Annotated in this window: 76 protein-coding genes, 1 tRNA gene and 1 pseudogene (1 of these 78 running past the window's edge); 45 read left to right on the top strand and 33 right to left on the bottom strand. The window is 65.5% G+C overall.

Going from position 1 to position 81,370, the window contains the following annotated elements; all coding sequences use genetic code 11:
* Positions 1 to 90: 90 nt before the first annotated feature.
* The 6 genes and pseudogenes from NA2_RS13010 to NA2_RS12990 all read right to left on the bottom strand — a co-directional run bounded on the left by NA2_RS13010 (position 91) and on the right by NA2_RS12990 (position 2,769).
* A complete protein-coding gene (locus NA2_RS13010) occupies positions 91 to 441 on the bottom strand; it encodes a cupin domain-containing protein (protein WP_008597427.1) in 351 nt (116 codons plus the stop codon).
* Positions 438 to 1,202: an HpcH/HpaI aldolase family protein gene (locus NA2_RS13005; RefSeq protein WP_008597426.1), complete on the bottom strand. Its 765-nt coding sequence runs from the start codon at positions 1,200 to 1,202 to the stop codon at positions 438 to 440. The genes NA2_RS13010 and NA2_RS13005 overlap by 4 nt, the downstream gene beginning before the upstream one ends.
* Entirely contained in the window at positions 1,199 to 1,531 is a 333-nt protein-coding gene (locus tag NA2_RS13000; protein ID WP_008597424.1) for a Dabb family protein, read from the bottom strand. The genes NA2_RS13005 and NA2_RS13000 overlap by 4 nt, the downstream gene beginning before the upstream one ends.
* Positions 1,528 to 2,298 (bottom strand): tripartite tricarboxylate transporter permease, encoded by a 771-nt coding sequence (locus tag NA2_RS12995; RefSeq protein WP_274531970.1) that lies wholly within the window; start codon positions 2,296 to 2,298, stop codon positions 1,528 to 1,530. The genes NA2_RS13000 and NA2_RS12995 overlap by 4 nt, the downstream gene beginning before the upstream one ends.
* A 156-nt stretch (positions 2,299 to 2,454) precedes the next feature.
* A pseudogene (locus tag NA2_RS21565) lies at positions 2,455 to 2,580 on the bottom strand (ATP-binding protein); the annotation flags it as partial.
* Between the two features lie 115 nt (positions 2,581 to 2,695).
* Positions 2,696 to 2,769: transfer RNA gene (locus NA2_RS12990), tRNA-Gln, on the bottom strand.
* Positions 2,770 to 2,994: 225 nt separating this feature from the next.
* On the opposite strand from NA2_RS12990, the gene NA2_RS12985 reads away from it, so the two are divergent.
* From NA2_RS12985 to NA2_RS12975, 3 genes are read left to right on the top strand one after another with little or no spacing between them, the layout of a single operon-like run.
* Complete coding sequence (locus NA2_RS12985; protein ID WP_008597419.1) at positions 2,995 to 4,305, top strand: Ppx/GppA phosphatase family protein; 1,311 nt, start codon at positions 2,995 to 2,997, stop codon at positions 4,303 to 4,305.
* Positions 4,302 to 5,075, top strand: coding sequence for an RlmE family RNA methyltransferase (locus NA2_RS12980; protein ID WP_040677785.1), 774 nt, complete (start codon positions 4,302 to 4,304; stop codon positions 5,073 to 5,075). The genes NA2_RS12985 and NA2_RS12980 overlap by 4 nt, the downstream gene beginning before the upstream one ends.
* A gap of 5 nt (positions 5,076 to 5,080) precedes the next feature.
* On the top strand, positions 5,081 to 6,049 hold the full coding sequence (locus tag NA2_RS12975; RefSeq protein ID WP_008597415.1) for a glycosyl transferase family 90: 969 nt from the start codon (positions 5,081 to 5,083) through the stop codon (positions 6,047 to 6,049).
* A 15-nt stretch (positions 6,050 to 6,064) separates the two neighbouring features.
* Here NA2_RS12975 and NA2_RS12970 read toward each other — a convergent pair whose 3' ends face one another.
* Positions 6,065 to 7,483 (bottom strand): DHA2 family efflux MFS transporter permease subunit, encoded by a 1,419-nt coding sequence (locus NA2_RS12970; protein WP_008597413.1) that lies wholly within the window; start codon positions 7,481 to 7,483, stop codon positions 6,065 to 6,067.
* A gap of 393 nt (positions 7,484 to 7,876) precedes the next feature.
* Between NA2_RS12970 and guaB the strand changes: the two genes are divergently transcribed.
* Positions 7,877 to 9,379, top strand: a complete 1,503-nt coding sequence (guaB, locus tag NA2_RS12965; protein ID WP_008597412.1) for an IMP dehydrogenase — start codon at positions 7,877 to 7,879, stop codon at positions 9,377 to 9,379.
* Positions 9,380 to 9,419: 40 nt separating this feature from the next.
* Here guaB and NA2_RS12960 read toward each other — a convergent pair whose 3' ends face one another.
* Positions 9,420 to 10,100, bottom strand: a complete 681-nt coding sequence (locus NA2_RS12960; protein ID WP_040677741.1) for an MIP family channel protein — start codon at positions 10,098 to 10,100, stop codon at positions 9,420 to 9,422.
* A 124-nt stretch (positions 10,101 to 10,224) separates the two neighbouring features.
* Here NA2_RS12960 and NA2_RS12955 point away from each other — a divergent pair, with 124 nt between their 5' ends.
* Positions 10,225 to 10,647 (top strand): MAPEG family protein, encoded by a 423-nt coding sequence (locus tag NA2_RS12955; RefSeq protein ID WP_008597410.1) that lies wholly within the window; start codon positions 10,225 to 10,227, stop codon positions 10,645 to 10,647.
* 7 nt (positions 10,648 to 10,654) lie between these two features.
* On the opposite strand, the gene NA2_RS12950 is transcribed toward NA2_RS12955, so the two are convergent.
* A complete protein-coding gene (locus NA2_RS12950; protein ID WP_008597408.1) occupies positions 10,655 to 11,572 on the bottom strand; it encodes a hydrogen peroxide-inducible genes activator in 918 nt (305 codons plus the stop codon).
* A 153-nt stretch (positions 11,573 to 11,725) separates the two neighbouring features.
* Between NA2_RS12950 and katA the strand changes: the two genes are divergently transcribed.
* The 4 genes from katA to NA2_RS12930 all read left to right on the top strand — a co-directional run bounded on the left by katA (position 11,726) and on the right by NA2_RS12930 (position 15,754).
* Positions 11,726 to 13,231, top strand: a complete 1,506-nt coding sequence (gene katA, locus NA2_RS12945; RefSeq protein ID WP_008597406.1) for a catalase KatA — start codon at positions 11,726 to 11,728, stop codon at positions 13,229 to 13,231.
* A 134-nt stretch (positions 13,232 to 13,365) separates the two neighbouring features.
* Positions 13,366 to 14,652, top strand: a complete 1,287-nt coding sequence (locus tag NA2_RS12940; RefSeq protein WP_008597405.1) for an RsmB/NOP family class I SAM-dependent RNA methyltransferase — start codon at positions 13,366 to 13,368, stop codon at positions 14,650 to 14,652.
* Between the two features lie 14 nt (positions 14,653 to 14,666).
* Positions 14,667 to 15,110, top strand: coding sequence for a PaaI family thioesterase (locus tag NA2_RS12935; RefSeq protein ID WP_008597403.1), 444 nt, complete (start codon positions 14,667 to 14,669; stop codon positions 15,108 to 15,110).
* Complete coding sequence (locus tag NA2_RS12930) at positions 15,107 to 15,754, top strand: 5'-methylthioadenosine/S-adenosylhomocysteine nucleosidase (protein ID WP_008597402.1); 648 nt, start codon at positions 15,107 to 15,109, stop codon at positions 15,752 to 15,754. Before NA2_RS12935 ends, NA2_RS12930 begins: the two co-directional genes overlap by 4 nt.
* 3 nt (positions 15,755 to 15,757) lie before the next feature.
* On the opposite strand, the gene NA2_RS12925 is transcribed toward NA2_RS12930, so the two are convergent.
* Entirely contained in the window at positions 15,758 to 16,075 is a 318-nt protein-coding gene (locus NA2_RS12925; protein ID WP_008597400.1) for a hypothetical protein, read from the bottom strand.
* A gap of 92 nt (positions 16,076 to 16,167) precedes the next feature.
* On the opposite strand from NA2_RS12925, the gene NA2_RS12920 reads away from it, so the two are divergent.
* Complete coding sequence (locus NA2_RS12920; protein WP_008597399.1) at positions 16,168 to 16,647, top strand: MarR family winged helix-turn-helix transcriptional regulator; 480 nt, start codon at positions 16,168 to 16,170, stop codon at positions 16,645 to 16,647.
* A gap of 38 nt (positions 16,648 to 16,685) precedes the next feature.
* Positions 16,686 to 18,275, top strand: a complete 1,590-nt coding sequence (gene guaA, locus NA2_RS12915; RefSeq protein WP_008597398.1) for a glutamine-hydrolyzing GMP synthase — start codon at positions 16,686 to 16,688, stop codon at positions 18,273 to 18,275.
* Positions 18,276 to 18,390: 115 nt separating this feature from the next.
* On the opposite strand, the gene NA2_RS12910 is transcribed toward guaA, so the two are convergent.
* From NA2_RS12910 to glnH, 12 genes are all read right to left on the bottom strand, one after another.
* Positions 18,391 to 18,993, bottom strand: a complete 603-nt coding sequence (locus NA2_RS12910; protein WP_008597396.1) for a TetR/AcrR family transcriptional regulator — start codon at positions 18,991 to 18,993, stop codon at positions 18,391 to 18,393.
* A gap of 130 nt (positions 18,994 to 19,123) precedes the next feature.
* The gene (locus NA2_RS12905) at positions 19,124 to 20,257 is read right to left on the bottom strand and encodes an ABC transporter substrate-binding protein (protein WP_008597395.1); all 1,134 of its coding nucleotides are present in this window, start codon (positions 20,255 to 20,257) and stop codon (positions 19,124 to 19,126) included.
* Positions 20,258 to 20,269: 12 nt separating this feature from the next.
* Positions 20,270 to 21,028, bottom strand: coding sequence for an ABC transporter ATP-binding protein (locus NA2_RS12900; RefSeq protein ID WP_008597394.1), 759 nt, complete (start codon positions 21,026 to 21,028; stop codon positions 20,270 to 20,272).
* Positions 21,025 to 22,140, bottom strand: a complete 1,116-nt coding sequence (locus NA2_RS12895) for a FecCD family ABC transporter permease (RefSeq protein WP_008597393.1) — start codon at positions 22,138 to 22,140, stop codon at positions 21,025 to 21,027. Before NA2_RS12895 ends, NA2_RS12900 begins: the two co-directional genes overlap by 4 nt.
* Positions 22,141 to 22,142: 2 nt before the next feature.
* The gene (locus NA2_RS12890; protein ID WP_081582681.1) at positions 22,143 to 24,254 is read right to left on the bottom strand and encodes a TonB-dependent receptor; all 2,112 of its coding nucleotides are present in this window, start codon (positions 24,252 to 24,254) and stop codon (positions 22,143 to 22,145) included.
* 172 nt (positions 24,255 to 24,426) lie between these two features.
* On the bottom strand, positions 24,427 to 26,181 hold the full coding sequence (locus tag NA2_RS12885; RefSeq protein WP_008597391.1) for an ABC transporter ATP-binding protein: 1,755 nt from the start codon (positions 26,179 to 26,181) through the stop codon (positions 24,427 to 24,429).
* Positions 26,178 to 28,010, bottom strand: coding sequence for an ABC transporter ATP-binding protein (locus tag NA2_RS12880; RefSeq protein WP_008597390.1), 1,833 nt, complete (start codon positions 28,008 to 28,010; stop codon positions 26,178 to 26,180). Before NA2_RS12880 ends, NA2_RS12885 begins: the two co-directional genes overlap by 4 nt.
* Positions 28,011 to 28,315: 305 nt before the next feature.
* The gene (locus NA2_RS12875) at positions 28,316 to 29,239 is read right to left on the bottom strand and encodes a MurR/RpiR family transcriptional regulator (protein ID WP_008597389.1); all 924 of its coding nucleotides are present in this window, start codon (positions 29,237 to 29,239) and stop codon (positions 28,316 to 28,318) included.
* 14 nt (positions 29,240 to 29,253) lie between these two features.
* Entirely contained in the window at positions 29,254 to 30,312 is a 1,059-nt protein-coding gene (locus NA2_RS12870; protein WP_008597388.1) for a C45 family autoproteolytic acyltransferase/hydrolase, read from the bottom strand.
* Positions 30,302 to 31,030, bottom strand: a complete 729-nt coding sequence (gene glnQ / locus NA2_RS12865; RefSeq protein WP_008597387.1) for a glutamine ABC transporter ATP-binding protein GlnQ — start codon at positions 31,028 to 31,030, stop codon at positions 30,302 to 30,304. The genes NA2_RS12870 and glnQ overlap by 11 nt, the downstream gene beginning before the upstream one ends.
* Positions 31,027 to 31,683, bottom strand: a complete 657-nt coding sequence (gene glnP, locus NA2_RS12860) for a glutamine ABC transporter permease GlnP (protein ID WP_008597386.1) — start codon at positions 31,681 to 31,683, stop codon at positions 31,027 to 31,029. Before glnP ends, glnQ begins: the two co-directional genes overlap by 4 nt.
* 63 nt (positions 31,684 to 31,746) lie before the next feature.
* Entirely contained in the window at positions 31,747 to 32,496 is a 750-nt protein-coding gene (gene glnH / locus NA2_RS12855; protein WP_008597385.1) for a glutamine ABC transporter substrate-binding protein GlnH, read from the bottom strand.
* A gap of 246 nt (positions 32,497 to 32,742) precedes the next feature.
* Here glnH and NA2_RS12850 point away from each other — a divergent pair, with 246 nt between their 5' ends.
* The 6 genes from NA2_RS12850 to NA2_RS12825 all read left to right on the top strand — a co-directional run bounded on the left by NA2_RS12850 (position 32,743) and on the right by NA2_RS12825 (position 38,120).
* The gene (locus tag NA2_RS12850) at positions 32,743 to 33,618 is read left to right on the top strand and encodes a LysR family transcriptional regulator (protein ID WP_008597383.1); all 876 of its coding nucleotides are present in this window, start codon (positions 32,743 to 32,745) and stop codon (positions 33,616 to 33,618) included.
* 179 nt (positions 33,619 to 33,797) lie between these two features.
* Positions 33,798 to 34,919: a trans-sulfuration enzyme family protein gene (locus NA2_RS12845; protein ID WP_338009986.1), complete on the top strand. Its 1,122-nt coding sequence runs from the start codon at positions 33,798 to 33,800 to the stop codon at positions 34,917 to 34,919.
* Positions 34,920 to 34,936: 17 nt separating this feature from the next.
* Positions 34,937 to 35,836 carry a transporter substrate-binding domain-containing protein gene (locus NA2_RS12840; protein ID WP_008597378.1) on the top strand — a complete coding sequence of 300 codons (900 nt, stop codon included), beginning with the start codon at positions 34,937 to 34,939 and terminating at the stop codon, positions 35,834 to 35,836.
* Positions 35,837 to 35,944: 108 nt separating this feature from the next.
* A complete protein-coding gene (locus NA2_RS12835; protein WP_040677778.1) occupies positions 35,945 to 36,685 on the top strand; it encodes an amino acid ABC transporter permease in 741 nt (246 codons plus the stop codon).
* Positions 36,682 to 37,371, top strand: a complete 690-nt coding sequence (locus NA2_RS12830; protein WP_008597376.1) for an amino acid ABC transporter permease — start codon at positions 36,682 to 36,684, stop codon at positions 37,369 to 37,371. The genes NA2_RS12835 and NA2_RS12830 overlap by 4 nt, the downstream gene beginning before the upstream one ends.
* Before the next feature lie 14 nt (positions 37,372 to 37,385).
* Positions 37,386 to 38,120, top strand: coding sequence for an amino acid ABC transporter ATP-binding protein (locus NA2_RS12825; protein WP_008597375.1), 735 nt, complete (start codon positions 37,386 to 37,388; stop codon positions 38,118 to 38,120).
* 58 nt (positions 38,121 to 38,178) lie between these two features.
* Here NA2_RS12825 and NA2_RS12820 read toward each other — a convergent pair whose 3' ends face one another.
* The 4 genes from NA2_RS12820 to NA2_RS12805 all read right to left on the bottom strand — a co-directional run bounded on the left by NA2_RS12820 (position 38,179) and on the right by NA2_RS12805 (position 43,578).
* Positions 38,179 to 39,996 (bottom strand): IlvD/Edd family dehydratase, encoded by a 1,818-nt coding sequence (locus NA2_RS12820; protein WP_008597373.1) that lies wholly within the window; start codon positions 39,994 to 39,996, stop codon positions 38,179 to 38,181.
* A 237-nt stretch (positions 39,997 to 40,233) separates the two neighbouring features.
* Positions 40,234 to 41,475, bottom strand: coding sequence for an aspartate aminotransferase family protein (locus tag NA2_RS12815; RefSeq protein ID WP_244423642.1), 1,242 nt, complete (start codon positions 41,473 to 41,475; stop codon positions 40,234 to 40,236).
* Positions 41,476 to 41,693: 218 nt separating this feature from the next.
* Positions 41,694 to 42,080: a RidA family protein gene (locus tag NA2_RS12810; RefSeq protein ID WP_008597370.1), complete on the bottom strand. Its 387-nt coding sequence runs from the start codon at positions 42,078 to 42,080 to the stop codon at positions 41,694 to 41,696.
* 1 nt (position 42,081) lies between these two features.
* Positions 42,082 to 43,578: a M81 family metallopeptidase gene (locus tag NA2_RS12805; protein WP_008597369.1), complete on the bottom strand. Its 1,497-nt coding sequence runs from the start codon at positions 43,576 to 43,578 to the stop codon at positions 42,082 to 42,084.
* Between the two features lie 329 nt (positions 43,579 to 43,907).
* Between NA2_RS12805 and NA2_RS12800 the strand changes: the two genes are divergently transcribed.
* From NA2_RS12800 to NA2_RS12765, 8 genes are all read left to right on the top strand, one after another.
* The gene (locus NA2_RS12800; protein ID WP_008597367.1) at positions 43,908 to 45,371 is read left to right on the top strand and encodes a M81 family metallopeptidase; all 1,464 of its coding nucleotides are present in this window, start codon (positions 43,908 to 43,910) and stop codon (positions 45,369 to 45,371) included.
* Complete coding sequence (locus tag NA2_RS12795; RefSeq protein ID WP_008597365.1) at positions 45,362 to 46,663, top strand: alanine racemase; 1,302 nt, start codon at positions 45,362 to 45,364, stop codon at positions 46,661 to 46,663. The genes NA2_RS12800 and NA2_RS12795 overlap by 10 nt, the downstream gene beginning before the upstream one ends.
* A gap of 83 nt (positions 46,664 to 46,746) precedes the next feature.
* The gene (locus NA2_RS12790) at positions 46,747 to 47,565 is read left to right on the top strand and encodes an IclR family transcriptional regulator (RefSeq protein WP_008597364.1); all 819 of its coding nucleotides are present in this window, start codon (positions 46,747 to 46,749) and stop codon (positions 47,563 to 47,565) included.
* 165 nt (positions 47,566 to 47,730) lie between these two features.
* A complete protein-coding gene (locus tag NA2_RS12785) occupies positions 47,731 to 49,245 on the top strand; it encodes a M81 family metallopeptidase (RefSeq protein WP_008597363.1) in 1,515 nt (504 codons plus the stop codon).
* Positions 49,246 to 49,304: 59 nt separating this feature from the next.
* Positions 49,305 to 50,855 (top strand): ABC transporter substrate-binding protein, encoded by a 1,551-nt coding sequence (locus tag NA2_RS12780; protein WP_040677734.1) that lies wholly within the window; start codon positions 49,305 to 49,307, stop codon positions 50,853 to 50,855.
* Between the two features lie 2 nt (positions 50,856 to 50,857).
* The gene (locus tag NA2_RS12775; RefSeq protein ID WP_008597360.1) at positions 50,858 to 52,918 is read left to right on the top strand and encodes an ABC transporter ATP-binding protein; all 2,061 of its coding nucleotides are present in this window, start codon (positions 50,858 to 50,860) and stop codon (positions 52,916 to 52,918) included.
* Positions 52,915 to 53,793, top strand: coding sequence for an ABC transporter permease (locus NA2_RS12770; RefSeq protein WP_008597359.1), 879 nt, complete (start codon positions 52,915 to 52,917; stop codon positions 53,791 to 53,793). Before NA2_RS12775 ends, NA2_RS12770 begins: the two co-directional genes overlap by 4 nt.
* Positions 53,790 to 54,737, top strand: a complete 948-nt coding sequence (locus NA2_RS12765) for an ABC transporter permease (RefSeq protein ID WP_008597357.1) — start codon at positions 53,790 to 53,792, stop codon at positions 54,735 to 54,737. The genes NA2_RS12770 and NA2_RS12765 overlap by 4 nt, the downstream gene beginning before the upstream one ends.
* A 47-nt stretch (positions 54,738 to 54,784) precedes the next feature.
* Here the strand turns inward: NA2_RS12765 and NA2_RS12760 are convergent, their stop codons facing one another.
* The gene (locus NA2_RS12760) at positions 54,785 to 55,570 is read right to left on the bottom strand and encodes an IclR family transcriptional regulator (protein WP_008597356.1); all 786 of its coding nucleotides are present in this window, start codon (positions 55,568 to 55,570) and stop codon (positions 54,785 to 54,787) included.
* Positions 55,571 to 55,914: 344 nt separating this feature from the next.
* Here NA2_RS12760 and NA2_RS12755 point away from each other — a divergent pair, with 344 nt between their 5' ends.
* The 7 genes from NA2_RS12755 to NA2_RS12725 all read left to right on the top strand — a co-directional run bounded on the left by NA2_RS12755 (position 55,915) and on the right by NA2_RS12725 (position 63,851).
* On the top strand, positions 55,915 to 57,408 hold the full coding sequence (locus NA2_RS12755; RefSeq protein WP_040677772.1) for a M81 family metallopeptidase: 1,494 nt from the start codon (positions 55,915 to 55,917) through the stop codon (positions 57,406 to 57,408).
* A 298-nt stretch (positions 57,409 to 57,706) separates the two neighbouring features.
* Entirely contained in the window at positions 57,707 to 59,314 is a 1,608-nt protein-coding gene (locus NA2_RS12750) for an ABC transporter substrate-binding protein (RefSeq protein ID WP_008597352.1), read from the top strand.
* Between the two features lie 39 nt (positions 59,315 to 59,353).
* Complete coding sequence (locus NA2_RS12745; RefSeq protein ID WP_040677732.1) at positions 59,354 to 60,295, top strand: ABC transporter permease; 942 nt, start codon at positions 59,354 to 59,356, stop codon at positions 60,293 to 60,295.
* Positions 60,292 to 61,185 (top strand): ABC transporter permease, encoded by an 894-nt coding sequence (locus tag NA2_RS12740; RefSeq protein WP_008597350.1) that lies wholly within the window; start codon positions 60,292 to 60,294, stop codon positions 61,183 to 61,185. Before NA2_RS12745 ends, NA2_RS12740 begins: the two co-directional genes overlap by 4 nt.
* On the top strand, positions 61,182 to 62,000 hold the full coding sequence (locus tag NA2_RS12735; protein WP_008597349.1) for an ABC transporter ATP-binding protein: 819 nt from the start codon (positions 61,182 to 61,184) through the stop codon (positions 61,998 to 62,000). Before NA2_RS12740 ends, NA2_RS12735 begins: the two co-directional genes overlap by 4 nt.
* Before the next feature lie 8 nt (positions 62,001 to 62,008).
* Positions 62,009 to 62,974 carry an ATP-binding cassette domain-containing protein gene (locus tag NA2_RS12730; protein WP_157188223.1) on the top strand — a complete coding sequence of 322 codons (966 nt, stop codon included), beginning with the start codon at positions 62,009 to 62,011 and terminating at the stop codon, positions 62,972 to 62,974.
* Between the two features lie 31 nt (positions 62,975 to 63,005).
* The gene (locus tag NA2_RS12725) at positions 63,006 to 63,851 is read left to right on the top strand and encodes a fumarylacetoacetate hydrolase family protein (protein WP_008597347.1); all 846 of its coding nucleotides are present in this window, start codon (positions 63,006 to 63,008) and stop codon (positions 63,849 to 63,851) included.
* 72 nt (positions 63,852 to 63,923) lie between these two features.
* Here the strand turns inward: NA2_RS12725 and NA2_RS12720 are convergent, their stop codons facing one another.
* The gene (locus NA2_RS12720) at positions 63,924 to 65,282 is read right to left on the bottom strand and encodes an aminotransferase-like domain-containing protein (RefSeq protein ID WP_008597345.1); all 1,359 of its coding nucleotides are present in this window, start codon (positions 65,280 to 65,282) and stop codon (positions 63,924 to 63,926) included.
* Between the two features lie 103 nt (positions 65,283 to 65,385).
* Between NA2_RS12720 and NA2_RS12715 the strand changes: the two genes are divergently transcribed.
* From NA2_RS12715 to NA2_RS12695, 5 genes are all read left to right on the top strand, one after another.
* Positions 65,386 to 66,345: an ABC transporter substrate-binding protein gene (locus NA2_RS12715; protein ID WP_008597344.1), complete on the top strand. Its 960-nt coding sequence runs from the start codon at positions 65,386 to 65,388 to the stop codon at positions 66,343 to 66,345.
* 73 nt (positions 66,346 to 66,418) lie between these two features.
* Positions 66,419 to 67,321, top strand: a complete 903-nt coding sequence (locus NA2_RS12710) for an ABC transporter substrate-binding protein (RefSeq protein ID WP_040677729.1) — start codon at positions 66,419 to 66,421, stop codon at positions 67,319 to 67,321.
* A complete protein-coding gene (locus tag NA2_RS12705; RefSeq protein WP_008597341.1) occupies positions 67,318 to 68,259 on the top strand; it encodes an amino acid ABC transporter permease in 942 nt (313 codons plus the stop codon). Before NA2_RS12710 ends, NA2_RS12705 begins: the two co-directional genes overlap by 4 nt.
* Positions 68,256 to 69,035: an amino acid ABC transporter ATP-binding protein gene (locus NA2_RS12700; RefSeq protein ID WP_008597339.1), complete on the top strand. Its 780-nt coding sequence runs from the start codon at positions 68,256 to 68,258 to the stop codon at positions 69,033 to 69,035. Before NA2_RS12705 ends, NA2_RS12700 begins: the two co-directional genes overlap by 4 nt.
* 80 nt (positions 69,036 to 69,115) lie before the next feature.
* Positions 69,116 to 70,297 (top strand): M20 aminoacylase family protein, encoded by a 1,182-nt coding sequence (locus NA2_RS12695; protein ID WP_008597338.1) that lies wholly within the window; start codon positions 69,116 to 69,118, stop codon positions 70,295 to 70,297.
* A gap of 118 nt (positions 70,298 to 70,415) precedes the next feature.
* Here NA2_RS12695 and NA2_RS12690 read toward each other — a convergent pair whose 3' ends face one another.
* From NA2_RS12690 to NA2_RS12675, 4 genes are all read right to left on the bottom strand, one after another.
* The gene (locus NA2_RS12690) at positions 70,416 to 71,201 is read right to left on the bottom strand and encodes an ABC transporter permease (RefSeq protein WP_008597337.1); all 786 of its coding nucleotides are present in this window, start codon (positions 71,199 to 71,201) and stop codon (positions 70,416 to 70,418) included.
* Positions 71,201 to 72,010 carry an ABC transporter ATP-binding protein gene (locus NA2_RS12685; RefSeq protein ID WP_008597336.1) on the bottom strand — a complete coding sequence of 270 codons (810 nt, stop codon included), beginning with the start codon at positions 72,008 to 72,010 and terminating at the stop codon, positions 71,201 to 71,203. Before NA2_RS12685 ends, NA2_RS12690 begins: the two co-directional genes overlap by 1 nt.
* Complete coding sequence (locus NA2_RS12680) at positions 72,007 to 73,011, bottom strand: ABC transporter substrate-binding protein (protein WP_157188222.1); 1,005 nt, start codon at positions 73,009 to 73,011, stop codon at positions 72,007 to 72,009. Before NA2_RS12680 ends, NA2_RS12685 begins: the two co-directional genes overlap by 4 nt.
* Positions 73,012 to 73,124: 113 nt before the next feature.
* A complete protein-coding gene (locus tag NA2_RS12675; protein ID WP_008597333.1) occupies positions 73,125 to 73,940 on the bottom strand; it encodes an IclR family transcriptional regulator in 816 nt (271 codons plus the stop codon).
* A 68-nt stretch (positions 73,941 to 74,008) separates the two neighbouring features.
* On the opposite strand from NA2_RS12675, the gene NA2_RS12670 reads away from it, so the two are divergent.
* Positions 74,009 to 74,956: a cupin domain-containing protein gene (locus NA2_RS12670; protein ID WP_008597331.1), complete on the top strand. Its 948-nt coding sequence runs from the start codon at positions 74,009 to 74,011 to the stop codon at positions 74,954 to 74,956.
* A gap of 98 nt (positions 74,957 to 75,054) precedes the next feature.
* Here NA2_RS12670 and NA2_RS12665 read toward each other — a convergent pair whose 3' ends face one another.
* Positions 75,055 to 76,185, bottom strand: a complete 1,131-nt coding sequence (locus NA2_RS12665; RefSeq protein ID WP_008597330.1) for an FAD-dependent monooxygenase — start codon at positions 76,183 to 76,185, stop codon at positions 75,055 to 75,057.
* A 267-nt stretch (positions 76,186 to 76,452) separates the two neighbouring features.
* On the opposite strand from NA2_RS12665, the gene NA2_RS12660 reads away from it, so the two are divergent.
* The 7 genes from NA2_RS12660 to NA2_RS12630 all read left to right on the top strand — a co-directional run.
* Complete coding sequence (locus NA2_RS12660) at positions 76,453 to 76,779, top strand: recombinase-like helix-turn-helix domain-containing protein (protein ID WP_244423641.1); 327 nt, start codon at positions 76,453 to 76,455, stop codon at positions 76,777 to 76,779.
* On the top strand, positions 76,769 to 77,539 hold the full coding sequence (locus NA2_RS12655) for an ABC transporter ATP-binding protein (RefSeq protein ID WP_008597327.1): 771 nt from the start codon (positions 76,769 to 76,771) through the stop codon (positions 77,537 to 77,539). Before NA2_RS12660 ends, NA2_RS12655 begins: the two co-directional genes overlap by 11 nt.
* Positions 77,540 to 77,570: 31 nt before the next feature.
* The gene (locus tag NA2_RS12650) at positions 77,571 to 78,545 is read left to right on the top strand and encodes an ABC transporter substrate-binding protein (protein WP_008597326.1); all 975 of its coding nucleotides are present in this window, start codon (positions 77,571 to 77,573) and stop codon (positions 78,543 to 78,545) included.
* Positions 78,542 to 79,372, top strand: coding sequence for an ABC transporter permease (locus NA2_RS12645; protein WP_008597323.1), 831 nt, complete (start codon positions 78,542 to 78,544; stop codon positions 79,370 to 79,372). Before NA2_RS12650 ends, NA2_RS12645 begins: the two co-directional genes overlap by 4 nt.
* 64 nt (positions 79,373 to 79,436) lie before the next feature.
* Positions 79,437 to 80,477, top strand: a complete 1,041-nt coding sequence (locus NA2_RS12640; protein ID WP_008597321.1) for an aromatic ring-hydroxylating oxygenase subunit alpha — start codon at positions 79,437 to 79,439, stop codon at positions 80,475 to 80,477.
* Positions 80,477 to 81,214, top strand: coding sequence for an SDR family oxidoreductase (locus tag NA2_RS12635; protein ID WP_008597320.1), 738 nt, complete (start codon positions 80,477 to 80,479; stop codon positions 81,212 to 81,214). The genes NA2_RS12640 and NA2_RS12635 overlap by 1 nt, the downstream gene beginning before the upstream one ends.
* Before the next feature lie 7 nt (positions 81,215 to 81,221).
* Positions 81,222 to 81,370 carry the start of an alpha/beta fold hydrolase gene (locus NA2_RS12630; protein ID WP_008597319.1) on the top strand. It continues 664 nt past the right edge of the window, so the window shows 149 of its 813 coding nt (coding positions 1–149); its start codon is at positions 81,222 to 81,224; its stop codon lies off the right edge, out of view.

Raw genomic sequence — 81,370 nt, 5'->3', positions numbered from 1 at the left:
GCGCAGAATGAAAGCGATCTGCGCCAGGCGGATGAAGGCACATCAGTGGAAGAGGCGGTCTGGTCGGATCGGCGTGACGGACGTTGCGTATTATCGGGGCGGCAGGGGCGCGTACTCTGGCCGGCTGGGCGTAAAGACGTCCAGGTTGAGGACCGGCGTGTCCCCGACCACGATCGCGTGGTGCATAACGTTCGGCGGGATGACGACAATCCCCCCGGGGCCAAGCCGTTCGACCACGTCGCCGATGTGGAAATCCACGAAACCCTCGATGATCCAGGCGATCTGTTCATTGGGGTGGCTGTGGGGCCTGGGTTCGTGCTCGGGGTAGAGACGGTGTAAGGCCAGCGTGGCCGTTGGCGATGAAAACGCCTTCTGGAAAACGCCGGAGCGGATTTCACGCCAGTCGATCGCGGACCAGTCAACAGAATGGACAGGGTTCATGTCGGGGGCTCCTGGTGGATATCGATTTCGGTGATCATGTTTGTGGCGGTCGTGCGCAACAGCGACTGGTCGGACCCGCAGACGATCAGCCGCATACCGGAAGCAACCGCATCGCGGATCGCGGGGCTGTACGGCACGAACGTTCCCGCGGCCTTGTTGGCCAAGGCGGCCGCGCGGACGATCTTCTCTCCCGCTGCCCGGATCTCGGGGGCATCGGGCGCGCAGCCCAGGGATTGAGCAAGATCGACGGGGCCGAGAAACAGTGCGTCGATCCCGGGTTCGATCGCGATCGTATCGAGGTTGGCGAGCGCCTCTTCGTCTTCGATCTGCGCGATGACGAGCGTTTCCTGGTCAGATGTATCGCGGAAGCAGACCGGTGGAAGGCCACCGTAGAACCCGGCCCGACCGGAAGGCGAACATCCGCGCTGACCGGCGCTGAACCGGGCCGCTGCCACGGCGGCCCGCGCGGAGGCGGGATTGCGGATATGGGGGACCATTACGCCGGTACACCCGAGGTCGAGCGCTGGCCAGATCGCCTCGGCGCTGCTGCCACGGCTGCGAACGAGGACTGGCAGATCGACCGCGCGGCCCGCCATGGCGATCAGGTCAAGGTCGCGGAGGTCGATTGGGGCATGTTCCATGTCCGCGACCACGAAATCCAGGCCGGAGAGCCCCAGAACCTCCACCAATTGCGGGGCGGGGGTCTTGAGAAAGCTGCCGACGAGCACGTCGCCTGCGGCGAGCCGGGTTCGGAGGGTCATCCGAGCGGGTCCCCGAGGAAATCATGCGTGCCGGGGGTGTATTCGAAGCTGACGATGGCGCGGTCTTCGATCAGCGGCCGGAAGCGGGAGACGACGTGGTCTTCGTGCTCGGCGCCTTCGAGATAGCGGTCAAGGTCGTCCCAGCTCTTCAGCTCGATCACGAAGGCGTAGTCGAACCAGCTGTCGCGGCGGCTCCGGTTGCGCCCGATGTCGAAGGCCTTCATCTGCGGATGCAGGTCAGGGAAGTCGGGATATTCCATCAGCAGGGCGCGCTTCTGGTCAGCAGTGACCTCGCGCCGGAAGCGGAACATGACGATATGCTTGATCATGACGGTGTCTCAGACCTTGTGCTGCGCCGTCCACGCAGGCGTGACAGGGACATGGCCAGGACGATCAGCACGGTTAGACCCAGGATCACGGCGCTTATAGGGCTTTCCACGAAAACCGCCGCGTCGCCGCGCGACATAACCAGCGCACGGCGCAGATTCTCCTCCATCAGCGGGCCGAGAACGAAGCCCATGAGCAAGGGTGCCGGTTCGTAGTCGAGTAGGCGCATCGCGTAGCCCAGCAGGCCGAAGCCCGCCACCAGTCCGACGTCGAACAGGCTGTTGCGTATCGAGTAGACGCCAATGGCAATGAAGACGAGGATCAGCGGGTAGAGCAGCGCGTAGGGGACACGCAGGAGCCGCACCCAGATATTGATCAGCGGGATGTTAAGGACCAGCAGCATCATGTTCCCGACGATGAAGCTTGCGATAAGGCCCCAGAACACATCCGGTCGGTCGGTGATCATGCGTGGTCCCGGCAGGATGCCGTGGATCATCAGGGCCCCCAGCATGACCGCCATGCTCGCGCTGCCCGGCACCCCGAGGGTGAGGGTGGGAATGAAGGCGGTCTGAGCGGCGGAATTGTTGGCGCTTTCCGGGGCTGCGACCCCTGCGATCGCGCCTTTGCCGAAAGGGATACGCCGCCGCCCAACGCGTTTTTCCACGGCATAGGCAATGAAGGCAGCGATGGTGGCTCCGGTGCCGGGCAAGGCGCCGAAGAAGCTGCCGAACCCCGCTCCACGCAGCATCGCCGGCCAGATCTCGCGCAGGTCCGTGCGGTCGGGCTGTCAATCGGCTCGGAATGGGGACCCTGGATCGGCGTGCAATCGGGACCCCCTCGTAGGGCTCGACGGTGAGCGCCCGACCGGGTGGAGCTGGTCGGGGTTGCGCAGCCCGGTCGGGCGCGTGGGTTGAGCTCCCTGGCTTTAGCTTTGAGATCGGTTCTTGAAGCGCCAGGACTCGTTGCCGGTTTCGATGATCTCGCAGTGATGTGTGAGGCGGTCGAGCAGCGCCGTCGTCATCTTGGCGTCGCCGAAGACGGCGGGCCATTCCGGCCTCGGTTTGGACCGGGAATGCCGTCTCCGTCTGCCCGACGGTCGCGCAAGCTGCTGAAATGTCGCGCAAAATTGCGCGAGAAAGCGGTGCCTAACAATGTTTGGAAATGAATGGCTGGGGAACCTGGATTCGAACCAGGACTAACGGAGTCAGAGTCCGTGGGTCTACCGTTAACCTATTCCCCAGCAGCGCGACGCGGGCCGCGTGAACACGCTATTTAGCGATCCGCTCCTTATAGTCAAGTGCGCTTCGGAATTCAAATCGCACGACGCCCCGCCGGTGGACGAGCATGTTGACCCTCAACACGCCCCTTGGTGAAATCCCGCCGGACTGATACGCTGGCGGTAACGTAAAGATGATGAGCCGGCTGCAGCGTCCGGGAAGGTTCGCGCGGCGGCGAAGGAAAAGCAGTGGACAACCACGACAACGGCGAGGTTTCGCCGGTCGCGAGGGGTGTCCGGAATGCTGTTTCGGACAGGAGCTCCAGCCCGGACTCCGCCGACCGGCAGGCCGGATCCTCCGCGCACCCGCAGGGGGCGGCCGGCGAGGGCGGCGGGCGCAAGCGCAAGCGCCGAAAACGCCGCAAGCGCGGGGTCTATCTCTCCGGGCCGCGGGAGGCTGCGCCCGCCGGGGGCGTCGCTGTCGAGCAGGAACAGCAGCCCGTGCGCGGCAGGCCCGCCATCCGGCGCGATCAGGGCGCGCAGGACGATGGCGCAAAGCTCACCTACGCGGCGCTCGATCTCGGCACCAACAATTGTCGTCTGCTGGTCGCAGTCCCGACGCGCCCCGGCTATTTCCGCGTCGTCGATGCGTTCTCGCGCATCGTTCGCCTGGGGGAGGGCCTCTCTGCGGAAGGGCGGCTCGGCGAGGCGGCGATGGACCGGGCCGTGGCGGCGCTGAAGATCTGCGCCGAGAAACTCGGCCAGCGCCAGCCCAGGCGCATGCGCTTGATCGCAACGGAAGCCTGCCGGTCGGCCGAAAACGGCGCGGACTTCATCGACCGCGTCGCCGTGGAGACTGGGCTGACGCTGGAGATCATCGACCGCCAGACCGAAGCGCGCCTGGCGGTCGCCGGCTGCGGCACGCTGGTCGAGCGCGGCACGGAGGGCGTGGTGCTGTTCGACATCGGCGGCGGGTCTTCGGAAATCGCGCTGGTGGACATCTCGCGCCACCGCACGCCGCGCCTAGCCGACCATATCGTGTCATGGACATCGCTGCCGGTGGGGGTCGTCTCGCTGGCCGAGCGCTTCGGCGGGCATCATGTGACGCGCGAGAGTTTTGCGGCGATGGTCGACGCGGTGTCGGAAATGCTCGACCGCTTCGACGATGGCGGCCGCCTCGCCGAGATCGCCGCCGGCGGCCGCTTCCATCTGATCGGCACCTCCGGCACGGTGACGACGCTTGCCGGCGTCCATCTGGGCCTGACCCGCTACGACCGCAGGCGCGTCGACGGGCTGTGGATGGAGCGCGACAATGTCGACCGCATGATCGACACGCTGCTCTCCTGGGATTTCGAACAGCGCAAGGCCAATCCATGCATCGGCGCCGACCGCGCCGACCTGGTCCTCGCGGGCTGCGCCATCCTCGAGGCGATCCGCCGCCGCTGGCCGTCGGAGCGTCTGCGTGTCGCCGACCGCGGCCTGCGCGAGGGAATGTTGAGCGAGATGATGGCCGCCGATGGGGTGTGGCGCCGGCGGCGGCGGACGGGACGCGACGCATGACGAAAAAACCGGTCAACAAGGGTGGCGGTGCGCGGGCGCTCAAGACCCGTGTCAAGAAGAAGCGCGGCCTGAAGAATTCGTCGCGCCGCTGGCTCGAGCGGCATCTGAACGATCCCTACGTGCACCGGGCGCAGGCGGAGGGCATGCGCTCGCGCGCCGCCTACAAGCTCATCGAGATCGACGACCGGCACAAGATCTTGTCGCCGGGCATGCTCGTCATCGACCTGGGCGCCGCCCCCGGCGGCTGGTGTCAGGTCGCGGCCGAGCGGGTCAAGGCGACGCCGGAGCGGCCGCGCGTCGCCGGCATCGACTATCTGGGCATGGACCCGGTGCCCGGAGCGGTCGTCCTGGAGATGGATTTTCTCGATGCGGACGCCCCGGCGCGCCTTGTCGAAACGCTCGGCGATGCGCCGGACGTGGTGCTGTCCGACATGGCCGCGCCGACGACCGGCCACCGACGCACCGACCATATGCGCACCATGCATCTGTGCGAGGTGGCTGCGGATTTCGCGGTTTCGGTGCTGAAGCCCGGCGGCCATTTCCTGGCGAAGACGTTTCAGGGCGGCACGGAGGCGGGCCTGCTCGACATGCTGAAGCGGAACTTCCGTTCGGTCCATCACGTCAAGCCGCCGGCCTCGCGCGGCGAATCGGTGGAACTCTACCTGCTGGCCAAGGGCTTCAAGGGACGGGTCGGGGACGAGGCGGCGGAAAGCGGCGACAGTCGGCCTGCCGGCGACGAGGACACCGGCAGCGGCTCGGGCGAAGGGTAACAGCCATGTGGCAGCGCCTGCGGAGCCCTATCGAGCGGGTCGCGTATTATACAACCGCGCTCGGACGCGAGGTTCTGCCGCATCCCTACTGGCGGGCGCAGTGGGAACGCTGGCTGGCGCGGCTCGGGCAGGACGGCATAGCGCCTGAGACCGCCGAACGCCTCGCCTATTACAACAAGCTGGAGGAGGGCGCGTCGGCCGCCGCCGCCCCGCGCCTGCGCGACATGTCGCACAAGCCGAGCTACTACTATTATGATCTCCGCCGCTTCGCCTCGGCCTTCGATCGGGAGTTGCAGCTCGGCTATGTGTTTGGCGACGTCAATTTCGTCCCGGCCATTCCGTCGGTCGTGAAGAGCCGGCCGATCGGAAACGGCAACACCAACGGCGTGCTGATGAAGCTCGACCGGCTGCGCCACTACCGTTGGCCGCAGGATTCCCTGCCGTTCGAGCAGAAGGCGCCGCGCGCCGTCTGGCGCGGTGTCCTGAACACCGAAGCGCGCCGCCGTCTCGTGGAGCTCTATGGCGGGCATACGGCCTTTGACATCGGGCATGTCCAGACCGGCGTTGAGGGTGTGGCGCCGAAAGCGCGACTGTCCATCCCGCAGCAACTTGCCAGCCGCTACATCATCTCGCTCGAAGGCAACGACGTCGCCACCAATCTGAAATGGATCATGACATCCAATTCGCTGTGCTTGATGCCGCGGCCGCGCTACGAGACCTGGTTCATGGAAGGCGCCCTGGTTCCCGGCCGGCACTATGCCGAGCTGCGTGCCGATCTGAGCGATCTAGAGGAAACGGTCGCCCACTACGAGCGTCACCCGGAGGAGGCGCGGCGGATCATCTCCGAGGCGCATGCCCATGTGGCGCGCTTTGCCGACACCCGGCGCGAGGCGCTGCTTTCCTTCCTCGTGCTGCAGAAATATTTCGAGTGCACCGGCCAGATGGAACGCCGGCCGCTGGTCACGACCGCCTGAGCACGTCCCGCGGGCTCACTCCGCCGCCCGGGCCTCCGCTTCCTCCGCAGCCAGCCGGCCGCGGCGATGCCCGGAGACGGTACTGCCGGCTTCCGGCGGCAGCATGAGGAACGGGATCACCGCCAGTGCGGACAGCACACCCACGATGATGAAGGCGTTGACGAAGGAATCGAGGCCGAGCGTGGTGCCGGTGACCACGGCTGTCGCCTCCAGAATGCCGCCGCCGATGGCGACGCCGAGGGCGATGCTGATCTGCTGGCTCGCGGCGGCAATGCTGGAAGCCTGGCTCGCCTCGCGGTCGCTGATTTCGGCGAAGACGAGTGCATTCGCGGAGGTGAAGAACAGCGAGCGAAGCAGGCCCGAAGCGATCAGCACGGCAATGATGACCGCATGCGGCGTGGCCGGCGTGAAGAGCGCGTTGACCGCGATGCTTACAGCGCCCAGGAGCGCTGCGAAGACAAGCACCGGCCGGAAACCGCCGAGGCGCAGCGCCGTGGTGGCGATGAATTTCATGGCGATTGCCCCGAAGGCCGAAGCGAAGGTCAGGAGGCCCGACTGGAACGGGGTCAGGCCGAAGACCACCTGAAACATCAGGGGCAGAAGGAAGGGCACCGCGCCGACGCCGATGCGGAACAGCGAACCGCCGACGATCGCCGCGCGGAAGGCGCGGTTGGCGAACAGGCTGAGGTCCAGAAGGGGGTGCGGCGTTCTGCGCGCATGGCGGACATAGAGCGCGGCCGCCGCAAGGCCGATCAGCACGGTGACGAGGCCGACGACCGGCGGCAGAGCCGGCAGGCTGATCACCGACAGGCCGAAGACCAGGCCGGAGGCCGCGATGCTGGACAGGAGAAGGCCGACCGTATCGAGCCTGCCGCGCTCCTCGGCGGCGAATTCCGGCAGGAAGCGACCGGCCAGCACGATGCCGGCGAGGCCGATCGGCACGTTGATCAGGAAGATCCAGTGCCAGGAGAAATAGGTGGTGATGAAGCCGCCAAGAGGCGGCCCCGCGACGGGGCCGATGAGAGCCGGTACGGAGAGCCAGGCCATGGCCGTGACAAGCTGCGCGCGGGGCGTGCCGCGCACGAGGATCAATCGGCCTATCGGCGTCATCATCGCGCCGCCCATGCCCTGCAGGAAACGCGAGAGAACGAAGGCGCCGAGCGAGCCTGAGAAGGCGCAGGCGAGGGAGCCGACGATGAACACGCCGATGGCCGCCCGGAAGACGTTCCTGGCGCCGAAGCGGTCGGCCATGAACCCGCTCACGGGAATGAAGATCGCCAGCGCCACCAGATAGGCGGTCAGCGCGAGTTTCAGGGTCACCGGGCTGGTGCCCAGGTCCGCTGCGATCGCCGGGAGCGACGTGGCGATGACGGTCGAATCCATATGCTCCATGAAGAGAGCAACGGCGAGGATAAGCGGCAGGGTGCGGTTCAAGGCTGTTCTTCGTTCTTGGAGCATCGGACCGATAAGGTGGATTTCGGTCTTCGGTTGTTCCGATGCTCAGTCAATAATTCAGATCGTCCATCGTGCGTCCCAAAGGACGCATGGCGATCCAGCCGAAAGCGAGCGACGGGCCCGGAGATCGGTTTTCGGCAGGCCGCGCTTTAGCATGCGGTATAACGTTTGTCCTGTGTCAGTCCGTGCAGGGGTGTTGGTGCTGATGCCGGTCCGGCGTGATTATTCGTGCCTCCCGAAGGGGTTTCGCCTTTTCAACCCGGCGCCGACGTGGTACCAGCCAGCGCCAATCCTGAAAGGGAATCATGAAATCGAGGCTGTGTTTCCAACCGGAAGCGGAGCCGCGCATCCTCTCATATTCAAGGGTCGGCAATGGCGAAGATCATCGAGACAGCAACCGGCGCCGAGGCGCTCACTTTCGACGACGTGCTCCTGCAGCCGGGACATTCGGAAGTCATGCCCGGGCAGACCGATGTGCGCACGCGCATCGCCGGCGATATCGAGTTGAACATCCCGATCCTTTCGGCGGCCATGGATACGGTGACGGAATCGCGTCTCGCCATCGCCATGGCGCAGGCCGGCGGCGTCGGCGTCATCCACCGCAATCTCACCCCGGCCGAGCAGGCCGAGGAAGTGCGCCAGGTGAAGAAGTTCGAATCGGGCATGGTGGTGAACCCGATCACGATCGGTCCCGATGCGTCGCTGGCGGAGGCGCACGCGCTGATGCGGGCGCATGGCATTTCCGGCATTCCGGTGGTCGAGAACGGCGGTGCAGGTGGCCACACGACCGGCCGGCTGGCCGGCATCCTGACCAACCGCGACGTGCGTTTCGCCTCCGATCCCGATCAGCCGGTTCGCGAGCTGATGACCCACCAGAACCTGATCACCGTCAGCGAAGGCGTGGCGCAGGACGAGGCCAAGCGGCTGCTGCACCAGCACCGGATCGAGAAACTCCTGGTGGTCGATACGGCGGGCAATTGCGTCGGCCTGATCACCGTCAAGGACATCGAGAAGTCGCAGCTCAACCCGAACGCGGCCAAGGACGCGCAGGGTCGCCTGCGGGCTGCCGCCGCCACCAGCGTCGGCGATGATGGCTTCGAGCGCGCCGAGCGCCTGATCGATGCCGGCGTCGACCTCTTGGTGATCGACACGGCGCATGGCCATTCGCAGCGCGTTCTCGACGCGGTGGCGCGGGCCAAGAAACTCTCCAACGCCGTGCGCATCATCGCCGGCAACGTCGCTACGGCCGACGGCACCAAGGCGCTGATCGACGCGGGCGCCGATGCGGTCAAGATCGGCATCGGTCCCGGTTCCATCTGCACCACGCGCATCGTCGCCGGTGTCGGCGTTCCGCAGCTTTCGGCGATCATGTCGGCGATGGAGACGGCGGAGAAGGCGGGCATCTCGCTGATCGCGGATGGCGGCATCAAGTATTCAGGCGACCTGGCGAAGGCGCTGGCCGCCGGTGCCTCGGCGGCCATGGTCGGCTCGCTGCTCGCCGGCACGGACGAAAGCCCGGGCGAGGTCTATCTGCATCAGGGCCGCTCGTTCAAGGCCTATCGCGGCATGGGCTCGGTCGGCGCGATGGCGCGCGGCTCGGCCGACCGCTATTTCCAGGCAGAAGTGCGCGACACGCTGAAGCTGGTGCCGGAGGGCATCGAGGGTCAGGTGCCCTACAAGGGGCCAACCGCCGGCGTGCTGCATCAGTTGACCGGCGGCCTGAAGGCGGCGATGGGCTATGTCGGCGCCGCCGACCTTCCATCGTTCCGCGAGAAGGCGACCTTCGTGCGCATTTCCAGCGCAGGCCTGCGCGAAAGTCATGCGCATGACGTGACGATCACGCGCGAAAGCCCGAACTACCCCGGCGGCGCATAAGAGCCGGAAGGAAAAGGGGCCTCAAGGCCCCTTTTTTTGTTCATTCCTTCTCGAAGATCCGCGTCTTGGCGACCAGGCCTGCCGCCGCGGCGCCGAGAAGCGGCGCGAGGATGAACAGCCAGAGCTGGCTGATCGGCACGCTTCCGGAGAACAGCGCCGGTCCGATGGACCGAGCGGGATTGACCGACGTTCCGGTGACCGGGATCAGGCACAGATGGATGACCGTCAGGGTCAGGCCGATCGCCAGTCCGGCGAGGGCCGTTTCGTGTTTCTTCGCGGTCACGCCGAGGATCACGGTGACGAAGATGAACGTGGCGACGGCCTCGGCGATGAACGCCGATCCCATCGAATAGCCGTTCACCGGATCCCAGCCATTGGCAGCGAGGATGGCCGGTGCGCCGGCGGCGTTGCCGCTGGCGATGACCCACAGCACCGTCGCGCCGAGAATGCCGCCGATCACCTGCGCCACCATATAAGGCGCGACGTCCTTGGCGGGAAAGCGGCCGGACAGGAAGGCGCCGAGCGTGACGGCGGGATTGAGATGCGCACCGGACACGGGCCCGATGGCGTAAGCCATCGCGATGACGGCAATGCCGAACGAAAGGGCGATTCCGACGCCGCCGGCGGGCAGCAGACCCCCATACCCTCCGGTGATCACGCTGGCACACCCGAAAAATACCAGGCAGAACGTGCCGAATACTTCAGCCATATAAGCTTTCATGCTCAAATCCTCGCAATCAAGGCAGTTGATCGACAGAGAGTTCTGTGAGTCTCGTTGAAAAATCAATCGTTTCATGTGAATTGGTGGAGGAAACGCCGAAAGCATGGGGAGTTGGGAGGAGTTGATGTCGCAGACCGGTATTTTCTGGCCGATGATGGCGCACGTGCTTCTCGTCTACGCGGTCTACATTCTGATGAGGCTGCGCCGCGGACGGGCCATCGAAAACGGCAGCGCCCGGATCTCGCAGTTCCGGGAGAACCGCGACGAACCGGCGGAAAGCCTGTTTGTCCGCAACAACCTGGCCAACCAGTTCGAACTGCCCGTGCTGTTCCACGCGGCCTGTCTCGCCCTGTTCGTGACCGGCAATGCGGGCGCCCTGGCGATCGGCCTGGCATGGATCTTCGCGATCTCGCGCTACGGGCACGCCTATGTGCACGTCACCTCGAATCGGATCCGCTACCGGCAGCCTCTGTTCGTCATCGGCTTCGTGGCGGCCGGCCTGATGTGGCTGCTCCTCGCCCTGCGGCTCGCCGGCGCTTCCACCTGACGGCACGCTAAGCCGCGGCGGCGGCAGCCAGCGAGCGTTGCGCATCGCGGGCGATGGCACAGAGTGCGGCGAAATCCGCCTGCCGCGGGTTTGTCCTGCGCCAGGCGAGAATGATCGTCCGGGATGGCCCGGGATCGACAAAGGGCAATACACGCACGGACGGCAGCATCTGCACCGAGGCGCGGGCGAGTTGCGGAATGAGCGTGACGCCCATGCCGTGCGCCACCATGTGCAGAAGCGTGGTCAGGCTGGTGGCGCCGAAGCTTTCCATCGCAACGGGCTTGACCTTGCCACAGATGTCGAGCGCCTGCCCGCGCATGCAGTGTCCCTCGTCGAGCAGCATCAGCCGCTCGAGCGCCATGCTCTCCTGCGCCACGGGCGGGGCGATCCGCTCCGCTTCGTCCTCCGGCACGGCGAGATGGAAAGGATCCCTGAACAGGATTTCGTGGACGAGCCGCGGGTCGTCCAGCGGTTCGGCGGCGATCATGCCGTCCAGGCGGCCGCTACCGGTTTCCTCGAGCAATGTGCCCGTGACGGCCTCGCGGATCTCCAGCTGCAGATGCGGGAAGCGCTGTTTCAGGCGCGGCAAGAGCTCCGGCAGGAGATAGGGAGCGACGGTGGGGATGACGCCGAGCCGGAAGCGTCCCTCGAGCACCTGCCGTTCGCGCCGCGCCTCGCTCTCCAGGTCGCGCAGCTCCGCCAGGATGCGCTCTATGCGCGGCCTGAGCGCCTGCGCTTCCGCCGTCAGCGCGACGCCGCCCGCGCCGCGCTCGAAAAGCCTGAGGCCGAGTTGCGCCTCCATTTCCGAGATCTGCGCCGACAGGGCGGGCTGGGTAACGCCGCAGCCCGCCGCCGCGCGCCCGAAATGGAGCGTTTCGGCGAGGCTTTCGAAATACTGCATCTGTCGGATGGTCAGGCGTATCATAAGATTATCTTATCGGAATGAATATCAAAGACAATTGGAAATTATGATGAGTCGCGTTACTCTGGAATGGTTCCAAGGAACGGTTCCAAGTCACGCGATCATTCATTGCCGCAACCGAAAGCAGCTCGGACCGGCAAGCAAGGGAGTTAAGACATGGCCGACAAGCCCACCATCACGACATCTGCCGGCGCGCCCGTCAGCGACAACCAGAATTCGGTGACGGCGGGCGAGCGCGGCCCGGTTCTCCTGCAGGACTATCAGCTCATCGAGAAACTTGCGCACCAGAACCGCGAGCGCATCCCCGAACGTCCGGTCCACGCCAAGGGCTGGGGCGCCTACGGCACGCTGAAGATCACCGGCGACATCTCGAAATACACCAAGGCGAAGGTGCTGCAGCCGGGCGCCGAGACGCCGATGCTGGCGCGTTTCTCCACCGTCGCCGGCGAACTGGGCGCGGCCGATGCCGAACGTGACGTGCGCGGCTTCGCGCTGAAGTTCTACACCGAGGATGGCAACTGGGATCTGGTCGGCAACAACACGCCGGTCTTCTTTGTCCGCGACCCGTTGAAGTTCCCCGATTTCATTCACACCCAGAAGCGTCATCCAAAGACCAACCTGCGCTCGCCGACCGCGATGTGGGACTTCTGGTCGCTGTCGCCGGAAAGCCTGCACCAGGTGACGATCCTGATGTCGGATCGCGGCCTGCCGACCGACGTCCGCCACATCAACGGCTACGGGTCGCATACCTTCTCGCTGTGGAACGACGCCGGCGAGCGCTACTGGGTGAAGTTCCATTTCAAGACCATGCAGGGCCACAAGCACTGGACGAATGCCGAAGCCGAGCAGGTGGTCGGCAAAACCCGTGAATCGACGCAGGAAGACCTGTTCAACGCGCTCGAGAACGGCGACTTCCCCAAATGGAAGGTCCAGGTGCAGATCATGCCCGAGACCGACGCGGAGAAGACGCCCTACAACCCGTTCGACCTGACCAAGGTCTGGCCGCATGGCGACTACCCGCCGATCGACATCGGGGTGATGGAACTGAACCGCAATCCGGAAAACTACTTCGCCGAGGTCGAGAATGCAGCGTTCTCGCCGTCGAACATCGTGCCGGGCATCTCCTTCTCGCCCGACAAGATGCTGCAGGCGCGCGTCTTCTCCTATGCCGACGCACACCGGCACCGGCTCGGCACGCATTACGAGACCATTCCGGTCAACCGGCCGAAGGTCGAGGTGGCGCACTACCACCGCGATGGTCAGATGAACACCTATGGCGGCATCAAGACCGGCAATCCGGATGCCTATTACGAGCCGAACTCGTTCGGCGGCCCGGTCGAGCAGCCGGCGGCGAAGGAGCCGCCCCTGAAGATCTCCGGCGACGCCGACCGCTACAACCACCGCGTCGGCAATGACGATTACGGCCAGCCGCGCGCCCTGTTCAACCTGTTCGACCAGGGCCAGAAGAACCGGCTGTTCGCCAACATCGCGGCAGCCATGGGCGGTGTGCCGGGCGAGATCGTCGAGCGTCAGCTCGCGCATTTCGACAAGGTGCATCCCGACTATGGCAACGGCGTCCGCAAGGCGCTGAAGGAGGCGCATGGTTACGAGGCCAATGCGATCCCGGTGTCGGGAAAGACGCCGCAGCAGGCCGCCGAATAGGCGCGGCGAAGAAACCGTGACGACCCGGCGGGCGCGGATCACTCCGCGCCCGCTTTCTTATGTTCCGCCGCTCTTGTGTATTCGCCTCCATCCCGCTAGCTGTGCAGCATTCGGGCAACCGGCAGAGGGACCACATGCGAACCGGCGGAAGACTGGCTGCGGCCATTGAGGTACTGGAAGACATCGACCGGCGTTATCGCCCGGCCGCCGAAGCGCTGAGAGACTGGGGCCTGTCGCACCGCTTTGCCGGCTCCAAGGACCGTGCGGCCATCGGCAACATCGTCTACGACGCCCTGCGCCGCAAGCGCTCCGCCGCCTGGATGCTCGGCGAAGAGACGCCGCGCGCACTGGCCTTCGGGGCGCTGGCGATCGAGGCAGGCTTCACGGCGCAGACCTTCGACGAGGCGCTGGCAGGAGACACTTTCGCCCCGCCCGGCCTTTCGGCGCAGGAGACGGCCGCTCTCAAGACCCACCGCCTTGAACAGGCGCCGGACGGCGTGCGGGCCGACTGTCCCGAATGGTGCGAGCCGATCCTCGAACGCGCCTGCGGTGCGGACTGGGTGGACGAAGCCGCCGCGCTTGCCGCTCGCCCGCCGCTCGACCTGCGCGTCAACACGTTGAAGGCGGCGCGCGACAAGGTCGTTCGCGCCCTCGACAAGAGCGGCGCTGGGCCCTGCGCGCTGGCGCCCGTGGGCCTGCGCATCGGTGCCATCGAGGGACAGGGGCGGCATCCGAATGTCCAGGCCGAGCCGGCTTTCCAGAAGGGCTGGTTCGAGGTTCAGGACGAGGGGTCGCAGATCGTCGCGCAACTGGCGGGCGCCGCTCCCGGCATGCAGGTGCTGGATTTCTGCGCCGGCGCGGGCGGCAAGTCGCTCGCCATGTCCGCCGCCATGGAAAACACCGGCCAGATTTGCGCCTTCGACGCGGACAAGCAGCGCCTGGCGCCGATCTTCGACCGGTTGAAGCGCGCCGGATGCCGCAATGTGCAGGCGACGGCCGGCGAGGGCGCTCTCGAGGCACTTGAAGGCCGGATGGATCTCGTCCTGGTGGACGCGCCCTGCACCGGGTCGGGCACCTGGAGGCGGCGTCCGGACGCCAAATGGCGCCTGTCGGAGAAACAGCTCGAGCAGCGGCAGGCGGAGCAGGCGGAAATTCTCGAAAAGGCGAGCCGCTTCGTGCGCCCCGGCGGCCGGCTGGCCTATGTGACCTGCTCGGTCTTCGCCGAGGAGAATGCCGACCGGGTCCGGGCCTTTCTCGAAGCATCTTCCGGCTTCACGCCGGTCGATCACGCCGCGCTCTGGCAGCGGAACTTTCCCGAAAAGGCCGGCTTCGCGCGCATCGACCCGGCGCTGGGCATCGCGCTTTCGCCGTTGCGCACGGGCACGGACGGTTTCTATTTCGCAGCGCTGACCCGCGACTGAGGGCAGGGGACAACATGGCGACGGACATGATCGAAACGCGGGTGCGGGCGAGCTTCGACCGGCAGAACATGATGCAGACCATCGGCGCGAAGCTGACGCTGGTGACGCCCGGCGTGGTCGAGATCGAGATGCCCTATTCCGAAGCGCTGACGCAGCAGCACGGCTTCCTGCATGCGGGCGTGATCTCGACGGCGCTCGACTCCGCCTGCGGCTATGCGGCCTACTCGCTGATGCCGGACGATGCAGCCGTGCTGACGATCGAGTTCAAGGTCAACCTCCTGGCGCCCGGCAAGGGCGAGCGTTTCCTGTTCCGCGGCTCCGTGACCAAGCCCGGCCGCACCATCATCGTCGCCGACGGCCAGGCCTACGCCTTCAGCGGAGAGGGAGAGGCGAAGCTGATCGCCACCATGACCGGCACGATGATGACCATCGTCGGACGCGAGGGGATCGCGGGATGAGCGGCGTGATCGTCGAGCCGGCCGTGCTGTCGGGCAGGACCGTGCTGTTCGTGATGGCGGCGGAGGCCGAGTACGGGCCGCATCTGAAACGCCGTTTCAAGCCGCTGATGACGGGTGTCGGCCCGGTCGAGGCCGGCGTGGTGCTGGGCGCCGAACTCGCGCTCCTCAAGGCGCAGAACCGGTTGCCGGATCTGCTCGTCTCGCTCGGTTCGGCCGGCAGCCGCACGCTCGAGCAGACGGAAATCTACCAGGCGACGACCGTGGCCTATCGCGACATGGATGCCTCGCCGCTCGGCTTCGAGAAAGGCGCGACGCCGTTTCTCGATCTGCCGGTGGCCGTGCCGCTGCCGTTGCGCATTCCGGGCATCCGCGAGGCGGCGCTGTCCACCGGCGGCAACATCGTTTCCGGCCTCGCCTATGACGGCATCGCCGCCGACATGGTCGACATGGAGACCTTCGCCTGCCTGCGCGCCTGCCAGCGCTTCAATGTTCCTCTGGTCGCCCTGCGCGGCATTTCCGACGGCCCGGCCGAATTGCAGCAGGTCAGTGACTGGACCCAGTACCTGCATGTGATCGACGAGAAGCTGGCGAAGGCGGTGGACCGGCTCGAGGCGGCGATCGCCGATGGCGTGCTCGCCGGCTGATCCTCATTGCGGCAGGTTCTTCGCGTTGCCGAACAGGATGCCGCGCAGCTTCACACGCTGGTCGCCGTCGCGGGAAACATAGGTGATGCCTTCCGCAGTGGCGTCGAGCATCCAGTCGCCCTTCTGCCCGCCGTCCCATTGCGTGGCGTAGCCGTCATCGAGCAGGCGCCAGGTGCCCGAGCGGGTCTCGCCGGTGTCGAGCAGCATGTGGCCGGTGCCGTCGGCCTTGAGGTAGACGAAGGCTTCGCCGCCGCCGCGTTCCAGCACATGCGTCGTATCGGGTATGAAGTACTGCAGGCTGTCTCTGGTGAGGATGGTCATGAAATGCTCCGATGGTTCCGCCCCGGCTTGCCCCGGTCGTTGGAAAGTGTAAATGTAGTCAAGTATCTTGACAATTAAGGCATGGAATCGAAGTGGTCAAGCATCTTGACGAAAATACCGAAGCCTGGCCCGATCATGTGGGCTGGCGGCTGTGGCAGGCGAGCCGCGCCTGGCAGGCGGCGTTCGTTGCCGCCATGCGCGATGCGGGCCATGGCTGGATGACCGAAGCGCGCGCCGCGCTGCTTGGCCACATCGGGCGCCGGGGCACGCCGCAGTCCGCGCTGATCGACCGGATGGGGATTTCCAAGCAGGCCGTGCAGCAGCTGGTGGACGGGCTGGAGGGCGAGGAGATCATCAGTCGCGTACCGGATCCCGACGACAGGCGGGCACGGATCGTCGTCCATACGCAGAAGGGGCGCCTGGCCCTGCGGGACGCCGACCGGATCAAGCGCGAGATCGAGCAAGCCTACCGCGCCCGCCTCGGCACGGACCGGTTCGACGCGCTGAAATCGGCGCTCGAGGCGCTGGCGCTGCCGCAGGACGGCAAGAATCCGGGTGACCGGGGCGGATAGAGGTTGCGCAGCCGCCGGCGTTTCATTAAAGGCTCGCCATGACGATATCCCATCCCGACTCGGCTCTCGCAGGTGCGGCTTCCGCCGACACTGTCCTCATCGTTGATTTCGGCAGCCAGGTGACCCAGCTCATCGCGCGGCGCGTGCGCGAGAGCGGCGTCTACTGCGAGATCGCCCCGTTCCAATCGGCCGAAGAGGCCTTCCGGCGCCTGCAGCCGAAGGCGATCATCCTGTCCGGCAGCCCGGCATCGACCGTCGACATCGGCAGCCCGCGCGCTCCGGACGTGATCTTCGAATCCGGCCTCCCGGTGCTCGGCATCTGCTATGGCGAGCAGACCATGTGCGCGCAGCTCGGCGGCAAGGTCGAAGGCAGCGATCATCGCGAGTTCGGCCGGGCCTTCCTGGAAATCCAGGACGATTGCGCCCTGTTCGACGGCGTCTGGGCCAAGGGCACCCGCCATCAGGTGTGGATGAGCCACGGCGACCGCGTCACCGCGCTGCCGCCCGGTTTCAGGATCGTCGGCACCTCGACGGGCGCGCCCTTCGCGGCGATCGCCGACGAGGCCCGCAAATACTACGGCGTACAGTTCCACCCCGAGGTGGTGCACACGCCGGACGGTGCCAGGCTGCTCGCCAACTTCGTGCAGAACATCGCCGGGCTGAAGGGCGACTGGACAATGGCCGCCTATCGCGAACAGGCCATCGAGGCGATCCGCAAGCAGGTGGGCAAGGGCAAGGTGATCTGCGCGCTTTCCGGCGGCGTCGATTCCTCCGTGGCCGCGCTTTTGACGCATGAAGCCGTCGGCGACCAGCTCACCTGCATCCTGGTCGACCATGGGCTGATGCGCAAGAACGAGGCAGCCGACGTGGTGGCCATGTTCCGCGAGCATTACAATCTGCCGCTGATCCTGGTGGACGCCTCCGACCGCTTCATCGGCGCGCTGGAAGGCGAGAGCGACCCGGAGACCAAGCGCAAGACCATCGGTCGCCTGTTCATCGAGGTGTTCGAGGAAGAGGCGAAGAAGCTCGGCGGGGCCGACTATCTGGTGCAGGGCACGCTCTATCCGGATGTGATCGAGAGCGTCTCCTTCACCGGCGGCCCCTCGGTCACGATCAAGTCACACCACAATGTGGGCGGCCTGCCCGAGCGCATGAAGATGAGCCTTGTCGAACCGCTGCGCGAGCTCTTCAAGGACGAGGTGCGGGTGCTCGGCCGCGAGCTGGGCCTGCCCGAGAGCTTCATCGGTCGCCATCCTTTCCCGGGGCCGGGCCTTGCGATCCGCTGCCCCGGCGGTGTGACGCGAGAGAAGCTCGACATCCTGCGCGCCGCCGACGCGATCTATCTCGACGAGATCCGCAAGGCGGGGCTCTACGATGCGATCTGGCAGGCCTTCGCCGTGCTCCTGCCGGTGCAGACGGTCGGCGTCATGGGCGACGGCCGGACCTACGAGTTCGTCTGCGCCCTGCGCGCGGTGACGTCGGTGGATGGCATGACGGCAGATTTCTACCACTACGACATGGAATTCCTCGGCCGCGCCGCCACCCGCATCATCAACGAGGTGAAGGGCATCAACCGCGTCGTCTACGACGTGACGAGCAAGCCGCCCGGCACGATCGAGTGGGAATGATTCAGGCCGGCTGATCTCATCCAGGGCGCGTTGCAACGGGATGTAGCGTGCCGGAACAAGGCCGGCCTCACGCCTGCATCGCTGGCCGCCGACGGGGTGGCCCCTGCGGCGGTTCTCAAGCCTCCGGCAGTCCGACGCTCCACTGGAAGTGTCGCTGCAGGCGCTGGGTCAGCCGGGCGCGGCTTGCGCGCTTCTTGCCGAGCAGGACCTCGTCGACGATCCCGTGAAGTCCGCCAAACAGAAAGACGGCGGTAAATTCCGGATCGTCGAGAGACCATGCGCCTGCATCACGCCCTGCTTCGAGAAGCGCCTTCAGATTACCGGCTATGGGATTGGGACCATCGTCCGGCGGGCGTGGATGAGTGTGAAACAGCATGTTGACCAGCGAACCGTTGTCGAGAAAGCGGGCCGTCGCGGCCTTGACCCAGACGGCGAGCTTCTCGTTCCAGCCCGCCTTGGACGCCCGCGCCAACGCTGCCTCCAGATCCGCGACGAATGCGCGAACGAAACGCTCTCCAAGCGCGGCGTGAATGTCCTCCTTCGAGGAAAAATGCAGGTAGAAGGTGCCCTTCGCGACGTCGGCGCCGGCCGTGATCTCCCCGACCGTCGTGGACCCAATGCCTTTCTCCAGGAACAGGACTTCCGCCGCGTTCATGAGCTCTTCCCGGCGCTCCTCGGCGGGCTTCGTCCGCGGCCTTTGCTTGCTGGCGATGCTCATGGTGCCCCGTCCCCGCTGCTGACTGAATCGCAATCGCCGACCAAGCTAGAACCGCTCAGGCGGGAAGTCACGGACGCATTGCCGGACAATCCGCGCCTGAAGATCCCTTGAGCCGAATGACCGGACGAGGTCACGCAAGGAACCGGTCGTAGTCGGCCGATACGCCATTCGTCTCCTGCAACAGGATCCTGTCGATCCTTTCGTCCGAGAACTCGCGATCGAACATGGCGCGATAGGTTTCCCGCATCTCGTTGCGCAGGGTTCTTTCAAGCCGGTCGGGATAGAGCAGTTCGGCCAGCCATGTCTGCGTAAGCGCGTCGTCGGGACCGATGGCGCCCCAGTAATGACTGCCCGTGGGCAGGACATAGACGCGCCTGGTTGCTGCGGCTCGCGTCGATTGAAGGACCGGATCGTCGAGGATCGTCCCCGGGGTTTCCCCTTCACCGCCGAAGAGCAGGATCACATCCGGCTCAAGGGCGGCGACCTGCTCCCGGCTGACGGGGGAGTAATCCGGCAGCGCCTCCGCGACATTGATGCCGCCGGCCCTGTAGATGTAGTAGGAATAGAGACCCTCGCTGCCGCCGCCCGAGGCATACATCGCCTCACCGGTGCGCGTCATCAGCAGGACGCGCTGCCGAGGACCAGTAGGCAGCGTGCGCACCATCTCCGCCAGGCGCCGGCTGGTCTCTCCGCGCTGTGCATTCAGGCGCTCCGCGCGCCCGGTATCGCCGATCATTTCACCGAACATCGTCATCATGGCCGAAAGCGTCGCTTCCGCCCCGCCGATGGAGCGGTAGCGCGCAACGGTGATGCCGGCGTTTTCGAGAGGGGCGATCAGCGCGTCGCCCATCTCCGCCCACTGCACCACGATGTCGGGGTGAAGCCGCGCGATCCCCTCGACATTCGGCGTGAAATCGCCGCCGACCGCGATGTTCGTGGGGATGTCCATCACCTCGGGGAACAGTTCCCGGACGAAGCTTCTGGCAAACATGTCCTGGGCGCGTGGATGAATTCCGACGAGGCGTTCCGGCGAGCCGTAGACCGCGAGCGCCATGGCCGCATAGGGCGGCCCCAGCGTGACGATGCGCTCCGCGGGGCGGGGAAGCTTGATCGTCCGGCCATCGAGATCGAGAAAGCTGACGGCTTTGTCACCGGTCACCGGCGAGGCCGAACCGTCGCCGTCCTTGCACCCCAGGAGCCCGAATGTCGCCACAGCTGCCGAAGCGGTTGCGAGAAGATTGCGTCTGGTCCAGATCTCAGTCATTGCGAGCCTCTCTCATCGGAATGTGTTGCCGGGTGTCGGGAGCCGATCCAGCATCGGGACCAGAGCGTCGGAACCGCCCGGCACCGGGATACGCCGGACTTCGACGCCGTAGAGCTTGTGCAGGTTCTCCTCGGTAAGCACGGTGTCGACCGGGCCGCGAAGGATGCCGCCCTGCATCAGCATCGCCACATCGTCCGCCAGATGGAGAGCATGCTGCGGATGATGCGTGCTGAAGATGACGGTGAATGCCGGATCGCGCGTCAGATCCCGTATCAGCGCGAGGAGATGGTTCTGATTGGCGAGGTCGAGCGCCGAGGACGATTCGTCCAGCACGATCGTCTTCGCCCCGGTAGCGATTGCCCGCGCGACCAGAACGAGTTGCCGCTCCCCGCCGGAGAGAACCGAAAAGGACCGCTCCGAGAGGGCGGCGAGGCCGACCCGTGTGAGCGCCGACCGCGCGGCATCATAGTCGTCGCGTCCGGGCGCGCCGAACACGCCGATGGACCTCGCCCTGCCCATGACCACCATGTCAAGCACGCGATAACGCGCCGGCAGATTTCCGGCCTGCGGCACATAGCCGATCAGCGCGGGTGCCGCGCGACCGCCTTCGTGCAGCGGCTGAAGGCCGAGCAGCGAACGGATCAGCGTCGTCTTTCCGCGCCCGTTCGGCCCAAGCAAGGCGAGGCAGGCGCCTTCCTTCACCGAGAGGTCAAGACCCCGAAAGACCCAGCGCGCGCCGAAGCGGACGCCTGCACCGTCGAGCCGGATCATGCCATCGCCTCCTCGGCGTGCTGGCGCCGTCTGAGCAGGGCGGCGACGAAGGGCGCGCCGATGACGGCGGTCAGCACCCCAAGCGGGATTTCCGTCGAGGTCGCGCTTCGCGCCAGCGTATCGACCACGCAAAGATAGGACGCGCCCAGAAGCGCGGACGCGGGGAGAAGGTGGCGATGGTCATGGCCGATCAGCAGCCGTGCGACATGCGGCACGACGATCCCGACCCAGCCGACGATCCCGGCGACCGAGACGGTCGTCGCGACGATCAGGGTGACCCCGAAGAAGATCAGCCAGCGGTCGCGCTCGACGGGAACCCCGAGGGCACCGGCCTCTTCGTCACCGAGCGAGAGAGCGTTGACGCGAAACCGCATCAGCCAGAGCAGGCAGCTTCCGACAGCGACCGCCGGTGTCGCGAGCAGAACCTTTTCCCATGTCGCCGTGGCGAAGCTCCCCATCAACCAGAAGACGATCGCCGGCAAGGAGTTGTAGGGGTCGGCCAGCAATTGCGTGACCGAGACCAGGGCCGCGAAGAAGGCTCCGACGATGACGCCCGTCAGGATGACGGTCGTGGTGTCGGCGCGTCCTCCCACGCGCGCGATGGCTCCGACCATGACCAGCGAAAACAGTCCCGCTGCGAAAGCGCCGCCAAGCAGCGCAGCACCGGCAAATCCGCAGAGGATCGCCACCGCGCCGCCAAAGGCCGCGCCGGATGAGACGCCGAGGAGTTCCGGCGCGGCGAGCGGATTGCGGAACACGCCCTGCATCGCCGCGCCCGACATCGCCAGGCCTGCGCCGCACAGCGCGACCAGAACGATCCTGGGGCCGCGCAGAAGGGTGACGATGCGCTCATCCATGCTGAGCGTGGCGCCCTCCGTCCGGTACCCGACAATGATCGACAGCACCTTGCCGGGAGCGACGGGATACTGGCCCGCGCAGACCCCGATCAGCATCGTTGCCACCAGTGCGACGCCGAGCAGGGTGTACACCAGCAAGCGAAGCTTCTCCGCCTTGACGGCCGTCTCGCCGAAGCATGCTTCGGCGGTGTCTGAAAGGAGGGGATCCCTGGCCGCAGCCGCGTCGGGCGGCCCGGCCTCTCGCGTGATCGTCATGTTCAGAACCTGACGCTGGCGCCGAGCCCGATCGTCCTGCCGACGCCGGGGCGCACGAGATCGAGACCGGGTCCATAGCTGGCGCCGATGATCTCGTAGCGCTCGTCGAAGACGTTGTTCGCGAACAGATACACCTCGGCATCGTCGCCCTGCCAGCCGAGGCGGGCGTTTACGACGCCATAGGCGTCCAGGTCGAAGGTCCGTTTCACGTCGACCGCGCGCGACCCGACATGCTGGTAGTTCGCGTTCACGTAGAATTCGCCCTGGTTCACGCCGAGGCGGCTTGCATCGATCCGGTATTCCATGCCGAGATGGCCGGTAAGGCGCGGAATGCCGGGGACCCGCCCACCCGTTCGCGCGCCCGTCAGGCTCGGTTCCGGTATCGTGCCGAATGTGGCGTGGGTGTAGCCGATGCCGCCGAACACGGTCAGGTCCGGCGTGACCTGCACCCTTGCCTCCAGTTCGCCCCCATAGGTCTCGTAGTCCAGCGCCGCGACGGTGAAACTGTAGATCGCGGGATCGTATGTGAGCAGATGGCCGTCCCGCACATCGTTATAGAACAGCGACCCGTTGAGCGTCGCCCGTCCGTCCCACAGGGTCGCCTTGAAGCCCGCTTCGTAGGTCCAGCTCAGCGAGGTCGGGAAGCTCGCCTCGTTGATGCCGAAGGGCACGTTGTAGGGAACCCATGGAAGACCGCCCGCCACCGCGCCGCGGCCCATCGAGGCGTAGGTCATCAGATCGTCGGTCCACTGGTAGTTGAGGCCGACGCGGCCCGTGACGAAACTATCCTTGAAGGATGCGTCCTGCCGGAAGAAGTCGACCGTATCCGGCGGCTCGCCGTCGAACACATATGCGACACGCTTTTCCTCGTGGGTGAGGCGCATTCCGATGACGCCGGTCAGCCGGTCGGTGAGCGGAACGGAGGCCTCGCCGAACGCGGCGTAGCTTCTCGTCCGCATCTCGGTGTTCAGCCGTCCGCCATAGGTGAAGAATGCGGGGTCCGTCAGGTTCTCCGCCCGGCGGAGCATGTCGAAATCCGACTGGAAATAGTTCAGACCTGCCGTCCACCGGACATGCGCGTCGTCATGCGACGACAGGCGAAATTCCTGGAAGAGGTTTTGCTCGCCGAGTTCCACCAGCGAGAGGTTCTCCCGTGGCCCGTTCACCGAATCCCCATAGACCAGGCCATCGGCAAGATCCATGACCTGCGGGCTTTCCATCGACTGGAAGGCCGAGATCGACGTGAACCGGAAAGCATCGAAGTCGTGCTCGACCCTGAGCTTGGTGCCGTATTGCTCGCGCCTGAAATCGTTGCGGGGGTTGAGCCCGCTGCAGGGGTAGCAGTCCGCGTCGCGCATCACCCAGAGTGGAGTGGCGTCGTCGTTGCGATCGTAGTTCAGACTGAGAAGAACCGAGGTGACGTCGCTCGGCGTCCAGAGCACGGAGCCGCGCGCCGCGCCGACCCTGATCGCGCCGTCCTCGCCGCCCTGCACGACGTTGCGGATGTCGCCGTCGCGGCTGGAATACTGAAGCGCCAGCCTCGCGGCGAGCGTGTCGTCGATCAGCGGCATGTTGGCGATGAACTCGCCGAGGTGCCAGCCATTGGTTCCGATCTCCCCGCGCAGCCTGAACTCACGGTGGAATTCGGGCGTGTTCGGCACGAAATTGACCGCGCCGCCTTGCGAGTTGCGGCCATAGAGCGTGCCCTGCGGGCCGCGCAGCACTTCGACGCGTGAAAGGTCGAGCGCCGAGGGCGGTATGCCGAACGCCGACATCGGAATCTCATCGACATTGAACGAGACGGAGGTGTCGTCGGGCGACAGGGGGAACAGCGATCCGACGCCGCGGATATGGCCGATATTCGTGTAGTTGCCGCCGAATTCCTGCATGACGAAATTCGGTGTCGAGCGGGCGATGTCGGCATTCGACGATGCGGGCGAGATCTGCTCCGTCTCCCGGCCTTCGATGACCTTGATGCTGATCGGAACGGACTGTGCATCTTCGGCATGGCGCCTTGCCGTGACCGTGATCGTGTCGAGTATGGTCGCCTGGCCTTCGGCGTTCTCCTGCTCCTGGGCAACGGCCGGCAATGGGATCAGCACTGTCGATGTCATCAGGAATGCAGCCAGCCGGACGGACCAGCACTTCGCTGGCTCCCCGCGGGAATCTGCATGGAGTTTGTGTCGTACAGACGGAGTGTGCGGGATGGAGGCCATGGGCGTTTCCTTGGGCTTTGGCTGGAGCGGGTCGCCGATGGCTGCCGTGCTCGAATGCTTGGATGTGTTGTCAGTTCGGGTTGGTGGAAGGGGCGATGCGCCAGTTTCGCGCCTGCGCGTACTGGCCGTAGAGGCGGGCGAAGAAACCGCCTGCATGCTGGAGGTCCTCGGTTGCACCGAACTCCGCGACGCGTCCCGCATCGAGGGCGACCACCTGGTCCGCGGCCGCCAGTGTTGTCGGCCGGTGCGCGATCACGATCACCGTGCGTTCGGCGTTGCTGGAAAGCGCGACGATCGCCTGGGCGATGGCCTGCTCATTCTCGGGATCGAGCGCCGAACTTGCTTCGTCGATGAGGACGATGCGCGCCTTCTTCAGGAAAGCGCGGGCGATGGAGACGCGTTGGCGCTCGCCGCCCGAAAGCTGTGCTCCACCTTCGCCAACCCGTGTCTTCCAGCCCTCCGGCAGGCGCGCGATGAGTTCGTCGAGACGCGCGGCTTTTGCCGCCGCCGCCAGATCGTCCGCGGTGGCATCCGGCCGGGCCAGCCTGAGATTGTTCTCGATCGTATCGTCGAAGAGGTAGACCTCCTGAAAGATGATCGCGATGTCATCCATCATGGCCTCCTGATCGAGGTCGCGAACATCGACGCCGCCGATGCTCACGCGTCCCTCGCCGACATCGAAGAAGCGGGCGATCAGGCGGATGACGGTCGTCTTGCCGGAACCCGATGGGCCGACAAGCGCAGTGGTTGTTCCCGGGGCGCAGCGGAAGGTCACGTCACTAAGCGCGGGCTTGTCGCCATAGCCGAAGCTCACTCCGGAGAATTCGATAGACGCGTCGGTCAGCTGACGCACCGGGTTCGGGTTCTGCGGCAGGGCGGGAGTGTCAAGCACCGCCATCAGGCGCTTGATGGAATTGTCCATCTCGCGGAGCGCGCCGTTGAGGTCGATCAGCCCGCCGAGCGGCTCGATGAAACGCACGGCCAGAACGAGGAGCGCGACGGTGACGGCAACCGAGTTGGAGCCTTCGAGGAGCAGGTAGGCGCCGAGAACCACCACTGCCCCGATGCCGACCACCACCAAGGCGGTATAGGCGAGGTCAGGAGTCATGGAGCGGTCCATGCCATGGCGATACACCCGCCTGTGATCCTCGAGCGCGGCGCGCATGCGATCACTGCCGGTCTCGCCGAGGCCGGCGGCGCGCAGGACCGGTTGAGCCTGGCCGAACTCGATGGCGCGGCCGGCAATCTCGGTATTGGCCACTTCCAGCAGGATCACCGATTCGTCCGCGATTCGCGCCGAGTGCCGCAGCGCGAGACAGGCGAACGGCACGATCGCCGCAAACAGCAGGCCCATGCGCCAATCGATGAAGAACGTGATCACCAGTATCGTGGCGGAGACCAGCAGCGACGTGATCGCCGGCCCCCCCGTCACCACGGCCAGATGCGCCACGTGGCCGACATCCTCCGTCACCGCCCGCGCAAGCCTTGCTTTACGTTCGGTCGTAAACCAACCGAGCGGCAGAATGCTGACATGGCGCATCAGGTGAAGCCGGAGTTGCGCCGCCAGCTCTCCGCTGGCGGCCAGCCCGACCGGCGACGCGATCACGCTGAGGACGCCATAGAGAAGAAGACCGAGCGCGCCGGCGATCAGCCATGGCCTGGCGGCGGCGAAATCCGGGTCGGCCCGCAGAAGCGCCGAGAGGATGGGGACGAGCAGCCCGAGAAGCGCGCCCTGCAGGATCGCCATGACGGCCTGCAGAAGACCGAGCCGAAGCAACAGAACGGGGTTGGGCCAGAGTGTGTAGAGATGGCGGATCAGGCTCATGCTGCTTCTCCTCCCTGCTGCGCGCGCCACATTCGGGCGTAAAGCCCCCGGCATGCGATGAGTTCGGCATGCGTTCCGCGCTCCGCGACCTTCCCGGCGTCGAGGACGAGGATTTGGTGCGCGCCGGCGATGGTGTGCAGCCGATGCGCGATGACGAGCACCGTCTTGCCGGCGGTGAGCTCGGCCAGCGCGGCCTGCACGGCGCTTTCGCTGTCGGGATCGAGTGCGGCGGTGGCCTCGTCGAGGATGACGATCGGGGCGTCGGAAAGGATCGCGCGGGCGATGGTCAGGCGTTGACGCTCGCCGCCGGAAAGGCCGGCGCTCTCCGTGCCGAGCGGTGTGTCGTAGCCGTGCGGCAAACGTTCGATGACGTGATCGACCTGCGCTGCCCTGGCGGCGGCGCGAACATCGTCGTCGCTGGCGTCGGGCCTGCCGATGCGAATGTTCTCGCGCACCGTGTCGCGCAGCAATATGACGTCCTGGAACACCAGCGACATCGAGGAGAGAAGCAAAGGCGTCGGGATCGCGCGGATATCGGTGCCGCCGATACGGATCGCGCCGGCACTCACGTCGTAGAAGCGCGGGACGAGGCTCGCGAGCGTGGACTTGCCGGCGCCGGAAGGGCCGACCAGAGCCGTGAGTGTGCCCGGCTCGCAGATCGCGCTGACGGCCGACACGGCATCGGAGACGCCGTCATAGCTGAAGGATACCTTGTCGAACTCGATGCGGTGTCCGTTCGGCGTCCTGGCGACCAGCGCTTCGGGAATCCCCGGCCGGGACAGGAGATCCTCGATGTTGCCCGCCGCCAGCCGGCCCCTGCGAAGCCCCTGTTCCCCCAGCACGGCTGGCATGATCGCGGTGGGGAGGCCGATGCCGACGACCAGGAAGGGCAGGAGGTCGGCGGCCTGCATTGCGTCGCCGCTGATCATCCAGATCCCGGTCACCATGACGACGGCCAGAACGGCCATCTCCGAACCGAGCAATCGCGCAGCGGCGGAGCTGTAACGGGTTTCATCGACCCAGGCCCGGAAAGCCTCGGTGTGTTCCCGCACTGCCTCGGCGAAGCGTTCCAGGATCCGCCCTCCCGTTCCGAAGGTTTTGACGACTGTTATGCCGTCCGCATACTCCACGCTCGCGGCGCTGATGCGCGCCTCCGCCGCATTCAGGCGGGCGAGGTGAAGCGACATCGAACGCATCGCCACCTTGAAGAAAAGCGCCCATGCCAGGAGCGCCGCCACGGTCACCGCTGTCATGCGCCAGTCGACGAGGATCAGGTATCCGATGCCGACGATGATCGCGACCGCCGCGCCGATGATCTCGCCCAGCGCATGCGCGATAAGCTGGTGCATGTCCTCGAGATCGGTCGTCATCACCTTCTTGACGGCCCCGGAGCCGACCGACCTGAACCAGCCGATCGGAAACACGCCGAGCCGCCGCACGAGCTTCACGCGGATGTCGTGCAGGATCTCCGCATCGGCATAGTGCCCGAGCCTCGAGGAGAAGAAGACGAGAACGAGACGCAGCGCGCCGCCGGCGATGCCGATGAGGACCCATGTCCATATCGTTTCGCTGACCGCCGCCACGCTTTCGGCCGCCAGGGCGACGCGCGCGATCTCGGCGATCGCGATATAGGGCGCGAGACCGGCGGCGGCGCCCAGCGCCGACAGGATGGAGCAGCCGATCAGATAACCGCGAACGGGACCGAGAAGGCGCCAGAGCGGCGCAGCCCGCACGAGCCTGGGAGATGTGGAGAAGGGGGAGTTTGCTTCTTGACCTCGCGCCGGAGTGGCGGGCTCCGAGCCCGCAAGCGCCTCGCCGATTTCGGACATGAATAGCCTCCTGCGATCCCGCTTCATCGGGAGCGCACCGCAAAAATTGATCATCGCTTTCAAGTTAATTCTGATACGGGCGCTTGGAGCGGCGAGTCAAGTGACTTTCGGTCAGTCAGTGAACTGAAATCCGGGATCCGCCACAGCGCCTTGCAGCCTGGTGAAAGCACGGATCGCTCGCATAAACGCGTAAAAACAATGACGTAGGACCATTCAAAGCTTCGGTGAAGCGTTGGGCGAGTCGAGGTCGGGGACCCGTCGCGGCCGCAAAAAATGACTGACGGTCAGTAGTTTGTCGACCTCGCCTATCCCTCCACCTTCATGTCCCTGATCAGCGCTTCCCGCGAGGCGAGGTTCGTCAACGCGCGATCACCCATCTCGCGGGCGACCAGATTGAGCAGGCCTTCGCAGAAGACGATATAGGCGCCCATGCTGTTGCTGAAGAAGCTGCTGGCATGCGGCACGAAGAAGGCATGTCGGGCGGGTCCCACGAGGGGAGAGGCGCGCGTATCCGTGACTGCTATCACGGCGAGGCTGCGCCGGGCGGCCATCTCTGCGACCTTCGCGATGCTGCGGGTGTAGGGTGCGCAGCTCGCCACCACGACGACGTCATCCTTCTCCAGCTGCGCCAGGGCTTCGGCGACGCCGAGGCGGGGCGCGTCGAGGAGGGAGACGTCGCCGCGCAGCATGCCGAGGCCGTAGGTCAGGAAGCTGGCGAAGGCGTGAAACTGGCGAACGCCGTGAACCCGCACCCGGTGGGCGTTCGCAAGCAGCGCGGCGGCTTCCTGTAGCGCGCCGGGTTCGAGCTGCTTCAGGAACCCGTCGATGTTGCTCTTGGTTTCGGCCCCGAGCCGGTCGAAGATGTGCAGTTCCCCGCCGCTGTCCTCCTTCGTCGAGAGAAGGCGCCCGGCCTGCCGGCTGTAGAAATAGCGGTCGTCGGTCGAGATCGCCTCGCGGAAGACGCTCTGGAAATCGCTGAACCCGGAGAAGCCCAGCCGCTGCGCCAGCCGGGTCAGCGTCGAGGGGTTGACCGCGAGGATGACGGCCAGTTCCGAAATGGTGCGGACCGCCGTCTGCTCCGGCGCGTCGACCAGCCGGGCGAGCACGTCCAGCGCCTTGTTGCCGAGGGACACGCCCGCATTCTCGCGGTTGATGCTGATGGTGAGACTGCGGAGTTCCTCGACCGTCTGCGGTTTTGCAAATCCGGCCGTCTGCCCTGTCGAAACCATTCATGCCCTCGGTGTCACGATAAAGCGAAGTCCGGCTGCGTCCTTGCTGAACGAACCGCCGCTCCCGCGCCATCATAGACACACCAGTCGATGCCGTCCCCCGTGATCTTGAAAACGGCCGTGGCGAGTGTGTTCTCGTTGTCGGGGTCGTCCGGCTGGGTGCGGTGGATGGGAAGCGCGGGGCACGCCTTGTCGTGCAGGATCGATAGGGGATCCGGCAGGGAGTCCGGCAGACCGGCCGCGATGTCGAGCATCTCCTGGCCCCTGTTTTGCCGGGCGGCGGACGAGGCGGTGACGACCTGCGGTTCCGACTGCATCGCGGCGTGCACGAGATGGTTCGCATGCACGGACGGCCGGTCGATCTCCTCGACCGAGCAGCGTGTGTGGGTGAACTCGACGCTGACCAGCCGCGTCCGGCGCGCCTCGGCCAGCGTGAAGTGAAACGCTCCGGCGCGCGGCGCCTGGCGCAGCAGCGCCACCGCCGCATCGGCGCTTTCGCAGCCCGCGACTGCGCGGCCGAGCACCATGCGCGGCAGGCCGTCGCCGCCGTGCCGCGAGCGGATGTTGTTGACGGTGAGCACGAGGCCGGCGTCGTTGATTGCGAAGGTGTGGCCGGGGATTGAGCCGGGATAGACGAAGGTGGTGAAGGCCCGGTCGCCGTCGGGAGCGATGCGCGCCAGAGCGCAGCCGGCGCGCAGGCCCGGATCGCCGTCCTCGTTGTGGGCGACGACCGGAGCCGGACCGGGCAGTTGGACAGTGGTGCAGCCATCCGGCGCCATCGCCCGGACGTCGCCGCGGCAGTTCCAGGCGAACACGTCGTCGAAGGGCAGGGCGAGGCCATCTGCCAGGCCGCAAAGCTCCTGCAGGTAGCGTGGATAGCACTCTTCCACGAGGCACCGCATCGCCTGCATACGCTCGTCATCCCACAGCGCCATGACGGTCGCCCACGCATGGGTCCTGACGAGATGGCCGTGCACCGCCGCCGCACCCTGGCGGCCGAGTTGCAGGCCGATATCGTAGTGGCTTCCCGTCAGGGTGAGGTTGGTCAGCCGATGCTCTGCGTCAGTGGACATGCTGGAGGAATTCTTTCAGGCGTGGGTTGTCGGCATTGTCGAGAAGGGCGGCGGGATCTCCGTCGACGGCGATCTTGCCGTTCTCCATGAAGATGAGGCGCGTTCCGACCTTTCGGGCGAAACCGATCTCGTGCGTCACCACGATCATCGTCATGCCCTCCTCGGCGAGCGACTGCATGACCCGCAGCACTTCGTGCCGCAGTTCCGGGTCGAGCGCCGAGGTCGGCTCGTCGAACAGCATCAGCTTCGGCTTGACGGCGAGGGCGCGGGCAATCGCGACCCGCTGCTGCTGTCCCCCCGAAAGTTCCGAGGGATAGTGATGTCCGCGATCAGCGAGGCCGACCTTGGCGAGCAGGGCGCGCGCCTGCTCGAGCGCCTCGGCCTTGGTAAGATTGCGCACCCGGCGGGGGCCGAAGGCGACATTCTCGAGCGCCGTCATCTGCGGGAACAGGTTGAACTGCTGGAACACCATGCCGGCTTCCTGGCGGATCAGCCTGATCTCGGACCGGCTGGCCCGGACGCTGATCCCGTCGACCTCCAGGTCGCCGCCATTGATCGCCTCCAGCGCGTTGATGCAGCGCAGCAGCGTGGACTTGCCCGATCCGGAAGGGCCGATCAGCACGACGACCTCGCCTTCCTCGATGGTGAGATCGACATCCTTCAGGACGGAAATGGCGCCGAAGCTCTTTGTAACGTTCTTGAATTCGACGAGGCTCATAGGATTTTCATCCTCTTCTCCGTGAGGCGCAGGACGAGGGTCAGCGTTCCCGTCATGATCAGGTAGAACACGGCGACGGCGGACCAGATCTCGACCGCCCGGAAATTCGCCGCCATGATCTCCTGGCCCTGCCGGGTCAGTTCGCCGACGCCGATGACGATGAACAGCGACGTGTCCTTCAGACTGACGATGAACTGGTTGCCGAGCGCCGGGATCATGCGGCGGAAGGCCAGCGGACCGATCACGTAGAGCAGCACCTTCCATGAAGGCAGGCCCAGCGCGAGGCCGGCCTCCCGCAACCCGTTATGAATGGAAAGGAACGACCCGCGCACGATCTCCGCGATATAGGCGCCCGCATTGACGATGATCGCGGTGATGGCCGCGGTGATCGGATTGATCCTGATGTCGACCGCCAGCGGGAGCGCGAAATAGATGAACATCACCTGCACCACGATCGGCGTGCCGCGAATGACCTCGATATAGAGGAAGGCGATGCCGTTCAGGAGGGCATTGCCATAGGCGCGCATCAGGCCGGCGACGATGCCGATGACCAGACCGCCGGCCAGCCCGGCCAGCGCGATCATCACCGTAAGCTGCGCGCCCTTGAACAGTTCCGGCAGCGCCTGCCAGACGACTGACCATTCGAATTCCATGGTTCTGGTCTCCCTGCGAAGAAGGAGCGCCGGCGGGCCGGCGCCTGTTGTCCCGTTCGGGGATCAGCTCTTGGGCGGCTCAGCGCCGAACCATTTCTGGTAGATCCGGGCGTAGGTTCCGTCGGCCTTTAGCTTGGCGAGCGAGGCGTTGACCTTGGCGACCAGTTCGCTGCCCTTCGGGAACGCCATGCCGTACTGGTGCGCCATCATCTGCGCGCCGACCGACTTCACTTTACCCTGGCCGTTGGTCTTGATGTAGTAGAGCACGTTCGGCGTGTCGTGCATCGCAGCGTCCGCCCTGCCGGTGGCGACTTCCAGATAGGCGTTGTCGCTGTTCGGGAAGAGGCGCAGCTCCGATTCCGTAAAATGCTCCTTGGCGTAGTCGGTGGCGGAGGTGCCCGTCTTGACCGCGACGGTCTTGCCCTTCAGGTCCTCCGGCCCACGAATCGCACTGTCCGTCGGCACCATTAACAGGAAGCCGCTGTCGTAATAGCCGTCGGAGAAGTCGACGACCTTCCTGCGCTCGTCCTTGATGGTGATGCCGGCGAGGCCGACATCGACCTGCTTCGTCTGGAGCGCCGGAATGATGCCGTTGAAATCCATCGGCTGCAGCGTGTAGGTCACGCCGATATCCTGCGCGATCGCATCCCAGAGGTCGATGTCGAAGCCGACATATTTGTCGCCCTCCTTGAACTCGAACGGCACGAAAGCGGTGTCGGTGGCCACGATCAGCTCGGCGGCCCGTGCCGGAACCGAGAAGGCGGCCGCTGCCGCGAGGGCGGCGCCGAACAGGTATCCAAGTCTGCGTTTCATCGGTGTTCCCCTTTTGTTATGAATGCGTTGGGCATTTGCTTATGGATGATAGAAGCAAATATACAATGCTTTTGAGATCTTGTCGCATTCAAAATTTGCATCCTGGAATTTGCCGCGGCGCGCCTCTTGACGCTCGGTGCGGCAGAGAGGGAAATGGTTCCGTGCGGGCGCTGCGAAAGCGCGGCCCGAGCTGGCGGGCGCAAAGGTGGTTCGCTGGGCATGAGGGGGATCGCGGGAGGCAGCGTCATGAATCATCGACAGGTCGAGATTTTTGCGATGGTCATGAAGTCGGGCACCGCCTCGCGCGCGGCGGAGCTGCTGAACATCACGCAACCGGCGGTCAGCCGCTCGCTTTCCGAACTGGAGGCGGAGATCGGCTTCCCGCTGTTCGATCGCGTGCGCAACCGTCTTCTGCCGACGCCGGAGGCTCTGCTGTTCTACCGGGACGTCGAGGCTTCGTTTCAGGGCATGGACAAGCTGCGCACCAGCGCCGCCTGGATCCGCGACCGCGGGGCGGGTGAGATCCGCATGGCCAGCCTTTCGGCGCTGAGTTCCTCGGTCGTGCCGCGGGCGATAAGCTGGTTCCGCGCCAAGCATCCCGATATCCGGGTGACCCTGCATGTGCTGTGGTCACGCGACGTGCGCGACCGCGTGGCAAGCGGGCAGTTCGATGTCGGCCTGGCCGCCGACGAGATCGACGTCTCGGGCATTCACTACCAGAACTTCATCAATCACCGGGCGCTCTGCGCGATGCCTGCGAGACACCGGCTTTGCGGTCTCGAGGTGGTCCGGCCCCGCGATCTGGAGGGCGAGGACCTGGTCAGCTACGTGCCGGAAGACCGGCTGCGCAAGCAGATCGACGTCACCTTTCGCGATGCGGGCGTTGCTCCGCGCATCGTCGTCGAAACCATTTACGCCTCGTCCATCTGCTCGCTGGTTTCCGCCGGCGTTGGCATCGGCTTCGTGACGGCGCATGCGGCCGGCGGGCTGGACTGCTCGAAGATCGTGCTGCGTCCTTTCGAGCCGGCAGTGGGATCCCGCAGTCTCCTGATCATGCCATTCGACCGCCAGAAGTCGCAACATCTGCGGGCCTTTATCGACTGTCTGCTCGCCGCCCGCTGATCGCTGGCGCGGCCTCAGAGGTATAAGCTGAAATTATAAAGTCATTACTTCAAATGTATTGCTCTGGTCGGTTTCGGCGGAGTAGCCTCATACATGCGGGAAATTGAAGATTATATCGTAATAACCGGTCTATTCAAAGCTTATGTCAGTATATATTATGATGTATCGGAGGCAATATATTGGTTGAATTTCGACAGTTGAACGCGCCTTTACATCGTGCATCGACGGTTTTGTTTCCTGATACGGAGACGTTTATTAACAGACAGGGCCTACTTTTCGATGGGTTTTCCTATGGTCTGTATGGGACGCCGACAATCCGCACGCTTGAGGATCAGGTGGCGGAGATCGAGGGTGGCGTCCGCTCGATCGCCGTGCCGTCCGGCCTCGCCGCGGTGACGCATCCGCTGCTGGCCCTGTGCGTCACCGGCGATCATGTTCTGATCGCCGACTGCGCCTACGGGCCGACGCGCAGCTTCGCCAAGGAAACGCTGCGGAAGCTTGGGGTCGAGGTCGAGTTCTTTCCCTCCGATGCCGCCTCGATCAAGGAGAGGCTGCGCCCCGGAACGCGCGCCGTGGTCCTTGAATCGCCGGGCTACTACACGATGGAGATGCAGGAGATCGGGGCGATCGCCGCCGAGGCGCATGCGGTCGGCGCCCTGGTGCTGATCGACAACAGCTGGGGATTTGGTGCCTCCAGCATGTTCGCGCATGGCGTCGACATATGCTGCACCGCGCTTTCCAAATACGCCTCCGGCGCAGGCGATCTGTGCATGGGGTCGATCACGGTGGCCGACGAGGCCCTGTTCCGGACCCTGAAGACGTTCCTGGCCAATCTGGGGACCGGCGTTTCTTCGGACGAGGCCTATCTCGTCATGCGCGGGCTTTCGAGCATGCAGGTCCGTGTGCGCGAGCACGCCGACCGCGCGCTGGAACTCGCCCGGTGGCTGAGCGTCCATCCGGCGGTATCCCGCGTGCTGAGCCCGCCGCTCGACACCGACCGGTATCACGAGCGCTACACGCGCTTCTTCCGGAACGGCAACGGGCTTCTCTCGGTCCTGCTGCATGAGACCGGCATCGAGCCGTTGCGGGCCATGATCGATGGTCTCGAGCACTTCAGGATCGGTGCGAGCTGGGGCAGCCCGCACAGCCTGGTTTCGATCACGGAACCGGCAGCCAGCCGTGAAATCGACCAATGGGAGCGCGGCCGCTATCTCGTCCGCCTCCATGTGGGCCTCGAACCGTTCGAGCTGCTGAAGGAGGATCTGGAACGAGGCTTCGAGAGACTGACGCTGAAGAGATAAGAAGAAAGGGGAATACCATGTATCGCATCATCACGAAGTTGCTTCTTGCCGCCGCGCTCGGCGGTTTTGCAGGCACGGCGCATGCCGAGGAATCGCCGACGCTGGAGAAGATCCGCGCCAAGAACGAGATCACCGTCGGCATCCGCGAAGGGTCGCTGCCCTTCAACTATCTGGACGACAACAACGAGCAGGACGGTTATTCTTGGCAGATCACGTTGCGCATCGTCGATGCGGTGAAGGAGAAGCTTGGCCTGCCCGACCTGGCCGTCAAACGGCTGATGGTTTCGCCGGCGACCCGTATCCAGCTCGTCGCCAACCAGACGCTCGATCTCGAATGTTCGTCGACCACCAACAACACCGAGCGACAGAAGCAGGTGTCTTACGGCAACACGTTCTACATCGTTGGCCCGCGTCTTCTAGTCGACAAGGGATCGACGATCCGGAACTGGACGGACCTGAAGGACAAGTCCGTGGTCGTCAACGCCGGAACGACGGCGGAGAAACTGCTGCGCACCATGAACAGCGAGAAGGATTGGGGCGCCAACATTCTTCTGGCGAAGGAGGCCTCGCAGGGCTTCATGATGGTCGAAACCGGCCGCGCCGACGCAGCGATGATGGACGATACCGGCCTCTTTGGCCTGGTGGCCCGCTCCAAGGAGCCGCAGCGCTGGGAAGTGACGGGCGATTTCCTGCGCAAGGAAGCCTATGGCTGCATGCTGCGCAAGGATGATGCCGGCTTCAAGGAGATCGTCGATGAGACCATCGCCGGAATGATGCTGAGCGGCGAGATGGAGGAGCTTCAGAAGAAGTACTTCCAGCAGCCCATCGCCGTTAAGGGCGGCATCACGCTCGGTGTTCCGCTCTCGGACGAGATGAAGGCGCTCTACAAGCAGCCGACCGACGCCGCATACGACTGATCCGATGCCCGGCGGGCGGCCAGCGGCCGTCCGTCGCGCAACCCGAAGGCGGCTTCACCCGGCAAACGGCTTGCAGACGGGTGGCCGCAATCCCTGATGGGCGGTTTGATGAATTATTCCTGGGATTGGCTGATCTTCCTCCAGCCCTCAATAACGGGCGAGGGCGCCTACGGCTACCTGCTGCTGCGCGGCCTGCTGTGGACACTGGCGATCTCGTCGCTGTCATGGGTCCTCGCGGTCGCGATCGCAGCGGCCGTCGGGATCGCCCGCACGCTCGACTTCGTCGTCCTGCGCTTTCTGGCGGCGACCTACGTCAATATCTTTCGCAATATCCCGCTGCTGGTGCAGCTCTTCCTCTGGTACTTCGTGGTGCCCGAACTTCTGCCCACCGCCTGGGGCACTGCGATCAAGCGGATGGACCCGCTGCTGAATCAGTATTTCACCGTGGTGGTCGGACTGACCCTCTACACGGCGGCAAAGGCCTCGGAGCATATCCGCTCGGGCATCGAGTCCGTCTCTGCGGGGCAAAAGCAGGCGGGCCGGTCGCTCGGGCTGACCACGGCCCAGTCCTACCGCTACGTGATCCTGCCGCAGGCGATGCGCATCGTCATTCCGCCGATGACGTCCGACTTTCTCAACGTGTTCAAAAACTCTTCCGTGGCGCTCACCATCGGCCTGCTCGAGCTCGCGGGAGCCACCTACCAGCTCAGCGAGTTCAGCGCCCAGCCCTTCGAGTTCTTCGCCGCGGCAACTCTGATCTACATGATGATCACCTACACCGTGATCCTGCTGATGCGTGCCGTCGAGCGCTGCACACGGATCGCCGGAAGCCTCGGAGCAGCGTCATGAATTACGCCTTCGAATGGGGGACGATCCTGCGGGCCTGGCCCTATCTGATGCAGGGCCTGCAGACCACCCTTCTCCTGCTGGTCGTCGGCGTGGTTCTGGGCATCGCGCTGGGAACCGTCCTGGCCATCTGCCGCATGTTCGGTCCGCGTCCGCTGGCGGCGCTCACCACGGGCTATGTCAATCTCTTCCGGTCGATCCCGCTGATCCTGACGATCTTCTGGTTCTACATCATGATGCCCGGCGTGATGCGGGTGCTGACGGGGGACCCCAATTTGACGGTCGGCCCGATCTACGCGGCGCTCGCCGCCCTCGTCCTGGCGGAGGCCGCCTATTTCTGCGAGATCGTGCGGGCCGGCATCGGCAGCGTGCGCAGCGGGCAGATGCAGGCTTGCCTGTCGCTCGGGCTGACCCGTTGGCAGGCGTTGACCAATGTGATCCTGCCGCAGGCCTTCCGCAACATGACGCCCTCGCTGCTCAACCAGACCATAGCGCTCCTGAAGGACACCTCGCTTGTCTATGTGATCAGCATGAACGACTTTCTCGGCGCCGCCGTCCGCATCGGCCAGCGCGACGGACGGGTCGTCGAGGTCTTCATTTTCGTGGCGGTTGTCTACTTCGTCGTTTGCTCGGCGGGAACCTGGCTGGCCGGGTGGCTTCAGAAACGCCTGAATCCCGGCAAAGCATGAAGAATGGTGACGATATGATCGAGATCAAGAACGTTTCGAAGTGGTACGGGGACTTCAAGGTGCTCGACGATTGCAGCGCCGTGGTTTCCAAGGGTGAGGTCGTCGTCGTCTGCGGACCGTCGGGCTCGGGGAAATCCACCCTGATGAAGACGGTGAACGGGCTGGAGCCGGTTCAGCAGGGTGAAATCCGCGTCGCCGACACGGTCGTCACCGACCGGAAGACGCGCCTTACGGCGCTGCGCAGCCGCGTCGGCATGGTGTTCCAGCACTTCGAGCTGTTTCCCCATCTGAATGTTCTCGACAATCTGGTGCTGGCGCAGACCAAGGTGCTGAAGCGCCCGCTGGCCGAGGCCCGCGAGCGCGCCATGCTCTTGTTGCGCCGCGTCGACATGGAGGCCTTCAGCGAGAAGTTTCCCGGCAACTTGTCGGGCGGGCAGCAGCAGCGCGTCGCCGTCGCCCGTTCGCTCGCCATGGACCCGATGGTGATGCTGTTCGACGAACCGACATCCGCCCTCGATCCGGAAATGGTCGGCGAGGTTCTGGAAGTGATGATGCAGCTGGCGCGGGAAGGCATGACGATGATCGTCGTGACCCACGAGATGGGCTTTGCCCGCAAGGTCAGCAACCGCGTGATCTTCATGGACCGCGGCCGCATCGTGGAAGATTGCCCGAAGGACGATTTCTTCGAGCGCCGGGACGAGCGCTCGGAGAGGGCGAGGGACTTCCTCGACAAGATCCTGCAGCACTGAGGAGCGGCAGCCCGGTCGGGCGTTCGCCCGCGGGGCTCGTCTTATCCCGGGGCATGCGTCAGTGGTTGTCTCGTGGCACGCCGGGCATGGTTCCGTCGGCACCGCCCTGGGCGAGCCGCCGGTAGTTGACCGCCGGCTTCAGCACCATCCCGCTTTCGAGCTGCGTGACGAGGCCGCGCTGGATCTCCTGCCAGGGAGTCTGGTGCGCCGGATAGGCGTAGCCGCCGGCAGCCTTCAGCGCCTTCCGCCGCGCTTCCAGCTCGGCGTCGTCGATCAGCATGTTCGCAGTGCACTTCACGAGATCGATGCGCACGCGGTCGTCCGTCTTGAGCAGCGCGAGCCCGCCACCCGCTGCCGCTTCCGGCGAGGCGTTGAGGATGGAGGGCGAGCCGGAGGTGCCGGATTGGCGGCCGTCGCCGACGCAGGGCAGGGCGTGGACGCCACGCCTGAGCAGATAGTCCGGCGCGCGCATGTTGACGACCTCGGCGGCGCCCGGATAGCCGATCGGCCCCGCGCCGCGCATGAAAAGGATGCAGTGTTCGTCGATCGCCAGCGCCGGATCGTCGATCCTTGCGTGATAGTCCTCCGGACCGTCGAAGACGATGGCTCGACCCTCGAACGCCATCGGATCGTCCGGGTTCGACAGGTAGCGCCGCCGGAACTCCTCGGAGATCACCGACAGCTTCATGATGGCGGAATCGAACAGATTGCCGGAGAGCACCCGGAACCCCGCGTCCTTCTGCAGGGGCCGGCCGAAGGGCCGGATGACGTTCTCGTCCTCGATCGCGGCGTTGCGGCAGTTCTCGCCGATGCTGCGGCCGTTGACCGTCAGTACGTCTTCCTGGATCAACCCCGCCGACATCAGCTGATTGATCACGGCCGGCGCGCCACCCGCGTGATAGAAATCCTCGCCGAGATATTCGCCGGCCGGCTGCAGGTTGACGAGAAGCGGGACCGCCTCGCCGTAGGTCTGCCAGTCCTCAATCGAAAGGTCCACTCCGAGATGCCGCGCGACGCTGTTGAGATGGACCGGCGCATTGGTCGAGCCGCCGATGGCCGAGTTGACGCGGATGGCATTGATGAAGGCTGCACGGGTCATGACGTCGCTCGGCTTCAGGTCCTCATGGACCATGTCGACGATGCGCAGGCCGGTGCGGTACGCCATTTCCTGGCGGTCGCGATAGGTGGCGGGAATGGCCGCCGAGCCGGGCAGCTGCATGCCCAGGGCTTCGGCCAGCGTGTTCATCGTGGTTGCCGTGCCCATCGTGTTGCAGAAACCGGTGGAGGGGGCGGACGAGGCGACGAGCCGGACGAAACCCTCATAGTCGATCTCGCCGGCGGCCATCATCTCGCGCGCCTTCCAGACGATCGTGCCCGCGCCCACGCGCTCGCCCCGGAACCAGCCGTTCAGCATCGGCCCGACCGACAGCGCGATGGCGGGGATGTTCACGGTGGCCGCGGCCATCAGGAGTGCCGGGGTGGTCTTGTCGCAGCCGATGGTGAGCACCACGCCGTCGAGCGGGTAGCCGTAGAGAACCTCGACGAGGCTCAGATAGGCGAGGTTCCGGTCGAGCGAAGCGGTGGGCCGCTTGCCGGTCTCCTGGATGGGGTGGACGGGGAATTCGATGGGAATGCCACCGGCCTCGCGGATGCCGTCGCGCACGCGCTTGGCCAGTTCGATATGGTGCCGGTTGCACGGCGACAGGTCGGAGCCCGTCTGGGCGATGCCGATGATCGGCCGGCCGGACTGCAGCTCCTGCTGCGACAGTCCGAAGTTCAGGTAGCGCTCGATATAGAGCGCCGTCATGTCGGGATTGTCGGGGTTGTCGAACCAGGCGCGCGAACGCAGGGGTGGTTTCGTCGAACTGTCGCTCATGGGAACTCCGGCGTCTCGATTCCAGCCGCCCAGCGGCCGCGGGCGATCAACCTATAGCCTTTTGCCATCAGGTGGAATCACATGCCGCCCGCATAAACGCGGAAAAACAAGGGGATAGGTACATCCAACGTTTCAGCGTAAGTTTGAACGAGCCTATCGGCAAAGCAGAACGCTAAAAATGCCGCCGGGCAGCGCAGCCTTTCGCACAGCCCGGTCGGCCTGTCGCTCACGGGGCAGTCAGACCGCGCCGTCGGCCTTGATCTGGCGAACCGCATCCTCGACCACGTCCAGCGTCTGGCCGATCACGGCGTCATCGTGCTCACTCGACATGAACCAGGCGCCACGCTCGAGCGCCCGCACGCCGCGCCGGAGCAGAGCCGTGGTGAACGCCACATAGGCCTGCTTGTCCATGCGGGCGAGGTCCCGGTAGTTCGTGGCCGGCTCTTCGAGACCGAAGGCCACGTGGAAGACCTGCGGGAAACCCTCGACCGAGGCCTTGACGCCGGCGCGCTGGAAGATCTCCCGCATGCCGCTCATCAGCCGCGTGCCGGTCTTGTCTATCCCGGCATAGAGCGATGGCTGCAGCGCCTTCAGCGTGGCGACCGTCGCCGCCATGGCGATGGGCTGCGAGTTATAGGTTCCCCCATGCACGACCCCGCCCGTCGAGAACAGGTCGAGCAGATCGGCGCGGCCGGCGATGGCCGCCACGGGGAAGCCGTTGGCGATGGCCTTGCCGAAGGTCGAGAGATCCGGCGAAACGCCGAAACGCTCCTGGGCGCCTCCCGGCGCCAGACGGAAGCCGGTGATGACCTCGTCGAAGACCAGGATCGTGCCGTGGCGCGTGCAGGCCTCGCGCACGCCTTCGAGATAGCCGGCGGCCGGATGAACCGCGCCGGCATTGCACATGGCCGCTTCCATGATGACGGCGGCGATGTCTCCCTTCGCCAGCCGGGCCTCCAGCAGGTCGAGATCGTTCCACGGCAGGACGACGAGCGTTTCGGCCGTGTCCGCGAGCTGGCCCTTGCTGCCGGCGACGGCCTTCGGCGCTTCATAGGGGCCGGCAGCGTCGAGGCCGGGCGCTGTCGACCACAGGACGTTGTCGAACCAGCCGTGATAGTGGCCCTCGAACTTGATCACCTTCTGCCGGCCGGTCGCGGCGCGGGCGACGCGCAGCGCCGCCTGGTCCACTTCCGAGCCCGAGCTGCCGAAGCGCATGCGCTCGGCCGAAGGCACCATCTCGCAGACGAGCCGGGCGGCCTCCGCTTCCACGGCCGTCTGGCCGGCGAAGAGAATGCCGCTGTCGATCTGGGTTTTCACCGCCGCCGTCAGCGCCGCTGGGTTGTGGCCGAGGATCATCGGCCCCATGCCGAGATAGTAGTCGATGAGCTTGTTGCCATCGACATCGTAGAGATAGGGGCCTTCTCCGCGTTCGAAGACCAGCGGCGTCGGCGAGATGTTCAGGCGGAAATTGCTGTTCACGCCTCCCGCCATCCACTGGGAGTTATGCTTGATGGTCGCAGCGGATTTTTCGAAGGACAAAAGGGACCTGGAGTCCGTTTTCGGATTTCCAATGGTTGAAGAAAGTGACAAGGCAATGCTCCTGATCATACCTACGGTAACTGGCGTCAGTTCCATATTTTTGTAAATTGGATGCCGTTCCGTCTGGCGGAATACTGGCTGGTGTCATGTATTTCGGCTCAAGAGCGCTCGTCTTTCGCGATGGCAATGCAGTCGATTTCGTAGCGCAGCCCGCCAAGGCAGCGCGACAGTGTGGTGCGTGCCGGATAGGGCTGCTTGAAATAGTCGAGATACAGGCGGTTGAACTCCGGCAGGTCGGTGTCGTCGCGGACATAGTTGCGGGTCTGCACCACATGCGCGAGATCGCTGCCGGCTGATTCCAGAACCTTGCGCAGGTTTTCCATGGAGCGGCGCAGTTCGCCCTCGAAACTGTCGGGGATGATCTTGCCCGTCTTGTCGACGGATGCCTGCCCGGAGACGAAGATCAGGTTGCCGACACGGGTGGCGGGGCTGAACGGCAGGTGGGAACGCGGCGTGTTCGGATCGCCCGGATATTCGATGGTCATGTCAGGTCCTTTGGTGGCTGATGGGGAAGACTGGCTGGCGCAGCCGGCGATAGGGCAGGGTGGTCAGAGCGCTGGTGCACGGCCCGGCCGTCTTGACCGTGTAGCTGCCGGCCATGATGGGATCGTAGGCACGCCGGTGCGCCACGGCCGCCTTGACGCCGATCGCGAACAGTGTCTCCGGCACAATGCCCTGCGAGCGGAGCTGCCCGAGATCGTTGGGCGAAGTCTTGAGGCTGGTCAGCAGCACGGTCACGCCCTCGATTCGGACGACCGCCGAAGCGCCCATCCTGATATGGATGCCGCGCGAGGCGACCATGTGGCTGTTCCGGTCCTCCAGCGTGAAGGCGCCGTCGCTGCGGCTGACGAACGCGACCTCCGCCTCCAGCGGGCCGGCGCCGAGCGGGCTACCCCGGCCGCCGATGCTCAGCTTGCGCCGTTCTCCCGCTTTCGCGCCCGCGAGCGCGGCCACGGCATCGGCATCGGCGATAATCACTGCGGCATTGGTGAAGCCATGCTTCAGGAAGCCGCGCAGCACCGCCGTGTCGTCTCCGGGCGCGCCACCGCCGATATTGTCGGCCGGTTCGACGACGATATAGGGGCCGCCGCTTTTCGTCTTGATTTCCGACAGGGCGGCATCGAGATCCCATTCCTCGGGCTTTCCGTGCTCCTGCAACTCGATAGCCGTCCGCTCCAGCGCATCGAGCGCCTGGTTAGCCTCATGCTCCGGGGCGGTGGTGGTGATGCTGAACGCCACGCCGGCGTCGGGGACGTCGGAGAAGGCGTAGCCAGCGACAGTGCTGATTTCCCAGATGTCCGGGTTCTGAGCTTCGAGCGCGCGCGCCTGTCGCGCGAGGTCGCGCATCGGCCGGTCCGCCGTGCCGGTGCCGGGCGGCGCCCAGATGATCGGCGCGTTGCGCACGAACACTTTGGGCCGCAGGTTCCCGGCCAGCGACCTCGCCAGCATCCGCGCCGAACGCACGGCTGAATCCCTGGAATCGATGTGCGGATTCTCGCGATAGCCGATGAGGCCGTTGGCGTGCGCCGCCATCTTCGCGGTCATGGTGGCGTGAAGGTCGAATACGGCGAACAGGGGCAGCGTCTCGGCGCCGGGAACAGCGCGTATCCTGGCCAGAAGGTCGCCTTCCGGATCGACGGAGCGCGTGGTGACCATGGCGCCGTGCAGGGAGAGCCAGATCCCGTCGAGACCGCCCTCGGCGAGCGCTTTCACGAGACCCTCCTCCAACTCGTCGCAGAACTGTTCGAACACCGCATGGTCGATGGTGCCGGACGGCGTTGCGGAATAGTCGCTGATCGGGACCACCTCCCAGTTTTCCGCTTCCGCCACTTCGAGGAAACCGGAAATCGTCGAGCCGTCGTGCCTGCGTTGCAGGAGTTCTTCGCCGCGCTTGATGGCGAAGTCGTCGAATGTGGTGTTCTGCGCGACGAAGCTGTGGGTCTCGTGAAAGATCGCCGCGAGCAGGATGCGCTTCTTACTCATGTGTCCTCACCGCATTGATGGGTTGAAACGGGTTCCGCTGTTGCCGCGAAGATGCGCCGCCCCTTTCGCAACCGGGGTTGGTCGTTTCTGTTCCGGCGCCCGGCATGTTGGATTGTTGTTCTACATTGTAAGATGTTGTGAGATTGCAATCTGAGACATTGAAACTATGGGAAATCGCAAATTGCAAGGCGTTTGTGCGGAATTTCTGCGCAACCATCTTGTGCGCGGTTGACAAAGTATTCGATCTGGCCGCTAATTGATGATCAATAGGCAGCAGTTATTCTATAATATGGAATGATTGAAAGCCGAAGGCGGCAAGGAGGGAGCAATTGCGCGTTTTCGTCGCTTCTCTGGCAACCGAGACAAACACGTTCTCGCCGCTGTTCGTCGACAGGACGGCTTTCGAGTCCGCCTTCTACTGCCCGCCCGGAACGCATCCGCAGACGCCGACCCTGTGTTCGGCGCCCGTTGTCGCCGCGCGGCAGCGCGCCGCCGCTGAAGGCTTCACGCTGATCGAGGGAACGGCGACCTGGGCGGAACCCGCCGGTCTGGTGTCGCGGGAAGCCTATGAAAGCCTGCGCGACGAGATTCTAGATCAGCTCGAGCAGGCAATGCCGCTCGACATCGTCCTGTTCGGATTGCACGGTGCGATGGTCGCGCGCGACTATGACGACTGCGAGGGCGACCTCCTGGCGCGGGCGCGGGCCATCGTGGGGCCGGACTGCGTCATCGGCGCGGAACTCGACATGCATTGTCACCTGACCGACAAGCGGGTCGAAGCCGCCGATATACTCGTTGCCTTCAAGGAATTCCCCCACACGGACTTTCTCTACCGGGCTGAAGATCTGGTGGAGCTCTGTCTGCGGACCGCGCGGGGCGAGGTGGCGCCGGTTTCCGAAGTGTTCGATTGCCGCGCCATGTCGGGCTTCATGACGAGCCGTGAGCCCGGCCGCGCCTTCGTCGATCGCATGCTTGCGATGGAGGGGCGGGACGGCATTCTCAGCATTTCCGTCGCGCACGGTTTCCAGGCAGCAGATGTCTATGACGTTGGCACCAAGGTTCTGGTGGTCGCCGACGGGGAGGCGAACAGGCCGAAGGCCAGGGCGCTGGCCGAGGCGTTGGGGCGCGAGATTCTCGGATGGGGGGGCTCCGGCGCCGGGCCGCGCCATTACAAGCCGGAGGAGGCTGTCGCCCTGGCGCTGGCCGAGGAAGGCCAGCCCATCGTCTTCGCCGACCGCTGGGACAGTCCCGGCGGCGGGGTCGCCGGCGATTCATCGGTGATGGTCGAGACGCTGCTGCGCCATCCGGAAATCCCGGCCGCCATCGGCGCGTTCTGGGATCCGACAGCGGTGTCGCTCTGTCGGGGCGCCGGCGCGGGCGCCGTCATACCGCTGCGGTTCTGCGGCAAGGCGGCCGCAACGTCGGGGCCGCCGGTCGACGCGGTGGTGACGGTGCGCGCGACGACCGACGATCTGCTGATTCCGTTCGAGCAGAGCTGGGTCTCGCTCGGCCCGGCCGCATCCATAACGATCGGGAATCTTGACATCGTGCTGGTGACGGGCCGCGCCCAGACCTTCAGCCCGCCCGCCTTCACCGATCTCGGTATTGATCTTGCGCAGAAGAAGATGGTCGTGGTGAAATCCTCGAACCACTTCTATGCGGCCTTCTCGAAGATCGCCGCGCAGATCCACTATCTCGACACGGGCGGCCCCTATCCAGCGGATGTGACGAAGATCACCTACGCCAAGGTTCGCCGCCCTATCTCGCCTCTGGATGCGAACCCATGGCTTTGATTCCACGACTTGATGTTGCGGCACTTGACGAACAGCCGCTCGACCCGCTGACCAAAGGGCTGCCGTTCGGCGTGCCGCCGATGCGCCTTGGCGATGTCGGCGGACAGGGCTGGAGCCTGCTGGCCGGCGACATTCCCTTGCCCGCTGCGATCATCCGCGAGGACATTCTGCGGGCCAACAGTGCATGGATGCGCGATTTCACGGCGGCGAACGACCTTCTGCTCGCGCCGCACGGAAAGACCACCATGTCGCCGCATCTGTTCGACCTGCAGATTGCGGACGGCGCCTGGGCGATCACCGTCGCGACGGTCCAGCAGCTGGAAGTCTGCCGGCGTTTCGGGGTGAAGCGAATATTGCTGGCAAACCAGCCGGTAGGCCGTGCCGCCGCCGATGCCTGTTTCGGGGCCCTTCGCGATGAGGCGCTGGAGCTCTATTGCCTGGCCGACGGCGAGGCGGGACTGGCATTGCTTGCCGATGCAACGCGGCGCAATCCGCCGCCGCCCGGCAATCCGCTGCGCATCCTCGTCGAGGCCGGTTTCACAGGTGGTCGAACCGGTGCTCGGACGCGCGCCGAGGCGCTGGCGCTGGCGCGTGGCATCGCGGCGATGCCCGGCCTGCAACTCGCCGGCTTCGAGTGTTTCGAGGGTGTGCTGCCGACGCCCCAGGCGGCCGACGAGCTGATCGACGATGTCGCAGCACTTGCGTCGGCTGCGCTCGATGAAGGGCTTGTTGCGGGGGAGGCGCCGGTGGTCATCAGCGCCGGCGGCTCGTCCTTCTTCGACCGGGTGGGCGAGCGCTTCGACCGCGTGTCGTTCTCCCGGCCGGTCCTGCGGGTCCTGCGCTCGGGCTGCTACCTGACGCATGACACAATGGGCTACGCAAAGGCCTTCCAGCGCATTGTTTCGGAAACGACGCTCAATCTCCCTGCCGGCGGCCTGGAGCCGGCGCTGGAGGTCTGGGCCTATGTGCAATCCCGGCCGGAGGCGGGCCGCGTGATGCTGACCATGGGCAAGCGGGATGTCGGCTTCGACGCCGGCCTGCCGCAGCCGCAGCGCTGGTACCGTCCCGCATCGGGCATGGATGCGCCGCAACCGATTCCCGGTGGGCACGAAACCGTCGCGCTCAACGATCAGCATTGCCATCTGACCGTGCCGCAGGACAGCCCGCTGGCGTTCGGCGACATGGTCGGCTTCGGCATCGGCCACCCCTGCACGACCTTTGACAAATGGTCGATGCCGCTGGTGGTCGATGAACAGTATCGGGTGACGAAGGCGTTGAAGACCTATTTCTGATCGCCTCCGCACCCGGAGAAAGGATTGCAGGCAGCGTTGGCCGACGGTGGCCGATGCGCTGCGGGACATGAAAGGGTGAGGCAATGAGCGCGATCGGCGAAGACTATGTCGTTCAACCGGTGATGAGGGCCCTGCAGGTTCTCGAGTATGTGACGCGCCAGGGGCGCGACGTGACGCTCACCGAGACGGTGCACGCCGTGCAACTCCCGAAGACGACCGTTTTCCGCTACCTGCAGAGCCTTTCGGCAGCGTCGTTCCTGGAATATGACCTGCGCCGCGACCGCTATCGCACGGGTCCCCGGTTCCGCGATCTGGCCGAGGTGGACCGCGACCGGCAGCACCTGCGCGACCATGCCCTGCCCGAGATGCACAGGCTCGCGGAAGCGTTCAGCGAAACGGTCAACCTGGCCGTCCGCGCGCAAGGCGAGATCGTCTATATCGACATCGTTGGCGCCGAACGGCCCGTGCGGATGCAGGCGCGGGTGGGGCACCGGCATCCGATCCACTCGACATCGCTCGGCAAGGCGATGGCCGCCTTTCTGCCGGACGAGGCGATGGAGCCGATCCTGAGCGCCGCGCTACCGGCGATGACCATCAGGACGCTGACCGACGGACGCAGCCTGCGACGGCAGGCGAGCGACGTGCGCCGTTGCGGCTACGCGGTCGAGATCGGCGAGAACGAGGACGGCCTGATGTGCATCGGTGTGCCGATCCTCGACGGTACCGGTTACCCGGTCGCGGCGATGAGCCTTTCGGCGCCCGAGAAGCGCATGCGCGGGCAGGACATGACGGCGCGCGCCGCGGAGGCGCTGAAGGAGGCCGCCGTGCGCATCTCGACATGTATCGGCTCCATGGCGCCGCGCCCGGAGTTCGCGCTCTCTCCTGTCGAGCTGCGCGCGTGAGGGGTCTTGTCTTGTTCCTCCTGGCGAAACCGGATGTCGTTGACCCTCTCGTTCGGCAAAAGTAATTTTGCGAATAAATATAAGTAAAAAATGGGGAATCGGCGATCTCAATTTGAATTTCGGGAGATTGCTGTTTCCTTTGCGTGAACACAAAAGGGAAGAGCCGTGCGGATCGCAGTAATACATATCGCGCAGGAAACGAACGATTTCAATCCGAAGCTGACGACCCTGAACGACTATCGTTCATTCGGGATTCTCGAGGGTGCGGAAGTCTTTGAGACGATGCGCGGTTACGGGCAGGTTGGGGGCTATCTGCAGGCCGTCGAGGACAGCGGCCTTCAGGTGGAGTCCGTGCCGATCATTCGCGCTTATTCGCTGGCCGGCGGGCGCATCAGCCGCGAGGCGTTCGAATTCTTCCAGGAGAAGATCCGCGAAGGCCTGACGGCGGCGGGGCCGATCGACGGCCTGGCGCTGCAATTGCATGGCGCCTGCGCCGCGGACGGCGTCGACGATGTCGAGGGCGCGCAGGTGGAACTGTGCAGGTCGCTGCTCGGCAAGGACGTTCCGATCGTGCTCGGCCTCGATCATCACGCGAACGTCACACGCAAGATCATCGACAATTGCGACGCCATCGTCGGACATCGCACGCAGCCGCACGACACGTTCGATACCGGCGTGATCGGTGCCGAGCTCCTGTTGCGCATCATCACCGAGAAGCTCGAACCCGTGATGGCCTGGCGAAAGATCCCGCTCGTCTCGCATCAGGAACAATTCCTCACTTCGCAGGGACCGATGAAGATCTGGTTCGACCGGGCGCGGGAGATGGAGAAGGATCCGCGCGTGCTGCAGGCATCGAACTATCCGATGCAGCCATGGCTGGACGTCGCGGAGGGTGGCTGGTCGACGATCGTCGTGACCAATGGCGACCAGGCGCTGGCGGAGAAGCTGGCCGACGAACTGGCCGATCTCTGCTGGTCGCTGCGCGACGCGTTTCAGGTGCGCGAGGCGGTTCCGGTGGACGAGGCGGTGCTGCAGGCCGATGCGGCGGAAAAAGGCGTCGTCATCATCAGCGACACCGGCGACACGGTGTTCGGCGGGGCCGGCGGCGACAGCAACGTGATCCTCGAAGCAATGCTGCGGCTGGGCATCAAGGGAAAGGCGCTGGTGCCGATGATCTCGCCTGCGGCAGCTCACAAGCTCGCCGCCGCAGGCGAGGGCGCGGAGGTCACGCTCGCCCTTGGTGGCGACACGGCGGACAATTTCTTCCAGCCGCTCGAGGTCACGGGCATCGTGCGCAAGGTCGGCGGTGGCGTCGTCAAGATCGATTACAACCAGCAGAGCGAGGTGGATATCGGCTGCGCCGTAATCTTTGAGATCGGGCCGGTGACCATGCTGATCACGGAACTTCGCGGCGTGGCCGGCAACGTGCCGAGCATCTACCGGGTCATGGGCGTTGAGCCGAAGGATTTTCAGATGGCGGTGCTGAAGACCGCCTCGAACTTCCAGTATTTCGCGCCGATCGCCTCCCGGCTCATTCGTGCCGACACGCGCGGGCCCGGACAATCCGACGTCATGACGCTGCCGTGGCGGCGCGTGCCACGGCCCATGTATCCGCTGGAGCATTTCGACGACTGGAGGGCGCATTCGTCACAGCCGGGCGAGGGGGTGCTGCAGCGCTAGGCCTTCGCATGACGGGGAACGACAAGAGCAATCAAAACCAAGGAATGGGAGCTATCGACATGAAGAACGCATTGTTACGACCGATCAGGACGCTGGGGGTCCTACTGGCTTTGGCCACGGCGCCAGCTCTCGTCATCGCGACGCCTTCCCAGGCGGAGGAATTGCAGGGCGGGACCATGCATGTCGGCGTGCTCGCCGACATGACCAATTTCGATCCGATGCAGTTCTCGACGGTAAATTTTCCGCTGATCAAGAACCTCTATGACAGCCTGATCGAATACACGCCGGAAGGCGAGGCGATCCCGAGCCTCGCGACGGACTGGACAATCGCCGAAGACCATATGTCGGTCAGCGTCACCCTGCGCGAGGGCGTCAAATTCCATTCCGGCGCGGTGCTGACATCGGCGGATATCGCCGCCACGCTGGCGAAGGCGACCGATCCGAAGAAGGGCAAGAACGTCTACTCCACCATGGCGATCGTCAAGGACTGGACGACGCCCGACGACAAGACGGTGGTGATCAACTTCAAGGCGGCGACGCCCGACCGGCAGATGCTCGACCTCTTGCAGTTCGTCATGCCGATCGAGGCCGCCGGCATCGAGACGGTGGAAACGGTTCCCGCCGGCACCGGCGCCTACAAGCTCGACAGCCGCGCCGTGGGCCAGAACATCGTGCTGACGGCCAATGAGGACTACTGGCGCGAGAACGAGCCGATCCTTGGCGAAGTCCGCTTCACGATCTTCAGCGACGACGCGTCGGCCAGCGCCGCGCTCGAATCCGGCGGTCTGGAGATGGTCTACGGCGGCGCGGCAAGAAGCGCAGTGCGCCTGCAGGACGCAGGTTATCAGGTCATCCGTGGCCCCGGACCTCTGGTGCAGGTGTTCCGCATCAACGCCACCAAGGCGCCCTTCGACAACGCCAAGTTCCGCCAGGCCTTCAACTATCTGCTCGACCGCGAGGGCATCCTGCGCGTCGGCTATGCCGGCCTCGGCGAGGTGGTTGCCCTGCCGTGGGCGCCCGCGAGCCCGGCATTCGATGCGTCCTACACGGAGAAATATGCGTTCAATCCTGACAAGGCGCGGGAACTGTTCACCGAATCCGGCCTGAGCAAGGCCGAGATGGAAGACTGGAAGCTTCTGGTCTACGGCACGGACGCCGCCTCCACCACCATCAGCCAGATCGTGCAGGCTGCGCTCGCTGATCTCGACATCAACATCGAGCTCGATGTGCGTGAAGGGTCGGAATATGTCGAGGCGCAACTGTCCGGCGATTACAAGGCGACCTTCGGTGGCGTCGGCAACGTCCAGAAGTTTCCCTCGCGCGTCTCCACCAACAGCATCTACAGGACGGCGAACAACCCGGTGCTGAAGGATCCGCATCCCTTCCCCGAATATGTCGCCGCGATCGAGCGGGTGAACACGACGCTCGGGCCGGACGAGGCGGTCAAGGCTGCCTACGATCATCTCAACCAGGTGCTGGTGGAATCGTCCTTCGCCATTCCTACCAATTCCTACGAGATCGGGTTGATCGTGGCCTCGCCGAAGCTCTCCGGCTTCACGCTCGACATCGACAACCTCCTTGTTGCCCGTACGATCGGCTTTAAGGAATGAGGTTGGCGGAAGGAACCGCAAATGCGGGCCCCGTACTGTCGGTACGGGGCCTGAAGGTGGCGTTTGCCGTCGCGGACCGGCATGTGCCGGTCGTGCGCGGCGTCGACTTCGACGTCTATCAGAACGAGGTGCTGTGCATCGTTGGCGAATCTGGTTCCGGCAAGAGCGTCACCTCGCTCGCCGTCACCGGGCTGCTGCCGGAAACGGCCCGTGTCGAGGGCAGCATCACCCTTGGCGGGGTCGAGGTGAACGGCGCAGGCCGCGACGCGCTTCGGCGCATGCGCGGCGAGGATGTCGGCTTCGTCTTCCAGGATCCGGGTACCACGCTCAACCCGGTCCTCAAGGTCGGGCGTCAGATCACGGAAGGGCAGGTGGCGCTGTCGCGCCTGCGCCCGGCGGAGGCGGAAGGGCGCGCGGTCGAGCTGCTGCGTGATGTCGATATCGCCGATCCCGAACAGCGCGTCCGGCAGTATCCGCATCAGTTTTCCGGCGGCATGCGCCAGCGGGCCGTCATTGCCATGGCGATCGCCGGCCAGCCGAAGCTGATCATCGCCGACGAGCCGACCACCGCGCTCGACGTGACCGTGCAGGCGCAGGTGCTGTCCGTCCTGGCGCGCCGCCAGGCGGAGATGCGCGCCGCCGTCGTCCTCATCACGCATGATCTCGGCGTCGTCGCGCAGGTCGCCGACCGGGTTGCCGTCATGTATGGCGGCCGCATCGTCGAGACCGGGCCGGTGGAGGCGATCTTCCGTTCGCCGCGCCATCCCTATACCCGCGCCCTGCTGCGCTCGATCCCGCGCATGGACACGGACGAGGTTAGGCTCGACCCCATTCCCGGCCAGCCGCCGATGCCGCACGCCTTGCCCGCGGGCTGCGCCTTCGAGCCGCGCTGCGCGCTCGGCTCGGGCCGCCCACGCTGCCGCGAGGAGGAGCCACCGCTTTCGACGGTCGCCTCGGAACAGAATGCCGCGTGTCATTTCGTCGATGAAGCGCCGCCCGCCCCGAAAGTGCATGCGATGGCGAGGCCGAAGATGGCGGAGGCCGAGGCTCCGCCGCTGCTCGACGTGAAGGGGCTGAAGGTCCACTTCCCGATCAAGTCGAGCGTTCTGCAGCGCACCACCGGATGGGTTCGGGCTGTCGATGGCGTCGATATCAGCGTCCGGGCGGGCGAAACGCTGAGCCTGGTCGGTGAATCGGGCTGCGGCAAGACGACGATCGGCCGGACCGTGATGGGCCTTGTGCAGGCGACCGCCGGCGACATCCGCTTCGACGGTCAGTCGATGGTCCGGCTCGGTCCGGCCGACAAGCGCAAGGCGCGCCGCCGGATGCAGTATATTTTCCAGGATCCCTATTCGTCGCTCAATCCGGTTCTGCCGGCCGAGGACATCGTTGCCGAGCCGCTGCGCATCCACGGTCTCTATGACGAGATGGGCGGAGCCGAACGCGTGGCCGAACTGTTCGACATGGTCGGCCTGTCACGGAGCATGCTCAGCCGCTATCCCAGCGAGTTCTCCGGCGGCCAGCGGCAGCGCATCGGCATCGCCCGGGCGCTGATCCTCGCGCCGCGCCTGGTCATTCTCGATGAACCGGTCGCCGCGCTGGATGTGTCGATCCAGGCGCAGATCCTCAACCTGCTGCAGGACCTGCAGGCGGAGCTGGGCCTTTCATATCTGTTCATCGCGCACAATCTGTCCGTGGTGCGCCACATCTCCGACCGTGTCGCCGTCATGTATCTCGGCCGCATCGTCGAGCAGGGCACGCGCGACGAACTCTACAGCAACCCGGTGCACCCTTATACGCAGAGCCTCCTGTCGGCTGCCCCCGATCCAGACCCGGCGGCGCGGCACAGCAGCAGGCGCATCGTGCTGGAGGGTGAGATCCCCAGCCCCGCCGCGCCGCCTTCCGGATGCGTCTTTCACCCGCGCTGCTTTCGCGCAGATGCCCGCTGCTGCGCAGAGGTTCCTGCCTTCCGGCCCTATCCGGGACTGGCGACCTGGACAGCTTGTCATCATGCCGGCCCGCTGGAGCAGAATCCTGCCGCGCTTGCGGAGGTTTCGCGATGAACCGGGCGTGGAATTCGACCCTGTGGCTGCTGAGCGGGCTGATGGCGCGCCCGGCAAGTGCGGCCGCCCTCCTGTTCCTGGCCGCGATGGTGATTGTCTCGTTGTTTGCGGACCTTCTGCCAATCGACCCCTTTGCCCAGAGGCTGACGGATGCGCTGAAGGGGCCGTCCGCCGCCAACTGGTTCGGGACGGACGAGCTTGGCCGTGACATCTTCGCCCGCGTGATCTACGGCGCCCGCACATCGCTCTCGACGGCGGCGGCCGCGGTGGTGATCGCGGCCTCCGTCGGCATTCCGGTCGGCCTTGTCGCCGGCTTCTTCGGCGACTGGCGCGACACGGTGCTGATGCGCTTCATCGACGTGCTGCTCGCCCTGCCGGCGATCCTGTTCGCCATGGCGTTGATCGCCGTTCTCGGACGCAGCCAGATGGCGGCTTTCATCGCTGTCGGCATCACCGGCATTCCGAATTTCGCCCGCATCACCCGCGCCCGCGTCCTGTCGTTGCGCAAGAGCGATTTCGTGACAGCGGTGGAGGCTTTCGGCGGCTCTTCGGGATACAACATGTTCCGCACGATCCTGCCGAATGCGTGGAGTCCGATCCTGGTCCAGGTCGTGGTCCTGTGTTCGGTCGCCATCCTTCTCGAAGCGGCGCTTGCCTTTCTCGGTGTTGGCGTGGCGCCTCCGACGCCGAGCTGGGGCGAGATGCTGCGCACGGGCAAGTCCTATCTCTACGAGGCGCCCTACTACGCGGTCCTCCCGGGCGTCATCCTGACACTCACCATTCTCTCCTTCGACGTGATCGGGCGCGCGCTGGCGTCGCTCCTCGAAGACCGCCATGACGCCGGCGGCGTCCAGATCGAAAGGACCGCGTCATGATCGGGTTCGTGCTTCGCCGTCTGGTGCAACTGGTGCCCGTCCTGCTCATTGCTTCGTTGGGCATCTGGGCGATCCTCTATGCGGTGCCCGGCGGTCCGGTCGCCGGGCTGGTGGGCGAGAACGCGACACCGGAGCAGATCGCCGCCGTCACCGCCCAATATGGTCTCGACCGGCCGGTGGTCGTGCAGTATCTCGACTGGCTCCGAAGGGCTGCCGTTGGGGATCTGGGCGTCTCGATCTATGCGAGCGAGCCCGTGGTCGACCTCATCGGCCAGCGTCTGCCGGCGACCCTGCATCTGGCCGTCGCGGCGACACTCGTCGCTCTGGCACTCGGCATTCCCGTCGGCGTCATCAGCGCGATCTCGCCCGGCTCGTGGATCGACCGCGCGCTGTCGGCCTGGAGTGCGCTGGCGCTTGGCGTGCCGACGTTCTGGCTGGGCATCCTGCTGATCCTCTGGTTCGCGGTGGACCTGCGCTGGCTGCCTGCCGTCTCGGGCTACGTGCCGATCTGGGAAGAGCCGCTGACGGCGATCCGCAATCTCCTGCTGCCGGCGATAACGCTGGGCGTCTACGTGTCGGGCATCCTGGCGCGATTTCTGCGCGCCTCGCTGGTGAGTGAACTGCGCGCGGACTATGTGCGCACGGCGCGTGCCAAGGGGCTACCCGAGCGGCAGGTGGTGGGGATCCACATCATGCGCAATGCGCTCCTGCCGTTCATCACCATCGTCGGCCTGATGATGGCGAGCTTCATCGGCGGCGCCGTGGTCACCGAGGCGGTGTTCACCTATCCGGGTCTCGGCCGGCTGCTGATCCAGGCCATCAGCACGCGCGACTACCCGCTGATCCAGGGCTGCATCGTCGTCATCCTGATACTCTACGTGGCGATCAATCTAGCTGTGGATGTGCTCTATGCCTATGTCGATCCGCGCATCGATTACGGCTGACGCGGGTCGCGGCCTGTCACGGCGCGCCGGGCGAGGAACCGCAGGCGTCAGTGCGTCAGGTCGTGGCTGATCCGCGCCAGATTGGCGACGAGCAGGGTGCCGAAGCGCTGCACGGTCCTGGGATCGAAGCGCGCGGCGGGGCCGGCGATGCTGACCGACGCGATGACATCGCCGCCCGGGCCGAAGATCGGCGCTGCGATGCAGGCGCTGCCCAGTTCGTTCTCCTCCATTTCCACGGTCCATCCGTCCGTCTTGCAGCGCTCGAGCACGCTCTCGAGTTCACGGGTCTCGGTGATGGTGTTGGGGGTCAGCTTAAGCAGCGGTCCGACCGCATAGATGAACTTGCGGAAATGGTCGCTCTGATAGGCCAGGAGTGCGCGGCCGCAGGCGGTCGAATGATAGGGCGCGCGCGTGCCCGAATAGGACGAGACGCGCAGGTTCTGGCTGCCCTCGAGGCTTTCGACGATGACCGCGTCGGCAGGGCAGGGCAGGGCGAGGTTGATGGTCTCTCGCGTCTCGGCGCAGAGCGACACGAGATGCGGCCGTGCGATGGCGAGGATGTCGAGCCGGCGTTCCACCGCGCGGCCGTAGACCACATGCTGCAGGCTGAGACGGTAGGAGCCCGTTTCGGGATCGCGCTCGGCAAGTCCCGTCTCGACGAGCGCGTTGACGAGGTTGAACGCCGTTGTCTTCACCAGGCCGGTTCTGGAGGCAAGCACGCGCAGCGAAACCCAGTCGCCCTCGACCATCGCATCGAGAAGCGCCTTGGCGCGGGCGATGGACTGAATGCGCGCTTCCACTGCAGGGCCTTGCTCGCGGGTGGCATCAGCCATGAACGCTTCTCCTTGATGGTCGGCTTTCTTGCCACGCGCCGGGGGGAGGGGCAAGTTAGATTTCATCTTACAATATAGGATGAAATTTTTGGTTGCAAGCCATTCATCCATATCTTCAAAGTGCGCAAAAGTCGCGATAGCGCAATAATTCCGTAAAAACCGGTTGACGCATGAAGGGTTTGCTCCTTTACTTCTCAGCGAGGAACGCATCCTGTCGTACTATATTATTGAACGATAGAAGGCGGCGCTGTCCGATGCGGCAGTGATGGAGGCAAGCGGTTCGCGGGAATATGGGTTGGCCGATGGCCAGCCGGATCCCGACCGATATGCGGAACCGGGGTGAGATGAAGCAACGTCCGAGGATACTCTTCGCGGGATTTTTCCATGAAACCCACACATTCGTGGAAGACCGGACAGGAGAGGCGCAGTTCGATATCCGGCAGGGCGACGCGCTTTTCGCGCGGCGTGGCGACGCCTCGGCCATGGACGGCTTTCTGGAGGTGGCGGAGGAGAACGGCTGGGACCTGATCGCCTCGGTCGAGTACACCGCTCTTCCTTCGGGGATGATCGACCATGCGGTTTTCGAGCGCTTCTGGCAGGCGTTCGAGGCCGATCTGCGCGATGCGCTGCAGTCGGGCCCGCTGGACGGCATCTGGCTCGAGCTGCACGGCGCTGCGGTGACCGACGCATGCGATGATCCGGAAGGTGAGTTCCTGCGGCGCATCCGCGGCGTTTCCGGCGCCGAGTGTCTGCCGGTGTTCGGCGTGTTCGACCTTCACGCGACCTTCACCCGGACAATGGCCGGGAACGCCAACGGCCTCGTCTGCTATCGCGAGAACCCGCACACCGATGCCCGCGATTCCGCGGTTCGGTCCGCCCGCCTTCTGGCGCGCAGCCTCGACGAGGCAACACTGCCGTGGATGGCGGTCCGCAATCTGCCGCTGATGTGGCCGCCGACCGGGACGGGCACTGCCGACGATCCGATGAAGGAGCTTGAGGCGCGCGCCCGGGACATCGAGCGGCAGGACCCGGCGGTCTGGGCGGTGAATGTCGTGGCCGGGTTTGCCTTCTCCGACGTGCATGATGCTGGTGTGGCGTTCTCGCTGGTCACCGAGGGTGACCGCGCGTCCGCCGAGCGGCATCTGCAGTCGCTGGATGATCTGGCCATGGCGCTGCGCGAGCGCGGCCTGCCGCGGGAGTGGGATCTCGATGCGGCGCTGAAGGCGATCGGCGATGCGCCGGGGCCGAACATCGTCGTCGAGCCCGCCGATAATATCGGCGGCGGGGCGGGCGGCGACTGCACGGCCGTGCTGCGCGGGCTGCTGCGGCACGGAATGGAGAACTCGGCGGTCGTGATCGCCGATCCCGAGGCCGTTGCCGGCCTGCAGGATGCGCAGCCGGGTGATGTCCGGCGCCTGCGCATCGGCGGCAGGAGCAGCCCGCTCGACGAAGGCCCGGTCGAGGTCTCGGCACGGCTCGTCCGGCTGAGCGCCGGCGCCTTCCGCCTCGAGGACCTGAACAGCCATCTCGCCGCCTCGCAGGGCGCGACATTCGACATGGGTCCCTGCGCGGTGATCGTCGCCGACGAAACCGTCACCGTGCTGCTCACCAGTCGCAAGACGCCGCCATTCGATCTGGGCCAGCTGCGCTCGCAGGGCATCGAGCCGGAAGCGCTTTCGGTGATCGGCGTAAAGGCGGCCGTCGCCCATCGCCGCGCCTATGACGGCATCGCCAAGGCAAGCTACACGGTCAGCACGCGCGGCCCCTGTGCAAGCAATCTGCGCATGCTTCCCTATCGCAAGCTGCGCCGCCCGATCTACCCGCTCGACCCGATATGAGCAGGAGGACCGGCGCGATGCTTCCCGAACACACGAACCGCCATCCGATGCTCCTTTCCGAAATGCCGGAAACGACCGGTTCCGCGCGGCAAGCCGATCGACGGCGGGCGGTGGACCGGAGCCGGAAGGGCTTGATGGCGCGGCGGGGTTCCGGCCTGGGGCGGCCGGGACCTCGCCGCTCGGCGGCCGTCGCCGAAGAAGGGAATGTTCTGCAATTGAGCCTCCGTGCGGCGACTGTCGAGCGACCGCACCCGAGCCTGCTGCACGCCAGCAATCATCATAATGGGGAGAATGCGCCATGCTGAAAAGAACACAGACCATCGCAACCGCGACTGACGAAACTGCCGACGCCTGCGCCCTGTCCCGGCGCAGCCTGCTGCGCCTCGGACTGACCGGCGGGGCGATGCTCATGGGCATGCCCGCCTTTGCGGCGGGCGATGGCAAGGACGGAGCGCCGGTGGCCGGCGGCACCCTGACCATCGGCGCCGACGCCGACCCGATCGGTCTCGATCCGACGGTCGTGACGGCCTTCTCCTCCGCTGATTTCATCGCACTCATCTATAGCGGCCTGCTGCGCTGGAATGCGAAGATGGAGATCGAGCCGGATCTGGCCGTCAGCTATGAAATGCCGGATGAGAAGACCTACATCTTCAAGCTTCGCCAGGGCGTGAAGTTTCACAACGGCCAGGACTTCACCGCCGAGGACGTGAAATACACCTTCGACAGGATTCTCGATCCGGCGACGGCCAGCCATCTGCGGGCGCAGTACTCCACCGTCACCGCGGTAACGGTGGTCGACCCCTACACGGTGAAATTCGAGCTGGAGTCCGCCGATGCCGCCTTCCTGAACTATCTGGCGACGGCCGATGACGGCGCGATCGTGCCGAAGGGGGTGGAAAACCTCATGACCGACCCGGTCGGCACCGGACCCTTCATTTTCGGATCGTATCAGCCGAACCAGCAGTTCACCCTGAACGCCAACCCGGACTATTACGAGGAAGGCCTGCCGCTTCTGTCGACGGTGGTGTTCCGCTTCTACAAGGATCAGTCGACCCTGTCGTCGGCGCTGCGCTCCAAGGCCATCGACATGACCTGGCTGAAAGATCCGAAGGTGGCTGCGCTGATGAGCCGGACATCGCCGCAGCTCGTCTCGGCACCCGGCCAAACCTCGCGGACCTTTCCGATCTGGATGAACCTGAAGGCCGCGCCGTTCGACGATGTCCGGGTCCGGCGGGCGCTCAGCCTGGCGACTGATCGCGAGGCCTGCGTGCAGACGGTGCTGAGCGGCTCGGGCAAGGTTGGTGCGATGCTGCCGGAGAGCCATGTGGGCGGCTATGACGGTACCGGAGAAATGCCCTACTACAAGCACGACCCGGAAGCGGCGAAGAAGCTGCTCGCCGAAGCGGGATATCCCGACGGCATCGATCTGGGCGAATACATCGTCGTCGCCGCTAACGCGCTGGATGTCGCCTGCGCGCAGATCCTCCAGCAGCAGTGGCAGGCGGCGGGCATCACCGTCAAGCTGATGCCGATGGAAACAGCACCACTGCTCAATCACTGGAGCTCAGGCACCTGGCCGACACTGCTGTCCGTGGCGCTGAGCTGGACGCCAGATGCGGACGCGATCTTCCAGTACCTCGTCTCCGACAGCAAGTTCGGCAAGGCGGTCGGCGTGTCGGACGACAAGCTCGACGCGATGATCGCCGAGGCGCGCTCGGAGGTGGACACAGAGAAGCGGGCCGCCAGGAACATGGAGATCCAGAAGCACATCGCCGAGAACGCCTATATCCTGCAGGTCTACCAGTACCCGCTGCGCTGGGAGATCTGGTGGGACAGCATCAAGGGCTACGAGCCGCTGGCGGCCAATGTCCGTTCGTTCGTCCGCACGGCGTGGCGCGATGAATAAGGCGCTGCTTGCCTGGGCTGCGAAGGGGACGGCGTGCCCATGAGACGGATGGTCATAGCGCGTCTCGCCTGGACGGTTGCGATCCTTCTGGGCGTTTCCTTCGTTGCCTTCATGCTGGTGCGCGCGCTGCCGGGCGACTTCGTCCAGACGTCGGCCGGCGCGCAGAATGTCGCGTCCGATGTGCTGGAGGCGGCCCGGCGCGAGCTGGGCCTCGACCGGCCGCTCCTCGAACAGTATCTGATCTGGCTCGGCAATGCCGTGCGGGGCGATTTCGGCTATTCCTTCGTCACCCGGCAGCCGGTCGTCGGCGAGATCCTGCCGCGCTTCGTCGTCACCTTCCAGCTGACCCTGATCGCCGGGCTCATTGCCATGGCGATGGGGGTCGCGACGGGGCTTGCCTCGGCGCGGCTGCGCGGGCGTGCGGACTGGATCGTCCGCCTCTACAACGGCTTCATCCTGGCCGTTCCGAACTTCGTCGTGGCGACGCTGATCGTGCTGGTCGTCGGCCTCTATTTTCCGCAGATCGCCATCTTCAATTACACGCCGTTCTTCACCGATCCGCTGGCCAATATCGGCGGGCTGCTCCTGCCGGCCCTGTCGCTGGCGCTGGCGGTTTCCGTGACCATCTCGGAAAACACTCGAGCGGCTGTCCTCGAGGTCTCGGGTCAGGATTTCGTCATGGTCGCGCGCGCCAAGGGCCTGTTGCCGCGGACGGTGCTTGCGAATTACCTGATGCGCAACGCCCTGACGCCCATCGTCACGGTGACGGGCCTTCAGGTGGCGACATTGCTCGGCGGCAGCATCCTCGTCGAGACCATCTTCGCCATTCCCGGCATGGGACAGTATCTGTTCGATTCCATCACCAGCCGCGATTACCCGGTCATCCAGGCCATCGTGCTGCTGGCGTCGGCAGTCGTCGTCATCGTCAACATGTTCGTCGACATCGCCTATGCACGGATCGACGCGAGGGCGCAGTCATGAGCGATACCGTTCACAACACCGCCCACAACAACGACAAGGAGGCTTCGCGGCCGGAAGCTGTCGCGCCGCGCCGCCTGCCGTTCACCAGCGGACAGGTTCTTCTGGTCCTCGGGCTCGTGATGCTGGCCCTGATGGCGGTCGTCACGATCTTCGCGCCGCTGATCGCGCCGTACGATCCCGCGCTGACCTCCGCCAGTTCCCTCGCCGCGCCGAGCGCCGAGCACTTGCTAGGCACGGATTCCATCGGCCGGGACGTGCTGAGCCGCCTGATCGTCGGCGGGCGCACGACCCTGCTGATCACCAGCGTCGCCGTGTTCCTGGCGCTGGCCGCCGGTCTCGTGCTCGGCTTGCTGTCGGGCTACGTGGGCGGGATTGTCGACGATGTCATCATGCGCGTTCTGGACGTCATCTTCGCCTTTCCGGTGTTTCTGCTTGCCATTGCCGTGGTGGCGGGGCTGGGGCCGAGCGTGCCAAACCTTATCCTGACCATCGCCATCGTCTACACGCCGGCCATGGCGCGCGTCGTCCGTGGGCCGGTGCTGAGCGTCAAGCAATGGGACCATGTGGAGGCGGCGCGCAGCATCGGCATGAGTGAGTTGCGCATCGTCCTCCGCCACGTGCTGCCGATGGTGGTGTCGCCGATCGTCGTGGCAACGAGCCTGACGCTGGCGCAGACCATCTTCACGATCACCGCTCTGTCCTTCCTTGGGCTGGGGCCGCCGCCGCCTGATCCAAACTGGGGCGGCATGCTCGCCGAGGCGCGTCAGTTCATGGAACTCGCGCCGCTGACGGTGATCGCGCCTGCCGGGGCTATCGTCTTCGCCACACTCACCTTCATCGTGCTGGCCAACGGGCTGCGCGAAGTCCTCGATGTCGGGAGCGTACGTTGAGCAAGGCCGATCCCATACTTCGCGTCCGCGACCTGACCGCGCGCATCGTGACCCGCAAGGAAACCTTCCAGGCGGTGCGCGGCATCTCGTTCGACATCGGGGCGGGCGAGGCCGTGGGCTTCGTCGGCGAATCCGGCTGCGGCAAGAGCGTAACGGCGCGGGCGCTGATGCGCCTTGCGCCGGAAGGCACCGCCATCGCGCTCGACGGCGCGGTCGATTTCCACGGGCAGGACCTGCTTCGCCTCGGTGAGGTGGCCATGCGGGACATTCGCGGCCGGCGCATCGCGATGGTCTTTCAGGATCCGATGACCTCGCTCAATCCGGTGATGAGCATCGGAGCGCAGATCGACGATATCGTTTGCCGGCACATGGGGCTTTCCCGCCGGGAGGCGCGGCAGAGAACAGTCGAGCTGCTGGCCTCCGTCGGCATCCCCGACGCCGCCCACCGGGCGGACGATTATCCGCATCAGTTCTCGGGCGGCATGCGGCAGCGCGTCCTCATCGCGGTCGCCATCTCCTGCGATCCCGAACTCCTCATCGCCGATGAACCGACGACGGCGCTCGATGTCACGGTCCAGGCGCAGATACTGCGCCTGCTGCTGAGGCTGCGCGACGAACGCGGCATGTCCCTGATGCTGATCACGCATGATTTCGGCGTGGTCGCCGGCATGGTCGAGAGGGTCAACGTCATGTATGGCGGCGAGATCGTCGAAGCCGGTCCGGTCGAGCAGGTCTTCCATGCTCCGGGCCATGCCTATACGCGGGCGCTGCTCGACGCCGTCCCGCGCCTTGACAGTGCGGGGCAGAAGCAATGATGGAAACGATGAGAACGGCAACGGGCGAGACGGCGCTCCTGGCCAGCGTGCGCGATCTTTCGGTGGTCTTCCCCGCGCGGCGCGGCAAGCCGCCGGTGACCGCCGTCGACCGGGTGTCGTTCGACATCGGGCCGGGACGCACGCTCGGCCTCGTCGGCCAGTCAGGATCTGGAAAGACGACGACGGGGCGTGCGGTGCTTCAGTTGCAGAAGGTGCATTCCGGGTCGGTCAGGCTGCTCGGCGAGGAACTGATCGGCATGCCGTCCGCCAGGTTGCGCCGGATGCGCAGGCATATGCAGTTCGTGCTGCAGAACCCCTATTCCAGCCTGCATCCGCGCATGACGATCGCGCAGACTTTGGCCGAGCCGCTGCGCGTGCACCGCTCGGTCCCGGCCAACCGCATCCGCGAGCGGGTGGCGGAACTATTGGAACTGGTCAGCATGGATCCGGCCGTGATGCAGCGCTATCCGCATGAGTTTTCCGGCGGGCAGCGACAGCGCATCGTGATCGCGCGCGCGCTGGCGGTCAATCCGGACTTCGTCGTCTGCGACGAGCCGGTTTCCGCGCTCGACGTCCGGACGCAGGCGCAGATCGTCGCCCTGCTGCAATCGCTGCAGGAGAAGCTGGGCCTGTCCTACCTGTTCATCGCCCACGATCTGGCAATCGTCCGGGAGGTTTCCCACGACGTCGCCGTGATGTTCAATGGCAGGATTGTCGAACATGGAAGCGTCGCGCAGGTCTATGACAGTCCGGGACACCCCTATACGCAGATGCTGCTCGATGCCGTGCCGATACCGGACCCGGCCATCCAGCGCCAGAGATTGCGCGCCGCGCCGCCGGATCTTGATTTTGCCCGGCCCGAGGAAGACGGTTCATGCCGATTCGGCGAAGACCATCGTCGGACGGGAACCCCGCCGTTTCATGTCGGCGGCGACGGGCATGGCGTGTCCTGCCGGTCCTGGCCGCTCACATGACACAAGGAATATGCAGAAGAGGAATTAGACGATGAAGCTCATCCGTTACGGCGAACCGGGTCGCGAGCGCCCGGGCCTCGTGGATGCCGATGGCGCGCTCCGCGACCTGTCGGCCCATGTGGAGGATCTGTCCGGTGCCGCGCTCGATCCGGCGGCATTGGCAAGGTTAGGAACGCTCGACGCAACCTCCCTGCCTCTGGTGGAAGGAACGCCGCGCCTCGGCCCCTGCGTGGCGGGAACCGGCAAGTTCGTCTGTATCGGGCTGAACTTTTCCGATCACGCGGCGGAAGCGGGCGCGGCCGTGCCCAGCGAGCCGATCGTCTTCATGAAGGCGAACTCGGCCATCGTCGGCCCGAATGACGATCTGCGCATTCCGCGCGGCGCGGAGAAGGTCGACTGGGAGGTGGAACTCGGCGTTGTCATCGGCAGGACCGCCAAATATGTCGATAAGGCGGACGCGCTGGACTACGTCGCAGGCTATTGCGTTGCGCACGACGTTTCGGAACGGGCCTTTCAGATCGAGCGCCAGGGCCAGTGGACCAAGGGCAAGTCCTGCGACACGTTCGGTCCCGTCGGTCCGTGGCTCGTGACGACCGACGAGGTCGGCGATCCCGGCGACCTCGGCATGTGGCTGAAGGTCAACGGGGAAACCATGCAGAAGGGGTCGTCGAAGACGATGGTCTTCGGCGTGGCGGAACTCATCTCCTACCTCTCGCAGTTCATGAGCCTGCATCCCGGGGACATCATCTCGACGGGAACCCCGCCGGGTGTCGGCATGGGCATGAAGCCGCCGCGCTACCTGAAGGCCGGCGATGTCGTCGAACTCGGCATCGACGGGCTGGGTGCCCAGCGGCAGGCCGTCAAGGCCGACCTTTGATCGTTTCGTGAGGAGCCGTCCCCCGGTCTTGCGGCATTCTTCCAATCCCGCGGGCTGGAAGGCGAGGGCGGTTCAACCGGAGCCGGAATGGTCGCGGGTGCTGTAGATCTCGGCGCTTGCCAGCATCAGCGCGTCGGCGACCTCGTCATAGGATCCGTCCAGGGTCGAGGTTGCGACCCGCACGTGGCGGCTGGGCCGAGTGGAGAACTTTGAACCCGGGTTGACCGCGATGTTCCGCGCCGCCAGCGTCACCATGGCGAAGGGTTCCGAGGCCACGGGCACCCAGGCGCACAGGCCGCCGCCCGGGCCGATGTCGATCCCGCGATCCAGCAAGGCGGCGGCCAGACGGTCCCTCCGCTCCTGATAGATCGCGCGGGCGCGCGCCACATGCGCCCGCGTTTCCGCGTCGTCGAGAAGCCAGGCGCCGGCCGCCTGCAGGATACGGCTCGTCCACCCGGCGCTGAAGGCACGGTAGGACTGGATCTGCTCGATGATGGCCGACGTGCTGGACAGGACGGCAAGGCGCAGGTCCGGGCCCAGCGTCTTCGAAAGCGAATGGACATGAATGGTGCGGTCGGGAAAGCGCCCGCCGAGGCTTTGCGGCGGCGCAGGCGAGATGTCGCCCGCGCCGTCGTCCTCGATGATCAGCGTGTCGCAATTGTCGAGCAGGTCGCCGAGCGCGGCCAGCCGTTCCGGTGACACCGTCCGGCCGGTGACGGAGTGGAGGCGCGGCTGCACCAGAAACGCCGCCGGGCGCAGCCGCATCGCCGCCGCCAGCGAACCGGGCAGCGGTCCCTCCGCATCGCAGAGCACCGGCACGATGTTGACCCCGCGGTCCTCGAGAATGTCCAGGAGCCGCATCGCCGTCGGCTGTTCGATGGCCACCGTCGATCCCGGCAGGACGAGCGCGTGCAGGAGCGCGTAGATCGCGTTGTAGCCGCCATTGGTCGCCAGAAAGGCTTCTGGGCCGTAGGGCCAGGTTCGCCGCACCGCGTTCTCGAGTTCGGGGACGATGCGGCTTCGCTTGTAGCTGTTCAGCCCTTCCACCGCGACCCCGTGGGCAAACGCCCTGTCGAGCTTCGGGAGCAGGCGCGGGTCGGGCGCGGCCAGTGTCAGGTCGAGCACGTCCTCGCCGTAGTCGCCGGCGCTAGCCAGCCGTTCCGGCTTGGCGATGAAGCGGTCGCCCGTGACCCAGGTGCCGTTGCGTCCGCGCCCGTTCAGGATCTTCTGGCGCCTGAGTTCGCTCCACGCCTCTGAGATGGTGGCGGGGCTCACGCCCATTTCGAAGGCGATGTCGCGGATCGACGGCAGGCGGGTGCCGACGGGCAGCCGGCCGGAGCGGATCAGCGCGCTGGTTTCGATCGCGATGCCACGGATCGATGTGTCGCCGATCCGCTCCGCAAACCATTTTCCGGTGATGTCGTCGTTCATCGCGAATCCGCTTTTAAATGTTCAATAACATAATAACATTTGTCCTATATAATTTGAACATTTACCGTCCGGCTTACCAGACATTTTTTTGGATTGCCGCATAATGACGCTGACCCTCCGCCTGGCCGTTCGCGACTGGGATTACATGACGCCGCTCGTGCTGGGCGAGGTGGAGTCCTCCAGGCTCGACGTGAAGGTGGACCGCGTCGGCACGCTGGTGGCGAATGTCGGAACCAGCGATGACCACGATGCCGCCGAAGCCTCGTTCAGCCGCTATGCGCAGCAGCGTCACGATGGCGACGAGAGCGTCGTCGGCATCCCGAATTTCATCATGCGCGGTTTTCGCCATCGCTGCATCATCACCCGCAAGGACAGCCCGGTCTGCAGCCTGGCCGATCTGAAGGGGAAGAAGATCGGCGTCACCGGCTGGCGCGATTCCGGCAACACCTGGACGCGCGCGGCGCTGCGGCGCGAGGGCGTCGGCGTCGAGGACGCCATGTGGTATGCCGGCCGCCTGACCGATGCGCACCCGGTCACTGACAGGCTCGACGGCTTCGGCCGTCCCGGGCGCATCGAGGCCTGTCCGGGCGAGCGGCCCATGGTCGACCTGCTTCTGGATGGTGGGCTTGACGCGGTGTTCACCCCCTTCATGCCGAACGGGTTCTTCGATGCGGGATCGCCGTTTCGTCAGGTGGTCGAGGATTTCCGTGCGGCGGAAGTGGCCTATTTCAACGAGGTCGGCTACGTGCCGGGCATGCATCTGATCGCCCTCAGGGCGGACATCGCGCAGGCCCATCCCTGGGCGGCGGACGAACTCAGCCGGATGATCGGCGAGGCGCAGCGCCTCTGGCTCGCCAAGCGCGAGAAATACGCCGACACGACGCCCTGGATGATCGACGAGCTGCGCCGCTGTGCCGCCGACCTGCCGCATGACTGGAACGCGCACGGCCTTGCCGCGAACAGGAGGATGATCGGCGACTTCGCCGAGGAACTTCATGCGCAGAAGATCCTGCCGCGGCTGCTGACGCCGGAAGAGCTTTTCCCGGGGCAGGGGGAAGCTTGACGCTTTCGCTGCTCCGATCATCGCCGGCCCCGGGGTCGGCCACAACCGCAAGACCAACAAGGGGAATTGTCACATGAAACTCAAAATGTTCGCTTCAACGGCACTGGCTGCCCTGGTTCTCGGAGGCATCGCTGCAGGTGGCGCCAACGCGCAGGATGCAGCGCTCCCGACCCTGGAGAAGGACGAGGCCCTGCATGCCCGGCTGCCGGAGAACATCCGCACGGCCGGCAAGATGATCTCGGTCAACAACGGCTCCTTCCCGCCCTATGAAATCGTCACCGGCACGGAGATGACCGGCGCCAGCGCCGACCTGACCCACGCACTGGGCCAGGTGCTCGGCGTGACGATCGAGCACGAGACCGTGGGCGGACTGCCGGCGCTGCTGGCCGGCGTCAATTCTGGCCGCTACCAGTTCGCATTCGGCCCGGTGGGCGACTTCCAGAGCCGGCAGGAAGCCAATGATTTCGTCGACTGGGTGCAGGAATATGTCGTCTTCGCCGTGCAGACCGGCAACCCGAAGGGCATTTCCTCGCTCGACACGGCCTGCGGCAACCGCATCGCCGTCATGGCCGGCGGCTCGGCCGAGCGCGTGATCAAGGCGCAGGACGAGAAGTGCCAGTCGGAAGGCAAGCCGGCGGTCGAGGTCCAGTCCTATACCGACCAGCCAAGCTCCATCCTGTCCGTGCGCTCGAAGCGGGCTGACGCCTTCTTCTCCTCTCAGGCCCCGCTCACCTATTTCGTCAGCCAGGCCAACGGCCAGCTCGAACTGTCGGGTGTCGGCCAGAAGAACGGCTTCAATGATCTGTTCCAGGGTGCGGTCGTGCCGAAGGGATCGCCGCTTGCCGAGATCCTCCGCGACGGAATGCAGATCCTGATGGACAACGGCACCTATGCTGCCATCATGAAAAAATGGGGCCTTGAGAACAACATGATCAAGGAACCCGGGATCAATCTTGGTGGATCGCTTCCAAAATGAGCACTCAACAGGCTATCGACGCGTCGCCCTCCGGCGACGCGTCCGTTCGTGACGTCGTCAACGCCCACACGCCGTTCCGCTACGACCGGCTGATCCTGTGGGTCGCCCTCGGCGCCCTGCTGGCGAATTTCGGCTGGATCGTCGCCAACAACGAAAACTTCGAATGGCCGGTGGTCGGGCGGTATTTCTTCGATCCGACGGTGATGCAGGGGCTTTACGTCAGTCTCGGGCTGACAGTCGTGGCCATGGTCCTCGGCATCGCGCTCGGCCTCGTTCTGGCGGTCGCCCGCATGTCGACGGACCGGCTGGCCAGCACGCTTTCGGCGTGGTTCATCTGGTTTTTCCGCGGCACGCCGCTGCTGGTGCAGCTGATCTTCTGGTACAATCTCTCGACGCTCTTTCCGGTGCTGTCGATCTCCATTCCCTTCGGCCCGACGCTGGCCAGCTGGGACACCAATTCCGTCATCACGCCGATGACGGCTGCCATTGCCGGCCTGGCGCTGAACGAGGCTGCCTACATGGCCGAGATCATTCGCGGCGGCCTGCTGTCCGTCGACCGGGGCCAGTCCGAAACCGCCGAGGCGTTCGGCATGACGCGGGCGCGGGCGCTCTGGCGCGTCATCATTCCGCAGGCCATGCGCTCCATTGTGCCGCCCACCGGCAACCAGCTGATCAGTATGATCAAGGCGACTTCGCTCGTCAGCGTCATCGCCATGGCGGATCTGCTCTACTCGGTGCAGTCGATCTACAACCGCACCTTCGAGATCATCCCGATGCTGATGGTCGCGGTGATCTGGTATCTGCTGATCACGTCCATCCTGAATGTCGGCCAGGGCTATATCGAGCGCTACTACAGCCGCGGCGACCGCCGCACGGGCAAGGACGGCCCGGCCGAGAAGCCCACGAACACGACCATGGCCGAGGAGGCAACCCATTGAGCGCGCCGGACACAAGGGAGCCGCTCGTCAGGGCGCGCAACGTTCACAAGGCCTTCGAGAGCCTGGAGGTCCTGAAGGGCATCGACCTCGACGTGATGCCGGGCGAGGTGGTCGTCATTCTCGGACCGTCCGGGTCGGGCAAGTCGACCTTCCTGCGCTGCATCAACCATCTGGAGGCGATCGGCCGCGGCTCGATCATGGTCGGCGGCGAGCAGATCGGCTACCGGATGAAGGACGGGCGGCTGGTCAGGCTGTCGGCCAACGCCATCGCCCGGCAGCGCCGCAGGATCGGCATGGTCTTCCAGCAGTTCAACCTCTACCCGCACATGACGGTGTTGCAGAACATCATCGAGGCGCCGGTCGGCGTGCACGGGGAAAGCCGCGCCTCGGCCGTCGAGAACGCGAAGCGGCTGCTGGCCCGGGTCGGACTTTCGGAAAAGATCGACAGCTATCCGCGCCAGCTCTCCGGCGGGCAGCAGCAGCGCGTGGCGATCGCCCGGGCGCTGGCGATCAGGCCCGACCTGATGTTGTTCGACGAGCCGACGTCGGCGCTCGATCCGGAACTGGTCGGCGAGGTGCTAAACACGATGCGCGACCTCGCTCGCCAGGGCCTGACCATGATCGTCGTCACCCACGAGATCGGCTTTGCCCGCGAGGCCGCCGACCGGGTCGTGTTCATGGATGACGGCGTCATCGTTGAGCAGGGCACGCCCGACGCGGTGCTCGGCAATCCACAGCACCCCAGGACGAAGGCCTTTCTCGCGCGCTTTCTCTGAGCAGGCCCGTCGTCCTCCCAGTCGTGCCGGCCGGTTTGTCCGGCCGGCTTCCTCCCTTTCGTCACTCACGGATGTTTCCCATGCTCCAGGACAATGCCTTCGCCAGTGTTTCCGACTTCGAGGACCGGAAGGAGGCGCTGGTCGCCATGCGGCGCCATCTGCACGCCCATCCGGAACTCTCGCATCAGGAGGAGAAGACGGCCCGCTTCGTGGCCGACAAGCTGAAGGGCTGGGGTTATGAGGTGACGGAAGGCGTGGGCGGTTATGGCGTCGTGGCGCGGCTCACCGTGGGCGAGGGCAGTCGCGGCATTGCCATCCGGGCCGACATGGATGCCCTGCCGATCACCGAGGAGACGGGGCTTGCCCATGCCAGCACCGTCCCCGGCGTGATGCACGCCTGCGGCCATGACGGGCACACGACGATCCTGCTCGGCGCGGCCGAGCACCTGGCGCGTACGCGGCGCTTCAACGGCACCGTGACCCTCATCTTCCAGCCGGCTGAGGAAGCGGGCCTCACCAGCGGCGCGCAGCGCATGATCGCCGACGGTCTGTTCGAGCGCTTCCCCTTCGACGTGATCTACGGCCTGCACAATCACCCGGGTGCGCCGGAGGGAACGCTGCTGATGCGCGCGGGGCCGATGATGGCCGCCGCCGATACGGTGGAGATCACCCTTCGCGGCAAGGGCGGCCACGCCTCGCGGCCGCATCTCGCCATCGATCCCGTCGTCGTCGCCTGCAATCTGGTCATGTCCCTGCAAACGGTCGTCGCGCGTAGCATAGACCCGCTCCAGACCGCCGTGGTGACGGTCGGCACGATCCATGCGGGCGAGGCGAGCAACGTCATTCCGGAATACGCGAAGCTGGCATTGAGCGTGCGTTCCTTCGACCCGCAGGTGAGGGAAATGCTCGAACGGCGCATCACGGCGCTGACCCGCTCGGTTGCCGAAGGCTATGGCGCGACGGCGGAGATCGACTACCAGCATGGCTATCCGGTGGTGGTCAATTCTGAGGCCGAAACGGCGTTCGCGCGCGAGGTGGCCGAGGAACTGGTCGGCGCCGACCGCGTCGCCACCTGCAGTCTCATCCCCGGCAGCGAGGATTTCGCCTATTTCCTCCAGCACAAACCCGGCGCGTTCCTGCGGCTCGGCAATGGCGTGGATTCGGCGATGCTGCACAATTCCAGCTACGACTTCGCCGACGACAGCCTGCCGGTCGGCGCCGCCATGTGGGCGCGGCTGGCGGAGCGCTATCTGAAGCTCTGACCGGCCAGAGCATCGGACCGAAAAGTGGAATCCGGCTTTCGGTTATTCCGATGCTCTGTCAATAATCTGGATCGTCCTTTGTGCGTCCGGAAGGCCGCACGGCGATCCAGAACGCCCCTCAGGCGTCCTGTGATCTTCCCGCCACCGAGGCGTGCCAGGGGGTCAGCCAGCCGCGCAGCTGGGCGATCAGCGTGTAGAGCGTCAGGCCGATCAGCGTCAGCAGGACGATGACGGCGAACAGTCCCGGCACCTGCAGCTCCTGCAACATGGCGACGGCGAGATAGCCGAGGCCCTCATTGCCGCCGATGAACTCGCCGACGATGGCGCCGATCATCGACATCACCACGGCCACCTCCATGCCGGCCAGCACCACCGGCAGCGCCGTCGGCAGGTCGAGCATGGTGAAGCGCTGGACGGGGTTGGCCTGCAGCATGGTGAACACGTCGCGGTCGCCGGGTTCGACAGAGCGGAAGGCGACGAGCGCGTTCGAGAAGACCGGGAAGAACGAGAGGGCGGCGGCGATGACGATCTTCGATTCCAGCCCGAAGCCGAACCACAGGATGAACAGCGGCGCCAGCGCGATCTTCGGAATGAGCTGAAGGCACACGATGAATGGCTTGAAGGCCCATTCGAGCATCTGGATGCGGGCCATCGCCATGCCGAGCGTGATGCCCAGCACGACGGCGATCAGGAAGCCCGAGACGGCCTCGATCACCGTGACGAGTGCATGGCGCCAGATTTCCGCGTCGCTGACCAGGCCGATGAAGGCCGAAACGATCTGCAGCGGCGTGGGCAGGATGAAAGCGGAAACCTCCGCCGTGTGCACATAGGCTGTCCAGGCGAGCAGAAAGGCGGCGACGGTCGCGGTGGGCAGGGCGATGCGGAGAAAGCGGTCGGTGCGCATCAATGGCCTCCTGTCAGGCTGGCGCGCAGGCGCACGAGCATGTCCTGGAATTCGGGATTGCGTTGCAGGTCGAGGGTGCGCGGCCTCTCGAACGGCATCTCGATGACTTCCGTGATGCGCGCCGGGCGCGCCGCCAGCACCACCACGCGGTCCGAAAGGAACGCCGCTTCGGTGATCGAATGGGTGACGAGGATGGTGGTGACCTGCGCCTGCGCGCAGACGGACATCAGCTCCATGTTCAGCGTGTCGCGCGTCATGGCGTCGAGCGCGCCGAAGGGCTCGTCGAGCAGCAGGACCTGCGGCTCGGTGATCAGCGCCCGGGCGAGCGAGGCGCGCTGCCGCATGCCGCCGGACAGCGACGACGGGCGCATTCTCTCAAAACCCTTCAGGCCGACGGTCTCGCAGAGCGCGTGGGCGCGCGCCTCGCGCTCCGCCTTCCTGACGCCGCGCAGGCGCAGAGGCAGGGCGACGTTTTCCGCGACGGTGAACCAGGGGAACAGCCGCGCTTCCTGAAACATCATCGAGACCGGCCGGGTCGCCTCAGCCGAGCGCTTGCCGCCCTCCCAGACCGGATGGCCTCGGACGACGATCTCGCCCTCGCTTGGCCGTTCGAGGCCGGCGATGATGCGCAGCAGCGTGGTCTTGCCGCAGCCCGACGGGCCGAGCAGGGAGATGAAATCGCCACGCTGCATGTCGAGCGTGGCGTCGCCGATGGCGCGGACGGCGTGCTCGCCCTGGCCGAAGGTCTTGCCGACACCCGCGAGCCGGATGTCGGCGGCCCGGATGTCGGCGGCATTGTCCATCTTCATGCCTTCAGGGCCTGGTCGAGCAGGTCGTTGGTGTAGAGCTCGGCGGCCGGCACCGTCTTGTCGATCAGCTTGGCGCCGGACAGCAGGCCGACAGCGCGCTCCCAGACTTCCGGAATGTTGCGCAGGATGTTCTCCTCGCCTTTCGACGCCCAGTTCTGTGCGTTGGCGCGCAGATCCTTCTGTGCTGTGTCGGCGTTCTTGATGCCGGTCACGTCGTGCTTCTCGCCGATGGTCTTGAGGATCGGCAGCAGGTCTTCGGCGCCGACGATCTCGCTGGCCGCGCGGTGGGTGGCGCGCAGGAAGGAGACGAATTTTTCGGGGTTCTCGGCAATCTGGTCGGGGCGGGCGACATAGACCTGGCCCGGCATGCCGTCGTCGATCGGCATGACCGCGACGTCCTCGCGCGCCGCGCTGGCGATCACCATGGACGAGGTGTTGCCGATGAAGGCGCCGGCGCGGCCGGCCTCGATCAGCGCGAAGGAGGCGGCGGAATCGGCGACCTTGACCTTCTCGACCTTCTCCGGCGAAGCGCCGGCGCCGGTCATCATCAGGTCCAGCGTGCCTTCCATCGAGCCGCCGAGCGTCGCCATGCCGACGGTCCGGCCTTCCAGATCGGCGATGGTCTTGACCGGGTTGGCGGTCGAGGACAGCACGTAGAAGGGCGACATCTGCGCGATGGTGGCGATGGAAGTCAGCGGCGCGTCGTTGTTGATGCGCGAGACGATGTAGTTGGTGCCGCCGGTGCGGCCCGAATCCATCTGCTTGGCGATGGTCATCTGCGCGGCGAGCGCTGCGCCCTTGCCGGCCTGCAGGTTCATCGCGACGCCTTCATCGGCGTAGTAGCCCGCCGCGTCCGCATAGAGGACCGGAGCGAAGGCCAGCGAGAAGGTGAAGGGCGTTATGAAATTGAACGCGGTCTGCGCCCGTCCCCCGACCGGGAAGGACAGCAAAGCCGCGCTCCCCATTGCACCCAGCATCAGATTCCGCCTCGTCAGTTCCACGATCGCACTCCTGTTCAAATTTGAACCTATTGTTCATTAAACTTAAGCGCAAATCGGCGTTCGTTGCAATAGCCAGCTCAATCGTGCGGGTTCCGTGCATCCTCGACCGCCTTTCAGGCGGTCGTTGCATCCTGCTCGTCCGGCCCCGGGAGGCCGCCAAGAAGCCGCGTGATGGCGGCGGCGGTGCGCATCACCGCGCGCCGAACCTCCGTCTCGATGCCGTCGATCCGGTCGGCGGAGGCAGCCTGCGTCACGTTGATGGCGGCCACCACATTGCCCTCCATGTCGCGCACCGGCGCCGCGATGCTGGCAATGCCGGTCTCGAAGCTGCCGATCTGCACGACCGCCGGCGCGTTCCTGTCGCGGCGCCACTGGGCGATCAGCTCGCTCAGGCTGCGTGGCGTCTGTCCCGGCGCGTTCTGATATGTCTCGTCGCGGTAGAGCCGGACCAGATCCTCCTCGCCGAGATCGGCGAGAAGCACGCGGCCCATCGTCGTTCCGGCGGCCGGCAGACGGCTGCCCACATGGACAATACTGGCAAGCCTCATATGGCTCGGCACGCGCAGCATGTAGAGCACGAAGCGGCCGTCGCGGACGCCAAGATGGGCGGACCAGTCGGTCGCGTCGCGCAGCTTCTCGAGCTCGGGCAGGGCGATCTCCACCAACTCGCGCGTCGCCAGATAGCCGTAGCCCAGCCGCAGGACCGCCGGCCCGAGCGTGTAGCGCATGGTCTGCGGATTGTGCAGGAGATAGCCCTGCTGCGCCAGGGTGTAGACCGTGCGGAAGGCGGCCGAACGCGTCGTGCCGAGCTGTCGCGCCACCTCCGAAAGCGTCATCTCCCGGTTCTCCGGCGTGAAGGATTGCAGCACCTGCAGCCCGCGGATCAGCCCGGGGACAAGATACTTGTCATCGGAGTTAGTTTTATCCATAAAACATCGTCTAGCAGGTAAAACACATCTGATCTAGCCTCTCTCCAGCTCAGGAGAAAGGAAATCCGATGACCATGCACACGAGCGCCACCTCTGCCCTGGCCCAGGACCTTGCCGCCCATACGGGCCGTTTCACCGACAAGACCTTCGACTGGAACGCCTTCCCGTCGAATGCCGGCTTCGACGATCTCGCCCGCGCGCAGATGCGTTACATCGGCGCCGGCGGTTCGCCGAAAGTCGGCGACACCTCGACTCTTAAGCCTGACCATTTCACCGTCAGCCTCATTCACAAGGAACCCGGCAAGTATGCCGCATGCCACAGCCACGAGATCGAGGAGAGCTTCCTGATCATCGACGGCGTGCTCGTGGTCGGCTGGGAGAAGGACGGCGAGGTGGTCGAGGTCAAGCTGGGCGCCAAGGACATGATCCTCAATGCCCGCGAGATCGGCCACGGCTTCCGCAATGACGGCGTGACGCCGGTTCTGATGTCGATCTCCGTCGATGTCGGCAAGCCGCTGCCGCCGGTCTACCATTACCATCCGAAGGAGCACCCGGCGGAACTCGCCCGCAGCTTCGGCGCCGCGCCCGGCAAGACGCTGCCCTTCGACCGCAACGGCAGCCACCCGCTGCAGAAGCTGATGAGCCAGTATGTGGTGCGCCACAATGAACTACCCACGGTCTGGGAGAAGGCGGGCTTCACCCGCAAGGTCTATGTGGGCGAGGGCGGCATCCAGCACGACACCTGCCGCAAGGAGATGCTGGGCATTCCCTCCGGTGTCGGCATCAAGCCGATCGTCCGCGACGTGGAAGATGCTTACCTCGTTCTCGAGGGATCGCTGGTCGTCGGCTGGGAAGAGAATGGCGAGATTGTTGAAACGGAGCTGGGCCTGCGCGATCTGGTCAAGACCCCAGCCGGCCGCAAGCACTGGTTCCGCAACAATTCGGCGGCGCCCGCCACCGTCTGGTCGGTGATCGGTTCGTCCGAGGCTGACGGTATCGTTTACGAAGCGGCCTGAACGCCCCGCGCCGTAACCGCAGCAATGAAAAACCCCGGCCGCACCGTGCGGCCGGGGTTTGCTTTTGATGGGAAGATGCAAAGCGGCTTCGGAAGGGATCAGGCCGCCTCCGCCAACTCCGCCGCCCAGGCGTCGTAGCCATAGACCCAGTCGGCATTGGTACCCTGCTTCAGCCAGTCATTGGCGAGCGAACCCTGCTGCACTTTCGCCGTCCGCGGGATGCGGGCTTCCTCGTAGAGCTTCAGGGCGCCGGCTACGGTTGCCGGCGTTGCACCGTCGAGGGCGCGTGCCAGGACGACAGCGTCTTCCGATGCCATGCAGGCGCCCTGCGCCATGAAGGGCACCATCGGATGCGCGGCGTCGCCCAGAAGCGTGATGGCGCCGCTCGACCAGTGCTGCATCGGCTCCCGCACATGCAGTGCCGAGCGGGTGACCGTCTCGCAGGCATCGAGCAGCGCGCGCGCCTCGGGATGAAAATCCGCGTAGGCGGCGCGCAGGGCGCCGATATCGCCCGGCAGCGTCCAGCCCTCCTCGGTCCAGTCCTGCTGGGCCGTGGTGGCGAAGACGAAGATCTCGCTGCCGCGATTGAGCGGGAAGGTGACGATCTGCCGGTCGGAGGTCGGCCCCCACCACTTGGTGAAGGAATCGAGATTGGGAATGCCGTCGCCGCGTTCGCGCGGGAAAACGGCGCGGTAGGAGACGAGGCCGGTGAAGCGCGGATGGTCCTCGCCGAACAGCGCGCGGCGGACCGCCGAGTGGATGCCGTCGGCGCCGATCAGCACGTCGGCCTCGAACCGGGTGCCGTCGCCGAGGATCGCGGCCGCGCCATCGCCGTATGGCATCGCCCCTTCCACGGGCGTGGCGAACCGGATCGTGCCCGGGACGAGGGTGTTTTCGAGGGCCGCCAGCAGGTCGGCGCGGTGAATGGTGAGCTGCGGCGCGCCGTAGCGTTCCTCGGCTGCCGTGCTCATCGGAAGGCGTGACGTTTCCTCGCCGCTGTCCCAGGTGCGGCTGATCCTGTATTCTGGGCGCGCCGCCGTCCGCCGTAGCACCTCTCCGACGCCAAGCCCGTCCAGGGCATGCACCGCGTTGGGGGTCAGGTTGACATCGGCGCCGATGCGTCCGAAAGCCCGCGCCCGCTCGAATATGGTGACGTCGTGCCCCTGCTTCTGCAGCGCGATCGCGGCTGCCATTCCACCGACGCCAGCGCCGGCAATGCCGATCTTCATTCGGCTCACTCCCTGCCAAACGTTCAAATAAGAACTTAAAGTTCAAAAAATAACGGTAGCCCTCATGCCGCGCCCTGTCAACGCGCCGGAAGCCTGCCTCACTGCCGGTCGGACCAGGTCGGGGCTGCGTGAAGGCCGGCGGTGATGAAGCCGGCGTCGGCGAAGGAGGGAGGCGAGGAAGAGGGAGGAAAGGAGGGAGTTGACTCGAGTTCGGCGATCATGCATCCTTATTTTGAACAATGTGTTCTTATTTGAACATATGCCGGTTTGAACATCTACTGGGAGGTAGAGATGGACGCCTTCAAAGATCGCCTCTCGCAGCGCGCCTTCGACACCGGACGCCCCGGCCTGGAGCATCAATGCCGGGGCCGCGCGCTGGACGAGCGCGAAAACGCACTGGCCGGTGCGCTGATGGAGGTCTACGCCACGGGCGAGCACGACTTCGCCGCCGTTGCGCGCCAGCTGGCCGAAAAGGGCGTCGTGGCGCCCCGCTCGGGCCGGACAGACTGGACCGAGGCGCTGCTGGCCGAGGAACTCGAGGCCACCAACGCCGAGCTTGACGCCGCATACGAGGCGGACGGCTATGGCGCTTGAGTTCCGCTCGGTCACCAAGGAATTCACGACCGGCACGGGACAGAACCTCGTTGCGGTCAACGACATCAATTTCCGCGTGAACGAGGGCGAGTTCGTCTCGGTCGTCGGCCCTTCCGGCTGCGGCAAGAGCACCATCCTCAGCATGACCGCCGGCCTCTACCAACCGACACAGGGCGAGGTCTTCGTCAGCGACGACCGGGTTTCCGGTCCCAATGCGCATGTCGGTTTCATGCTGCAGAAGGACCTGCTCCTGCCGTGGCGCAACATCGTTTCGAATGTGGAGTTCGGGCTGGAGGCGCGCGGCGTCGCCAAGTCGGAGCGCCGCGACCGGGCGATGGCCGAACTGAAGCGCTGCCATCTCGCCGGCTTCGAGAACCACTATCCCTACCAGCTCTCGGGCGGCATGCGGCAGCGCGCGGCGCTGGCCCGCACGCTCGCCATCAAGCCCGAGATCGTGCTGCTCGACGAGCCGTTCTCCGCGCTCGACGCGCAGACCAAGCTTCTGCTCCAGAACAGCTTTGCCGGAACGATCGCGCAGACCGGCAAGACGACGCTTCTGATCACGCATGACCTGGCCGAGGCCGTGCTGATGTCCGACCGCATCCTCGTCCTGTCCGAGCGGCCGGGCACCGTCGTGGCGGAAATCAAGGTCGACCTGCCGCATCGGGAGGAGCCGCTCAGGCGCCGGGTGATGCCCGAGGTGAGCGACTACGCGGCGCAGATCTTCAAGCATCTGAAACTCGAAGAAAAAGCCATCTGACCGACATCGGAAAGCAAAAAGGGGAATTCTGATGAAACGCATGCTTCGCTCGACCATCGCCGCCGCCCTTCTGGCGGTTTCCGCCACCGCTGCCCTGGCTGCCGAGAAGGTGACTTACCTGTTTCCGGCGCCCGACTTCCTGCCGGCCTTCGCGCCGTTCCAGCTCGCCAAGAGCAAGGGCTATTTCGAAGCCGCCGGCCTCGACGTGTCGTTTCAGGTCGGCAAGGGTGGGGCTGATGTCGCGACCCAGGTGGCCGTCGGCAATGCCGATCTCGGCGGCGGCATCGGCGACACGCCGATCATCGTGCGCGCCAACGGCCTCGACATTCGCGGCGTCGCGCTGCTCGGCGGCCGCGGCCTGACCCAGCTTGCCTGGCGCAAGGACAGCGGCATCGCCGGTCCGGCCGATCTGAAGGGCAAGTCCATCGGCGTCCTCGCCTTCCAGGACACGACTTACTACAACCTGCTCGGCGTTCTGGCCTCGGCGGAGCTGACCAAGGCGGACGCCGACATCCAGGCGGTCGGCCCGGGCGGCATCATTCAGCTCACCATTGCCGGCAAGCTGCACGCCATGTCCGGCGTTCCCGAGTGGATCGCCGCCATCGAGGCCGCCGGCGTCGAGATGGAGCAGATGCCGGTCGACGAGGTCTTCCCCGCGATGGCGCAGGCGATCATCGCTTCCGACAAGACCATCGAGGAGCGCCCCGAAGTGGTGCGCGGCTTCGTCGGCGCGGTGCTGAAGGCTGTCGGCGACATCGCCGCCGATCCGGCGCAGGCGGCCAGGGACTATGTCGCGGCCATGCCGCAGCACGCCGGCAAGGAAGCCGAGATCGAGGGCATCCTGCGCTCCTACGCGACGCTGGTCTATCCGCAGGGCGAGAACCAGCCGCTCGGCGCCTTCAACCCCGAGCGCATCGGCAAGGTTCAGGCTTTCTACGTCGACAGCGGCATCGTTCAGACCGCCGTTCCGGTCGAGGACCTCTACACGAACGATTTCGTCCAATGACACAGGCCAGCTCGATGGAGGCCGGGGCGGCTGCTCCGGCCAAGGTGAACAAGCCCGCCATGACCGCCCAACGCAACACTCTCGTCGCCAGCCTGGGGCTTCTCGCCCTGGTCCTGCTCGCCTGGCAGTTCCTGCCGCCGGCGCTCGACGTGCCGAAGTTCATCATCCCGACGGTCACCGACTGTCTGGCGGAGATGAAGCGCATGTGGGCCCAGGAGGGGCTGCTCGGGCATACGCTGTCGACAGCGCTCTACACCGTGCTCGGCTTCGCCATCGGCAGCCTGCTCGGCGCGGTGATCGGTTACCTGCTCGGCATGTCCGAGTTCTGGGAGAAGGTGCTGTCGCCCTACATCCTGGCGCTGCAGATCGCGCCGAAAGTGGCTTTCGCGCCGCTGTTCATCATGTGGTTCGGCTACAACGCCATGCCGAAGCTTCTGGTGACGGTGCTGATCGTCTTCTTCCCGGTCCTGGTGAACGTGCTGCAGGCGATGCGCACCGTCGACCGCGATCTGGTCAATCTGGCGCGCGCCTACAATCTGTCGCGCTGGGGGATTTTCCTGAAAGTCGAGATGCCGTCCACCATGCCCAATCTGATGGCGGGACTGCGTATCGCCTCGACGCTCGCGGTGATCGGCGTGACGGTCGGCGAGCTGGTCGGCGGCAACACCGGCCTCGGCTTCCTGATTTCCTACGGCGGCGGACAGGCGAATGCCGCGATGGTCTTCAACGCCATCGTGCTTCTGACCGTGATCGGCTTCCTGCTCTACACCGTGCTCGTGCGGATCGAGGAGCGGGTGCTGCACTATCTGCCGAAAGCCCAGCACTAGCGGGCGATCACTATCCTTGTCGCCGGAGGCGGGAGGCTTCCGGAGAGCCACGACGGAGACGGACATGACAGCCATCGACAAGAAAACGCTGATCGAGGACCGGGTGAACAATGGCCTGCGCGGCCAGTGGTATCCCGTTGCGAAGTCGGTCGAGGTCAAGAAGACCAGGCCGCATGGCGCGCGCCTGCTCGGCGAGAAGATCGTGCTGTGGCGCGATGCGGAGAACCGGCTGCGCTGCATCGAGGACTTTTGTCCGCATCGCGGCGCGCCGCTCTCCTATGGCGAGATCCATGAAGGCAATATCGGTTGCCGCTACCATGGCGTCGTCGTCGATGGCGAGGGTGTGGTGGTGCGGGTGCCGGCGATGCCCGAATGCGCCCTGGAGGGACGCAAGGCGCTGAAATCCTTCGAGGTCGCCGAAGCGGGCGATGCCGTCTTCGTCTATGTGCCGTCGATCGAGCAGCCCGAGGCGCCGGAACTGATCCTGCCGAAGGAATTGACCAGCGACGACTGGACCGGCTTCCTGTGCACGGGCGAGTGGAAGGCCAATTACCGCTACGCGCTCGACAACCTCGCCGACCCGATGCATGGCTGCTACCTCCACGCGGAGAGCTTTACCTTGGCCTTCGGTTCCAAGCAGGACCTGATGAAGCTCGACAAGACCGACACCGGCTTCCGGGTTAGCCGCGTCGGGCAGGTCGGCGAGAATTTCGACTGGACCGAGTTCGAGGTGCATCCGGGCTCGATGTTCTGCTTCCTCGAGATTCCCTATCCGCCGGCGGCCGGGCCGGGCGGCGTCTTCCGCATCATCGGCTTCGTCACGCCGATCGACGCGACCACCTGCAAGGTCTTCTTCTGGCGCATGCGGCAGGTCTCGGGCCTCGCCCGCGAAAGCTGGCGCTTCCTCTATCGCGCGCGGCTGGAAAAGACCCATTGGGACGTGCTCGAGCAGGATCGCGTGATGCTGGAAGGCATGCCCGACGACGCCCGCAGGCGCGAGATGCTCTACCAGCACGACCTTGGCGTGTCGCGCGTCCGGCAGGTCCTGACGCGGGCCGCCAAGAGCCAGGTCGAGGCCGAAATGGCGGAGGCTGCGGCCGAGTGATGCTGAAGGGACGCACCATACTGGTGACGGGGGCCGCGCGCGGCCTCGGCGCGGAGATCGCCAGGCGCCTCGCGGCGCAGGGCGCCGATCTCCTGCTCGCCGATATCGCCGAGGAGGAAGGGCGCGCGGTCGCCGACGAAACCGGCGCCCGTTTCATCACGCTGGATCTGGGCGACCCCGCCTCCATCGATGCGGCGGGCACGGTTCTGGCCGGCCACGGGAAGGGCGTCCTGCACGGCCTCGTCAACAATGGCGCCATCGCTACCGGCATCGGCGGCATACCCTTCGACGAGATCGGGATCGACAGCTGGGACCGCGTGATGCAGGTCAATGTCCGCGGCACCTGGCTGATGACCCGCGCCGCGACGCCGCTTCTCAAGGCGTCCGGCTCGGGCCGGATCGTCAACATCGCGTCGGACACCGCGCTGTGGGGCGCGCCGCGCCTGATGTCCTATGTGGCGAGCAAGGGCGCGCTGATGTCGATGACCCGTTCACTGGCCCGGGAACTCGGGCCCGACCGCATCGGCGTGACCGCCGTCGCGCCCGGTATCCTGACGACGGAATCGACCGGCTATGTCCCCGAAGCCCGCCACCGGCTCTATGCCGAGGGCCGCGCCGTGCCGGGCGAGCAGGCGCCGGGCGAGATCACCGAGGTCATCGCCTTCCTGCTCTCGGAGGGAGCACTCACGCTGACAGGGCAGGTGCTGCCGGTCAACAACGGTTTTGTCTTCAACTGAGGCGGTCATGACGTTCAACAGGCAGACATCCGGCGATATCGAGTATCTGGAGCGACCCGGCGAGGGCGGGCCCGTGCTGGTGATGCTGCATGGCGTCGGGTCCAACGCGGCCTCGTTCTCGCCGCTCCTGCCGCATCTGCCGCGCGGCTGGCGCGT

Origin of the sequence: Nitratireductor pacificus pht-3B, from assembly GCF_000300335.1 — a bacterium.
In the GTDB taxonomy this organism is placed as follows: Bacteria; Pseudomonadota; Alphaproteobacteria; order Rhizobiales; family Rhizobiaceae; genus Nitratireductor; species Nitratireductor pacificus.
The sequence above is the reverse complement of the archived record's forward strand: the minus strand, read 5'-3'. Positions and strand labels throughout refer to the sequence as shown.

Coding starts and splice junctions, on each gene's coding strand:
- NA2_RS13000 (WP_008597424.1), bottom strand. CDS start 1,531: ATGATCAAGCATATCGTCATGTTCCGCTTCCGGCGCGAGGTCACTGCT.
- NA2_RS12875 (WP_008597389.1), bottom strand. CDS start 29,239: ATGGTTTCGACAGGGCAGACGGCCGGATTTGCAAAACCGCAGACGGTC.
- NA2_RS12885 (WP_008597391.1), bottom strand. CDS start 26,181: ATGAGCCTGATCCGCCATCTCTACACACTCTGGCCCAACCCCGTTCTG.
- NA2_RS12770 (WP_008597359.1), top strand. CDS start 52,915: ATGAACCGGGCGTGGAATTCGACCCTGTGGCTGCTGAGCGGGCTGATG.
- NA2_RS13005 (WP_008597426.1), bottom strand. CDS start 1,202: ATGACCCTCCGAACCCGGCTCGCCGCAGGCGACGTGCTCGTCGGCAGC.
- guaA (WP_008597398.1), top strand. CDS start 16,686: ATGACGATATCCCATCCCGACTCGGCTCTCGCAGGTGCGGCTTCCGCC.
- katA (WP_008597406.1), top strand. CDS start 11,726: ATGGCCGACAAGCCCACCATCACGACATCTGCCGGCGCGCCCGTCAGC.
- NA2_RS12645 (WP_008597323.1), top strand. CDS start 78,542: ATGACACAGGCCAGCTCGATGGAGGCCGGGGCGGCTGCTCCGGCCAAG.
- glnH (WP_008597385.1), bottom strand. CDS start 32,496: ATGAAACGCAGACTTGGATACCTGTTCGGCGCCGCCCTCGCGGCAGCG.
- NA2_RS12665 (WP_008597330.1), bottom strand. CDS start 76,185: ATGAAGATCGGCATTGCCGGCGCTGGCGTCGGTGGAATGGCAGCCGCG.
- NA2_RS12690 (WP_008597337.1), bottom strand. CDS start 71,201: ATGCGCACCGACCGCTTTCTCCGCATCGCCCTGCCCACCGCGACCGTC.
- NA2_RS12750 (WP_008597352.1), top strand. CDS start 57,707: ATGCTGAAAAGAACACAGACCATCGCAACCGCGACTGACGAAACTGCC.
- NA2_RS12790 (WP_008597364.1), top strand. CDS start 46,747: ATGAGCGCGATCGGCGAAGACTATGTCGTTCAACCGGTGATGAGGGCC.
- NA2_RS12745 (WP_040677732.1), top strand. CDS start 59,354: ATGAGACGGATGGTCATAGCGCGTCTCGCCTGGACGGTTGCGATCCTT.
- NA2_RS12890 (WP_081582681.1), bottom strand. CDS start 24,254: ATGACATCGACAGTGCTGATCCCATTGCCGGCCGTTGCCCAGGAGCAG.
- NA2_RS12870 (WP_008597388.1), bottom strand. CDS start 30,312: ATGTCCACTGACGCAGAGCATCGGCTGACCAACCTCACCCTGACGGGA.
- NA2_RS12795 (WP_008597365.1), top strand. CDS start 45,362: ATGGCTTTGATTCCACGACTTGATGTTGCGGCACTTGACGAACAGCCG.
- NA2_RS12705 (WP_008597341.1), top strand. CDS start 67,318: ATGAGCACTCAACAGGCTATCGACGCGTCGCCCTCCGGCGACGCGTCC.
- NA2_RS12940 (WP_008597405.1), top strand. CDS start 13,366: ATGCGAACCGGCGGAAGACTGGCTGCGGCCATTGAGGTACTGGAAGAC.
- NA2_RS12955 (WP_008597410.1), top strand. CDS start 10,225: ATGTCGCAGACCGGTATTTTCTGGCCGATGATGGCGCACGTGCTTCTC.
- NA2_RS12900 (WP_008597394.1), bottom strand. CDS start 21,028: ATGATCCGGCTCGACGGTGCAGGCGTCCGCTTCGGCGCGCGCTGGGTC.
- NA2_RS12950 (WP_008597408.1), bottom strand. CDS start 11,572: ATGATACGCCTGACCATCCGACAGATGCAGTATTTCGAAAGCCTCGCC.
- NA2_RS12635 (WP_008597320.1), top strand. CDS start 80,477: ATGCTGAAGGGACGCACCATACTGGTGACGGGGGCCGCGCGCGGCCTC.
- NA2_RS12925 (WP_008597400.1), bottom strand. CDS start 16,075: ATGACCATCCTCACCAGAGACAGCCTGCAGTACTTCATACCCGATACG.
- NA2_RS12840 (WP_008597378.1), top strand. CDS start 34,937: ATGTATCGCATCATCACGAAGTTGCTTCTTGCCGCCGCGCTCGGCGGT.
- NA2_RS12710 (WP_040677729.1), top strand. CDS start 66,419: ATGAAACTCAAAATGTTCGCTTCAACGGCACTGGCTGCCCTGGTTCTC.
- NA2_RS12650 (WP_008597326.1), top strand. CDS start 77,571: ATGAAACGCATGCTTCGCTCGACCATCGCCGCCGCCCTTCTGGCGGTT.
- NA2_RS12720 (WP_008597345.1), bottom strand. CDS start 65,282: ATGAACGACGACATCACCGGAAAATGGTTTGCGGAGCGGATCGGCGAC.
- NA2_RS12835 (WP_040677778.1), top strand. CDS start 35,945: ATGAATTATTCCTGGGATTGGCTGATCTTCCTCCAGCCCTCAATAACG.
- NA2_RS12725 (WP_008597347.1), top strand. CDS start 63,006: ATGAAGCTCATCCGTTACGGCGAACCGGGTCGCGAGCGCCCGGGCCTC.
- NA2_RS12930 (WP_008597402.1), top strand. CDS start 15,107: ATGAGCGGCGTGATCGTCGAGCCGGCCGTGCTGTCGGGCAGGACCGTG.
- NA2_RS12935 (WP_008597403.1), top strand. CDS start 14,667: ATGGCGACGGACATGATCGAAACGCGGGTGCGGGCGAGCTTCGACCGG.
- NA2_RS12695 (WP_008597338.1), top strand. CDS start 69,116: ATGCTCCAGGACAATGCCTTCGCCAGTGTTTCCGACTTCGAGGACCGG.
- glnQ (WP_008597387.1), bottom strand. CDS start 31,030: ATGAGCCTCGTCGAATTCAAGAACGTTACAAAGAGCTTCGGCGCCATT.
- NA2_RS13010 (WP_008597427.1), bottom strand. CDS start 441: ATGAACCCTGTCCATTCTGTTGACTGGTCCGCGATCGACTGGCGTGAA.
- glnP (WP_008597386.1), bottom strand. CDS start 31,683: ATGGAATTCGAATGGTCAGTCGTCTGGCAGGCGCTGCCGGAACTGTTC.
- NA2_RS12780 (WP_040677734.1), top strand. CDS start 49,305: ATGAAGAACGCATTGTTACGACCGATCAGGACGCTGGGGGTCCTACTG.
- NA2_RS12975 (WP_008597415.1), top strand. CDS start 5,081: ATGTGGCAGCGCCTGCGGAGCCCTATCGAGCGGGTCGCGTATTATACA.
- NA2_RS12730 (WP_157188223.1), top strand. CDS start 62,009: ATGAGAACGGCAACGGGCGAGACGGCGCTCCTGGCCAGCGTGCGCGAT.
- NA2_RS12880 (WP_008597390.1), bottom strand. CDS start 28,010: ATGTCCGAAATCGGCGAGGCGCTTGCGGGCTCGGAGCCCGCCACTCCG.
- NA2_RS12810 (WP_008597370.1), bottom strand. CDS start 42,080: ATGACCATCGAATATCCGGGCGATCCGAACACGCCGCGTTCCCACCTG.
- NA2_RS12655 (WP_008597327.1), top strand. CDS start 76,769: ATGGCGCTTGAGTTCCGCTCGGTCACCAAGGAATTCACGACCGGCACG.
- NA2_RS12825 (WP_008597375.1), top strand. CDS start 37,386: ATGATCGAGATCAAGAACGTTTCGAAGTGGTACGGGGACTTCAAGGTG.
- NA2_RS12910 (WP_008597396.1), bottom strand. CDS start 18,993: ATGAGCATCGCCAGCAAGCAAAGGCCGCGGACGAAGCCCGCCGAGGAG.
- NA2_RS12715 (WP_008597344.1), top strand. CDS start 65,386: ATGACGCTGACCCTCCGCCTGGCCGTTCGCGACTGGGATTACATGACG.
- NA2_RS12760 (WP_008597356.1), bottom strand. CDS start 55,570: ATGGCTGATGCCACCCGCGAGCAAGGCCCTGCAGTGGAAGCGCGCATT.
- NA2_RS12740 (WP_008597350.1), top strand. CDS start 60,292: ATGAGCGATACCGTTCACAACACCGCCCACAACAACGACAAGGAGGCT.
- NA2_RS12765 (WP_008597357.1), top strand. CDS start 53,790: ATGATCGGGTTCGTGCTTCGCCGTCTGGTGCAACTGGTGCCCGTCCTG.
- NA2_RS12850 (WP_008597383.1), top strand. CDS start 32,743: ATGAATCATCGACAGGTCGAGATTTTTGCGATGGTCATGAAGTCGGGC.
- NA2_RS12960 (WP_040677741.1), bottom strand. CDS start 10,100: ATGAAAGCTTATATGGCTGAAGTATTCGGCACGTTCTGCCTGGTATTT.
- NA2_RS12980 (WP_040677785.1), top strand. CDS start 4,302: ATGACGAAAAAACCGGTCAACAAGGGTGGCGGTGCGCGGGCGCTCAAG.
- NA2_RS12755 (WP_040677772.1), top strand. CDS start 55,915: ATGAAGCAACGTCCGAGGATACTCTTCGCGGGATTTTTCCATGAAACC.
- NA2_RS12805 (WP_008597369.1), bottom strand. CDS start 43,578: ATGAGTAAGAAGCGCATCCTGCTCGCGGCGATCTTTCACGAGACCCAC.
- NA2_RS12670 (WP_008597331.1), top strand. CDS start 74,009: ATGACCATGCACACGAGCGCCACCTCTGCCCTGGCCCAGGACCTTGCC.
- NA2_RS12675 (WP_008597333.1), bottom strand. CDS start 73,940: ATGGATAAAACTAACTCCGATGACAAGTATCTTGTCCCCGGGCTGATC.
- NA2_RS12640 (WP_008597321.1), top strand. CDS start 79,437: ATGACAGCCATCGACAAGAAAACGCTGATCGAGGACCGGGTGAACAAT.
- NA2_RS12895 (WP_008597393.1), bottom strand. CDS start 22,140: ATGACGATCACGCGAGAGGCCGGGCCGCCCGACGCGGCTGCGGCCAGG.
- NA2_RS12685 (WP_008597336.1), bottom strand. CDS start 72,010: ATGAAGATGGACAATGCCGCCGACATCCGGGCCGCCGACATCCGGCTC.
- NA2_RS12820 (WP_008597373.1), bottom strand. CDS start 39,996: ATGAGCGACAGTTCGACGAAACCACCCCTGCGTTCGCGCGCCTGGTTC.
- guaB (WP_008597412.1), top strand. CDS start 7,877: ATGGCGAAGATCATCGAGACAGCAACCGGCGCCGAGGCGCTCACTTTC.
- NA2_RS12830 (WP_008597376.1), top strand. CDS start 36,682: ATGAATTACGCCTTCGAATGGGGGACGATCCTGCGGGCCTGGCCCTAT.
- NA2_RS12905 (WP_008597395.1), bottom strand. CDS start 20,257: ATGACTGAGATCTGGACCAGACGCAATCTTCTCGCAACCGCTTCGGCA.